The organism is Pseudomonas sp. NY11955, from assembly GCF_048068035.1.
GTDB lineage: Bacteria > Pseudomonadota > Gammaproteobacteria > Pseudomonadales > Pseudomonadaceae > Aquipseudomonas.
Map to the genome: position 1 here is coordinate 1 of NZ_JBLUPS010000001.1, position 115343 is coordinate 115343.

General features: G+C 60.8%; 91 protein-coding genes, 2 tRNA genes, 1 other RNA gene and 2 pseudogenes (1 of these 96 running past the window's edge). 39 read left to right on the forward strand and 57 right to left on the reverse strand.

The genetic code is table 11. From position 1 onward, the window contains the following. Positions 1-252: 252 nt before the first annotated feature. The 9 genes from msrQ to mrcB form a co-directional block, all read right to left on the reverse strand. Positions 253-864 (reverse strand): protein-methionine-sulfoxide reductase heme-binding subunit MsrQ, encoded by a 612-nt coding sequence (gene msrQ, locus ACNFBR_RS00005; protein WP_416733174.1) that lies wholly within the window; start codon positions 862-864, stop codon positions 253-255. After that, the gene (gene msrP, locus ACNFBR_RS00010; protein ID WP_416733175.1) at positions 864-1877 is read right to left on the reverse strand and encodes a protein-methionine-sulfoxide reductase catalytic subunit MsrP; all 1014 of its coding nucleotides are present in this window, start codon (positions 1875-1877) and stop codon (positions 864-866) included. Before msrP ends, msrQ begins: the two co-directional genes overlap by 1 nt. Before the next feature lie 79 nt (positions 1878-1956). Beyond that, positions 1957-2808: a CDP-diacylglycerol--serine O-phosphatidyltransferase gene (pssA, locus tag ACNFBR_RS00015; RefSeq protein ID WP_003250045.1), complete on the reverse strand. Its 852-nt coding sequence runs from the start codon at positions 2806-2808 to the stop codon at positions 1957-1959. Between the two features lie 150 nt (positions 2809-2958). Continuing rightward, positions 2959-3975, reverse strand: coding sequence for a ketol-acid reductoisomerase (ilvC, locus tag ACNFBR_RS00020; protein ID WP_003250043.1), 1017 nt, complete (start codon positions 3973-3975; stop codon positions 2959-2961). A 55-nt stretch (positions 3976-4030) separates the two neighbouring features. Then, a complete protein-coding gene (gene ilvN / locus ACNFBR_RS00025) occupies positions 4031-4522 on the reverse strand; it encodes an acetolactate synthase small subunit (RefSeq protein ID WP_003250040.1) in 492 nt (163 codons plus the stop codon). Position 4523: 1 nt separating this feature from the next. Next, positions 4524-6248: an acetolactate synthase 3 large subunit gene (locus ACNFBR_RS00030; RefSeq protein WP_416733176.1), complete on the reverse strand. Its 1725-nt coding sequence runs from the start codon at positions 6246-6248 to the stop codon at positions 4524-4526. Positions 6249-6656: 408 nt separating this feature from the next. Then, positions 6657-6989 carry a YqcC family protein gene (locus ACNFBR_RS00035; protein WP_416733177.1) on the reverse strand — a complete coding sequence of 111 codons (333 nt, stop codon included), beginning with the start codon at positions 6987-6989 and terminating at the stop codon, positions 6657-6659. Next, a complete protein-coding gene (locus tag ACNFBR_RS00040; RefSeq protein ID WP_416733178.1) occupies positions 6989-7789 on the reverse strand; it encodes a tetratricopeptide repeat protein in 801 nt (266 codons plus the stop codon). Before ACNFBR_RS00040 ends, ACNFBR_RS00035 begins: the two co-directional genes overlap by 1 nt. A gap of 15 nt (positions 7790-7804) precedes the next feature. Further along, entirely contained in the window at positions 7805-10126 is a 2322-nt protein-coding gene (gene mrcB / locus ACNFBR_RS00045; protein WP_416733179.1) for a penicillin-binding protein 1B, read from the reverse strand. 115 nt (positions 10127-10241) lie between these two features. Here mrcB and ACNFBR_RS00050 point away from each other — a divergent pair, with 115 nt between their 5' ends. Both ACNFBR_RS00050 and ACNFBR_RS00055 read left to right on the forward strand, forming a co-directional pair. Beyond that, positions 10242-11804, forward strand: coding sequence for an AAA family ATPase (locus ACNFBR_RS00050; protein WP_416733180.1), 1563 nt, complete (start codon positions 10242-10244; stop codon positions 11802-11804). 238 nt (positions 11805-12042) lie between these two features. After that, a complete protein-coding gene (locus ACNFBR_RS00055) occupies positions 12043-12321 on the forward strand; it encodes a TfoX/Sxy family protein (protein ID WP_012274216.1) in 279 nt (92 codons plus the stop codon). Positions 12322-12502: 181 nt separating this feature from the next. Here the strand turns inward: ACNFBR_RS00055 and ACNFBR_RS00060 are convergent, their stop codons facing one another. From ACNFBR_RS00060 to ACNFBR_RS00075, 4 genes are read right to left on the reverse strand one after another with little or no spacing between them, the layout of a single operon-like run. Continuing rightward, positions 12503-13387, reverse strand: a complete 885-nt coding sequence (locus ACNFBR_RS00060; RefSeq protein ID WP_416733181.1) for a ChaN family lipoprotein — start codon at positions 13385-13387, stop codon at positions 12503-12505. A 12-nt stretch (positions 13388-13399) separates the two neighbouring features. Beyond that, complete coding sequence (locus ACNFBR_RS00065) at positions 13400-14167, reverse strand: heme ABC transporter ATP-binding protein (protein ID WP_416733182.1); 768 nt, start codon at positions 14165-14167, stop codon at positions 13400-13402. Continuing rightward, positions 14167-15150 (reverse strand): FecCD family ABC transporter permease, encoded by a 984-nt coding sequence (locus tag ACNFBR_RS00070; RefSeq protein WP_416733600.1) that lies wholly within the window; start codon positions 15148-15150, stop codon positions 14167-14169. Before ACNFBR_RS00070 ends, ACNFBR_RS00065 begins: the two co-directional genes overlap by 1 nt. 50 nt (positions 15151-15200) lie before the next feature. Then, the gene (locus ACNFBR_RS00075) at positions 15201-16085 is read right to left on the reverse strand and encodes a heme/hemin ABC transporter substrate-binding protein (protein WP_416733183.1); all 885 of its coding nucleotides are present in this window, start codon (positions 16083-16085) and stop codon (positions 15201-15203) included. A 148-nt stretch (positions 16086-16233) separates the two neighbouring features. On the opposite strand from ACNFBR_RS00075, the gene ACNFBR_RS00080 reads away from it, so the two are divergent. Then, positions 16234-16551: a Rieske (2Fe-2S) protein gene (locus ACNFBR_RS00080; protein WP_416733184.1), complete on the forward strand. Its 318-nt coding sequence runs from the start codon at positions 16234-16236 to the stop codon at positions 16549-16551. On the opposite strand, the gene sfsA is transcribed toward ACNFBR_RS00080, so the two are convergent. Both sfsA and ACNFBR_RS00090 read right to left on the reverse strand, forming a co-directional pair. Beyond that, positions 16541-17254: a DNA/RNA nuclease SfsA gene (sfsA, locus tag ACNFBR_RS00085; protein WP_416733185.1), complete on the reverse strand. Its 714-nt coding sequence runs from the start codon at positions 17252-17254 to the stop codon at positions 16541-16543. The two genes, ACNFBR_RS00080 and sfsA, sit on opposite strands and share 11 nt — an antisense overlap. Then, positions 17254-18426, reverse strand: a complete 1173-nt coding sequence (locus ACNFBR_RS00090) for a pyridoxal phosphate-dependent aminotransferase (protein WP_416733186.1) — start codon at positions 18424-18426, stop codon at positions 17254-17256. Before ACNFBR_RS00090 ends, sfsA begins: the two co-directional genes overlap by 1 nt. Positions 18427-18636: 210 nt before the next feature. Here ACNFBR_RS00090 and dksA point away from each other — a divergent pair, with 210 nt between their 5' ends. The 13 genes from dksA (at position 18637) to ACNFBR_RS00155 (ending at position 37349) form a co-directional block, all read left to right on the forward strand. Continuing rightward, positions 18637-19080 carry an RNA polymerase-binding protein DksA gene (gene dksA, locus ACNFBR_RS00095; protein WP_012274224.1) on the forward strand — a complete coding sequence of 148 codons (444 nt, stop codon included), beginning with the start codon at positions 18637-18639 and terminating at the stop codon, positions 19078-19080. Between the two features lie 63 nt (positions 19081-19143). Next, entirely contained in the window at positions 19144-20031 is an 888-nt protein-coding gene (gene gluQRS / locus ACNFBR_RS00100) for a tRNA glutamyl-Q(34) synthetase GluQRS (protein WP_416733601.1), read from the forward strand. Positions 20032-20275: 244 nt separating this feature from the next. Beyond that, entirely contained in the window at positions 20276-20452 is a 177-nt protein-coding gene (locus tag ACNFBR_RS00105) for a hypothetical protein (RefSeq protein WP_003250005.1), read from the forward strand. Then, positions 20436-23411: a sensor histidine kinase gene (locus tag ACNFBR_RS00110; RefSeq protein WP_416733187.1), complete on the forward strand. Its 2976-nt coding sequence runs from the start codon at positions 20436-20438 to the stop codon at positions 23409-23411. The genes ACNFBR_RS00105 and ACNFBR_RS00110 overlap by 17 nt, the downstream gene beginning before the upstream one ends. A 4-nt stretch (positions 23412-23415) precedes the next feature. Continuing rightward, a complete protein-coding gene (locus ACNFBR_RS00115) occupies positions 23416-24858 on the forward strand; it encodes a sigma-54-dependent transcriptional regulator (RefSeq protein WP_012274227.1) in 1443 nt (480 codons plus the stop codon). Positions 24859-25607: 749 nt separating this feature from the next. Then, positions 25608-26996: a polynucleotide adenylyltransferase PcnB gene (locus ACNFBR_RS00120; protein WP_416733188.1), complete on the forward strand. Its 1389-nt coding sequence runs from the start codon at positions 25608-25610 to the stop codon at positions 26994-26996. Further along, positions 26993-27472: a 2-amino-4-hydroxy-6-hydroxymethyldihydropteridine diphosphokinase gene (gene folK, locus ACNFBR_RS00125; RefSeq protein WP_416733189.1), complete on the forward strand. Its 480-nt coding sequence runs from the start codon at positions 26993-26995 to the stop codon at positions 27470-27472. Before ACNFBR_RS00120 ends, folK begins: the two co-directional genes overlap by 4 nt. Positions 27473-27734: 262 nt before the next feature. Beyond that, positions 27735-28535 (forward strand): 3-methyl-2-oxobutanoate hydroxymethyltransferase, encoded by an 801-nt coding sequence (gene panB, locus ACNFBR_RS00130; protein WP_416733190.1) that lies wholly within the window; start codon positions 27735-27737, stop codon positions 28533-28535. After that, the gene (panC, locus tag ACNFBR_RS00135; protein WP_416733191.1) at positions 28532-29395 is read left to right on the forward strand and encodes a pantoate--beta-alanine ligase; all 864 of its coding nucleotides are present in this window, start codon (positions 28532-28534) and stop codon (positions 29393-29395) included. Before panB ends, panC begins: the two co-directional genes overlap by 4 nt. 248 nt (positions 29396-29643) lie before the next feature. After that, positions 29644-31308 carry a glucose-6-phosphate isomerase gene (gene pgi, locus ACNFBR_RS00140; protein ID WP_416733192.1) on the forward strand — a complete coding sequence of 555 codons (1665 nt, stop codon included), beginning with the start codon at positions 29644-29646 and terminating at the stop codon, positions 31306-31308. A gap of 179 nt (positions 31309-31487) precedes the next feature. Continuing rightward, entirely contained in the window at positions 31488-33422 is a 1935-nt protein-coding gene (acs, locus tag ACNFBR_RS00145) for an acetate--CoA ligase (RefSeq protein WP_416733193.1), read from the forward strand. Between the two features lie 42 nt (positions 33423-33464). Continuing rightward, positions 33465-34334: an oxygenase MpaB family protein gene (locus tag ACNFBR_RS00150; protein ID WP_416733194.1), complete on the forward strand. Its 870-nt coding sequence runs from the start codon at positions 33465-33467 to the stop codon at positions 34332-34334. 78 nt (positions 34335-34412) lie between these two features. After that, positions 34413-37349 carry a DUF748 domain-containing protein gene (locus tag ACNFBR_RS00155; protein ID WP_416733195.1) on the forward strand — a complete coding sequence of 979 codons (2937 nt, stop codon included), beginning with the start codon at positions 34413-34415 and terminating at the stop codon, positions 37347-37349. A 135-nt stretch (positions 37350-37484) separates the two neighbouring features. Here ACNFBR_RS00155 and ACNFBR_RS00160 read toward each other — a convergent pair whose 3' ends face one another. After that, positions 37485-37898, reverse strand: coding sequence for a VOC family protein (locus ACNFBR_RS00160; protein WP_010955354.1), 414 nt, complete (start codon positions 37896-37898; stop codon positions 37485-37487). Positions 37899-37958: 60 nt separating this feature from the next. Here ACNFBR_RS00160 and ACNFBR_RS00165 point away from each other — a divergent pair, with 60 nt between their 5' ends. After that, the gene (locus ACNFBR_RS00165; RefSeq protein ID WP_416733196.1) at positions 37959-38261 is read left to right on the forward strand and encodes a putative quinol monooxygenase; all 303 of its coding nucleotides are present in this window, start codon (positions 37959-37961) and stop codon (positions 38259-38261) included. Between the two features lie 76 nt (positions 38262-38337). Here the strand turns inward: ACNFBR_RS00165 and ACNFBR_RS00170 are convergent, their stop codons facing one another. From ACNFBR_RS00170 to rlmE, 16 genes are all read right to left on the reverse strand, one after another. After that, positions 38338-38688 (reverse strand): BON domain-containing protein, encoded by a 351-nt coding sequence (locus ACNFBR_RS00170; protein WP_016712080.1) that lies wholly within the window; start codon positions 38686-38688, stop codon positions 38338-38340. Positions 38689-38949: 261 nt separating this feature from the next. Next, a complete protein-coding gene (pnp, locus tag ACNFBR_RS00175; protein ID WP_416733197.1) occupies positions 38950-41055 on the reverse strand; it encodes a polyribonucleotide nucleotidyltransferase in 2106 nt (701 codons plus the stop codon). Between the two features lie 250 nt (positions 41056-41305). Next, a complete protein-coding gene (rpsO, locus tag ACNFBR_RS00180) occupies positions 41306-41575 on the reverse strand; it encodes a 30S ribosomal protein S15 (protein ID WP_012274241.1) in 270 nt (89 codons plus the stop codon). Positions 41576-41721: 146 nt separating this feature from the next. After that, positions 41722-42639, reverse strand: a complete 918-nt coding sequence (gene truB, locus ACNFBR_RS00185; protein ID WP_416733198.1) for a tRNA pseudouridine(55) synthase TruB — start codon at positions 42637-42639, stop codon at positions 41722-41724. Positions 42640-42642: 3 nt separating this feature from the next. Beyond that, entirely contained in the window at positions 42643-43041 is a 399-nt protein-coding gene (gene rbfA / locus ACNFBR_RS00190; protein ID WP_003249967.1) for a 30S ribosome-binding factor RbfA, read from the reverse strand. A gap of 116 nt (positions 43042-43157) precedes the next feature. Next, positions 43158-45686: a translation initiation factor IF-2 gene (gene infB / locus ACNFBR_RS00195; RefSeq protein ID WP_416733199.1), complete on the reverse strand. Its 2529-nt coding sequence runs from the start codon at positions 45684-45686 to the stop codon at positions 43158-43160. Between the two features lie 27 nt (positions 45687-45713). After that, positions 45714-47195, reverse strand: coding sequence for a transcription termination factor NusA (gene nusA, locus ACNFBR_RS00200; RefSeq protein WP_023533184.1), 1482 nt, complete (start codon positions 47193-47195; stop codon positions 45714-45716). A 59-nt stretch (positions 47196-47254) separates the two neighbouring features. Further along, entirely contained in the window at positions 47255-47713 is a 459-nt protein-coding gene (rimP, locus tag ACNFBR_RS00205) for a ribosome maturation factor RimP (protein ID WP_012274245.1), read from the reverse strand. Between the two features lie 130 nt (positions 47714-47843). Continuing rightward, a tRNA-Met gene (locus tag ACNFBR_RS00210) sits at positions 47844-47920 on the reverse strand. A 100-nt stretch (positions 47921-48020) separates the two neighbouring features. Next, a tRNA-Leu gene (locus tag ACNFBR_RS00215) sits at positions 48021-48106 on the reverse strand. A gap of 21 nt (positions 48107-48127) precedes the next feature. Next, a complete protein-coding gene (gene secG, locus ACNFBR_RS00220; protein WP_170032748.1) occupies positions 48128-48526 on the reverse strand; it encodes a preprotein translocase subunit SecG in 399 nt (132 codons plus the stop codon). A 4-nt stretch (positions 48527-48530) separates the two neighbouring features. Further along, the gene (gene tpiA / locus ACNFBR_RS00225; protein WP_086977100.1) at positions 48531-49286 is read right to left on the reverse strand and encodes a triose-phosphate isomerase; all 756 of its coding nucleotides are present in this window, start codon (positions 49284-49286) and stop codon (positions 48531-48533) included. 65 nt (positions 49287-49351) lie between these two features. Beyond that, positions 49352-50692, reverse strand: coding sequence for a phosphoglucosamine mutase (gene glmM / locus ACNFBR_RS00230; RefSeq protein WP_416733200.1), 1341 nt, complete (start codon positions 50690-50692; stop codon positions 49352-49354). A gap of 16 nt (positions 50693-50708) precedes the next feature. After that, positions 50709-51560 carry a dihydropteroate synthase gene (gene folP, locus ACNFBR_RS00235; protein WP_416733201.1) on the reverse strand — a complete coding sequence of 284 codons (852 nt, stop codon included), beginning with the start codon at positions 51558-51560 and terminating at the stop codon, positions 50709-50711. 8 nt (positions 51561-51568) lie between these two features. Then, positions 51569-53473, reverse strand: a complete 1905-nt coding sequence (gene ftsH, locus ACNFBR_RS00240; protein ID WP_110639662.1) for an ATP-dependent zinc metalloprotease FtsH — start codon at positions 53471-53473, stop codon at positions 51569-51571. Positions 53474-53676: 203 nt separating this feature from the next. Further along, positions 53677-54303 carry a 23S rRNA (uridine(2552)-2'-O)-methyltransferase RlmE gene (gene rlmE / locus ACNFBR_RS00245; protein WP_416733202.1) on the reverse strand — a complete coding sequence of 209 codons (627 nt, stop codon included), beginning with the start codon at positions 54301-54303 and terminating at the stop codon, positions 53677-53679. Between the two features lie 102 nt (positions 54304-54405). Between rlmE and yhbY the strand changes: the two genes are divergently transcribed. Beyond that, entirely contained in the window at positions 54406-54714 is a 309-nt protein-coding gene (gene yhbY, locus ACNFBR_RS00250) for a ribosome assembly RNA-binding protein YhbY (RefSeq protein ID WP_003249945.1), read from the forward strand. Between the two features lie 12 nt (positions 54715-54726). Here yhbY and ACNFBR_RS00255 read toward each other — a convergent pair whose 3' ends face one another. The 8 genes from ACNFBR_RS00255 to grpE all read right to left on the reverse strand — a co-directional run bounded on the left by ACNFBR_RS00255 (position 54727) and on the right by grpE (position 65124). Continuing rightward, positions 54727-55176 carry a hypothetical protein gene (locus tag ACNFBR_RS00255; RefSeq protein WP_012053750.1) on the reverse strand — a complete coding sequence of 150 codons (450 nt, stop codon included), beginning with the start codon at positions 55174-55176 and terminating at the stop codon, positions 54727-54729. Then, complete coding sequence (gene greA / locus ACNFBR_RS00260; RefSeq protein WP_024717413.1) at positions 55154-55630, reverse strand: transcription elongation factor GreA; 477 nt, start codon at positions 55628-55630, stop codon at positions 55154-55156. Before greA ends, ACNFBR_RS00255 begins: the two co-directional genes overlap by 23 nt. Positions 55631-55632: 2 nt before the next feature. Next, positions 55633-58854, reverse strand: coding sequence for a carbamoyl-phosphate synthase large subunit (gene carB / locus ACNFBR_RS00265; RefSeq protein ID WP_012274252.1), 3222 nt, complete (start codon positions 58852-58854; stop codon positions 55633-55635). Between the two features lie 105 nt (positions 58855-58959). Then, positions 58960-60096, reverse strand: a complete 1137-nt coding sequence (gene carA / locus ACNFBR_RS00270) for a glutamine-hydrolyzing carbamoyl-phosphate synthase small subunit (protein ID WP_016391781.1) — start codon at positions 60094-60096, stop codon at positions 58960-58962. A 301-nt stretch (positions 60097-60397) separates the two neighbouring features. Continuing rightward, the gene (gene dapB / locus ACNFBR_RS00275; protein ID WP_284353414.1) at positions 60398-61204 is read right to left on the reverse strand and encodes a 4-hydroxy-tetrahydrodipicolinate reductase; all 807 of its coding nucleotides are present in this window, start codon (positions 61202-61204) and stop codon (positions 60398-60400) included. A gap of 13 nt (positions 61205-61217) precedes the next feature. Next, positions 61218-62342, reverse strand: coding sequence for a molecular chaperone DnaJ (dnaJ, locus tag ACNFBR_RS00280; RefSeq protein WP_416733203.1), 1125 nt, complete (start codon positions 62340-62342; stop codon positions 61218-61220). 197 nt (positions 62343-62539) lie between these two features. Further along, complete coding sequence (gene dnaK, locus ACNFBR_RS00285) at positions 62540-64465, reverse strand: molecular chaperone DnaK (RefSeq protein ID WP_416733204.1); 1926 nt, start codon at positions 64463-64465, stop codon at positions 62540-62542. 101 nt (positions 64466-64566) lie between these two features. After that, positions 64567-65124, reverse strand: coding sequence for a nucleotide exchange factor GrpE (gene grpE / locus ACNFBR_RS00290; RefSeq protein ID WP_416733205.1), 558 nt, complete (start codon positions 65122-65124; stop codon positions 64567-64569). 191 nt (positions 65125-65315) lie between these two features. Between grpE and recN the strand changes: the two genes are divergently transcribed. Beyond that, entirely contained in the window at positions 65316-66989 is a 1674-nt protein-coding gene (gene recN, locus ACNFBR_RS00295; protein WP_416733206.1) for a DNA repair protein RecN, read from the forward strand. A gap of 234 nt (positions 66990-67223) precedes the next feature. Here recN and fur read toward each other — a convergent pair whose 3' ends face one another. After that, the gene (gene fur / locus ACNFBR_RS00300; protein WP_012274258.1) at positions 67224-67628 is read right to left on the reverse strand and encodes a ferric iron uptake transcriptional regulator; all 405 of its coding nucleotides are present in this window, start codon (positions 67626-67628) and stop codon (positions 67224-67226) included. 97 nt (positions 67629-67725) lie between these two features. Here fur and ACNFBR_RS00305 point away from each other — a divergent pair, with 97 nt between their 5' ends. Further along, complete coding sequence (locus ACNFBR_RS00305; protein WP_416733207.1) at positions 67726-68262, forward strand: outer membrane protein assembly factor BamE; 537 nt, start codon at positions 67726-67728, stop codon at positions 68260-68262. Positions 68263-68323: 61 nt separating this feature from the next. Here ACNFBR_RS00305 and ACNFBR_RS00310 read toward each other — a convergent pair whose 3' ends face one another. Next, complete coding sequence (locus ACNFBR_RS00310; RefSeq protein ID WP_416733208.1) at positions 68324-68758, reverse strand: type II toxin-antitoxin system RatA family toxin; 435 nt, start codon at positions 68756-68758, stop codon at positions 68324-68326. A 163-nt stretch (positions 68759-68921) separates the two neighbouring features. On the opposite strand from ACNFBR_RS00310, the gene smpB reads away from it, so the two are divergent. Continuing rightward, positions 68922-69404, forward strand: a complete 483-nt coding sequence (smpB, locus tag ACNFBR_RS00315) for an SsrA-binding protein SmpB (protein ID WP_013974300.1) — start codon at positions 68922-68924, stop codon at positions 69402-69404. Positions 69405-69518: 114 nt separating this feature from the next. Here the strand turns inward: smpB and ACNFBR_RS00320 are convergent, their stop codons facing one another. Beyond that, positions 69519-70286, reverse strand: a complete 768-nt coding sequence (locus ACNFBR_RS00320) for an FCD domain-containing protein (RefSeq protein ID WP_416733209.1) — start codon at positions 70284-70286, stop codon at positions 69519-69521. Between the two features lie 255 nt (positions 70287-70541). Between ACNFBR_RS00320 and ACNFBR_RS00325 the strand changes: the two genes are divergently transcribed. The 7 genes from ACNFBR_RS00325 (at position 70542) to ACNFBR_RS00355 (ending at position 78429) form a co-directional block, all read left to right on the forward strand. Then, positions 70542-72212, forward strand: coding sequence for a lactate permease LctP family transporter (locus ACNFBR_RS00325; RefSeq protein WP_019098165.1), 1671 nt, complete (start codon positions 70542-70544; stop codon positions 72210-72212). A 63-nt stretch (positions 72213-72275) separates the two neighbouring features. Beyond that, entirely contained in the window at positions 72276-73421 is a 1146-nt protein-coding gene (gene lldD / locus ACNFBR_RS00330; protein WP_416733210.1) for an FMN-dependent L-lactate dehydrogenase LldD, read from the forward strand. A gap of 75 nt (positions 73422-73496) precedes the next feature. Next, positions 73497-76307, forward strand: a complete 2811-nt coding sequence (locus tag ACNFBR_RS00335; protein ID WP_416733211.1) for an FAD-binding and (Fe-S)-binding domain-containing protein — start codon at positions 73497-73499, stop codon at positions 76305-76307. Between the two features lie 395 nt (positions 76308-76702). Beyond that, positions 76703-76993 carry a hypothetical protein gene (locus tag ACNFBR_RS00340; RefSeq protein WP_025754271.1) on the forward strand — a complete coding sequence of 97 codons (291 nt, stop codon included), beginning with the start codon at positions 76703-76705 and terminating at the stop codon, positions 76991-76993. A 99-nt stretch (positions 76994-77092) separates the two neighbouring features. Continuing rightward, positions 77093-77491: a transfer-messenger RNA gene (gene ssrA, locus ACNFBR_RS00345) on the forward strand. A 361-nt stretch (positions 77492-77852) separates the two neighbouring features. Continuing rightward, positions 77853-78095, forward strand: a complete 243-nt coding sequence (locus ACNFBR_RS00350; protein WP_416733212.1) for a hypothetical protein — start codon at positions 77853-77855, stop codon at positions 78093-78095. A gap of 70 nt (positions 78096-78165) precedes the next feature. Beyond that, a complete protein-coding gene (locus ACNFBR_RS00355; protein WP_003249898.1) occupies positions 78166-78429 on the forward strand; it encodes a DUF3077 domain-containing protein in 264 nt (87 codons plus the stop codon). A 63-nt stretch (positions 78430-78492) separates the two neighbouring features. Here the strand turns inward: ACNFBR_RS00355 and ACNFBR_RS00360 are convergent, their stop codons facing one another. Further along, positions 78493-78957, reverse strand: coding sequence for a DUF6998 domain-containing protein (locus tag ACNFBR_RS00360; protein ID WP_416733213.1), 465 nt, complete (start codon positions 78955-78957; stop codon positions 78493-78495). A 523-nt stretch (positions 78958-79480) separates the two neighbouring features. Here ACNFBR_RS00360 and ACNFBR_RS00365 point away from each other — a divergent pair. The 4 genes and pseudogenes from ACNFBR_RS00365 (at position 79481) to ACNFBR_RS00380 (ending at position 82485) form a co-directional block, all read left to right on the forward strand. Beyond that, positions 79481-80460: pseudogene (locus ACNFBR_RS00365) on the forward strand (integrase domain-containing protein). After that, entirely contained in the window at positions 80457-80723 is a 267-nt protein-coding gene (locus ACNFBR_RS00370; RefSeq protein WP_177066202.1) for a hypothetical protein, read from the forward strand. Before ACNFBR_RS00365 ends, ACNFBR_RS00370 begins: the two are co-directional and overlap by 4 nt. A gap of 106 nt (positions 80724-80829) precedes the next feature. Beyond that, positions 80830-81765, forward strand: a complete 936-nt coding sequence (locus ACNFBR_RS00375; protein WP_416733214.1) for a restriction endonuclease — start codon at positions 80830-80832, stop codon at positions 81763-81765. 108 nt (positions 81766-81873) lie between these two features. Next, positions 81874-82485, forward strand: coding sequence for a hypothetical protein (locus ACNFBR_RS00380; RefSeq protein ID WP_416733215.1), 612 nt, complete (start codon positions 81874-81876; stop codon positions 82483-82485). A 242-nt stretch (positions 82486-82727) separates the two neighbouring features. Here ACNFBR_RS00380 and ACNFBR_RS00385 read toward each other — a convergent pair whose 3' ends face one another. The 5 genes from ACNFBR_RS00385 to ACNFBR_RS00405 all read right to left on the reverse strand — a co-directional run bounded on the left by ACNFBR_RS00385 (position 82728) and on the right by ACNFBR_RS00405 (position 91504). After that, on the reverse strand, positions 82728-85766 hold the full coding sequence (locus ACNFBR_RS00385; protein WP_416733216.1) for a type I restriction endonuclease subunit R: 3039 nt from the start codon (positions 85764-85766) through the stop codon (positions 82728-82730). A 102-nt stretch (positions 85767-85868) separates the two neighbouring features. Next, positions 85869-87194, reverse strand: coding sequence for a restriction endonuclease subunit S (locus ACNFBR_RS00390; RefSeq protein WP_416733217.1), 1326 nt, complete (start codon positions 87192-87194; stop codon positions 85869-85871). Beyond that, a complete protein-coding gene (locus ACNFBR_RS00395) occupies positions 87194-89431 on the reverse strand; it encodes a type I restriction-modification system subunit M (protein ID WP_416733218.1) in 2238 nt (745 codons plus the stop codon). The genes ACNFBR_RS00390 and ACNFBR_RS00395 overlap by 1 nt, the downstream gene beginning before the upstream one ends. Before the next feature lie 89 nt (positions 89432-89520). Beyond that, on the reverse strand, positions 89521-91287 hold the full coding sequence (locus ACNFBR_RS00400) for an N-6 DNA methylase (RefSeq protein WP_416733219.1): 1767 nt from the start codon (positions 91285-91287) through the stop codon (positions 89521-89523). 31 nt (positions 91288-91318) lie between these two features. Then, complete coding sequence (locus tag ACNFBR_RS00405; protein ID WP_416733220.1) at positions 91319-91504, reverse strand: DUF4258 domain-containing protein; 186 nt, start codon at positions 91502-91504, stop codon at positions 91319-91321. Positions 91505-92576: 1072 nt separating this feature from the next. Here ACNFBR_RS00405 and ACNFBR_RS00410 point away from each other — a divergent pair. The 5 genes from ACNFBR_RS00410 (at position 92577) to ACNFBR_RS00430 (ending at position 100042) form a co-directional block, all read left to right on the forward strand. Then, complete coding sequence (locus ACNFBR_RS00410) at positions 92577-92819, forward strand: hypothetical protein (RefSeq protein ID WP_416733221.1); 243 nt, start codon at positions 92577-92579, stop codon at positions 92817-92819. Between the two features lie 87 nt (positions 92820-92906). Then, complete coding sequence (locus ACNFBR_RS00415; RefSeq protein ID WP_416733222.1) at positions 92907-93176, forward strand: DUF3077 domain-containing protein; 270 nt, start codon at positions 92907-92909, stop codon at positions 93174-93176. 563 nt (positions 93177-93739) lie between these two features. After that, entirely contained in the window at positions 93740-95446 is a 1707-nt protein-coding gene (locus ACNFBR_RS00420) for a dynamin family protein (RefSeq protein ID WP_416733223.1), read from the forward strand. Between the two features lie 13 nt (positions 95447-95459). Beyond that, on the forward strand, positions 95460-97703 hold the full coding sequence (locus ACNFBR_RS00425; protein ID WP_416733224.1) for a dynamin family protein: 2244 nt from the start codon (positions 95460-95462) through the stop codon (positions 97701-97703). Beyond that, positions 97700-100042, forward strand: a complete 2343-nt coding sequence (locus ACNFBR_RS00430; protein WP_416733225.1) for a dynamin family protein — start codon at positions 97700-97702, stop codon at positions 100040-100042. Before ACNFBR_RS00425 ends, ACNFBR_RS00430 begins: the two co-directional genes overlap by 4 nt. An 84-nt stretch (positions 100043-100126) precedes the next feature. Here ACNFBR_RS00430 and ACNFBR_RS00435 read toward each other — a convergent pair whose 3' ends face one another. The 3 genes and pseudogenes from ACNFBR_RS00435 to ACNFBR_RS00445 all read right to left on the reverse strand — a co-directional run. Beyond that, positions 100127-102835, reverse strand: a complete 2709-nt coding sequence (locus ACNFBR_RS00435; protein ID WP_416733226.1) for a DEAD/DEAH box helicase — start codon at positions 102833-102835, stop codon at positions 100127-100129. A 52-nt stretch (positions 102836-102887) separates the two neighbouring features. Next, entirely contained in the window at positions 102888-104675 is a 1788-nt protein-coding gene (locus ACNFBR_RS00440; RefSeq protein WP_416733227.1) for a site-specific DNA-methyltransferase, read from the reverse strand. Positions 104676-104910: 235 nt separating this feature from the next. After that, positions 104911-105162: pseudogene (locus ACNFBR_RS00445) on the reverse strand (hypothetical protein); the annotation flags it as partial. A gap of 119 nt (positions 105163-105281) precedes the next feature. Between ACNFBR_RS00445 and ACNFBR_RS00450 the strand changes: the two are divergent. Then, complete coding sequence (locus tag ACNFBR_RS00450; protein ID WP_416733228.1) at positions 105282-106157, forward strand: WYL domain-containing protein; 876 nt, start codon at positions 105282-105284, stop codon at positions 106155-106157. A 148-nt stretch (positions 106158-106305) separates the two neighbouring features. On the opposite strand, the gene ACNFBR_RS00455 is transcribed toward ACNFBR_RS00450, so the two are convergent. Continuing rightward, positions 106306-108699, reverse strand: a complete 2394-nt coding sequence (locus ACNFBR_RS00455) for a TonB-dependent siderophore receptor (RefSeq protein WP_416733229.1) — start codon at positions 108697-108699, stop codon at positions 106306-106308. Between the two features lie 119 nt (positions 108700-108818). After that, the gene (locus ACNFBR_RS00460; protein WP_416733230.1) at positions 108819-110363 is read right to left on the reverse strand and encodes an MFS transporter; all 1545 of its coding nucleotides are present in this window, start codon (positions 110361-110363) and stop codon (positions 108819-108821) included. A 126-nt stretch (positions 110364-110489) separates the two neighbouring features. Here ACNFBR_RS00460 and ACNFBR_RS00465 point away from each other — a divergent pair, with 126 nt between their 5' ends. After that, on the forward strand, positions 110490-111359 hold the full coding sequence (locus ACNFBR_RS00465; RefSeq protein WP_416733231.1) for a LysR family transcriptional regulator: 870 nt from the start codon (positions 110490-110492) through the stop codon (positions 111357-111359). A gap of 7 nt (positions 111360-111366) precedes the next feature. Here ACNFBR_RS00465 and ACNFBR_RS00470 read toward each other — a convergent pair whose 3' ends face one another. From ACNFBR_RS00470 to gudD, 3 genes are all read right to left on the reverse strand, one after another. After that, positions 111367-112410, reverse strand: coding sequence for a PDDEXK nuclease domain-containing protein (locus tag ACNFBR_RS00470; protein ID WP_416733232.1), 1044 nt, complete (start codon positions 112408-112410; stop codon positions 111367-111369). A 142-nt stretch (positions 112411-112552) separates the two neighbouring features. Next, positions 112553-113944: an amino acid permease gene (locus ACNFBR_RS00475; RefSeq protein ID WP_416733233.1), complete on the reverse strand. Its 1392-nt coding sequence runs from the start codon at positions 113942-113944 to the stop codon at positions 112553-112555. Between the two features lie 371 nt (positions 113945-114315). Beyond that, a protein-coding gene (gudD, locus tag ACNFBR_RS00480) for a glucarate dehydratase (protein WP_416733234.1) crosses the window boundary here: on the reverse strand, positions 114316-115343 show its 3' portion. Its footprint extends 328 nt past the window's final position; 1028 of the gene's 1356 nt are visible here — the last part of the coding sequence; the start codon falls outside the window, past its right edge; the stop codon is at positions 114316-114318.

Consider the following 115343-nt stretch of genomic DNA (forward strand, 5'->3'; position numbering starts at 1 on the left):
GCGCCGCCCGCGCGGCGCATCGCGAGCTTTGCTCGCTCCTACGTTTATTTCGGGCCAATTATTCCTGGGGGATTTTCGCGCGTACGCCTTGGCGCCTGTCGTGATACCGCGTTGTACCAACAAGGCGGTCGCGCGCAAATGGCACAGGCAACACTGGCCCGAAACAAACGTAGGAGCGAGCAAAGCTCGCGATGCGCCGCGCGGGCGGCGCTCGATCTCATAGGCGCCAAAGAACCCAAGGCAAGCATTCACTCACACCGCCCTCCCCGACCGCCTGACAACCCTGGGAAGAACCCGTGAAACAACAGGTATCCGCAACACCATCAGCACAGCACCAATAAATGCATAGATCGCCCACTCCCGTAGATCCGAACGCACGATCCACAGGAAATGCAGCAGCCCCAAGCCAAGCACCCCATACACCAACCGGTGCAGCTTCTTCCATCGCGCGCCCAATCGGCGCTGACTATAACGATTCGAAGTCACCGCCAAGGCCAACAACCCGAGGAACCCCAGCGCCCCCACAATAATGTAAGGCCGCTTGCGCAGCTCCACCGCCAACTGCCCCCAGTCCAGCCCCAGGATAAAGAACAGGTAGGCCAGGATGTGCAGCACTATATAGGCAAACACCCACAGCCCTAGCTGCCGGCGCACCACGACCCAGCCCGACCAGCCCGTCAGCTTCTGAAGCGGCGTCATGCTCAAGGTCACCAACAGGAAGGTGAGCGCCCCAAGCCCCAGGCGATCCATCATTATCTTGCCGGGGTCTGGCCCCAGCAGGTTCGTCGCCGCCTCATACAGCCACCACGCCGGGAGCAAGCTTCCCACAACGAAGATGGCCAGGCGCAACCAGGGATAGCGCATCAATAGTTCTTCCGCAGATCAAGCCCGGTATACAGTGACGCCACTTCATCGGCGTAGCCATTGAACATCTGCGTCTCCCGCACATTGGGGCTGAATAGCCCACTGGGTAGCCGCCGCTCGCGCGCCTGGCTCCAGCGCGGGTGATCGACCGTCGGGTTCACATTGGCATAGAAACCATACTCATCCGGCGCCAGCCCTTCCCAGGTAGTGCCGGGCTGTTCGGCCACCAGGCTGATACGCACGATCGACTTGATGCTCTTGAAACCATACTTCCATGGCACCACCAGCCGCAGCGGCGCGCCGTTCTGGTTGGGCAACTCCCGTCCATACATGCCCACCGCCAGGATAGCCAATGGGTGCATAGCTTCATCCAGACGCAAGCCTTCTCTGTAGGGCCAGTCGATCAGGGCAAACCCTGAACGCTGCCCCGGCATGTGCTCGGGATCCTGCAACGTCTCAAAGCGTACATAACGCGCCTTGGAGGTCGGCTCGACCTGCTTGAGCACTTGCGCCAGGGGAAACCCCAGCCACGGAATGACCATCGACCACGCCTCAACGCACCGCAGCCGATAGATCCGCTCTTCAAGCTGATAGGGCTTGACGAAATCTTCCAGCGCGTAGCGCCCGGGCTTGCCGACCTCGCCATCCACCACAATCGACCACGGCTCGGTCTTCAGGCTGTCGCCGTTGGCTGCCGGGTCGCCTTTATCGGGCCCGAACTCGTAAAAATTGTTGTAGTGGGTGGCGTCCTTGAACGGCGTGATCGCCTCGCCCTTTACCGTCACGGCCTGCCAATGCGTGGCGGCGAGCTTGCCAGCGAACCAGGCCGGTGCGGCGCCGGCCTGCACGTCGGCATAACGCGAAACTTCCGCGGCCCCCACTCCGCTCGGCAAGGCGCCCAGCGCCAGGCCAGCCAATGAGCCACCCAGCAGGGTGCGACGAGAAAGGTAGATGCCTTCGGGAGTGATCTCCGATGACTTGCACTCGGACGACCGGGGAAGCTTGATGAGCATGGGCGGCTCCACAGCACTGGATAACGGGTATACCAGTAAGACTATGGAGCCGGAGGGTTATTCCAGCATTAAGCGTTTTTTACGCTTTGCGCCGACGCGCCTTCAACAGGAACTGGATCGGCCCGGACGCCGCATAGGCAAGGAAGATCAGCAGCAGGATGCGCGGTGGGTCGCTGAACACCACGGCAAACACCAGCACCACGGCCAGGATCGCCACGAACGGCACGCGCCCTTTGAGGTCCAGCTCCTTGAAGCTGTTGTACTTGATATTGCTGACCATCAGCATGCCAGCAGCAGCCACCAGCAGCGCCACCAGGAACGACAGCTTGGAGCCCTGGATACCGTAGTCGCTGAACGCCCATACGGTCCCCGCCACCACGCCGGCGGCAGCCGGGCTGGCCAGGCCGATGAAGTAGCGCTTGTCGGCGGTACCGACCTGGGTATTGAAACGGGCCAGACGCAGTGCGGCACCGGCCACATAGATGAAGGCGACCATCCAGCCGACCTTGCCCATGTCACCCAGCGCCCAGCCAAAGGCGAGCAAGGCCGGAGCCACGCCGAAGGCGACCATGTCCGACAGCGAGTCGTACTCGGCACCGAAGGCACTCTGGGTATTGGTCATGCGCGCAACGCGGCCGTCCAGGCCGTCGAGCACCATGGCCACGAAGATGGCAATGGCGGCAAAGGCGAAGTATTTGCTCGCCTCACGCGGGTCACCGGCGCTCAGGGCGCTCTGTGCGCTCATCGAGCTGATGATGGAATAGAACCCGGCAAACAGGTTGGCGGTGGTAAACAGGTTGGGCAGCAAGTAGATGCCACGGTGGCGCACCTTGCGGCCTTCGGCGTCATGCCCTTCTTCAACGTGCTCATCGACAGGTAGCAGGCTTTCGGCGTCGGAGGGCTTGTTCGGCTCTTCGGGACGTTCGCTCATGGAGGGTACCTTGCAACAGGATGGAAAATGTTCGACACGGGCCCGCGAAACAGGTTCTGACAGCAGGCCACTGGTCTGCTTTATACCAGAAGCGGGCTGCCAGAACGAAAAAACGCGGCCGAAGCCGCGTTTTTCATCTTTCGATAAGACTTAGTTCTTGGTCTTGTCGACGATTTTGTTAGCCGAGATCCACGGCATCATCGAGCGCAGCTGCTCGCCGATGATTTCGATGCCGTGAGCGGCGTTGTTGCGACGCTTGGCGGTCATCGATGGGTAGTTGGTAGCACCTTCGGAGATGAACATCTTCGCGTACTCGCCGTCCTGGATGCGCTTCAGAGCGTTGCGCATGGCCTTGCGGGATTCTTCGTTGATGACTTCCGGGCCAGTGACGTACTCACCGTATTCGGCGTTGTTGGAGATCGAGTAGTTCATGTTGGCGATGCCGCCTTCGTACATGAGGTCAACGATCAGCTTCAGTTCGTGCAGGCACTCGAAGTAGGCCATTTCCGGCGCGTAGCCAGCTTCGACCAGGGTTTCGAAACCGGCTTTGACCAGCTCGACGGTACCGCCGCACAGAACGGCTTGCTCACCGAACAGGTCGGTTTCGGTCTCGTCCTTGAAGGTGGTTTCGATGATGCCGGTACGGCCGCCGCCTACGCCCGAAGCGTAGGACAGTGCAACGTTCTTGGCGTTGCCCGAAGCGTCCTGGTAGATAGCGATCAGGTCAGGGATGCCGCCGCCTTTGACGAACTCGGAGCGAACGGTGTGGCCCGGAGCTTTCGGCGCGATCATGATCACGTCGAGGTCGGCACGCGGAACAACCTGGTTGTAGTGGATCGAGAAGCCGTGGGAGAAGGCCAGGGTGGCGCCCTTCTTGATGTTCGGCTCGATTTCGTTCTTGTACAGAGCGCCCTGGAACTCGTCCGGGGTCAGGATCATGACCAGGTCAGCCGCAGCGACAGCGGTAGCAACGTCAGCAACTTTCAGGCCGTGGGCTTCAGCCTTGGCAACGGTAGCCGAACCTTTACGCAGACCGACGGTAACGTCTACACCGGAGTCCTTCAGGTTGCACGCCTGAGCGTGGCCCTGGGAGCCGTAACCGATGATTGCGACTTTCTTGCCCTGGATGATGGAAAGGTCGCAGTCTTTATCGTAGAAAACTTTCATGAAAATACCCCTGGTTATATCTCGGCCCCTGCGGAGCCATCGCTAATTTTTGAATTTAGATGCTGAGCACTTTGTCGCCACGGGCAATGCCGGTAACGCCGCTGCGCACGGTTTCGAGAATCGATGCAGTGCCGATCGCCTGGATGAAGCTGTCCAGTTTGTCGCTGGTACCACTGAGCTGCACGGTGTACACGCTGGCGGTCACGTCGACGATCTGGCCACGGAAGATATCCGTGGTGCGCTTGATCTCGGCGCGCTGGGCACCGGTGGCCTTGACCTTGACCAGCATCAGTTCACGCTCGATGTGAGCGCTTTCCGACAGGTCGACAAGCTTGACCACTTCGACCAGCTTGTTCAGGTTCTTGGTGATCTGTTCGATCACTTCGTCATGGCCAACGGTGGTCAGCGTCAGACGCGACAGGGTCGGGTCTTCGGTCGGCGCCACGGTCAGGCTTTCAATGTTGTAGTTGCGCTGGGAGAACAGGCCGACCACACGGGACAACGCACCTGGTTCGTTTTCCAGCAGCAGGGAAATGATGTGCCGCATATCAGGTACGCTCCGTCTTGCTCAGCCACATGTCACGCATCGAGCCATCCTTGATCTGCATCGGATAGACGTGCTCGCTGCGGTCAACCGCGATGTCGATGAACACCAGGCGGTCCTTCATCGCAAACGCTTCTTCCAGCTTCGGCTTGAGGTCCTTCAGGCTGGTGATGCGGATGCCCACATGGCCATAGGCCTCGGCCAGCTTGATGAAATCAGGCAGCGACTCGACGTACGAGTGCGAGTGACGACCGTTGTAAGCCATGTCCTGCCACTGGCGGACCATGCCCAACACACCGTTGTTCAGGTTGACGATTTTCACCGGCAAGCCGTACTGCATGCAGGTGGACAGCTCCTGGATATTCATCTGGATGCTGCCTTCGCCAGTCACGCAGGCCACGTCCTGGTCCGGGAAGTTGAGCTTGACGCCCATCGCCGCCGGGAAGCCGAAGCCCATGGTGCCCAGGCCACCGGAGTTGATCCAGCGGTTTGGCTTGTTGAAGCGGTAGTACTGCGCCGCGAACATCTGGTGCTGACCAACGTCGGAGGTGACGAAAGCATCACCATTAGTCACTTCGCACAGCGTCTCGATGACTTTCTGCGGCTTGATGACATTGCCGTCGCCCTTGTCGTAAGGGAACAACTCACCATTGCCACGCCACTCGTCGATCTGCTTCCACCAGGCACCCAGTGCCGCCTTGTCAGGCTGCTCGCCGATTTCCTTGAGGATGCCGAGCATTTCGCTGAGCACGCTGTCGACCGGGCCAACGATTGGTACGTCGGCCTTGATCATCTTCGAGATCGACGCCGGGTCGATATCGACATGAATGATCTTGGCATTCGGGCAGAACTTGGCCGGGCCGTTGACCACACGGTCGTCGAAACGAGCACCAACGGCGAAGATCACGTCGGCATTGTGCATGGCCATGTTGGCGGTGTAGCTGCCGTGCATGCCGAGCATGCCGAGGAACTGGCGGTCGGTACCTGGGAAGCCGCCCAACCCCATCAGGGTGTTGGTGACTGGCAGGTTCAGCGATTTGGCGATCTCGGTCAGGGCTTCGGAGCCACCACCGAGGATCACGCCACCACCGGCGTAGACAATCGGGCGCTTGGCAGCCAGGAGCATCTCGGCAGCCTTGCGGATCTGGCCAGAGTGGCCGCGGACCGCCGGGCTGTAGGAGCGCAGCTTGACCTTTTTGGGGTAGACGTATTCGAACTTCTCAGCCGGGTTGGTCATATCTTTTGGAATGTCGACCACGACTGGACCTGGGCGGCCGGATTGCGCCAGGTAGAAAGCTTTTTTCAGAACTTCAGGGATCTCGGTCGGGTTCTTGATCATGAAGCTGTGCTTCACGATCGGCCGCGAGATACCGATCATGTCGGTTTCCTGGAAGGCATCGGTGCCCACCATGGTGCTAGGCACCTGGCCGGACAGGATGACCATTGGAATCGAGTCCATGTAGGCGGTGGCAATACCGGTAATGGCATTGGTCGCGCCCGGGCCGGAGGTTACCAGCACCACACCGGCCTTGCCGGTGGCGCGGGCGTAGCCGTCCGCCATATGGGTTGCCGCCTGCTCGTGGCGAACCAGGATGTGTTCCACTTCCGGTTCTTTGAACAGTGCGTCGTAAACATGCAGGAGAGCACCACCAGGGTACCCGTAGATGTGCTTAACGCCTTCGTCACGCAAGAAGCGGACGACCATCTCAGCGCCAGATAAAAGCTCCACGTTGTTCACCTCTAAAACGCCAGAATACCGCCCTCACTGGACGGGTCTTAATAGGTTTACTGCCAAGCAGAGCATGAGCGAACGTCAGCACTGACTGAGCAAGTATTGGGAGCTCCCCAGAGTGTTGCGGGGGTTTCCCACCCAGCGCGAGGTAACGCGTTGCGGGGTGTAACAGGTCGGCGCGGGTGTGCACCTCATGATCTGCTTAGCGGGTCTGCTTCTGGCAGTCCCTCTACAGCGGAAGTTGGATTCTTGTGATTCGGCGCCAACAAGTCAAGAAAAATTATTGCCAATTTTCCCCCAAGATGAATTCCTGCCACCACTAAAAATCGCTTCAGCAGCAGATTTAAGAAGATTTCCAAAAAAAAGGGCCACAATCTGCGGCCCTTGACGAAAAAACTGAAGAAATCAGGCGGAAGCAGCGATCAATTGGTCAAAAGCTGCCAACAGGCGCCGCAGCTCGCGACTTTGCTCCGGCCGGTCGGTAAACACGGTTTCGGCCATGACCAGGATGCCCGAGGCATTGGGCAGCGGGTGGCCCAGCTCGACAATGATCTTCATGCGCGGCAGGAAGATCCATTGCAACCATTGCTCGAAACTGAGGGTATCGACGGCGAACGGCACGGTACTGGCCAGCGCCTCGTCACTTGGCGGCTCGTCATCCCACCAGCCTTGCACCTGCAGTTCACGTTCGATCAGCAGCAGGTGGTCGGCAATATCCAGAATGCGTTGCTCGATCATCACGAATTGACCCGCGCCTTCTGCCGGGCCAGTGCAGCGCCAGCGCTGTCGCCCTGCTTTTCGCGCGCCTGGGCGATGGTGTTCCATAGCTCCGCCTGCAGGCTTGGGCGGCCGTTGGCGTAGGTCAGGGCACGGCGCGCCAGTTGTTCGGCCTGCGCGGCATCACCTTGCGAAAGGCGCACTTGGGCCAGGCGGTACAGCACCTGCGGCTCACGCGGAGCAATGCGCTGGGCACGTTCCAGGCTCGAGGCGGCACCGTTGAAGTCGCCACTGCCCTGCTGAGTCTTGGCGGTGGTCAGCAGTGCCAGCACCGGGCCGTCCAACTGCTCGTCGGCCGAAAGGCCACCGGCGGCGCTGCTACGCGGGATGCCGGTAGGCGCGCTGGTGCTTTGCGGGGCACTGTTCATTGCGGCGATGTCGAACGGTTCGTCGGCAATCGGGTTGGGATTAGTGGTGATCGGTGCCGAATTGACAGGGCCAGTAGTGATCGGCCCCGGGGTAATCGGCGAAGTCGTGATCGGCGCCGCACCATTCGCTGCCGGGAACGTCTGGATGCCCGCAGCGCCTGCGCCTTGCGGGATCATCACGGTGACGCCGGAATCTTCCGGTAGCGTCTGCGCCTGGGCAGTGCCCGTGTTATAGCCACCCGCCGAACGGTTGGCCGTCACGCGTTCGCTGTTGGACACGCGGGTGCTCGAATCGACCACCGGAATATTGCCGCGCGGGACGCTGGAGCACCCCTGGAGCACAGCCAACGCCGTCACGGCAGGAAACAGCCACTTGTTCACGTCACACCTCATCAATGCAGCCTGTGCTTAATTCATCCAGCCTTTGACCCAGTCCATGACCGAATCAACTGGATTCTCCTCGCCGCCACAGGTCGCGCCGGCGGGCGGTTCACTGCCGCGAATATACGGCATCTGCACCGCTCCCGGACAGCTGCCGTCGGACCCATGGCCAGTGTAAGGGTCGATCCAGGCCTGCACCACGTTATCCGGTTGCGGCATATCCAGCGGCAGCGGGTCGGCCTTCTTCATGAAGCTGGTCCACACCTGCAGGGCACCCGTGGCGCCGGTAAATGGCGTTTTGCCGTTATCGTCACGGCCCATCCACACCACAGCCAGCAAGTCCTGGCTGAAGCCGGAGAACCAACTGTCACGCGAGTCGTTACTGGTACCGGTCTTGCCCGCCAGGGTCAGCGAACGCGGCAGGGTGTTGTACACCGAACGCCCAGTACCTTCGCGCATTACCCGCTGCATGGCGTTCTGCACCAGGTAGATGGCACCCGGGTCGAAGGTTTGTTGAATCTGGAACGGGTAGCGCTTGAGCGGCTCGCCCTCGGCGGTGAGCACGCTGCGGATTCCGCGCATCGGCGTGTTGAAACCGCCGTTGGCGATGGTCTGGTACATGGTCGCAACCTGCATCGGCGACATGCCGCCGGCCCCCAGCAGCATGGCCGGGAACGCAGGCCAGTCGACATTCACCCCGAGCCGGCCAATGGTCTTGATCACATTGGGCACACCCACTTCCAGGCCAAGCTTGGCGGTGGACAGGTTGTACGAGTTGGCCAGCCCCTGGTACAGGTAGATGGTGCCATGCGGGCGCCGATCATAGTTTTGCGGGCGCCAGACCTGGCCGTCGGCCCCCTTGACCGAAAATGGCTCATCCTGCACCCAGCTGGTGAGGGTGTATTTGCTCGGTTGCTCCAATGCAGTCAGGTACACCGACGGTTTGACCAGCGAGCCAATCGGCCGCACAGCATCGATAGCCCGGTTGAAGCCGGCGAAACCTGCCTGCCGGCTGCCGATGAGCGCCTGCACTTCACCGGTTTCCGGGTTGGTCACCACCATTGCCGACTCCACCTCGTCAGCGCCCTTGCGGCCAGCCAGGCGCTTGAAGGTTTCGCTCATCGAGGTTTCGGCCTTCATCTGCAGGATCGGGTCGAAGCTGGTGAAGATGCGCAGGCCTTCTTCGGTCAAGTCTTCGTCGCGATAGTCCTGGCGCAACTGACGCTTGACCAGGTCGAGGAAGGCCGGGAACGAGCTGTCGGCCAGGCTGCCACGCTTGGTCACGCCCAACGGCATTTTCTTCGCCGCATCGACCTCCGCCTGGCTGGCCACGCCCTGCTCGGCCACCAGGTCGAGCACCAGGTTGCGGCGGGCCAGGGCACGGTCAGGATAACGCCGCGGGTTGTAGTAGGACGGGCCTTTGACCATGCCCACCAGCAAGGCGATCTGGTGCAGTTTCAGCTCCGACAGCGGCTGGCTGAAGAAGAACTGGCTGGCCAGGCCAAAGCCGTGCACGGCGCGTTGACCGTCTTGGCCAACGAACACCTCGTTGAGGTAAGCCTCAAGGATTTCACGCTTGTCGTAGTGCAACTCGAGCAGCATCGCCATCATCGCCTCGGTCAGCTTGCGGCTGAGGCTGCGTTCGCTGCTGAGGTAGAAGTTCTTCACCAACTGCTGGGTCAAGGTACTGCCACCCTGGCGCATCGAGCCGGACGAGGTGTTGACCCACATGGCACGGGCGATGGACTTGGGCGATACGCCGAAGTGGTTGTAGAACTCGCGGTCCTCGGTCGCCACCAAGGTTTCGAGCAGGTACGGCGGCACCTGGTCGATCTTGATCAGGATGCGGTCTTCGAGGTTTTTCGGGTAGATACCGCCGATCATCAGCGGCTCCAGCCGCACCACGTCGAGCGCCTTGCCGTTGGCAGCCGAAAGGCCTGCCACGTAATCGCCAGAGAAGCGTACCCGCACGAACTGCGCCGGCTCCATACCCTCGTAGAACTGGAAACCACGGGTATTGAGGTCGACGGTATTGCCGTTGACAGCCGCCGCCCCCGGGCCGTTGGCCGCGCTTTCACGGCGATAGCCGAGCGCATCGAGCTCGGTGAGGAAGTCGTTCTTGCTCAGTTTTTGGCCGGTGAACAGCTCCAGCGGCCGGGCATACACCTTGGCCGGGATCGTCCAGCGCTTGCCGGAGAACTTCTCCTGGACGACGGCATCGAGGTAAACCGCGAAGCCGGCGACGATCACCAAGCCTACCAGGCTGAGCTTCAAAGCCCAGCCCAGCCAGGCGCGGGAGCGGCCGGTCGGGCGTTTCTGAGGGGTGCGGGGATTTCGAGTTCGGGTCATGGCGGCGGATTATACGCACTTTACAAGGGCTGGACAGACGGCCCGGCGGTAGGCAGGGACGGCACCATTGACCATAATGGCGCATTCGAATTCCCTTGCCCCGGAAGGATTTGCCGTGAGCCAAGCTCTTATCACTGCGTTGCAGAACCCAGCCCTGTACCCTCACCCCGTGGATGGGTTCCAGCTCATCGAGACGCATATCTCCTGGGTCCTGCTCACCGGCGAGTACGCCTACAAGGTCAAGAAACCGATGAACTTCGGCTTTCTCGACTTTACCGGCCTGGACCAGCGCCAGCATTTCTGTAACGAAGAATTGCGCCTGAACCAGCGCCTGACCGAAGGCCTGTACCTGGAAGTGCTGCCGATCACCGGTAGCGTCGACGCCCCCCAGATCGGTGGCGAAGGCGAAGCCATCGAGTACGCGCTGAAGATGCGCCAGTTCCCCCAAGGGCAGATGCTCAGCACCCTGCAGGCCAATGGCGAGCTGAACGCCACGCACATCGACCAGATGGCCCGGCAGATCGCCGAGTTCCACCTGCAGGCCCCACGCGTGCCGGTGGAGCACCCGCTGGGCACGCCAGACAGCGTGATGGCGCCGGTGGAGCAGAACTTCGAGCAAATTCGCCCATTCCTCAGCGACAAGGCCGACCTGTTGCAACTCGACGCCCTGCAGGCCTGGGCCCGCAGCAGCTTCGAGCGCCTGCATGGCCTGCTGGAAAAGCGCAAGGCCAACGGTTTCATCCGTGAGTGCCACGGTGACATCCACCTGGGCAACGCCACGTTGATCGATGGCAAGGTGGTGATCTTCGATTGCATCGAATTCAACGAGCCGTTCCGCCTGACCGACGTCTATGCCGACACCGGCTTCCTGGCCATGGACCTGGAAGACCGCGGCCTGAAATGCCTGGCCCGGCGCTTCATCAGCCAATACCTGGAGCTGACCGGCGACTACGAAGGCCTTGAACTGCTCAATTTCTACAAAGCCTACCGCGCGCTGGTGCGCGCCAAGGTTGCCCTGTTCAGCATGCCGGCCGACGCCGATGGCGTGCAGCGTGCCACCACCCTGCGCACCTACCGCAACTACGCCAACCTGGCCGAAAGCTACAGCGCCATTCCGTCGCGCCTGCTGGCCATCACCCACGGCGTTTCGGCGGTGGGCAAAAGCCACGTGGCCATGCGCATGGTCGAGGCCCTGGGTGCGGTGCGCGTGCGCTCGGACGTAGAGCGCAAACGCCTGTTCGGCGAGCAGCAACAAGCCAACGCCGGCCAGCTTAGCGCCGGAATCTATGACCAGCAGGCCAATGCAGCGACTTACCAGCGCCTGCACGACGTGGCGGCAACCGTGCTGCATGCTGGCTTCCCGGTGGTGCTGGATGCCACCTACCTCAAGCGTGAGCAGCGCCAGGCTGCGGCGGACGTTGCCAGCCAGACGGGGGTGCCGTTCCTGATCCTTGACTGCCATGCACCGGATGCGGTCATTGCCAGCTGGCTGGAACAGCGTCAGGCAGAAAACAGCGACCCGTCGGATGCCACCCTGGAAGTGGTCAAGGCCCAACAGGCCAGCCGTGAGCCGCTTGATGCACAGGAGCTGGTACAGAGCACCCAGGTCGATACCCAGACCGCCGGCAGTATGGACCAAGTGATCGAGCAGATTCGCCAGCGCTTGCCTGGGCTGTAAGTTCAGCGCGTCCCTGCACCGGCCTCTTCGCGGGCTTGCCCGCTCCCACAGGTACAACACAGTCCTGGAAAGCTGTGCTGTACCTGTGGGAGCGGGCAAGCCCGCGAAAAGGCCGGTTCAGGTCATCTCGTCGCCCCCGATGGCAAAAGGCCGCGTATTTCTTAACCCCCGCTACACTCCTCTCTGACCTGCTCGCGATTTATCCCCACTCCCCGTTCAGCCATCGCAAGGAGGCTCGATGAACGATGAATTGCAGCACCTGAAGAACCTTGGCAAGACCTCTGCGCAGTGGCTGCATGCAGCCGGCATCCACAGTGCATCGGATCTGCGCCGCCTGGGCGCGGTGGGTGCCTACCAGGCCGTGAAGACACGAGGGTTCCGCGCATCGAAGGTGCTGTTGTACGCCATTGAAGGCGCCCTGCTGGACATGCACTGGAACGATTTGCCGCTAGAACGCAAGGAAGCACTGAACCAACAACTGGACGCGAAAAGCCCTACGCAAAAAAATCCAAAATAATCGTGATAAGGGGATTGACGGCTAAATGAGAATTGTTATGATTATCACAACTGGTCGCGAGACTGGTTGGATAAGCTAAGAGCCCCTGGTTCGGACTCTCAGATTATCTCCTCATCAGGCTAATCACGGTTATTGACCCGGCAATTTGCCGGGTCTTTTTTTGCCTGTGATTTCTATAGGGCTACCGCCGTAGCTGCGCGCAATAATCCTGCTCCGGCATCGCCGCCGTGTACCACACATAATCGGCCTCGCTTGGCTCGACCTGCTCGCCCACCTCGGCCAGCAGCAATACCTTGCTCTCCCCCGACGCCCCCAGGTCTGCCAGGTGCAAGGGTATGCCCAGGTCCTTGCGCACGTGATAGGCCCCGGCAAACAGTAGCGCCGGCTGCGGCGCCGCCAGCACACGCTCGGCCATTCGGCGGTCGCGCTGCTGCTGCACGGCCAGCATCGCTGGCAACTGGCTTTCCGGCAGCATCCCGCAATGCCCGGCGCGCACCTGTTCCAACAAGGCGGCTTTTACCGCCGGTGCATTGGACTTTTCGCCTGGCAACGAAGCCGGCTGTCGATAGGCCTGACGCATTTCGCCGGGCGAAATATTGGCTGCCAGCAACGGCACCCGCTGCTGCAAGGCTTCGGTGACGATTGGCCCATACATCTGCCAATCCCAGCCCTCCTGCCAGGCCAGCGCCTTGGGCAGATCTGCCGGCAAAGGCAGCCCCTGAACCTTGTCGACCAAAGGCTGCTGCTCCGGCTGCAGCATTTCCAGCAACAGGCTGCCTTGGGCACGCTGAGCTTGTAATGCTTGCAGCAACCAAAGCTGCAGCGCGTGATGGTCAGGGTTGTCGTGTTTCTCGCCCACCAGCACGCGGGGGGCGCCCGCCAGGCGCTGCACCAGTTGCTCGGCGCTGATCGCCTGACCACTGGCAAGCTCGATGATATGCCCCAACTGGGCATGCGTGCGCCCTTCGCTGCTCTGCCAAGCGGGCAATGGCGGCAAGCTGGCCTGGCAGCCACCCAATGACAACATCAGGCAAAACGATAAGCCGGACAGCAGCACATGACGCATCGGCAATGCCTCCTAGCGGGCGATGATCAGCGGATGCCCACGCTCCGGGTGCGCCTGCACCAGCACATCGATTCCGTAAACCGCTTTCAACGCCGCTGGCGTCAGCACGTCTTCGGGCGCGGCAAACGCATGACAGCGCCCCTGCTCCAGCAACAGAATACGGTCACAGTAACGCGCCGCCAGGTTCAGGTCATGCAGGATCACCAGCACTGCGGCGCCACAGTCGGCGAAACGGCGCACAGCTTCCAAGGTGGTGTGCTGATGCAGCGGGTCGAGCATCGAGGTTGGCTCGTCGAGCAGCAACGTACTGCCCTCTTCCCCCGGCCACAGCTGCGCCAGCACACGGGCCAGGTGCACCCGTTGCCGCTCGCCGCCGGACAACGCCAGGTAACTGCGTTCTACCAGGTGCCAGGCATCTGCCGCCTGCAAGGCTGCCTCGACAATTTCGGCATCGCGCCGCTGCCCGGTGCCATGGGGCATGCGCCCCATGCCCACCACTTCCTCGACCCGGAACGAAAAGCCAAGGCTGGACACTTGCGGCAGCACCGCCAGGCGCCTGGCCCGCTCCTGCCCGGCCCAGTCGGCCAGAGGCCGGCCCTGCAGCGTGACCTGCCCACGGTCGGGCGCCAGTTCACCGCACAGCACACCCAGCAGGCTGCTCTTGCCGGCACCGTTGGGGCCAAGCACACCCACCACCTGGCCCGGATGCAACTGCAGGTGAATGTCGTGCAGCACCTCATTGCTGCCCCTGCGCAGATACAGGCTCTGAACTTGCAACATCAACTGCGCCCTCGCACCAGCAGGAACAGGAAGAACGGCGCACCGATAAAGGCCGTGACGATACCGATTGGCAGCTCGGCAGGCGCCAGCAGCAGGCGTGCCGCCAGGTCGGCGAACAACATCAGCACACCGCCAGCCAAAAGCGAGGCTGGCAGCACCACGCGGTGATCGGGCCCGGCCAGCAAGCGTACCAGGTGTGGCACGACCAAACCGATGAAACCGATCAGCCCGGCAGCAGCCACTGCCGCTCCCACACCCAACGCCGTGCAGAACACCAGTTCACGCTTGAGCCGCTCCACGTCAACGCCCAGGTGACGCGCCTCCGACTCCCCCAACAGCAGGGCATTCAGCGCCTTGGCCCGCCGTGGCAGCCACACCGCCACGCCTGCCGCCACCAGCAGCAGTGGCCACAATCGTTCGTAACTGGCGCCATTGAGGCTGCCCAGGTTCCAGAAGGTCAGCGTGCGCAGGGTGGCGTCGTCGGCCAGGTAGGAAAACAGCCCCACGGCCGCGCCGCCCAATGCAGTCATGGCCACACCGGCCAACAGCATCGTGGCGACGTTGGTCTGGCCATCGCGGCGCCCCAGGCGGTAGACCAGCGCAGTCACCCCAAGCCCCCCGACAAACGCGCAGAACGACAGCAAATAGGGCGCGAAAACATCCGGCATGCCACCAAACCATGCGCCGCCAACGATGGCGACCGCTGCACCCATCGCGGCTCCGGCAGCGACCCCTACCAGCCCAGGGTCGGCCAAGGGGTTGCGGAACAGCCCCTGCATGGCCACCCCGGACAGCGCCAGTACCGCACCCACCGCCAACCCCAGCAAGGTGCGCGGCAGGCGGATCTGACCAAGGATCATCTCGGCCTGCTGCAAGCCATCTGCGGCGATGGGCAGCCCCAACAGGCGCAGGCCAGCGCGCAAGGTGTCGAACAGCGGCAGGCTGACAGGCCCCAGCGCCAGCGACAGCCAGACCGCCAACAGGCACAGCAAGCTCAGGCTGATGAACAGCGTACGTGGCTGGACCCGCTGCTTCATTGTGCGAAGCTGGCTTGGGCTGCTGGATAGAAGGTGGCTGCCAGCGACTGCAAAGTCGCCGGCAGGCGTGGCCCAAGGCCGCCAACCAGTAGTGTCGGGTCGAGTGATACCAGGCGCTTTTCACGCACCGCGCGCGAAGCCGCCAGCGTGGGGTTTTCTTTCAACAACGCCTGCAAGGCCTGCTCATCGGCCAGCGCCCGATCAGAAAACACGATCACGTCCGGGTCCAGCGCCGCCAAGGCTTCGTTGGAGAAATTCTTGTAGCCCTGGTGCTCTGCCAGGTTGTGCCCACCTGCCTGGCCCAGCAGCCAGTCACCCGCCGTGCCTTGCCCGGCGATCAGCGGCTTGGCCCCCGCATGGCCGACCAACAGCAACACCCCAGGTGCCTTTTGCCCGGCCTGGGCCTGCTTGACCTTGGCCTGCAAAGCCTCGATTTGCTGGCGGTAACCCGCCGCCAACACTGACGCTTGCTGCTCTGCACCCAGCAACTGCCCCAAGTGCTTGAGGTTTTCGTCCACGGCCGGCAACTCGGCCTTGCTGGAGAACAACTCGACCCGCACACCCGCCTTGCGGATTTGCGCCAGTACCGGCGGTGGCCCCATTTCCTCAGTGCCCACCAGCACATCCGGGCGCAGGCTAAGAATGCCTTCTGCCGACAACTGCCGCTGGTAACCCACGCTGGGCAGCGATTTCAACGAAGCCGGGTGCTGGCTGGTCGTGTCCACACCGACGAGCCGCGCCTCACCACCCAGTGCGGTTATCCATTCGCTCAGGGCGCCACCTGCGCTGACCCAACGTTGCGGCAGCTCGGCCGCCAAGGCCTGGGTAGAGAGCACAAGGCTTGCACACAGGGCGAGCAAAGCGGCTGGACGGCGCATCATCGGGTTCCTTCTGAAGGCGGGCCGCACGCCTTGTGGCGAGCGGCGGAACTGCGCACCATAGACAGCCGGGCGCAGCGAATGCGGGCAATTTGATAATTATTCGCATTGAAGCGTCAAGCCATCACGTGTTTCACGAGTCATCCTTGCCATGCATTTCCTTTGTACCTCCCACGGCCTGGCCGAAGGCCAAAGCCGCGCCTTCAGCGTAGACGGCCTCGAACTGTTCGGCGTGCGTCGCCAGGGCCAGGTATACCTGTACCGCAACCGCTGCCCACACCGAGGCATCCCGCTGAACTGGGCAGAAGACGCGTTCCTGGATGACAGCGCCAGCCTCATCCACTGCGCCCATCACGGCGCGCTGTTTCTGATAGAAAGCGGTGAGTGCGTGGCCGGCCCCTGCGAGGGTGAGCAACTTCAGCCCTTGGGCTGCCATGAAGACAGCCAGGGCATCTGGTTCAAGGGTTGAGCAGCACTGGCAAGCGGCGGTCGACAACGATGCCTTCGGCGTCCAGGCGGGTGCCGTAGGCCAGCACTTCCACTCCGTCCGCAACTGCGGCACGCAGCGCCTGGGCATAGGCCGCATCGATCTCCTCGGCCGGGCGCACGGCGTCGACACCGGTCAGGTTCACGCAATACAGCTGCACCGCCCGCACGCCCTGCCGGGCCAAATTCGCCAGCTCACGCAGGTGCTTGGCACCGCGCTGCGTCACCGCATCGGGGAAAGCCGCAACCGAGTTGTCGGAGTAACCCAAGGTCACGCTCTTGACCTCGACATAGGCCGGTGCGCCATCGAACTCCAGGCGAAAGTCGATACGGCTGCCTTCCTCGCCGTAGGGCACTTCACGCTTGAGTGCGGTAAAGCCGGCCAGTTCGGCAATGGTGCCGGCCCGCAGCGCTTCTTCGACCAGCGCATTGGCCCGCCCGGTGTTCACGCAGGCCAGCCGACCTTGTGGGGTTTCGCTGATTTCCCAGGTACCCGGCAGCTTGCGCTTGGGGTCGTTGGAGCGGCTGAACCACACACGCCCGCCTTCAGCCATGCAATTGAGCATGGAGCCGGTGTTCGGGCAGTGGATCGTCATCTGCTCGCCGCTGGCCAGTTCGATATCGGCCAGAAAGCGCTTGTAGCGGCGCAGCAGGCGGCCCTGTTCAAGTGCAGGAGAGAAACGCATCAGCCTTGCCAGCTCCGCAGGCCACGGGCAATGCGCTGTACCGCTTCTTCCAGGCGCGGCAGGCTCTGGGTGTAGGCAAAGCGCACATGGTGCCCAGCCAGGTGGCGACCGAAGTCCAGGCCCGGCGTGAAGGCCAGGTGCTCGGTCTCCAGGAAATGCCGACAGAAGGCGAATGCGTCACCGCCAAAGGCGCTGATGTCGGCATACAGGTAGAACGCGCCTTGCGGTTCGACGGCAATGCGAAAGCCCAGTTCACGCAGGGCAGGCAACAAATAGTCGCGCCGGCGGGCGAACTCGGCGCGACGCGCTTCGAAAATGGCCAAGGTTTCGGGCTGGAAACAGGCCAGCGCGGCATGCTGGGCCATGCTCGGCGCGCTGATGTACAGATTCTGCGCCAGCTTCTCCAGGTCGGCCACTGCGCCGGGTGGGGCCACCAACCAGCCAAGGCGCCAGCCGGTCATGCCGAAATACTTGGAAAAACTATTCAGGACGAACGCCGAGTCGTCCACTTCCAGCACGCTTGGCGCGTCCATGCCATAAGTGAGGCCATGGTAGATTTCGTCCACCACCAGGTGGCCGTGCCGCTCATGGGTGGCTTTGGCAAGGCTGGCCAGCGCTTCGCGCCCCAGCACCGTACCGGTCGGGTTAGCCGGCGAAGCGACCAGGGCACCGACGGTGTCCTTGTCCCAGTAACGCTCGACCAGGTCGGCGGTCAGCTGGTAGTTCACGTCCGGGCCCACCGGCACCAGTTGCGCCCCGCCCTCGACCAGGCGCAGGAAGTGGCGATTGCACGGGTAACCTGGGTCGGCCAGCAGCCAGTGCTTGCCCGGGTCGACCAGCAGGCTGCTGGCCAGCAGTAGCGCGCCAGAGCCACCCGGTGTAATGAGGATGCGCTCCGGGTCGATATTCAAGCCATAGCGCTGTCCATAAAAGCCGGCGATCGCTTCGCGCAGTGCCGGCAGGCCGCGTGCGGCGGTGTAGCGGGTATGCCCGGCGGCCAGCGCAGCCTGGCCGGCCGCGACGATAGGTGCGGCCGTGGTGAAGTCCGGCTCGCCGATTTCCAGGTGGATCACGTCGTGCCCGGCCGCCTGCAGCTCGTTGGCCCGGGCCAGCAGCGCCATGACGTGGAAGGGTTCGATGGCGCGGCTGCGCGCACTGTAGGGGTGGGCCATGACCTTCTCTCAATTGGGTCTAAACTGGAGATTCTACCTCTGCACACCACCGAACGTGTGGCTCGCGCCGCTGTCAATTGCCAGTAACAGGCGGGGTAGCGCACCCCCGATCTATCTGGTAAGTTCGGCGGCTCGCAGTCGCAGGGCCGGCGGGTGCCGGAGATGGAGCAGCCTGCGCATTGGATCAGATGAGTGAGAGGCGGTCTATTCATGTCCACCGTAGAAAAGCAAAAAGCCCAGACCATGTACGGTGTCGAGCCCTACGTAGAAACCAAGGGTGAAGAGTACATGGGCGAGCCCATGAAAAAGCACTTCACCAAGCTTCTTGGTGCCTGGAAGCAAGAGCTGATGACCAGTGTGGACCGCACTGTGGACCACATGAAGGATGAAGCAGCCAACTTCCCCGACCCGGCCGACCGCGCCAGCCAGGAAGAAGAATTCGCCCTGGAGCTGCGTAACCGCGATCGCGAGCGCAAGCTGATCAAGAAAATCGACAAGACCCTCGACAAGATCAAGGCCGATGAATACGGCTGGTGCGAATCGTGCGGCATCGAAATCGGCCTGCGCCGCCTGGAAGCCCGCCCTACCGCCGACCTGTGCTTCGACTGCAAGGAAATCGCCGAGAAAAAGGAAAAAACGGTCGGCAAAGGCTGATCTTTCTTCCACCTGAACGGGGCGCATCATGCGCCCCGTTTCATTTATATGCCCAGCCTGAACATGACCGACTCCAGCTACATCGGGCGTTTCGCCCCCACCCCAAGCGGCTTCCTGCATTTTGGCTCGCTGGTCGCCGCCCTCGCCTCCTGGCTCGATGCCCGCGCCGTCGACGGCCGCTGGCTGCTGCGCATGGAAGACACCGATCCCCCCCGGGAAATGCCCGGTGCCCGTGATGCCATCCTCCAGACCCTGGAGCGTTACGGCCTGGAGTGGGATGGCGAAGTGGTGTTCCAGAGCCAGCGGCACGATGCCTATGCCGCCGTGGTAGACCGCCTGTTCAACATGGGCCTGGCCTATGCCTGCACCTGCTCGCGCAAGCAGTTGGAAGGCTGCAACGGCATCTACCCGGGCTTGTGCCGCAATGCCGGGCATCCCCGTGAAGGCGCAGCAATCCGCTTGCGAGTGCCGGAACTGATCTACCGCTTCACCGATCGGGTGCAGGGTGAGTACCAGCAGCATCTGGGCCGTGAGGTGGGCGATTTCGTCATCCAGCGCCGTGACGGGCTGTATGCGTACCAGTTGGCAGTGGTGCTGGACGATGCCTGGCAGGGCGTTACCGACATCGTGCGCGGCGCCGACCTGCTCGACAACACCCCGCGCCAGCTGTACTTGCAGGAACTGCTGGGCTTCTCGGAGCCGCGTTACCTGCATATTCCGCTGATCGTGCAGCCCGATGGGCACAAGCTGGGCAAGTCCTACCGTTCGCCGCCGCTGCAGGCGGAGCATGCTACGCCGTTGTTGCTGCGGGCGTTGCGGGCGCTGGGGCAAGAGACCGACCCGGAGCTGCTGGTGGCAACGCCGGCTGAAGTGCTGGCGATAGCCCGCAAGCAGTGGCGGCCGGAGGCAATTGCGCAGCGGACCACGGTGCCAGAGGCCGATTTGCGCTGAGGCTTTGCCGGCCCTTTCGCGGGCTCGCCCGCTCCCACAGGTAAACCACAAGCCTTGAAGGTGGCGTAGTTCCTGTGGGAGCGGGCAAGCCCGCGAAGGGGCCGGCAAAGACAACCTTATGCAGAAATCAAAAGCCCAATAAATTCAAACTCTTGGCTAACCCCACCGATTCCCGCTAGCATCCCCCCAGCCATTTGCGCCAATAATAAGTCCAAGCCCGCAGCGCCCAACCATCGAGGCCAGCATGTACATCTATCGTTTGGTCCTGCTTCTGGTCGTGGGGATCTACCTGTTCTCCCCGGCCATCATGGACTGGTGGATCGAACCGACCGGAGCCTGGTACCGCCCCTACCTGCTCTGGCTGATCCTGATCGTCGTCACCTTCATCCTGCAGAGCCAACGAGATGCCGATGAGCTTTAGCCTGACCCAGATGATCCTGATCAGCGCCGGGTACCTCATGGTGCTGTTCGGCGTGGCCTGGATCAGCGAGCGCGGGTTGATCCCGCGTTCGATCATTCGCCACCCGCTCACCTACACCCTGTCGCTGGGCGTGTACGCCAGTGCCTGGGCCTTCTATGGCTCGGTGGGCCTGGCCTACCAGTATGGCTACGGCTTCCTTGCCTGTTACCTGGGGGTATCCGGCGCGTTCCTGCTGGCACCGGTGCTGCTTTACCCGATCCTCAAGATCACCCGCACCTACCAACTGTCATCCCTGGCCGACCTGCTGGCGTTTCGCTTTCGCAGCACCTGGGCCGGAGCGCTGACCACCATCATCATGCTGATTGGCGTGCTGCCTTTGCTGGCCCTGCAGATCCAGGCAGTGGCCGACTCGATCAGCATCCTCACCGGTGAACCGGTCAAGGCCCGGGTGGCATTCGCCTTCTGTACGCTGATCATCCTGTTCACCATCTTCTTCGGCTCGCGGCACATCGCCACGCGCGAAAAGCACGAGGGGCTGGTGTTCGCCATCGCCTTCGAGTCGGTGATCAAGCTGTTGGCCCTCGGCGGTATCGGCCTCTATGCCCTGTACGGCGTATTCGGCGGCCCCCACGAGCTGGAAGTCTGGCTGCTGCAGAACCAGACTGCCCTGGCCGCGCTGCACACCCCGCTGCAGGAAGGGCCATGGCGCACCCTGCTGCTGGTGTTCTTCGCCTCGGCCATCGTCATGCCGCACATGTACCACATGGCCTTTACCGAAAACCTCAACCCGCGCTCGCTGGTCAGCGCCAGCTGGGGCCTGCCGCTGTTCCTGCTGCTGATGAGCCTGGCCGTGCCACTGGTTCTGTGGGCCGGACTGCGCCTGGGCGCCAGCACCAACCCCGAATATTTCACCCTGGGTCTGGGGATCGCCGCCAACAACCAGGCATTGGCCCTGCTGGCCTACATTGGCGGCCTGTCGGCAGCCAGCGGCCTGATCATCGTCACCACCCTGGCGCTGTCGGGCATGGCCCTGAACCACCTGGTGCTGCCGCTTTATCAACCGCCGGCCGAGGGCAACATCTACCGTTGGTTGAAGTGGACTCGCCGGGCGCTGATCGTCGCCATCATCACCGCCGGCTTCATGTTCTACCTGACCCAGAACAACCACCAGAGCCTGGCCAACCTGGGCATCGTCGCCTTCGTCGCCACCTTGCAGTTCCTGCCTGGCGTGCTGTCGGTGCTGTACTGGCCAACCGCCAACCGCCGTGGCTTCATCGCCGGGCTGCTGGCCGGCACCCTGGTGTGGATGGTGACCATGCTGTTGCCGCTGCTGGGCAACTTGCAGGGTTTCTACATCCCGCTGCTGGACATGATCTATGTGTTGGACGATACCAGCTGGCACATGGCAGCCATCGCCTCGCTGGCGGCCAACGTGCTGTTGTTCACCCTGATCTCGCTGTTCACCAACGCCAGCACCGAAGAAGTCAGCGCAGCCGAAGCCTGTGCGGTAGACAACGTACGCCGCCCACAGCGCCGCGAACTGCACGCTGCCTCGCCGCAGGAGTTCGCCACCCAGCTGGCCAAGCCACTGGGCGCCAAGGCCGCACAAAAGGAAGTGGAGCAAGCCCTGCGTGACCTCTACCTGCCGTTTGACGAGCGCCGCCCCTATGCCCTGCGCCGCCTGCGCGACCGCATCGAGGCCAACTTGTCCGGCCTGATGGGGCCGAGCGTGGCCCAGGACATGGTCGAGACGTTCCTGCCGTACAAGTCCGGCAACGAAAACTACGTGACCGAAGACATCCACTTCATCGAAAGCCGCCTGGAAGACTACCACTCACGCCTGACCGGCCTGGCCGCCGAACTCGATGCCCTGCGCCGCTACCACCGGCAGACCTTGCAGGAGCTGCCCATGGGCGTCTGCTCGCTGGCCAAGGACCAGGAAATCCTGATGTGGAACAAGGCCATGGAAGAGCTCACCGGCATCGCCGCCAAACACGTGGTCGGCTCGCGCCTGGTCACCATCGACGAGCCCTGGCGCGGCTTGCTGCAAGGCTTCATCAACGTCCCCGACGAGCACCTGCACAAGCAGCGCCTGGCGCTGGACGGCCAGCCGCGCTGGCTTAACCTGCACAAGGCGGCCATCGACGAGCCACTGGCCCCCGGTAACAGCGGCCTGGTGCTGCTGGTGGAAGACCTTACCGAAACCCAGGCACTGGAAGACAAGCTGGTGCACTCCGAGCGCCTGGCCAGCATTGGTCGCCTGGCCGCCGGCGTGGCCCACGAAATCGGCAACCCGATCACCGGCATCGCCTGCCTGGCGCAGAACCTGCGCGAAGAGCGCGAAGGCGATGGCGAAATCATCGAGCTGTCCAGCCAGATCCTCGACCAGACCAAACGGGTGTCGCGCATCGTCCAGTCGTTGATGAGCTTCGCCCATGCCGGCGGCAGCCACCAGAACAGCGAGGAGCCGGTGTGCCTGGCCGAAGTGGCACAAGACGCCATCGGTCTGCTGGCGTTGAACCGGCGCAATTTCGAAGTACAGTTCTTCAACCTCTGCGACCCTGACCACTGGGCCGAAGGGGACCCGCAGCGCCTGGCCCAGGTGCTGATCAACCTGCTCTCCAACGCCCGCGACGCCTCGCCCCCCGGCAGTGCCGTGCGTGTGCGCAGCGAGACCAGCGAACACACCGTCGACCTGATCGTCGAAGACGAAGGCAGCGGGATACCGAAGAACATCCAGGACCGCCTGTTCGAACCCTTCTTCACCACCAAGGACCCGGGCGAAGGAACCGGACTGGGGCTCGCTCTGGTCTATTCCATCGTGGAAGAGCATTATGGGCAAATCACCATCGACAGCCCGGCCGATATCGAACGGCAACGTGGCACCCGGATCCGCGTGACCCTGCCCCGGCATGTCGTAGCGACGTCCCCTGAAATTCGAGACCGTCGAGAGAATTGAATCAATGCCGCACATTCTGATCGTCGAAGACGAAACCATCATCCGCTCGGCCCTGCGTCGTCTGCTTGAGCGGAACCAGTACCAGGTCAGCGAAGCCGGCTCGGTGCAGGAAGCCCAGGAACGCTTCAGCATTGCCACCTTCGACCTCATCGTCAGCGACCTGCGCCTACCCGGCGCGCCCGGTACCGAGCTGATCAAGCTCGGCCAGGGCACCCCGGTGCTGATCATGACCAGCTACGCCAGCCTGCGCTCGGCGGTGGACTCGATGAAAATGGGCGCGGTGGACTACATCGCCAAGCCCTTCGACCATGACGAGATGCTGCAGGCGGTGGCGCGTATCCTGCGCGACCGGCAAAACGCCCCCGCCGCTGCACCGGCCGCCGAGCCACGCGCCAGCAATGGCAAGGCCGCCCCGGCCGATAAAAGCAGCGCGGCGGCAGCCAACGGCGAAATCGGCATCATCGGCTCGTGCCCGCCCATGCAGGACATGTACAGCAAGATCCGCAAGGTCGCCCCTACCGACTCCAACGTGCTGATCCAGGGCGAGTCGGGGACCGGTAAAGAGCTGGTGGCCCGCGCCCTGCACAACCTGTCGCGCCGGGCCAAGGCACCGATGATTTCGGTGAACTGCGCGGCCATCCCCGAGACCCTGATCGAGTCCGAACTGTTCGGCCATGAAAAAGGCGCGTTCACCGGCGCCAGCGCCGGGCGTGCCGGCTTGGTCGAAGCCGCCGATGGCGGCACGCTGTTCCTCGACGAAATCGGCGAGCTGCCGCTGGAAGCCCAGGCTCGCCTGCTGCGCGTGCTGCAGGAAGGCGAGATTCGCCGGGTGGGTTCGGTGCAGTCGCAAAAAGTCGATGTGCGCCTGATCGCCGCGACCCACCGCGACCTGAAGAACCTGGCCAAGGCTGGCCAGTTCCGTGAAGACCTGTATTACCGCCTGCACGTGATCGCCCTGAAGCTGCCGGCCCTGCGCGAGCGCGGCAGCGACGTCAACGAGATCGCCAGCGCCTTCCTCGCCCGCCAGAGTGCGCGCATCGGCCGCGACGACCTGCACTTTTCGGCCGAGGCCGAGCAGGCCATTCGGCACTACAGCTGGCCGGGGAACGTGCGCGAACTGGAAAACGCCGTGGAGCGCGCGGTAATTCTCAGCGAGAGCGCGGAAATTTCCGCCGACCTGCTGGGTATCGACATCGAGCTGAGCGACCTGGAAGAGGACGACATCCTCGACAACGCCCTGGTGGTGGCCAGTGCGGCCAGTGCCAGCCACGAGCCGACCGAGGACCTGTCGCTGGAAGACTACTTCCAGCACTTCGTGCTCGAACACCAGGACCACATGACCGAGACCGAACTGGCTCGCAAGCTTGGCGTCAGCCGCAAGTGCCTGTGGGAACGCCGCCAGCGCCTGGGCATTCCACGGCGTAAAAGCAACGCTACCAGCGAATAACCAACCTGCGCAGGGTACGCCGCAGCAATTGCGGCGCTCGATCTCACAGGCGACAAACCTGTCACGGCGAGGCTCCTGGTAACACATCAGTCCCCGCAAAAATCTGTTACCCATCCTTTGAGCCGTAACAATTCCGAGGCGTACGGTAACGAAATTCCGGCATTTTCAGCCCCTAGAAAATCGCTCAAAGGCCACAACACCTTGATTTTACTGGGTTTTCAAAAGTTGGCACGGCACCTGCTATATGCTTAGTACAAAAACAATAACAAGCACTGAAACCTACAATAAGAACAAGACGAAACGGCTCACGCACAATAAAAACAAGACGGCGGAGGCGCAGCTAACTGATTCTTTTGGAGAGGATGCGTGTTTGGGGCTTGCCCCACAACCAGGCAGAGAACAACAAAAACTGCACTAAAAAGCAGCGCCTGAACTGGTTGGATCGACAGATCAACGTGACATCAGCGGCCAAAGCAATCCGTTTGCTCTTTACCCCTGGTTTAGGGGTCGTCCACAAGCTTCGAGATTTGTGGACAGGGCGCTCAACAAAAACAAGAAGCCCAGCAAAAAAAACAATAAGAGCACGCAACGACTTCTTGGGGAGCTTAGGCTCCCCTTGTCGTTTCTACCCTTCTGGCAGGCATCCTGCCACCCGCCTACACCATTCCTCGAGTAAATGCTAGAATCCCCGCCCATCATGCGGCCATTCTCCTATTCTTGGCCGAACATTCCTTCACACAGTGCATCCCATGCTGAAGAAGCTGTTCCAGTCTTTCCGCCCGCCCGTACCGGGCCCGCACCACAGGCGCACCACGCCTGAGGTGATCAACAAGAGCCAGCACTCGCTGCAGCGCCACCAATTCAGCCGCCACGCGGTGAACATCGTGGAGCGCCTGCAAAGCGCCGGCTACCAGGCTTACCTGGTCGGTGGCTGTGTCCGCGACCTGATGCTGGGCATCACGCCGAAGGACTTCGACGTCGCCACCAGCGCCACCCCCGAACAGGTCCGTGCCGAGTTCCGCAACGCGCGCATCATTGGTCGACGCTTCAAGCTGGTCCACGTGCATTTCGGCCGTGAGATCATTGAAGTCGCCACCTTCCGCGCCCACCACTCGGAAGACGACCAAGGCGACGCCCACCGCTCGTCGCACAACGCCAGTGGTCGCATCCTGCGAGACAACGTCTACGGCACCCTGGAAGAGGACGCGCAACGCCGCGACTTCACCATCAACGCCCTGTACTACGACCCGGTCAGCGAGCGCATTCTCGATTACGCCAACGGTGTGCACGACGTGCGCAATCGCCTGCTGCGGCTGATCGGCGACCCGACTCATCGCTACCAGGAAGACCCGGTGCGCATGCTGCGCGCGGTGCGCTTTGCCGCCAAGCTCGACTTTGGCATCGAAAAGCACACCTACCAGCCAATTCGCGGCCTGGCCCCGATGCTGCGCGAGATCCCACCCGCGCGCCTGTTCGAAGAATGCCTCAAGCTGTTCCTCAGCGGCCAAGGTGCCATTGCCTTCGAAATGCTGGTTGACCTGGAGCTGTTCGAGCCCCTGTTCCCGGCCAGCGCCCATGCCCTGGACGAGCGCCCGACCTACACCCACACGCTGATCAGCCAGGCGCTGAATAACACCGACCTGCGCGTGAAGCAGGGCAAGCCGGTGACGCCCGCCTTCCTGTTTGCCGCACTGCTGTGGCCAGCGCTGCCGGCCCGTGTGCTGCACCTGCAGAACCAGGGCGTGCCGCCGATCCCGGCCATGAACGGTGCGGCTCACGACCTGATCGCCGAGCAATGCGCACGCATCGCCATCCCCAAACGCTTCACCCTGCCGATCCGCGAGATCTGGGACATGCAGGAGCGCCTGCCACGCCGCAGCGGCAAGCGTGCCGACATGCTGCTGGACAACCCGCGCTTCCGCGCCGGTTACGACTTCCTGCTGCTGCGTGAAAGCGCCGGGGAAGAAACCGACGACCTCGGCCAGTGGTGGACCGATTACCAGGATGCCAACGACAGCGAGCGCCGCGAGATGATCCGCGAGTTGGGCAGCCGTGACGAAGGCACCGGCGCCGGCCCGCGCAAACGCAAGCGCAGCGGCGGCAAACGCAAGCGCAGTGGCGACGAGGCGTTCGAGTGACCACCCGCGCCTACATCGGCCTGGGCAGCAACCTGGACGCACCTGTCGAGCAGCTGCGCAGCGCCATGCAAGCGCTCGACCAGGTCGAGGCCACGCGCCTTGTGGCGGCCTCAGCGCTGTACACCAGTGACTCGCTACTGCCCGGCCAGCCGCGCTACACCAACGCCGTCGCCGCCTTGGACACCGCCCTGGCGCCACTGGCCCTGCTCGATGCACTGCAGGCCATCGAGAACGACCAGGGCCGCGTACGCAAGGAACGCTGGGGCCCGCGCACGCTGGACCTGGACATCCTGCTGTTCGGCGACCAGGTGCTCGACGAGCCACGCCTGAAAGTGCCGCATTACCATATGCATGCCCGCCCCTTCGTGCTGTACCCGCTGGCAGAACTGGTACCGGGCGATTTCCGCCTGGCCGATGGCCGCGCCCTCGCACAACTGCTCGACGGCTGCCCGTTCGTCGGCCTGGAACGCCTGTAATCCGGGCGTTCCAGCCTGCCGCAGCACAACGGTAACGCCAGTAACACCCTGATCGTAACAATGCGGTAACAGGGTGATTGACTTCCCCCACCTCGCTCACGACTATAGGCGTCCCGTGTGGCACCAAAGTGCCGCATACCCGTATTTAGGCCCGGACGGACCTGTGCCCGAACATCACGCGCGATGATGTGCCGCTCCGGAAGATGACTACACGCGTTGATTGCAGTCGTTTTTTACAGCGCCTGAACGAGGAATTTCCTACATGCCTGAAGTAACCCTTACCACCCTCAATGGCCTCAAGGCCAAGGGTGAAAAAATCACCATGCTGACCTGCTACGACGCGACCTTCGCCAAGACCGCCAGCCAGGCCGGCGTTGAAGTGTTGCTGGTGGGCGACTCGCTGGGGATGGTCCTGCAGGGCCACGACAGCACCTTGCCGGTCACTACGGCAGACATGGCCTACCACACCGCCAGCGTCAAACGCGGCAACGACGGCGCGCTGATCCTCGCCGACCTGCCGTTCATGGCGCACGCTACCCCGGAGCAGGCCTTTGCCAACAGCGCCACGCTGATGCAGGCCGGCGCCCATATGGTCAAGATCGAAGGCGCAGCCTGGCTGGCCGAAACCATTCGCCTGCTGGCCGAACGTGGCGTGCCGGTGTGCGCGCACATGGGCCTGACCCCGCAAACCGTCAATGTGCTGGGCGGCTACAAAGTGCAGGGCCGCCAGGAAGCCCAGGCTCGGCAGATGCGCGCCGACGCGATCGCCCTGGAGCAAGCCGGGGCGGCCATGCTGCTGCTCGAATGCGTACCCAGCGAACTGGCGGCGGAAATCACCAATGCTGTAGGCATCCCGGTCATCGGCATTGGCGCCGGCAGCGCCACCGATGGCCAGGTACTGGTGCTGCACGACATGCTCGGCCTGTCGCTAAGCGGCCGGGTACCGAAGTTCGTGAAGAACTTCATGCAAGGCCAGCCGGATATCCAAAGCGCCCTCGTCGCATACGTCGAGGCCGTCAAGCAAGTCAGCTTCCCAGGCAGCGAACACGGGTTCAGTGCATGAATACAGTCAAGACCGTCCGCGAACTGCGCGCGGCAGTAGCCCGCGCCCGCGGTGAAGGTAAACGTATCGGCTTCGTGCCGACCATGGGCAACCTGCACAGCGGCCACGCGGCATTGGTGACCAAGGCCGCGCAGCGCGCCGATTTCGTGGTCGCCAGCATCTTCGTCAACCCGCTGCAGTTCGGCGCCAACGAAGACCTCGACAAATACCCGCGCACCTTGGCCGCCGACCAGGAGCGCCTGCTACAGGCAGGCTGCAACCTGCTGTTCGCGCCCACCGTGGAAGAAATGTACCCCGATGGCATGAGCGTGCAAACCCGCGTCAGCGTGCCCCAGCTTTCCGAAGGCCTGTGCGGCGCCAGCCGGCCTGGGCATTTCGAAGGCGTGGCCACGGTAGTCAGCAAGCTGTTCAATATGGTCCAGCCAGACCTTGCCGTGTTTGGCGAGAAGGACTTCCAGCAGCTGGCGGTGATCCGCGCCATGGTGCGCGACCTGAACATGCCGATCCAGATCATCGGTGAGCCCACCGTGCGTGCCGAGGATGGCCTGGCGCTGTCGTCGCGCAATGGTTACCTCACGCCGGAGCAGCGTATGGCCGCGCCAGCGCTGTACCGTACACTGCAGCACATCGCAGCCGCCATCGGCCGAGGCCAGCGGGACTTCACCGCCCTGGTCGCAGAAGGTCAGGCGCAACTGAGCGCTGCGGGCTTCCGGCCGGACTACCTGGAAGTACGCCATGCCGTAAGCCTGCGCCCGGCAGTGATCGACGATCGAGACCTGGTAGTGATCGCGGCGGCTTACCTGGGTAACACGCGGTTGATCGACAACCTTTACCTGCATGTGGAAGAAAAGACCGCATAACGGCCCGGGGCTGCTATGCAGCCCATTCGCGGGACAAGCCCGCTCCCACAGGTGTGCATTTTCCCCAGGAAACATACATCCCGTGTAGGAGCGGGCTTGCCCCGCGAATGGGGCGCAAAGCGCCCCCCAAATTCCCCAGCTCTTCCCCCATTCCCAGCGCGTGGCCTTTGCCTATAATGATGCCAGCCTGAACCCGGCAATAACTGCCGTGTCCAAGGCCTCACCACGCACCAAGGGAACCCCGCGCAATGGCGTATTACCGTACACCCCACGATGTGACGGCCCTGCCCGCCTGGCAGGCGCTTCAGCAACACCGCGACGCCATGCAAGGCTTCAGCATGCGCGAAGCTTTCGCCGCCGATGCCAAACGCTTCGATCAGTTCTCCCTGAGCTGCTGCGGCCTGTTCCTCGACTACTCGAAAAACCTGATCACCGAACAAAGCCGCGACCTGCTGGTGAACCTGGCCAACGAAGTAGGCCTGCAAGACGCCATCAAGTCGATGTTCGCCGGTGAAATCATCAACGCCTCCGAAGGCCGCCCGGTGCTGCACACCGCACTGCGCCGCCCGGTGGGTGACAAGCTCAGCGTCAACGGCGTGAACGTCATGCCGGAAGTGCACAAGGTGCTCAACCAGATCACCGAGCTGGTCGGCCGCATTCACGACGGCCTGTGGCGCGGCTACAGCGAAAAACCGATCACCGACGTGGTCAACATTGGCATCGGCGGCTCGTTCCTCGGCCCCGAGCTGGTTTCCGAAGCGCTGCTGCCCTACGCCCAGCGCGGCGTACGCTGCCACTACCTGGCCAATATCGACGGCAGTGAATTCCACGAGCTGTCGGCCAACCTGCGCGCCGAAACCACCCTGTTCATCGTCTCGTCGAAGTCGTTCAATACCCTCGAGACCCTGAAAAACGCCATGGCGGCGCGTACCTGGTACCTGGCCCAGGGCGGCTCGGAAGCCGAGCTGTACCGCCACTTCATCGCGGTTTCCAGCAACAAGGCCGCCGCCGTGGCCTTCGGTATCCGCGAAGAGAACATCTTCCCGATGTGGGACTGGGTAGGCGGGCGTTACTCGCTGTGGTCGGCCATCGGCCTGCCGATCGCCCTGGCCATCGGCACGGCCAACTTCAAGGAACTGCTGTCCGGCGCCTACACCATGGACCAGCACTTCCAGACCGCACCGTTCGACAAGAACATGCCGGTGCTGCTGGCCCTGCTGGGCGTGTGGTACGGCAACTTCTGGGGCGCGAACAGCCACGCGATCCTGCCGTACGACCACTACCTGCGCAACATCACCAAGCACCTGCAGCAGCTGGACATGGAGTCCAACGGCAAGAGCGTGCTGCAGGACGGCACCCCGGTGAAAACCGACACCGGCCCGGTTATCTGGGGGGGCGTGGGCTGTAACGGCCAGCACGCCTACCACCAGTTGCTGCACCAGGGCACCCAGTTGATTCCGGCCGATTTCATCGTGCCAGTGGTCAGCTTCAACCCGGTGGCCGACCATCACCAGTGGTTGTATGCCAACTGCCTGTCGCAAAGCCAAGCGCTGATGCTGGGCAAAACCCGTGAGGAAGCTGAAACCGAGCTGCGCGGCAAAGGCCTGAACGAAGCGGATATCGAAAAGCTTGCCCCGCACAAGGTGATCCCGGGTAACCGCCCGAGCAACACCCTGGTGGTCGAACGTATCAGCCCGCGCCGTCTGGGCGCGCTGGTGGCGATGTACGAACACAAGGTGTTCGTGCAGAGCGTGATCTGGGGTATCAACGCCTTCGACCAATGGGGCGTGGAGCTGGGCAAGGAGCTGGGCAAAGGCGTTTACCAGCGGCTGGTCGGCAGCTTGGAAGACAGCGCCGAAGATGGCTCCACCCAAGGCCTGATCAACTACTTCCGCGGCCGTCACCGCGGTTGATCTGAAACCTGCACCGGCCTCATCGCGGGCAAGCCCGCTCCTACAGACCACGCTTTACCCTGTAGGAGCGGGCTTGCCCGCGATGAAGCCGGCACAGGTTGAACACCTCTCCCAGCTACACTGTCCTATCGAATAGCCGTTGCAGTCCATCGCCCCTTACAAGAGCAGGACCACCCGCCATGTTCGATATCCGCAATTATCCCCAGGCCTTGGCCGTCAGCCAGTCCGCCACCCTCACCCCCGACGAATACCGCCGCCTCTACCGCCAGTCGGTCGACGACCCTGACGGTTTCTGGGCCGAGCAAGCCAAACGCCTGGACTGGGTCAAGCCCTGGTCGAGCGTGCAGCAATGCGACCTGAACACCGGCATGGCCCGTTGGTTCGACGGCGCCCAGCTCAACGTCAGCTACAACTGCATCGACCGCCACCTGGCCCAGCGCGGCGAGCAGACCGCCCTGCTGTGGGAAGGCGACGACCCGCAAGACGCCAAAGCCATCAGTTATCGCGAACTGCACCGCCAGGTCTGCCGCCTGGCCAATGCAATGAAGGCACGCGGCGTGAAGAAAGGTGACCGGGTGTGCATCTACATGCCGATGATCCCCGAGGCGGCCTTCGCCATGCTCGCCTGCACCCGCATCGGCGCCATCCACTCGGTAGTGTTCGGCGGTTTCTCCCCCGACGCCCTGCGCGACCGTATTCTCGATGCCGACTGCCGCACCGTGATCACCGCCGATGAGGGCGTGCGTGGCGGCAAACGCATTCCGTTGAAACAGAACGTCGACAAGGCCCTAGCCAGTTGCCCAGCGGTCAGCAGTGTGTTGGTGGTGCGCCGCACCGGTGGCGATGTTGCCTGGGCCGAAGGGCGCGACCTCTGGTACCACGAGGTAACGGAAAAGGCCGGCGACGACTGCCCTCCCGAGCCAATGCAGGCCGAAGACCCGCTGTTCATCCTCTACACCTCCGGCAGCACCGGCAAACCCAAAGGCGTGCTGCACACCACCGGCGGCTACCTGCTGCAAGCGACGATGACCTTCAAGGTCGTGTTCGACTACCGTGACGGCGAGGTGTTCTGGTGCACCGCCGATGTCGGCTGGGTTACCGGCCACAGCTATATCGTCTATGGCCCGCTGGCCAATGGCGCGATCTCGCTGATGTTCGAAGGCGTGCCCAACTACCCGGACACCTCACGCTTCTGGCAGGTAGTGGACAAGCACCAGGTGAATATCTTCTACACCGCCCCGACCGCACTGCGTGCGCTGATGCGCGAGGGCTCCGCGCCGCTGCAGGGCACCTCGCGCAAAAGCCTGCGCCTGCTGGGCAGCGTCGGCGAGCCGATCAACCCTGAAGCCTGGGAATGGTATTTCGAGGAAGTCGGGCAGCAGCGCTGCCCCATTGTCGATACCTGGTGGCAGACCGAAACCGGCGGCATCATGCTCACCCCGCTGCCCGGCTCGCAGGCACTCAAACCCGGTTGCGCCACGCAGCCCATGTTCGGCGTGCAACCGGCGCTACTGGACGAAAAAGGCAAATTGATCGAAGGCCCCGGTGCGGGCCTGTTGGTCATCAAGGCCAGCTGGCCTGGGCAAATCCGTAGCGTCTATGGCGACCACCAGCGCATGGTCGACACTTACTTCAAACCCATGCCCGGCTACTACTTCACCGGCGACGGTGCCCGCCGCGATGCCGATGGCGACTACTGGATCACTGGGCGCATCGACGATGTGATCAACGTGTCCGGGCACCGCATCGGCACCGCCGAAGTGGAAAGCGCACTGGTGCTGCATGACAGCGTCGCCGAGGCCGCCGTGGTCGGTTACCCCCACGACCTCAAGGGCCAGGGTGTCTACGCGTTCGTCACGCCCATGAATGGCGTGACGCCCGACGACGCACTGAAAGCCGAGCTGCTGGCACTGGTCAGCAAGGAAATCGGCAGCTTCGCCAAACCCGAGCTGATTCAGTGGGCGCCGGCGCTTCCCAAGACGCGCTCAGGCAAGATCATGCGGCGTATACTGCGCAAAATCGCCTGCAACGAGCTGGACAACCTGGGCGATACCTCGACCCTGGCCGACCCCAGCGTGGTACAGGGCCTGATCGACAAACGCCTCAACCAGTAACCGGCGGCCTCTGTTCATGGCCGCCCTGCACCGCAGGTCGCCATGGAAGCCCTTCGCCGCCGTATCGAAACCCAGGTCATGAGCCTCACCGGGCTGGCCCTCGGCCAGCTCGACCTGGAATCGCCCAAGGGCGACCCTGGCCTGTTCGGCCCGCACAGCATCAGCTGGCGGGTGCATGGCGACTTCCCGAGCATGCTGGTCGGCGGCATCAGCGCGCTCATGCTGCAGTTGCTGCATCCGTTGGCCCTGGCCGGCGTGTGGGACCACTCCAATTTCCGCGAAGACCTGCTCGGCCGCCTGCGCCGCACCAGCCAATTCATTTCCGGCACCACATTCGGCGCCACGGGCGACGCCGAATGGCTGATCGACAAGGTGCGCACCATTCACCTGCAGGTTACCGGCACCGCGCCGGACGGCCGCCCCTATGCGGCCAGCGACCCCGACCTGCTGACCTGGGTGCATGTGGCGGAGGTCAGCAGCTTCCTCGCCGCCCACCTGCGTTACCGCAACCCACAGCTGCCGCGCACCGAGCAGGACGCCTATTACAACGAAATCGCCCTGATCGCCGAGCGCCTTGGCGCCCGTGACGTGCCGCGTTCGTGCCAGCAGGTCGAAGATTACCTGCAACGCATGCGCCCGCAACTACACTGCGATGCGCGCAGCCATGAGGTGATGCGGATCCTGCTCGACGCCCCAGCCCCCAGCCGCCTGGCTCAGCCGGTGGGCAAGCTGATGCTGCATGCCGGTATCGACCTGCTGCCGGGCTGGGCGCAGGCCATGCTCGGCCTGCGGCACGGCCCCTTGCAGCAGCGCCTGATCCGCCTGGGCCTGCAACGCACCGCGCCGGTACTGCGCTGGGCGATGCGCGACGGCTCGGCACACCGGGCCAAGCGGCGCATGGGCATTGAGTGAGGTCAATTGGTCGCCCCTGCGGAACTGATTTAACGTGCCATACTCCAAGCACTCCTGCTTAGACAGACGAAGCGACACATGTACAAAGGATTGACTCGCGCCGCCGGCGCAATCGTGGCCCTGGTAGCCCTCTACAGCCTGCTTGGCTTTCTCATTCTTCCCGGTGTCGCGCTGCGCATCGCCAATCAGCAATTGGCCCAGTATGCGACCGTGCCGGCCCACCTCGAACGGATCGAACTCAACCCCTTCAGCCTCGAACTGACGTTGTGGGGCTTGCAGATCGGCGAGCCAGGCAAGGAGCAGGTCGCGTTCGAGCGGTTGTATGCCAACCTCTCGCTCGACAGCCTGTGGAGCAAAGCCCTGCACCTGGAAGCGGTCGAACTCGACAAACCACGCAACGAAGTGCTGTTCGCCAAGGACGGTACCCTCAACCTGACCGGGTTGTTCAAGCTGCCCGCCAGCGAAGCCAAACCTGACGAGCCGCCCAGCGACCCGTTCCCGTTGCGTATTGGCAGCATCAAGCTGGTCGACGGCTACCTGCACTTCGAGGACCAGCGCCCCAGCGAGCCAATCGAGTTCCTCTACGACAACATGAACCTGGAGCTGAAAAACCTCAGCACCCTGCCCAACGACAATGCCGACATGTCCCTGGTGGCCATCGGCCCCAACGGCGGGCGTATCGACTGGAAAGGTACCCTCAGCCTGGCGCCGATCGCCTCCGAAGGCACGCTGAAGGTCACCGAAGGCAAGATGAAGGCGTTCTGGCCGTATGTACGCGATGCCGTGCCGCTGGTGCTGGAAGACGGCGTATTCAGCCTTGACACCCATTACAAGCTCAACCTCGCCAAACAAACCGAACTGCTGCTGGACAACGCCTCCGTGCGCATCGCGCCGTTCGCCATCAAGGCACCGGATGGCCGCCCACTGGCGCGCCTGGCCAGCCTGGAGGTGAGCGAAACGTCGGTCGATCTGGTCAAGCAACTGGTCACCGTGGGCAAGATCCGCAGCGAAAAACTGGAAACCTGGGCGGCGCTGGAAAAAGACGGCCAGCTCGACTGGCAGAAACTGTTCGCCAGCCAACCCGCCAAGGCCACGCCGAAGGAAAAGGCCGAACCTGCCGCCGCCGAGCCTACGCCTGAAGAGAACGCCGCCAAGGAGCCGAGCAAGCCTTGGCAGGTGCTGCTCAAGGACGTACAACTGCGCAACTACCTGGTGCACCTGGCGGACCGCAGCCAGAAAGAACCGGTGGCCTTGGACATTGGCCCGCTCAACGCCGACCTGCAAGGTTTCGACAGCCTCAACCAGTCACCCTTCACGCTCAAGCTCGATACCGGCGTAGGCAAGCAAGGCAAGCTGCAGGCGGCTGGCCAGGTCAACCTGGCGCCGATATGGGCCAAGCTGGACGTGAGCACCCGCGACATCGACCTGCGCGTGGCCCAGGCCTACATCAGCCCGTTCATCCTGCTGGAACTGCGCAGCGGCATGCTCTCCAGCGACCTCAAGGTCGACCTGAAGAACACCGCACCGCTGGCCTTCAATGTCGCTGGCAAGGCGCAGGTCAGCCAATTGCATACCCTCGACACCATCAAGAGCCGCGACTTCGTCAAATGGCAGCAGGTGAACGTCGACGGCCTGTCCTACGTGCATGGTGATGCACTGTCGATCGACAAGGTGACCCTGCTGCAGCCCTATGCGCGCTTCATCATCAACGAAGACCGCACCACCAACGTCAATGACCTGCTGATCCCGCAACCGGCCGGTGCCCCGGCCAGCAGCCAGGCCAAGCCGGCCTCGGCCAACAGCAGCAAACCGCTGGGCATCCACATCGGCCAGATCGACATCAAGGACGGCTCGGCCAACTTCGCTGACCTGTCGCTCACGCCCAACTTCGCCACAGCTATCCAGCAGCTCAACGGCCAGATCGGCACCATCGACAACCGCAAGCCACAGCCGGCCAAAGTTGACGTCAAGGGCAAGGTCGACCGCTACGCGCCCGTTACCATCAAAGGCGCACTCAACCCGTTCAACCCATTGGCCAGCCTGGACATCGCCACCAGCTTCAAGCGCGTCGAACTGACCACGCTGACGCCGTACTCCGGCAAGTTCGCCGGTTTCCGCATCCGCAAGGGCCGGCTCAACCTCGACCTGCACTACCTGATCACCAACGGCCAGCTCAAGGCCGAAAACAAGGTAGTGGTGGAGCAGTTGCAGTTGGGCGAGAAAGTCGACAGCCCAGACGCGGTCGACCTGCCGATCCGCCTGGCGGTGGCATTGCTGAAGGATACCGAGGGCAAGATTTCGATCGAACTGCCGGTGACTGGCGACCTCAACAACCCGCAATTCAGTGTGATGCCGATTGTCTGGCAAACCCTGCGCAACCTGGTACTGCGTGCGGCGCAGGCGCCATTCAAGTTCATTGGCGGGCTGATTAGCGGCGGCGGCGCGGAGGACCTCGGCAACGTGGCGTTCGCCCCGGGCTCCAGCGAACTCAGCGGCGATGCCCAGTCGTCCCTGGACAAACTGGCATCCGCGCTGAAAGAGCGCCCGGAACTGCGCCTGGAAATCGAAGGCACCAGCGCCCAGGCCAGCGATGGCCCGCTGATCGCCCAACAGCGCCTGGAGCGCGAGTACCAGGCCACCTGGTACAAGATCCTGCAGCGCCGTGGTGACAAGGTGCCGGCCAATGCCTCGATGCTGGTGGTCGACGATAGCGACAAGCCGGCGATGCTCGAGGGCATCTACCGCACCCGCCTGAAGCAGCAGCCGCCTGCCGAATGGGAGCAACTGGGCCGTGACGAGCGTACCGCCAAGCTGCGCGAGGCGGTGATCAAGTCCTGGGCCGAGAGTACCGCCTTGCTGCGTACACTGGGCCAGGAGCGGGCCAGCAGCATCAAGGACTACCTGGTGGACAAGGGCAAGCTGGAAGATGACCGGGTGTATTTCATCGACACCAGCCTGGGGCAGCCTGAAAGCGATGGCCGAGTGGTAACACCGATGCACCTGGATGCCGAGTGATCCCTCAGCCTGACGCTTGACCCTGTAGGAGCAGCCTTGAGCTGCGAAGAGGCCGGAGCTGGTAGCATTTGTCGCTCCCTGTTCCGGCCTCTTCGCAGCACAACGCTGCTCCTACAATGGAATAGGGTTGCCTGCCTAGACCAACCGCTGCCCCGACACAGCCGGGTGATACAGCGGCTGTACCTTGTTCCCAGCCGGGTCCAGCAGGTGGAAGCTGCGCGCGCCATCACCATGGTTGAAAGGCCGGTCGAGCAAGGTCACACCGTGGGCCTTGAAGTACTGGTACCAGGCCTCCAGCTCCTCCACGCTGTCCACGATGAACCCGTAATGGTCCAGGGTCTGCAGCCCGTTGGCCGCCCCTGCCCCACGCCCCAGCGACAGGTTGTCGTTACCGCACGTGAGATACACCAAATCTTCATTGGCGCGGTTCAGCACTTCCATCCCCAGCACATCGACATAGAAGCGCTCACACTCTTCCAGGTTGGGTACCAGCAAGGCGATGTGGCGCAGGCCATTTAGGCGGCCAGGGCGTGCAGGCAATTCGGACATTGGCGAGGCTCCATTTTTGTATACAATTCATAATTGAATTTAAAACAAAAGGAGCGCTTTGTGTATAGCCTGTTCATCAAGACCCGGGTAAAGCCCGGCTGCGCCGACGCTTTCCTGAGCGCGATCAAAGTCAATGCGGCGGCTTCCGTCGCCAGCGAGCCAGGCTGCCTGGTGTTCGATGTAACCCAGGACCGGACCGATCCAGAGGTGATCTACCTCTACGAAATCTACCGCGACGATGCGGCGTATGACGCCCATACCCAAACCGCGCACTTTCGCGACAGCCGGCCACTGGTGGAGCCGCTGATTGCCGAACAGGAATGCTTCGAAAGCGATGTGATCGCCCGTAACCCGGTTTACTGAGCACAAAAGCAAAGCCCCGGCATAGGCCGGGGCTTCGATAGGGGTGGCCAAATCCGTTTGGCCGACGGGACATCCCTTACTCGGACTTCAGGCCATCAGCCGAAACGGCCTGAACGCCTTTGATCTTCTTGGCGATGGCGACTGCCATCTCTTTCTGTGCATCGGTAATGGCCACATCGGACGACAGCGACACGACGCCTTTATTGGTCTCCACTTTGATATCGCTGCCAGGCACGCCTTTCTCGGTCATCAGGTCAGCTTTGACCTTGGTGGTGATCCAGGTATCAGAGGTAGCTTCCTTGGCTTTGGTCACCTCACCGGCCGCCAGCGTCATCGGGGCCTGGGTGGACTGTTGGGCGAATGCCGCGTTAGCCATGGTCAGGGTCAGAGCGGTAGCAGTAGCGGCAGCAATGGCGAACTTCTTCATGTGGGTCACTCCTGTTTTTCGAAAGGTCTGCGCCGTATGTCCTGGCGTCAGGTATGAAGGTAGTTGCATGTGCTGTGCCAGCTTTACTCATTAAATTAAAACCTTATAAATCAATAAGTTAACCAAAATCCGCCATTTCAGCATTCGTGCATTTTGCAATCAGCGCGGTAAACCTGCATGCAAGATGCAAGTCCGCAAAAGGTTCCCGCCACCCATGAAAAAAGGGCCCCGAAGGGCCCTTTTTCGTAGCGTCAAAGTCGCTTACACGCCCGAGGCCTTGGCCGCGGCAACGTCCTTGATCGACAGCTTGATACGGCCGCGGTTGTCCACGTCCAGTACCAGCACTTCGACTTCCTGGCCTTCTTTGAGGATGTCGGTCACTTTCTCGACGCGAGCATCGCTCAGCATGGAGATGTGCACCAGGCCATCCTTGCCAGGCAGGATGTTGACGAAGGCGCCGAAGTCGACGATGCGCTCGACCTTGCCGACGTAGATCTTGCCGATCTCGGCCTCGGCGGTGATGCCCAGGATGCGCTGCTTGGCAGCTTCTGCCGCTTCCTTGGTTTCGCCGAAGATCTTGATCGAGCCGTCGTCTTCGATGTCGATCGAAGCCTTGGTCTCTTCGCAGATGGCGCGAATGGTGGCGCCGCCTTTGCCGATGACGTCACGGATCTTGTCGGTGTCGATCTTCATCGCGATCATGGTCGGGGCGTTGGCCGACAGTTCGGTACGCGACTGGCCAATGATCTGGTTCATCTGGCCGAGGATGTTCAGGCGCGCTTCCAGGGCCTGGCCCAGGGCGATTTCCATGATTTCTTCGGTGATGCCGTTGATCTTGATGTCCATCTGCAGCGCGGTGACGCCTTTGGCGGTACCGGCTACCTTGAAGTCCATGTCGCCCAGGTGGTCTTCGTCACCCAGGATGTCGGTCAGGACCGCGAACTTCTCGCCTTCCTTGACCAGGCCCATGGCGATACCGGCAACCGGTGCCTTCATCGGCACACCGGCGTCCATCAGGGCCAGGGAAGCACCGCAGACCGAAGCCATGGAGCTGGAGCCGTTGGATTCGGTGATTTCCGAAACCACGCGGATGGTGTACGGGAACACGTCGGCGGCAGGCAGCATGGCCTGAACCGAACGACGGGCCAGACGGCCGTGGCCGATTTCGCGACGGCCAGCACCGCCCATGCGGCCACACTCGCCTACCGAGAACGGTGGGAAGTTGTAGTGCAGCATGAAGGGGTCTTTCTTCTCGCCTTCGAGGGTGTCCAGCAGCTGGGCGTCACGGGCAGTACCCAGGGTCGCAACGACCAGGGCCTGGGTTTCGCCACGGGTGAACAGCGCCGAACCGTGGGTCTTCGGCAGCACGCCGACTTCGATGTTCAGCGGGCGAACGGTCTTGGTGTCGCGACCGTCGATACGTGGCTTGCCGTTGACGATGTTTTCGCGAACGGTGCGGTATTCGATTTCGCCGAAGATTTCTTTGACTTCGGAGGCCGAAGGCTGGCCTTCTTCACCGGAGAACTTGGCGACCGCCTGATCGCGCAGCTCGCCCAGGCGCGCATAGCGGTCGGCCTTGACGGTGATGGTGTAGCCCTGCGAAACCGCTTCGCCGAACTCGGCGCGGATGGCGTTGAACAGCTCGGTGTTGGCAACGGCAGGTTTCCAGTCCCAGGTCGGCTTGCCAGCTTCGGCAGCCAGCTCTTTGACAGCCTGGATAACAGCCTGGAATTCGTCGTGGGCGAACAGTACGGCGCCCAGCATCTGGTCTTCGGTCAGCTCTTGAGCTTCCGATTCAACCATCAGTACGGCATCGGAGGTACCGGCGACGACCATGTCGAGGCTCGAGGCAGCCAGTTGCTCGTAGGTCGGGTTCAGCAGGTAGCCGGTGCTCTCGTGGAAGGCAACGCGCGCGGCGCCGATCGGGCCTTCGAACGGAATGCCGGAAATGGCCAAGGCAGCCGAGGTACCGATCATCGCCGCGATGTCCGGGTCGGTCTTCTTGCTGGTGGAAACCACGGTGCAGACGACCTGCACTTCGTTCATGAAACCTTCCGGGAACAGCGGACGGATCGGACGGTCGATCAGGCGCGAGGTCAGCGTCTCTTTCTCGGAAGGACGGCCTTCACGCTTGAAGAAGCCACCCGGGATCTTGCCGGCGGCGTAGGTCTTTTCCTGGTAGTGAACCGACAGCGGGAAGAAGCCCTTGCCTGGATCAGCCTGTTTGGCGCCTACCACGGTCACCAGCACGGTGACATCGTTGTCGACGGTAACCAGCACGGCGCCGGTTGCCTGACGGGCAATACGGCCCGTTTCGAGAGTAACGGTCGATTGACCGAACTGGAAAGTCTTGATTACCGGGTTCACGGTTTCCTACCTTTTTCAGTGGCTCTTGGGGGAACTGGTTTCTTGCGAATTCTTGGGCAGAACGGGGAATCGGCCCCATTGACCGTCCAGATACAACACGAGGTTGGGAGCCTGGCTGAAGAGCGGAAAACCGCTCGACTTCACCAGGCTGCCAACCTCGGAGATACGCATGGCATGCTCAAAGACAACACTGCCAGGCAGCGTTGCCAATGCATGAGACACGCCATGCACACCACTGACCAGGCCGCTATTAGCGACGCAGGCCCAGGCGACCGATCAGGGCGCTGTAACGAGTGGTGTCTTTGCCCTTCAGGTAGTCCAGCAGCTTACGACGCTGGTTAACCATACGGATCAGGCCACGACGCGAGTGGTGGTCTTTACCGTTGGCCTTGAAGTGGCCTTGCAGCTTGTTGATGTTCGCGGTCAGCAGAGCAACCTGAACTTCCGGGCTACCAGTGTCGCCAGCGGCTTGCTGGAAGTCGGTAACGATTTGAGCTTTTTCTTCAACGCTGAGGGCCATTTGGCTTCTCCTGATAACGGATCCCGCATGCGGGGTCCAATAGGCCAGGGACAAATCCCTGTATTAATAAAAAAGGTGTGACCGTGCCTACTGACAGCCACCCTTGATTCCGTGACGCCCGGCAACGCCAAGCCCCGCGGTTTCGGTCATTCCGACCGAATCAGCCGACGTGGCGCAATGCGCCCGTCTTCGCTCACTTCACCGATACCGATGAAGCGCGCATTATGATCCTGTACCCGGACCATGCCAAATTGTGGCGCGTCCGGTGCGCGTACCGCCTGCCCATGCAGCCAGTAGAACGCGCTGTGTTCCGACAGGCTGACCATTGGCCAGTCCTGCAAGCCGCTGTCCGAAGGCATCAGGAAGCGGTCGAGCGCTTCGTTGCCACCGTCGGCATGGGCCTGTTCGAGTTCCTCGAGGGTGACCGTTTGTGCCAGCGCGAAAGGCCCGGCCTGGGTCCTGCGCAGCTCGGCGACATAGGCGCCGCAGCCAAGGGCCTCGCCGATATCCTCCACCAGGGTGCGGATATAGGTGCCTTTGCTGCATCCTACGCTCAACCGTGCACGGGTGCCTTCGCACTCGAGCAACTCCAAGCGGTTAATAGTAACAGAACGCGCCTCGCGCTCCACTACCTCTCCTGCACGCGCCAGTTTGTACAGCGGCTGGCCGTCACGCTTGAGCGCCGAGTACATTGGCGGTATCTGGCTGATCTGGCCACGAAAACGTGGCAGCAGCGCCTCGATGTCGGCGCGACCAACGGTCACGTCGCGGGTCTTCAGCACTTCACCTTCGGCATCGCCGGTGTTGGTAGTCTGCCCCATCTGCATGACGGTTTCGTAGCCCTTGTCGGAATCGAGCAAGTACTGCGAAAACTTGGTGGCTTCACCGAAGCACAACGGCAGCACGCCGGTTGCCAGCGGGTCGAGGCTACCGGTATGGCCAGCCTTTTCCGCGTTCAGCAGCCAGCGTACCTTTTGCAGCGCGGCATTGGACGTGAAGCCCAGCGGCTTGTCGAGCAGGATGATGCCGCTGACATTGCGGCGGATACGTTTGACCTGGGCCACCGCTTACTCCTTGGTGTCCGACTCGTCGGCATCCTTGTGCAGGCGGTCTTCGGCCACTGCACGCTCGATCAGCGCCGACAGGTGCACACCACGGCTGACACTTTCATCGAAGTGGAAGTGCAACTGCGGCACGCTGCGCAGTTGCATCGAGCGCCCCAGGTGCAAACGCAGGAAGCTGGCAGCGCTGTTCAATGCCTTGAGCGACTGCTGCACAGCGTCCGGGGTTTCCTCGCCCATGACGGTGATGAACACCTTGGCATGGCCCAGGTCACGGCTGACGTCCACGGCGGTGATGGTCACCAGACCGACGCGTGGGTCCTTGACTTCGCGACGGATCAGCTCGGCCAGCTCACGCTGCATCTGATCGCCAATACGTTGGGTACGGCTATATTCTTTGGCCATTCTTGCTACCTGTAACTTAAAGCGGCAAACGCCCGGACAGACCAATGCCTGACCGGGCGCTACCTGAAGAGGTACCGCAAGCCGCCCTGTAGCGGGCGCTTGCGGCTCGCTCGCCCTTAAAGGGTACGAGCCACCTGGACTTTCTCGAAGACTTCGATCTTGTCGCCGACCTTGACGTCGTTGTAGCTCTTGACGCCAATACCGCACTCCATGCCCGAACGCACTTCGGATGCGTCGTCCTTGAAGCGACGTAGCGATTCCAGCTCGCCTTCGAAGATCACAACGTCGTCGCGCAGTACGCGGATCGGACGGTTGCGGTACACGGTACCCTCGATGACCATACAGCCAGCGATGGCGCCGAACTTCGGCGAACGGAACACGTCACGCACTTCGGCGACACCCAGGATGTTCTCGCGAACATCGCTGCCGAGCATGCCGGTCAGGGCTTTCTTGACGTCTTCGATGATGTCGTAGATCACGTTGTAGTAACGCATATCCAGACCTTCCTGCTCGACGATCTTGCGCGCACCGGCATCGGCACGCACGTTGAAGCCGAACAGTACTGCATTCGAAGCCAGCGCCAGGTTGGCGTCGCTCTCGGTGATACCACCGACGCCACCACCAATCACGCGCACCTGCACTTCGTCGTTGCCCAGGCCGCCGAGCGAGCCCTGCAGCGCTTCCAGAGAACCACGCACATCGGTCTTGAGCACGATGTTGAGGGTTTTCTTCTCTTCCTGACCCATGGTCTCGAAGATGTTTTCCAGCTTGCCGGCGTGAGCACGGGCCAGCTTGACCTCGCGGTACTTGCCTTGACGGAACAGGGCAACTTCACGGGCTTTCTTCTCGTCGGCAACCACGGACAGCTCGTCACCGGCTTCCGGGGTACCGTCCAGGCCGAGGATTTCGACCGGGATCGACGGGCCGGCTTCCTTCACAGGCTTGCCGTTCTCGTCGAGCATGGCACGCACGCGGCCATAGTTGGAGCCGCACAGGACCATGTCGCCCTGACGCAGGGTACCGTCCTGAACCAGAATGGTCGCCACCGGGCCACGGCCCTTGTCCAGGCGCGATTCGACGACCACGCCACGACCTGGAGCGGTCGGGGTAGCGGTCAGTTCGAGGATCTCGGCCTGCAGCAGGACGGCTTCGAGCAGTTCGTCGACACCGGTACCCATCTTCGCCGAAACCTTGACGAACGGCGTGTCACCACCCCAGTCCTCGGAGGTAACGCCTTCGACGGCCAGCTCGTTACGGATGCGATCGAGGTCAGCACCTGGCTTGTCGATCTTGTTCACTGCAACCACCAGCGGAACGCCAGCTGCCTTGGCATGCTGAACGGCCTCGCGGGTTTGTGGCATCACGCCGTCGTCCGCCGCCACCACCAGGATGACGATGTCGGTCGCCTTGGCACCACGGGCACGCATCTGGGTGAACGCAGCGTGGCCTGGGGTGTCGAGGAAGGTGACCATGCCGCGGTCGGTTTCCACGTGGTAGGCACCGATGTGCTGGGTGATACCACCGGCTTCGCCAGCGGCAACCTTGGCACGACGGATGTAGTCGAGCAGCGAGGTCTTGCCATGGTCAACGTGACCCATGACGGTAACCACCGGTGCACGCGACTCGGTCTGGCCTTCGAACTTCAGCGATTCGGCCAGGGAGTCTTCCAGGGCGGTATCGCTGACCAGGGTGACCTTGTGGCCCAGCTCTTCTGCGATCAGCTGAGCGGTTTCCTGGTCAAGCACCTGGTTGATGGTGACCGGAGTGCCCATCTTGAACATGAACTTGACCACTTCGGCGCCCTTGACGGACATCTGGTTGGCCAGTTCGGAGACTGTGATGGTCTCGCCGATGGTCACGTCACGGATGACGGGGCCAGTCGGGTTCTGGAAGCCGTGCTGATTACGCTTTTTCAGCTTGCTCTTGCCACCACGGCCACGACGAGCGCCATCGCTCTCTTCGTCGGTGGTACGTGGAGCGGCACGTGGAGTCGGCGCCTTTTCCTTCTCCTTGACCTTGACCTTGATCGACACACGAGGCGCCTCGCCACGACGACGGTCGTCATCGCGGGTACGGCTTTCGTTGCGACGGGTCTCGTCCTTCTTGCGCTCGGCAGCGCGGGCTGCGGCGTCTTCGGAGGCCGGGGCGTCGGCGACTACCGGGGCCGGGGCAGCGGCAGGAGCCGGCTCTGGCTTGGCGGCAGGCGCAGGGGCTGCGGCAGCGGCGTCGGCTGCCTGACGGCGAGCCTGCTCTTCATTGCGCTGGCGAACTTCGGCCTCGACCTTGTCGCGAGCGGCATTTTCAGCCGCGCGGCGCTCTTCCAGCTCACGCTTCTGCTCAGCCTGGATTTCTTCCGGGCTGCGCTGCACGAAAACTTTCTTCTTGCGTACTTCTACGCTGATGCTCTTGCTACCGGCGACACGCAGGGTGCTGGTGGTTTTGCGCTGCAAGGTAATCTTGCGCGGCTCTTCCGCCTTGCTCTTGTGGCTGCTTTTCAAATGAGTCAGCAGGGTCTGCTTCTCATTGTCGGTCACTACCTGACCGGCGTCGGTGTGCGGCAGACCTGCCTCACGCATCTGCTGCAGCAGGCGCTCTACCGGTGCCTCGACCTCTTGGGCCAGTTCTTTCACCGTGACTTGCGTCATGCACTTCTCTCCTCAGGCCGCGCCTAATTACTCGAACCAGTGGGCTCGGGCGGCCATGATCAACTTGCCGGCACGCTCTTCGTCGATGCCGTCGATGTCGAGCAGATCGTCGATCGACTGCTCGGCCAGGTCTTCGCGGTTAACCACGCCGCGCACCGCCAGTTCAGCCGCCAGGTCCTTGTCCATGCCCTCGAGGGAGAGCAGGTCTTCGGCCGGGTGGGCGTCTGCCAGTTTTTCTTCGGTAGCGATGGCCTTGGTCAACAAACGGTCCTTGGCTCGAGCGCGGAGCTCATTGACGATATCTTCGTCAAAGCCATCGATGTTGAGCATTTCTTCCAACGGTACGTAGGCAATTTCTTCGAGGCTGGTGAAGCCTTCGTCGACCAGCACTTGGGCCAGTTCTTCGTCGACTTCCAGTTCGTCGATGAAATTGCGCAGGATGTCACCGGTTTCGGCCTGTTGCTTGGCCTGGATGTCCTTCTCGGTCATCACGTTCAGGGTCCAGCCGGTCAGCTGACTGGCCAGGCGAACGTTCTGACCGCCACGGCCAATGGCCTGGGCCAGGTTGTCCTCGGCGACGGCGATGTCCATGGCATGGGCATCTTCATCAACGATGATCGCCGCGACTTCGGCCGGCGACATGGCATTGATGACGAACTGCGCCGGGTTATCGTCCCACAGGACGATATCCACACGCTCACCACCCAGCTCCCCGGATACGGCCTGGACGCGCGAACCACGCATGCCGATGCAGGCACCTTGCGGGTCGATACGCTTGTCCTTGGAGCGGACGGCGATCTTGGCTCGCGAACCCGGATCACGGGAAGCAGCCATGACTTCGATCAGGCCCTCGGCAATTTCCGGCACTTCAATGCGGAAAAGCTCGATCAGCATCTGCGGCGCGGTGCGCGACAGGATCAGCTGTGGGCCACGGTTTTCAGTACGAATTTCCTTGAGCAGCGCACGCAGGCGCACGCCAACGCGGAAGGTTTCGCGCGCAATGATGTCTTCCCGGGCCAGCAGGGCCTCGGCATTGTTGCCCAGGTCAACGATGACGTTGTCGCGGGTAACCTTTTTAACGGTACCGGAGATGATCTCGCCCACGCGCTCGCGGTAGGCATCGACCACCTGGGCACGCTCGGCCTCACGGACCTTCTGCACGATGACCTGCTTGGCGGTCTGGGCGGCGATACGACCGAACTCGATGGACTCGATCTTTTCCTCGATCACGTCACCGATTTTGGCTTCAGGATGGGTGTCCTTGATCTTGTCCAGCCAGGTTTCGATCGCCGGATCATCAAGATCGGCTTCGTCGACCACGGTCCAGCGACGGAAAGTCTCATAGCTACCGGTGTGGCGATTGATTTCCACACGCAGGTCGACTTCGTCTTCAAAACGTTTTTTGGTTGCAGTGGCCAGGGCCACTTCCAGCGCTTCGAAAATGACGCCGGGCGGTACACCTTTTTCGTTGGATACCGATTCAACAACCAGCAGTACTTCTTTGCTCATCGTACGCCTCGCCTTGCGCAAGCCATTGGGCCCGGATAGTCCGCCGGGCCCGGCACGTCTCAGTCAAAACTGGGAATAATATTGGCCTTGTCGATCGAGTCGATCGGCAACAGGAACTCCTGGTTGTCCACCTGGACCACCACATCCTGCTCCTCCACACCGCGGAGAAGGCCCTGGAAGTTACGACGACCCTCGAAGGGTGAGCGCAGCTTGATCTTCACTTGTTCGCCGGCATGCGAGGCAAACTGTTCCAGAGTGAACAGTGGGCGATCCATGCCTGGAGAAGACACCTCGAGGGTGTACTCACTGCTGATTGGATCTTCCACATCGAGGATTGCGCTGGCCTGACGGCTGACCGCTTCGCAGTCTTCCACCAGAATGCCGCCTTCCTTGTCGATGTAGATGCGCAGTACCGAATGCTTACCCTGGGAAACGTATTCGATCCCCCAGCACTGATAGCCCAGACCCTCGACAACCGGGGCCAACAAGGCCTGCAACTGTTCTAGCTTGCTCGACACCTGAACCCCCTCGTGCATGCTGTGCAAATAAAAAATGGGCGAAGCGCCCATCCCTGAAAGCGCCGTTGGACAACGACGCCGAAAACTGTTCGGTTAGCAAAAAGCCCCTGAAAAGGGGCTCCGCTGAAGCTGGTTGCGGGGGCTGGATTTGAACCAACGACCTTCGGGTTATGAGCCCGACGAGCTACCAAGCTGCTCCACCCCGCGACAAAGCTGGGGCAAAAGTATAAGACCGAACCCTGTCGAGGGTCAAATCCGAACCTTCACCTGCAAGAAAGCCCGCTAAAGCGGGCTCTCAAGCTTTAATTGGTACCGAGAAGGGGACTCGAACCCCTACACCCTATGGGCACAACCACCTCAAGGTTGCGTGTCTACCAATTCCACCACCTCGGCAATACTACTACTTGAAACCCGTTACTTCTGCTCTTGTGCGGGAGGAGGTACATCACCAGTGTTAGTGGTGGTTTCGCTCTTCTGCTGCTGGAGCACCGGTACATCATCATTAACTGCCGGTTTTTGCGGCTCTTTCACTTCTAGCACGGCTGGATCTGGAAGACCTGCTTGGCTAAGCTGGTGAGCTTGTTGCTTCGCGAAGTATCCTAACCCAAGTGCTGTCAAAAAGAAAGTGGCAGCGAGTACAGCAGTTAATTTACTTAGGAACGTTGCAGAGCCTTGGCTCCCGAACACGGTGTTTGAAGCACCCGCGCCGAAAGATGCACCTGCTTCAGCACCTTTACCCTGTTGCAACAGAACCAGCACTACAAGCGACAGCGCTGCCAACAGATGAAAAACAACGATGACTGTTTCCAGCATTTGTTCAGTTTCCTGCGGCGCGACAAATTGCACCGAATTCGTCTGCGTTCAGGGAAGCCCCACCAATGAGACCCCCATCGATATCCGGCATGCCGAACAGTTCGGCCGCATTGGCCGCCTTCACGCTGCCGCCGTAGAGCAACTGCACCTTCGCAGCCACTTCAGCATCTTCTGCCGCCAGCTGGCCGCGGATGGCGGCGTGCACATCCTGGGCCTGCTGTGGCGTGGCCGTAAGGCCAGTGCCGATGGCCCATACAGGCTCATAGGCAATTACTGCATTGGCAAAAGCCTTAACACCGAATGCTTCGATGATACTGCTTAGTTGACGCCCGACAACTTCGAGCGTTTTGCCGGCCTCGCGCTCCTCAAGGGTTTCCCCTATGCAAAGCACTGGCTTCAAACCTTTGGCCTGGGCCGCTGCAAACTTGCGATTGAGCACTTCGTCAGTTTCACCAATGATCTGGCGACGCTCCGAGTGACCAATCAACACCAACTTGCAACCTGCCTCGACCAGCTGCTCGGGAGCAACTTCCCCGGTCAGCGCACCCTGTTCGGGTTGTACAGCAGAATTCTGTGCGCCGACAGTTATTTCTTTTCCTGCCAAGCCATCGATCACTTGATTGATGAACAGGGCCGGTGGAAATACCGCGACTTCCACTCCGCTCGGCAAGGCGAGATTGCTCAAGCCTTCGGTCAGCTCAGCGACGCTAGCGCGGGTACCGTGCATCTTCCAGTTACCAGCTACCATAGGGCGACGCATGCTTTACCTCGTCGGTCAAAGTGGGCGCAGATCTTACCCAACCAGATCTGCGCTGGCAAGCGCCATCAGACACAAACTTCGCCGACCAGTTTGGCCAGCGCTTCCGCATGGCCACGTACCTGGGTTTCGTCTTCGCCCTCGACCATCACCCGCACCAACGGCTCGGTACCGGACTTGCGCAACAACACGCGACCGCGACCGGCCAGTGCTTCGGTGACCTTGGCGCTGGCCTCCTTCACGGCCGGATGCTCCAGCGGGTCGACCTTGCTGGCGCCGAAGCGCACATTGATCAGCACTTGCGGGCACTTGCGCAGGGCCTGACGGGCCTGGGCCAGGGTTTCGCCACGGCGTTTGAGTGCCATCAGCACCTGCAACGCGGCAATGATCGCATCACCGGTTGTGGTGTGGTTGCAGCACACGACGTGGCCGGAGTTTTCGCCACCGACCAGCCACTCACGCTCCAGCAGTTCGGCCATGACGTAACGGTCGCCGACCTTGGCCCGCACGAACGGGATTTCCAGGTCCTTGAGTGCAAGCTCCAGGCCCAGGTTGCTCATCAACGTGCCGACCACCCCGCCTTGCAGCTTGCCCCGATCGTGCAGGTCGCGGGCAATGATGAACAGCAGCTCGTCACCGTCGACGATGGCGCCGGTATGGTCGACCATCAGTACGCGGTCGCCGTCGCCGTCGAAGGCAATGCCCAGGTCGGCATGACCCACCAGCACGGCAGCCTGCAGCGATTCGATATGGGTCGAGCCGCAGCCTTCGTTGATGTTCAGGCCGTCTGGCTGCGCATGCAGCACGCTCACGTCAGCACCCAGCTCACGGAATACGCTTGGCGCGACCTTGTAGGTGGCACCGTGGGCGCAATCGACCACCAGCTTGAGGCCGTCGAAGCTAGTGCTGCTCGGCACGCTGCTCTTGCAGAACTCGATGTAGCGGCCGGCGGCATCGTTGATGCGCGAAACCTTGCCCAGCTTGCTCGAATCGACAACCGTCATCGGCTGGTCGAGCAACTCCTCGATCATCAGCTCGACTTCGTCCGGCAGCTTGGTGCCCTGCCCCGAGAAAAACTTGATGCCGTTGTCTTCGTGCGGGTTGTGCGAGGCACTGATGACAATACCCGCCTGGGCATGGAAGGTACGCGTCAGGTAGGCGATGGCCGGCGTAGGCATTGGCCCCAGCAGCATCACGTCGGCACCTGCCGCGGCCAGACCGGCTTCGAGCGCAGACTCGAACATGTAGCCGGAGATACGCGTGTCCTTGCCCACCAGCACCCGGCAATGGCCTTGCTTGCGGAAGGCCATGCCGGCCGCCCAGCCAAGCTTCAGCATGAAGTCAGGCGTGATCGGGTATTCGCCGACGCGGCCACGAATGCCGTCGGTACCAAAGTATTTTCTGCTCATAGGGACTCCAATGTTCTTATTCGGCGTTTTGCACCGCAGCAATCATGCGCACTACATCGACAGTTTCGGCCACATCATGGACACGAAGTATGCTCGCCCCCTTGGTCATGGCCAACGCCGCCAGCGCAAGGCTGCCGTACAAGCGCTCGCCGACCGGACGTTCCAGCGTCAGGCCGATCATGCTCTTTCGTGAAACACCCACCAACAGTGGGCGCCCAAGGCGATAGAGCGCTTCCATGTGCTTGAACAGGCTCAGGTTGTGCGCCAGCGTCTTGGCGAAACCAAAGCCCGGGTCAAGAATGATTCTGTTTGCATCGATGCCCGCCGCCGCACAGGCGGCCATACGCTGCTCAAGATAACGCGCAACGTCGGCGGTCACATCGTCGTACTGCGGGTCATCCTGCATGTTACCGGGCTCACCCCGCATGTGCATGAGGCACACCGGCAGTCCGGTATCGGCGGCGGCATCCAAGGCGCCATCGCGTTCCAGGGCCCGCACGTCATTGATCAGGCCGGCGCCGAGGCGCGCCGACTCACGGATGACGGCAGGTGTGGAGGTATCAACCGAAATGACCACGTCGAGGCGGCTATTGATCGCCTCGACCATCGGTGCCACACGCTCCAGCTCTTCGGTCACCGAGACTGCGCGTGCGCCTGGCCGGGTGGACTCGCCACCGATGTCGATCAGCGTGGCGCCGGCGGCAGCCATCGCTTCGGCATGGCGCAGGGCTTCGTCGCGCCGACTGAAGCGACCGCCATCGGAGAAGGAATCGGGGGTGATATTGAGAATACCCATGACATGGGTACGCGACAAATCAAGAACCCGGTTGCCGCAAGGCAACCGGGTCGGGTACTGCACTGAGCTCATAGATGCCCTTAGTGTTGAGCTGCTGGGCCGCCGATCGGCGATTCCGGGCGATCATTCTGGGCCGCAGGCGTGCCCGAATCCTTGTCATCGTCCCAATCACGCGGTTCGCGTGGCGTACGCCCGGCCATGATGTCGTCAATCTGATCGGCATCGATGGTCTCATACTTCATCAGCGCTTCGGTCATCGCTTCGAGCTTGTCGCGATTGTCGATCAGCAGTTGCTTGGCAGTGGCATAGCACTGATCGATGATACTGCGCACCTCGGAGTCGATCAGCTTGGCGGTCTCACCGGACACACTGGCGTGCTGGCTGCCGGCACTGCGGCCGAGGAACACCTCGCCCTCTTCTTCTGCATACATCAGCGGGCCGAGCTTCTCGGACAGGCCCCACTTGGTGACCATGTTACGTGCGATCTGGCTGGCACGCATGATGTCGTTGGACGCGCCAGTCGTCACGCCATCGAAGCCCAAGGTCATCTCTTCGGCGATACGGCCACCGTACAGCGAACAGATCTGGCTGATCAGCGCACGCTTGGACAGGCTGTAGCGGTCCTCTTCCGGCAGGAACATGGTCACACCCAAGGCGCGGCCACGCGGGATGATCGATACCTTGTAGACCGGGTCGTGCTCAGGGACCAGGCGACCGACAATGGCGTGGCCGGCCTCGTGATAGGCGGTGTTGCGCTTTTCCTTCTCGGACATGACCATGGTCTTGCGCTCGGCGCCCATCATGATCTTGTCCTTGGCCAGCTCGAACTCTTTCATTTCGACCAGGCGCTTGTTGGAACGCGCGGCAAACAGCGAAGCCTCGTTGACCAGGTTGGCCAGGTCGGCACCGGAGAAGCCAGGGGTGCCACGGGCGATGACTGCCGGGTTGACGTTTTCGCCAACGGGCACTTTGCGCATGTGTACCTTGAGAATCTGTTCGCGACCACGGATGTCTGGCAGGCCGACCACCACCTGGCGGTCGAAGCGGCCAGGACGCAGCAGCGCCGGGTCGAGTACGTCCGGGCGGTTGGTGGCAGCGATGACGATGATGCCATCGTTCATTTCGAAGCCGTCCATCTCCACCAGCAACTGGTTGAGGGTTTGCTCACGCTCGTCGTGACCGCCGCCCATGCCGGCGCCACGGTGGCGACCAACGGCGTCGATCTCGTCGATGAAGATGATGCACGGCGCGTGCTTCTTGGCCTGTTCGAACATGTCGCGCACACGGCTGGCACCGACACCGACGAACATTTCCACGAAGTCCGAACCGGAAATGGTGAAGAACGGCACTTTCGCTTCGCCGGCAATGGCCTTGGCCAGCAGAGTCTTACCGGTACCGGGCGGGCCAACCATCAGCACGCCGCGCGGGATGCGGCCACCCAGGCGCTGGAACTTGCCCGGGTCACGCAGGAACTCGACCAGCTCGCCAACCTCTTCCTTGGCTTCGTCGCAGCCGGCCACGTCGGCCAGCGTGGTCTTGACCTGGTCTTCGGACAACAGGCGCGCCTTGCTCTTGCCAAAGCTCATCGGCCCACCCTTGCCGCCTGCGCCGCCTTGCATCTGACGCATGAAGAACATGAACACGGCGATGATCACCAGGATCGGGAAGCTCGCCACCAACAGCTGCGTCCAGATGCTCTGCTGCTCAGGCTGCTTGCCTTCGACAACGACATGGTTGTCGACCAGGTCACCGATCAGGCCATTGTCGGTAATGGCCGGGCGCACGGTCTTGAAATTGTCGCCGTCGGCGCGCTTGCCGGTAATGATGTAGCCGTCGACGGTCACACGCTCGACCTTGCCATCCTTGACCTGCTGGATGAAGTCGGAGTAGTTGAGGGTCTGCGGCTCGTTAGGGCTGGAGAAGTTGTTCATCACTGTCACCAGGACAGCTGCGATGATCAACCACAGGATCAGATTCTTTGCCATGTCGTTCAATTCGCTACCCTCTGAGGCCGGCGCACGACGCAGCCGTGCCTCGCATGATATTCATCGCCCTAACTTACTACATTACCTACGCAGCCGCAGGCACCGTCTGTAACCCTTTGTGAAAGCTAGACTACACGAAGTTCGGACGATCCTGACGGAGTGGCCGATTGGAATTAACTATCGGACACCCCGCTTCACACCTTTCATGCCCCTTTGAAGCCCCTGCCCAACAGGTACTGCTCACGGGAACGGTCCCGCGACGACGATGGCTTGCGCATTTGCACCTTGTCGAACTTGCTGCGCACGTCCTTGAGGTACACGTCAAACCCTTCGCCCTGGAAAATCTTGATCAGGAAGTCGCCGCCGGGCTTGAGCACGCGGGTCGCCAGATCGAGGGCCAGCTCGCAGAGGAACATGGCACGCGGTATGTCCACCGCGGGCGTACCACTCATATTGGGGGCCATGTCGGAAATCACAAGGTCTACGTGCGAATCACCGACCGCTTCGAGAATGCGCTGCAGCACGTCGTCGTGGGTGAAGTCGCCCTGAATGAAGGTCACGTCAGCGATCGAGTCCATTTCCAGGATGTCGGAAGCGATCAGGCGACCCTGGCCACCAATCAGACGACTGGTCACCTGGGACCAGCCACCAGGGGCCGCACCCAGGTCGATTACACTCATGCCAGGGCGGATCAGGCGATCCTTCTCCTGGATCTCCAGCAGTTTGTAGCTCGCACGCGAACGGTAGCCGTCCTTCTGCGCCTGCTTCACAAAAGGGTCGTTAAAATGCTCTCGCAGCCAGTTGGCGCTGCTTTTGGAACGTTGTACCACGGGGCACCTCGATGATATGCGTCGTGATTGACTGGGCGGAGCCGGTGGCCCTCGGGTAAAATGCCGGTCAATTTTACAGAATCAGACGGAAAGGGTCAGATTATGCCGCTCAATAACGAGCAGAAGAAGCAATACAAGTCCATTGGTCATGACCTGAAGCCGGTCCTGATCGTTGCTGGCAACGGTTTGAATGAAGGCGTCATCGCTGAACTGGAGCGCGCGCTGGTCGACCACGAACTGATCAAGGTCGAGATTCGCTCGGAAGACCGCGAAGAGCGTGCCGAAACCATTGCAGAACTGTGCAAGGCCGGCCGTGCCGAGCTGGTGCAGACCATTGGCAAGAAAGCCCTGATCTACCGCAAGAACCCACAGCCGAACAAGCAGCTGTCCAACATCCACCGTTACAAGTAACGGTAGCTCCGATCAGTGGCGCGGTGAACGCGCCCTGACCGGGACCGGCTGGGCCACCAGCACGATGCCGGAAAAGCCCAGCACCAGGAAGCAGAACATCTGCCAGCGCTCGCCAACGGAAATACCGTAGCGCAAGGTGTAATACCCCACACAGGCACCGAAGCCGAGCAACAGCATCTGGCCGCGGAACTGCCGCCACCAGGCCGCCAGGCCGTCTACCCTCGCCAGCACCGCCAGCTGGGTCAACAAGCCAAGCAACGCCACGCCGATCAACCAGCGGTCGATCTGCCCGGCAATGTCCTGCACCAGCAGCGGCGCCAGGCCACTGACCTTGAGCGCAGGCACCAACCCCACGTGAAACACCCACAGGCCACCCACCCAGAAAACCTGGGCGAGCTGCCAGAGGATCCCCTCGAGGGATGGCGCCCGCAGGCGCCGGTCAGATGTGCTTGACTTCGACAATCTCGTACTCGACCGTGCCGCTAGGCGTCTTGACGACGACAGTATCACCTTCTTCCTTGCCGATGATGGCACGGGCAATCGGCGCACCGCTCGAGAGCTTGCCCTGTTTCACGTCGGCTTCATCCTCGCCGACGATCTGGTAGGTCACCTCTTCATCGGTTTCGGTGTTGGCCAGTACCACGGTGGTACCGAAAATCACCTTGCCGGTGTGAGGGATAGTGGTCACGTCGATCACTACCGAGTTCTGCAGACGGCCCTCGATATCACGGATACGCGCCTCGACCATGCCCTGCTCCTCACGGGCGGCATGGTATTCGGCGTTTTCCTTGAGGTCGCCCAGCTCACGCGCTTCACCGATGGCCTGGCTCAGGCGCGGGCGCTCGGTCTTGCTCAGGAACAGGTGCTCCTCTTCCAGGGCGCGAGCGCCCTGGACGGTCATCGGGTACTTGGTAATGCTCATGCTTTGAGTCCTGCATGCAGATCTTGCAAGCGACGAACGGTCTTTTCCGGACCAAACTTCAGCGCTTCGCAGATGGCTTCACCGGCCGCAATGGTCGTGGTGCAGTAAATCTTGTGCTGCAGCGCATTGCGACGAATCGAGTAGGAATCAGCGATCGACTGGCGGCCTTCGGTGGTGTTGATGATCAGCGACACTTCGTCGTTCTTGATCATGTCGACCACGTGCGGGCGACCTTCGGTCACTTTGTTCACACGGCGTACTTTCAGGCCGGCCGCTTCGATAACCTTGGCGGTGCCGGCAGTGGCAACCACTTCGAAGCCCAGGGCGATCAGGTCGCGGGCAACGCCAGCCACTTGTGGCTTGTCGTCGTCACGCACGCTGATGAATGCGGTACCGCCGGTCGGCAGCACTTCACTGGCACCCATCTGGGCCTTGGCGAAGGCTTCACCGAAGCTGTCACCGACACCCATGACTTCACCGGTGGATTTCATCTCAGGGCCGAGGATCGGGTCAACCCCTGGGAACTTGGCGAACGGGAAGACGGCTTCCTTGACGCTGTAGAAGTTCGGGATGATTTCCTGAGTGAAGCCCAGCTCTTTCAGGGTTTTGCCTGCCATGACGCGGGCCGCGATCATGGCCAGGGAAGTGCCGATGCACTTGGACACGAACGGCACGGTACGCGAAGCACGTGGGTTGACTTCGATCACGTAGATCTTGTCGCCCTGCAGGGCCAGCTGCACGTTCATCAGGCCGACCACGCCCAGCTCCAGGGCCATTTTCTTAACCTGTACGCGGACTTCGTCCTGCACTTCCTTGCTCAGCGAGTAAGGCGGCAGCGAGCACGCCGAGTCACCGGAGTGTACGCCGGCCTGCTCGATGTGCTGCATGATTGCGCCGATGACCACGTCGGTACCGTCGCACACCGCATCCACGTCCATCTCGATGGCGCAGTTGAGGAAGTGGTCCAGCAGCACCGGGCTGTCGTTCGACACTTGTACCGCTTCACGCAGGTAGCGCTTGAGCTCGTCCAGTTCGTAGACGATTTCCATGGCACGGCCGCCCAGTACGTAGGACGGGCGCACCACCAGCGGGTAACCGATGCCGCCCGCGGCGCGGATGGCTTCTTCTTCGCTGCGCACGGTAGCGTTTGGCGGCTGCAGCAGGCTCAGGCGCTGAACCATCTGCTGGAAGCGCTCACGGTCTTCGGCGCGGTCGATGGCGTCAGGGCTGGTACCGATGATCGGCACGCCAGCTTCTTCCAGGGCACGAGCCAGTTTCAGCGGAGTCTGGCCACCGTAGTGAACGATCACGCCTTTAGGCTTCTCGACGCGGCACACTTCCAGCACGTCTTCCAGGGTCAACGGCTCGAAGTACAGGCGGTCGGAGGTGTCGTAGTCGGTGGAGACGGTTTCCGGGTTGCAGTTGACCATGATGGTCTCGTAACCGTCTTCACGCAGCGCCAGGGCGGCGTGTACGCAGCAGTAGTCGAACTCGATACCCTGGCCGATACGGTTAGGGCCGCCACCCAGGATCATGATCTTGTCGCGGGTCGACGGGTTGGCCTCGCACTCTTCCTCGTAGGTGGAGTACAGGTAGGCGGTGTCGGTGGCGAACTCGGCGGCGCAGGTGTCGACGCGCTTGTACACCGGGAACACTTCCAGCTTGTGGCGGTGGCGGCGCAGGTTCTTGTCGGTGATACCCAGCAGCACGGCCAGGCGCTGGTCCGAGAAGCCCTTGCGCTTGAGGCGCAGCATGTAGTCCTTGTCGATCGCCGACAGGGCCAGGGTCTTGACCTTTTCTTCTTCCTTGATCAGATCTTCCATCTGCACCAGGAACCACATGTCGATGCCGGTCAGGGCGAAGATCTCTTCGCAGGTCATGCCCGAACGCATGGCGTCAGCCACGTACCAGATACGCTCGGCACCCGGCACGGTCAGTTCGCGCTTGAGGATGCTGGCGGCTTCCGGGCTGGCCAGGTCGACTTTCGGGTCCAGGCCGCAAGCACCAACTTCCAGGCCGCGCAGGGCTTTCTGCAGGGACTCCTGGAAGGTACGGCCGATGGCCATGACTTCACCCACGGATTTCATCTGGGTGGTCAGGCGGGCGTCGGCTTTCGGGAATTTCTCGAAGGCGAAGCGCGGCAGCTTGGTGACGACGTAGTCGATCGACGGTTCGAAGGACGCCGGGGTGCGACCGCCGGTGATGTCGTTCTGCAGCTCGTCGAGGGTGTAGCCAATGGCCAGCTTGGCGGCAATCTTGGCGATCGGGAAGCCGGTGGCCTTGGAGGCCAGAGCCGACGAACGCGAAACGCGCGGGTTCATCTCGATCACGACCATGCGGCCAGTGTTCGGGCAAATGCCGAACTGCACGTTGGAACCGCCGGTTTCCACACCGATTTCACGCAGCACCGCCAGCGAGGCGTTGCGCATGATCTGGTATTCCTTGTCGGTCAGGGTCTGTGCCGGGGCAACCGTAATCGAGTCACCGGTGTGCACGCCCATCGGGTCGAAGTTTTCGATCGAGCAGACGATGATGCAGTTGTCCTTCTTGTCGCGGACCACCTCCATCTCGTATTCCTTCCAGCCGATCAGCGATTCGTCGATCAGCAGCTCTTTGGTCGGCGACAGGTCCAGACCACGGGTGCAGATTTCTTCGAACTCTTCACGGTTGTAAGCGATACCACCGCCAGTGCCGCCCATGGTGAACGATGGGCGAATGATGCATGGGAAGCCGAGCTTCTCGAGTACCGCGTTGGCCTCTTCCATGCTGTGGGCGATACCGGAGCGCGGGCATTCCAGGCCGATGTCTTTCATGGCCTTGTCGAAGCGCGAACGGTCTTCGGCCTTGTCGATGGTGTCGGCATTGGCGCCGATCATCTCTACGCCGAACTTCTCCAGAACGCCATGGCGCTCCAGGTCCAGGGCGCAGTTCAGTGCGGTCTGGCCACCCATGGTCGGCAATACGGCGTCTGGGCGCTCTTTTTCGATGATCTTGGCCACCGATTGCCACTTGATCGGCTCGATGTAGGTGGCGTCGGCCATGGCCGGGTCGGTCATGATGGTGGCTGGGTTGGAGTTCACCAGGATGACGCGGAAACCTTCCTCGCGCAGGGCTTTACAAGCCTGGGCGCCGGAGTAGTCGAATTCGCAGGCCTGGCCGATCACGATCGGGCCAGCGCCGAGAATCAGGATGCTTTTGATGTCTGTACGTTTTGGCATGGTGGTCACTCAAATCCGGGGTCAGTCGGCAAGCCGCTTGGAACAATCTGGGTCAGGCGCTGCCGGGCGCGGCTTTCGCCGGCCCGGGGCCTTGAAGCAGGATGCTCAGCGGCGCTTGGCCATGGCATCGGTGAAACGATCGAACAGTGGCGCGACGTCGGTCGGGCCCGGGCTCGCTTCAGGGTGGCCCTGGAAGCTGAACGCGCTCTTGTCGGTACGCTCGATACCCTGCAGGGTGCCGTCGAACAGCGACTTGTGGATGGCGCGCACGTTACCCGGCAGGGTGGCCTCGTCAACCGCAAAACCGTGGTTCTGGCTGGTGATCATGACCACGCCGGTGTCCAGGTCCTGAACCGGGTGGTTGGCACCGTGGTGGCCGTGGCCCATTTTCACGGTCTTGGCGCCGGAAGCCAGGGCCAGCAGTTGGTGGCCGAGGCAGATGCCGAATACCGGGATCTCGGTTTCGAGGATTTCCTTGATCGCCTGAATCGCGTAGTCGCACGGCTCGGGGTCACCAGGGCCGTTGGACAGGAACACGCCGTCCGGGTTGAGTGCCAGCACTTCGCTGGCTGGGGTCTGGGCCGGCACCACGGTCACGCGGCAGCCACGGGCCACCAGCATGCGCAGGATGTTCAGCTTGACGCCGTAGTCGAAGGCCACCACGTGGTACGGCAGGTCGGCAGCTTCGATGGTCGGGTGGCTGTCGGTTTTCAGCTCCCACACACTGGAGCGCCACTCGTAGCGTTCCTTGGTGGAAACCACCTTGGCCAGGTCCATGCCCTTCAGGCCTGGGAAGCCACGGGCAGCGGCGATGGCGGCTTCTTCGCTGATGTTGTCACCGGCGAGGATGCAACCGTTCTGGGCGCCCTTTTCACGCAGGATACGGGTCAGGCGACGGGTGTCGATGCCGGCGATGGCAACGACATTGTTGGCCTTGAGGTACTCAGGCAGCGACTGGGTGTTGCGCCAGTTACTGGCCAGCAGCGGCAGGTCACGGATGACCAGGCCAGCGGACCAGACGCGGTTCGACTCGGCATCTTCCGGCGTGGTGCCGGTGTTGCCGATGTGCGGGTAGGTCAGGGTAACGATTTGCTGCGCATAGGAAGGGTCTGTAAGGATTTCCTGGTAGCCGGTCATAGCGGTGTTGAATACCACCTCACCAACGGTCTGACCGTCGGCACCGATGGCTTCACCGCGAAAAATACTGCCGTCGGCAAGGGCGAGTATGGCTGGCTTTGTCAAGAAGACCTCCCGTAAATCAAGCATGAAAGGGCGATCGCAGGTTGCAAAAAAGCGGAGTGACGTATGGACACGTCACCCCGCTTTTATGTGCTGAATTCAATTCGCTGCGCGCTTTTAGTGGACACACTAAAGCTGTAGCTTACAGAAAAGTGCGTTTTGGGTCTACCGCATATGTGCCTCTAAAACACATCAATGCGACAGACTGACATCTGCATCGGTCTCTTCGCGGGCTCGCCCGCCCCCACACCCTGGGCTGTGGGGGCGGGCAAGCCCGCGAAGAAGCCAACACCGCTCCAACGGCTTAACGCAGTTCGAGCACATCCTGCATGTCGTACAGCGCAGGCTCACGCCCATCCAGCCACAGCGCCGCACGCACGGCACCCTTGGCGAAGGTCATGCGGCTGGAGGCCTTGTGGGTGATTTCCACGCGCTCGCCTTCGGCGGCAAACAGCACGGTATGGTCGCCCACCACATCGCCGGCACGCACCGTGGCAAAGCCGATGGTCTGGCGATCACGCGCACCGGTCTGCCCTTCGCGGCCATACACGGCCACTTCCTGCAGATCACGGCCCAGCGCTTGGGCAACCACCTCACCCATGCGCAGCGCAGTGCCCGAAGGGGCATCGACCTTATGCCGGTGGTGCGCTTCGAGAATCTCGATATCCACGTCATCACCCAGCACCCGCGCCGCAGTGTCCAACAGCTTCAGGCACAGGTTGACGCCCACGCTGAAGTTGGCCGCGAACACGATTGGGATTTCCTTGCCCGCCTCCACCAGCAGCGCTTTTTCCTCTGCGGTGAACCCGGTAGTACCGATCACCATGGCCTTGCCTGCCTTGCGGCAGAACGCCAGGTTCTTCAGGGTTACCGAAGGGTGGGTGAAATCGATCAGCACGTCGAACTCATCGACCACCTTGGCCAGGTCATCGGAGATCGGCACACCGATCCGCCCCAGGCCTGCCAGCTCACCCGCATCGGCACCTACCAGGGTGCTGTCCGGGCGATGAATGGCCGCCGTCAGGCCCGCTTTCGGCGCCTGCTGCTGCACGGCCTCGATCAGCACCTTGCCCATACGGCCTGCCGCGCCCATTACCGCAATACGTCGCATAACCTGTTCCTTTTCAGAGATCGCCGAAGAAGCGCTTCACGCCATCGAACCAGCCACTGGCCTTGGGCGAATGGGAGCTGTCGCCATCCAGCGAGTCACGCAGCTCTTCGAGCAGCTCGCGCTGGCGACGGCTGAGGTTGACCGGGGTTTCCACCGCCACACGGCACAGCAGGTCACCGGCACCGCCACCACGCACTGGGGCAACGCCCTTGCCGCGCAAACGGAACTGCTTGCCGGTCTGCGTGCCTTCCGGAATCTTCAGCTTCACGCGGCCATCCAGGGTCGGCACTTCCAGCTCACCGCCCAAGGCAGCATCGGTGTAGCTGATTGGCACTTCGCAGTACAGGTGCTTGCCATCGCGCTGGAAGATTTCGTGCTCGCGCACGCTGATCACCACGTACAGGTCGCCAGTCGGGCCACCATGGGTACCGGCCTCGCCCTCACCCGACAGGCGAATGCGGTCACCGGTATCGACACCCGCCGGCACCTTGACCGACAGCGTCTTGTATTCCTCGACACGACCTTCGCCGTGGCAGGAGGTGCACGGGTCGGTAATGATCTTGCCCTGGCCATGGCAGCGCGGGCAGGTCTGCTGCACCGAGAAGAAACCTTGCTGCATGCGCACTTGGCCGATGCCGCCGCAGGTTGGGCAAGTCGACGGGGTCGAGCCCTTCTTGGCGCCGGAGCCGTCGCAAGGCTGGCAGTTGACCAGGGTAGGCACACGGATGCTGACCGTGGTGCCACGCACCGCTTCTTCCAGGTTCAACTCCAGGGTGTAGCGCAGGTCGCTGCCACGCTGGGCACCGCCACGTCCGCCACCACGGCCGCCACCGAAGAAATCGCTGAACACATCGCCGAAGATGTCGGAGAAGTTGGCGCCACCGAAGCCGGCACCGCCGCCGCCCATGCTTGGGTCGACACCGGCATGACCATACTGGTCGAAGGCCGCGCGCTTGCTCGCGTCAGACAGCACTTCGTAGGCCTCGTTGGCCTCTTTGAACTTGTCTTCCGACTCTTTATCGCCCGGGTTGCGGTCCGGGTGGTACTTCATCGCCAGACGGCGATAAGCCTTCTTGAGGTCAGCTTCACTGGCGCCGCGCTCGACACCCAGGACCTCATAATAATCACGCTTGGACATAGGTCATTTGCACCTTGTTGGGCGTCTGGCATCTGCGCCACGCCATCAGCACCTGCATACCGCCCATGAAGGCCGCTGGCAGATGCTGTAAAAATTCTCGAATTCCAGATACGCCAACGCGGGAGCAAGCCCCCGCGCGGCGACATCCTACCAGTTCACCGGCAAACGACGGTGAACTGGCCGACAACATGCAACGATTACTTCTTGTCGTCGCCTTTCACTTCTTCGAACTCGGCGTCAACCACGTCATCGTGCTTGGCTTCCGGCTCGGCCTGCTGCGCGCCACCCTGAGGCTGTTCAGCCGACTGCTCGGCGTACATCTTCTGGGCAACCGGGGCAGAGACCTTGGACAGCTCCTCGACCTTGGCGTCGATTGCAGCCTTGTCGTCGCCTTTGACAGCGGCTTCCAGGGCAACAACAGCAGCCTCGATGGCGGTCTTCTCTTCGGCGGTAACCTTGTCACCGGCGTCAGCGACCATCTTGCGGGTCGAGTGAACCAGCGCGTCACCCTGGTTACGGGCAGCGGCCAGCTCTTCGAACTTGCGGTCTTCCTCGGCGTTGGCCTCGGCGTCACGCACCATGCGCTCGATTTCTTCGTCCGACAGGCCGGAGTTGGCCTTGATCACGATCGACTGCGACTTGCCGGTGGCCTTGTCTTTGGCGCTGACGTGCAGAATGCCGTTGGCGTCGATGTCGAAGGTAACTTCGATCTGCGGCACGCCACGCGGAGCCGGCGGAATGTCAGCCAGGTCGAACTTGCCCAGCGACTTGTTCTGCGCAGCCTGCTTACGCTCGCCCTGCAGCACGTGGATGGTCACCGCGCCCTGGTTGTCGTCGGCAGTGGAGAACACCTGCGACTTCTTGGTCGGAATGGTGGTGTTCTTCTCGATCAGCGCGGTCATCACGCCACCCATGGTTTCGATACCCAGGGTCAGCGGGCTGACGTCCAGCAGCAGTACGTCCTTCACGTCACCGGCCAGTACAGCGCCCTGGATGGCAGCACCCATGGCCACGGCTTCGTCCGGGTTGACGTCCTTGCGGGCTTCTTTACCGAAGAAGTCAGCAACGGTCTTTTGCACCAGCGGCATACGGGTCTGGCCGCCGACCAGGATCACGTCGTCGATCTTGCTGGCGTCAATGCCGGCATCTTTCAGGGCGATGCGGCAAGGCTCGATGGTGCGCTGCACCAGCTCTTCAACCAGCGACTCCAGCTTGGCGCGGGAGATCTTCACGTTCAGGTGCTTAGGACCGGTGGCATCTGCGGTGATGTACGGCAGGTTGACGTCGGTCGACTGAGCGGACGACAGCTCGATCTTGGCCTTTTCGGCAGCTTCCTTCAGGCGCTGCATGGCCAGCGGGTCGCCTTTGAGGTTCATGCCGGTTTCTTTCTTGAACTCTTCGACCAGGTAGTCGATCAGCAGCATGTCGAAGTCTTCGCCACCCAGGAAGGTGTCGCCGTTGGTAGCCAGTACTTCGAACTGGTGCTCACCATCGACTTCGGCGATTTCGATGACCGAAACGTCGAAGGTACCGCCACCCAGGTCATAAACGATGACAGTGTGGTCGCCCTTGGCCTTGTCCATGCCATAGGCCAGTGCGGCGGCGGTCGGTTCGTTGATGATGCGTTTTACGTCCAGGCCCGCGATGCGGCCGGCGTCCTTAGTTGCCTGACGCTGGCTGTCGTTGAAGTAGGCCGGTACGGTGATGACCGCTTCGGTCACTGGCTCGCCGAGGTAGTCTTCGGCGGTTTTCTTCATCTTTTTCAGCACTTCGGCGCTGATTTGCGGCGGTGCCATTTTCTGGCCGTTGACTTCGACCCAGGCGTCACCGTTGTCGGCCTTGGCGATTTTGTACGGAACCAGCTGGATGTCTTTCTGCACGACCTGCTCTTCGAAGCGGCGGCCGATCAGGCGCTTTACCGCGAACAGGGTGTTGTGCGGGTTGGTCACAGCCTGGCGCTTGGCCGACTGACCGACCAGGATTTCGCCGTCGTTGGCGTAGGCCACGATCGAAGGGGTAGTACGCGCACCTTCGGCGTTTTCGATGACCTTGACGTTACCGTTTTCCAGAATGGAGACGCACGAGTTGGTGGTCCCCAGGTCGATACCGATAATTTTACCCATGTTAACTCTCCCGAAACTTGAATTTGGTAGCAGCGACTACTTTGGCCAACTGCGGTAATACTTGAAGGCTTGACACCTAGATGGGGATGCCCCGACGGATTTCAAGCCTTTTCATTGATCGAGGGTTGCGCCGCGCTCGGCGCCTTGCTGACCACCACCATGGCGGGGCGCAGCAGGCGGCCGTTCAGCAGGTAACCCTTCTGGAACACGTTCAGCACGCTGTTCGGCTCGACCTCGGCGCTTTCCTGCATGGCCATGGCCTGGTGGTGCTCAGGGTTGAACGGCTCGCCATGCGGGTCGACAGCTTCGAGGTTGTAGCGCTTGAGGGTGTCCTGGAACATCTTCAGGGTCAGCTTGACGCCTTCGCGGATGGCCTTGACCTGCTCATCTTCGTCATTGGAGTGAGCCAGGGCCAGTTCCAGGCTGTCGATGACCGGCAGCAGGTCATTGGAGAACTTCTCCAGGGCAAACTTGTGGGCTTTCTCCACATCCTGCTCGGCGCGACGGCGTACGTTCTGCACGTCGGCAACGGCGCGCAGCGCCTGGTCCTTGGCTGCGGCCAGCTGCTCCTCGAGCTCAAGAACACGGGCGTCGGCAGCATTGCCTGCACCGGTTTCTTCCACGTTAAGGTCTTTCTCGTTCAGCTGTTCGTCAGCCATGGGGTCTCTCCTGCGCAATTTTGTGGACTGCGAGCCAGGCTCGCCTTGGATGTCGGCTATATGGGGCCGGAAAAACCAGCTTCAAGGGGCGAGGTGGTTTTCCGGGCGGCAACAGAATCTGCCAAGGGGCATTGGCAGGCCTGAAAAAAGTACTGTATAAATAACCAGACCTGACTTTCGGGAGCCGCCCCATGCTGGTGCACCTGTCCATTCACAACTACGCCATCGTCGAACACCTCGACCTCGAAATCGCCCGTGGGATGTCCGTCATCACCGGCGAAACCGGCGCCGGCAAATCGATCATGCTCGACGCCCTCGGCCTTGCCCTGGGCGATCGGGCCGACAGCGGCGTGGTGCGCCCCGGCACCGACAAGGCAGATATCCTCGCCACCTTCGACCTGGTGGACATTCCCGAGGCCCATGCCTGGCTGGCCGAACGCGACCTGGACAACGACGGCCTGTGCATCCTGCGCCGGGTGATCACCGCCGAAGGCCGTAGCCGTGGCTACATCAACGGTACGCCCTGCCCGCTTGGCGACCTCAAGGCGCTGGGCGAATTGCTGATCGACATCCACAGCCAGCACGAGCACCTGTCACTGCTCAAGACCGACACTCACCGCCGCTTGCTCGATGAATATGCGGGCGCCGTCGACCTGGCCCGCCAGGTACAGCTTGCGGCCAAGCGCTGGGACCAGACCCGCCTGGAGCTGGAGCGCCTGTCCAACTCCGGCGACGAGCAGCGCGCCCGCCACCAGCTGCTCAGCTACCAGCTGGAAGAACTGGACAACCTCGGCCTGGGCGAACATGAACTGGAACAACTGGAACAGGAACACAAGAACCTGACCAGCGCCGAAGCCCTGTTCGGCATCTGCCGCCAGGTCATCGACCAGTGCAGCGAGAGCGACTCGGGCAACGTGCTCAGCGCGCTCACCTCCAGCCTCAACCGCCTGGGCGCCGCCACCCACACGCCCAAGGCACTGGGCGAAGCGGCCAACCTGATCGCCAGCGCGCAGATTCAGGTCGAAGAAGCGGTGGGCGAGCTCAACCGCTTCCTAGACAACTTCGATGCCGACCCAATGCGCCTGCAAGCGCTGGAGGAGCGCCTCGACACCATCTATACGCTGGCGCGCAAACACCGCGTGCACCCCACCGAACTGCCCCACCTGCAGCAGCAGTTGATGGAAGAGATCGAAGGCCTGAACGCCAGCGACGAGTCCATCGAGCGGCTGGGCGAGGAGCTTGCCGCCTTCGCCCTGCACTATAAAGAGAAGGCCCGCGAACTCAGCGGCCTGCGCCAGCAGGCAGCCCAGCAACTGGCCGGTGCCGTTGAACAGGAAATCCAGCGCCTGGGCATGCCGGGCGGGCGCTTCAGCATCGAGCTGACAGCCAACGAAGGCACTGACCTGTCACCCCATGGGCTGGAGCAGATCGAACTGCTGGTCAGCGCCAACCCCGGCCAACCGCTCAAGGGCCTGGCGAAGGTGGCCTCGGGCGGCGAACTGTCGCGTATCAGCCTGGCGATTCAGGTGATTACTGCACAAACGTCGCGCATTCCTACCCTGGTATTCGACGAAGTCGACGTAGGCATCGGCGGCCCTACCGCCGAAATCGTCGGCCAGTTGCTGCGTCGCCTGGGCGAGCGCGGCCAGGTATTGACCGTGACCCATCTGCCACAGGTAGCGGCACAAGGGCATCATCACCTGTTCGTGCACAAGGTGCGCAACAGTGATACCACCCACACCGCCGTGGCCAGCCTGGGCAAGCGTGAGCGTGTCGAGGAAGTGGCGCGGATGTTGGGCGGTATCGACCTGACCAAGGAATCGCTGGCCCATGCCCGCAAGATGGTCGTGAGCGGCAAGGCCTAGAGCCAATGGCGCCGACGCGTAGGAGCAGCCTTGTGCTGCGAAGAGGCCGGCAAGGCCAAAGACCCTCTTCGGCCGAATGCCCCCTTCGCAGCACAAGGCTGCTCCTACCGGACGATGTTGTAGCCCGGGCGCAATGCCCGCGAAGAGGCCGGTACCAACAACACACCTTTCACCCCTTCAGAAAGCACAAAGGCGACCCGAAGGTCGCCTTTGCCATCCATAACGAGAAAATCGTTACTTCTTCTTACGCACGTACAGGACCAGATTGTGGTCCACCAGCTCGTAGCCATGCTCGGCCACGATTTCGCGCTGGCGCTTCTCGATTTCGGCGTCCATGAACTCGATGACTTCACTGGTATCCACGTTCACCATATGGTCGTGGTGACCGCCATCGGCCAGTTCGAACACCGCGTGGCCGCCGTCGAAGTTGTGGCGAACCACCAGACCCGCCGCTTCGAACTGGGTCAGTACGCGATAGACGGTGGCCAGGCCTACATCCTCGCCAGCCTCCATCAGCGCCTTGTACACATCCTCCGCACTCATGTGACGCTGCTCGGTAGAGTCGAGCATCTGAAGGATCTTTACTCGAGGCAGGGTCACCTTGAGACCGGCTTTGCGCAATTCGCTATTTTCAACCATGGTCAGCTTTCTCGCCGATGCTGCTTCGCAGCTTCTCTTAATACGGGTATGATCGGGGTTTACGTTGTCCAGCCAAGATAGTGGAAGTCGCCCACCGATGCAAAACACCAAGCTCTTGCTAACCAGCCTCACCCTAGTGGGACTGCTCGCACTCGCCGGTTGCTCGTTTCCCGGGGTTTACAAAATCGACATCCAGCAGGGCAATGTCGTCACGCAAGACATGATAGACCAATTACGCCCCGGAATGACCCGTCGGCAAGTAAGGTTTATCATGGGCAACCCGCTGATTCAGGACACCTTCAACACCAATCGCTGGGATTACCTGTACAGCCTGCAGCCTGGTGGCGGTAAACGCCAGCAAGAGCGCATGAGTGTATTCTTCAACGAAAGCGACCAACTGGTCAGCCTGTCTGGCGACTTCATGCCAGGCGTTAGCCGCGACCAGGAAATCCTCGGTGGCAGCAGCGACACCACCGTCAGCCCGGCCACCGAGCCAGGCCAGACCGAACAGCCGGCCGTGCAGCCTGAGGAAAAGCCAGCCAAGCCTGGTTCGACCGAAGAGTCCATCCAGCGCGAAATCGATACCATCGAGACCACCCCGGTCCCGACCCCCGCTCCGCTGGAAACCCGGTAATCGGGAAGCAGCCACAAAAAAGCCCGGACTTGGTCCGGGCTTTTTGTTTGCGCCGTATCCGTCAGGCATGCAATTGCTTGGCACGCTGGCAGAAGGCATCGACCAGGGTATTGGCCGCCTGGTTGAACAGCGGGCCCAAGGTGGCACGTACAATCGGCCCGGCATAATCGAAGGACAGGTCCAGGCTGATCTTGCAGGCTTTGTCACCCAGCGGCTTGAACACCCACACACCGTGCAACTGGGTGAACGGCCCCTCTTCCAGGTTCATCTCGATGGACTGCCCCGGCACCAGCACGTTACGCGTGACAAAGTGCTGGCTCATGCCCCCCTTGGCCACTTCGAGCTTGGCGCGCATGTGCGTGTCGCTGGCTTCGATCACCGTCGAGGCCGAGCACCACGGCAGGAACTCAGGGTAGCTGGCCACATCGTTGACCAGATCGTAGAGCGCCTGGGCGGGGTATGGCAGCAGGGCGGAGCGTTGAATATGGGTAGTCATCCAGGCGTCACTTCCAAGGCTGGGTGGCGGCGCTTCGCAGCGTGCCGAAAACAGGTTCTGTGCATAAGACAGGCTGTGTATTGTCCGGTATTCATTCCAGTGGCTCAAGCACACCGAAATCCCATAGCGGACGACGCGCGGACTTGCCTATAATGCCGCCCCTATGGCTAAGCAAAAAAAACATCCGACCGGGACCATCGCGCAAAACAAGAAAGCGCGACACGATTACTTCATCGAACACAAGTTCGAGGCCGGGCTGGTCCTGTCCGGCTGGGAAGTAAAAAGCCTGCGAGCTGGCAAGGCGCACCTGACTGACAGCTACGTGCTGCTCAAGGACGGTGAAGCCTGGCTGTTCGGCAGCCACATCACCCCGCTGACCACCGCCAGCACCCACGTCATCGCCGACCCCATCCGCACCCGCAAGCTGCTGCTGAACAAGCGCGAGCTCGAGCGCCTGGAAGCGGCCGTGGCGCAAAAAGGCTACACCTGCGTGGCGTTGGCGCTGTACTGGAGCAAGCACCTGATCAAGTGCGAAATCGCACTGGGCAAGGGCAAGAAGGAATTCGACAAGCGCGACACCATGCGCGAGCGCGACTCCAACCGCGAGCTGCAGCGGGCCGTGCGGAACAAGGGCAAGGAAGAGTGATTACTCTTTAGGCCTGTTCTGGCCTCTTCGCGGGCACGCCCGCTCCCACAGGGGCCGCGACCCGGCGCATAGCCTGTGGGAGCGGGCGTGCCCGCGAAGAACCCAGCACCGATCTCACCGCCCGCTACGCCGCTCCGCCCGCGCCACCCGCTGCGCCTCTTCGTACGCCTCCTCCAGCACCTCCTGCACATACAGAATGTGCCGGCTGGACACCTCGCGCGCATCCTCGGCCCTGCCCTCGACAATCGCCAGGTACAGCTCCCGGTGCTGGCTGATCAGCATGTCCCGGGTTTCGGTACGCTGCTGATACATGCCACCAATGTTGGTCACCACGTTGCGCTTGAGCAGGTCGAACAAACCCCGAATGGTATGCAGCAACACCGCGTTATGGCTGGCCTCGGCAATCGCCAGGTGGAAGCGCGCATCCGCCGCCCCCTCCTCCGCCCGGGTTACTTCGTCAACCCTGGCATAGCAGTCCTGCAACACATCGAAAGCCGCCTTCAACCGCGCTCGGTCTGGCTCGGTGGCACGCTGGGCGGCGTAATAGGCGCAGGACGCCTCCAGGGTATGGCGGAACTCGAGCAGGTCACGCTGCGCTTCGGGACTGTGCTCGAGCAACTGCAGCAGCGGGTCGCTGAAGGTGGACCCCAGCGACTCGGCCACGAAATTGCCCCCGCCCTGACGACTCACCAGCAGCCCTTTGGCCACCAACTTCTGGATCGCCTCACGCAGTGACGGACGGGACACACCAAACTGCTCGGCAAGGACGCGCTCGGCCGGCAGCCGCTGCCCCGAGGTCAGCGTGCCTTCCAGAATCATCCCTTCCAACCGATCGACAATGTCGTCGGACAGGCGCCGTTGGCGGACCTGATCAAAAACCATCACATGCTCTCCACAAACCCCCGGCAATTTTCCGGGGGCGCCTATTTTCGCCGATCCAGGCCGCGCAAACACCCATCAAGCCGTGATTTTCCCCGCGCATCAGGCGCCCGCTCATCGGCACGCGACCAAAGTTTTGCACAGGACAAATTGACACACCCACGACAGCGCTTTTAACCTAGCGACCAGTCATTGTAAATTGGTCTTACCAATTATCCAATGCCAGTGCTGACCAACAACAATTAGGGGTCACCCCATATGCAAACCTGGCAACAACTCTATAGCCCGCTTGGTAGTCTTGGCCTGTCCGCACTGGCGGCGGTCATCCCCATCGTGTTCTTCTTCCTGGCCCTCGCCGTGTTCCGCCTCAAAGGCCACGTAGCGGGCAGCATCACCCTCGCGCTGTCGATCCTGGTGGCGATCTTCGCCTTCCAGATGCCTGTCGACATGGCCTTCGCCGCCGCGGGTTACGGCTTCCTCTACGGCCTCTGGCCGATTGCCTGGATCATCGTTGCCGCGGTGTTCCTGTACAAACTCACGGTCAAGAGCGGCCAGTTCGAAGTGATCCGCAGCTCGGTGCTGTCGATTACCGACGACCAACGCCTGCAAGTGCTGCTGATCGGCTTCTGCTTCGGTGCCTTCCTCGAAGGCGCGGCGGGCTTTGGCGCACCGGTGGCAATCACTGCCGCGCTGCTGGTAGGCCTGGGCTTCAACCCGCTGTACGCCGCCGGCCTGTGCCTGATCGCCAACACCGCGCCAGTGGCCTTCGGCGCCCTGGGCATCCCGATCATCGTGGCCGGCCAGGTCACCGGCATCGACGCCTTCCACATCGGCGCCATGACCGGCCGCCAACTGCCGCTGCTGTCGCTGTTCGTGCCGTTCTGGCTGGTGTTCATGATGGACGGCCTGCGTGGCGTGAAAGAAACCTGGCCTGCCGCCCTGGTCGCCGGCCTGAGCTTCGCCGTCACCCAGTACTTCACCTCGAACTTCATCGGCCCGGAACTGCCCGACATCACCTCGGCCCTGGCCAGCCTGATCGCCCTGACCCTGTTCCTGAAAGTCTGGCAGCCCAAGCGCTCGTTCAGCGAAGCCAAAGGCAGCGTCGGCGCCGCCGTGGTGCAGCCAAGCGGCAGCCAGCCTAGCCCTTACAGCTTTGGCGAAATCTTCAAGGCCTGGTCACCGTTCCTGATCCTCACCGTGCTGGTCACCATCTGGACCCTGAAGCCGTTCAAGGCGGCCTTCGCCCCAGGCGGCGCGATGTACAACTTCGTGTTCAACTTCGCCATCCCGCACCTCGACCAATTGGTGATCAAGACCGCACCGATCGTGGCCGCGCCGACCGCCATGCCCGCGGTGTTCAAGCTCGACCCGATTTCCGCCACCGGTACCGCGATCTTCCTTTCGGCACTGATCTCCATGGCGGTGCTTAAGATCAACTTCAAAACTGGTCTGACCACTTTCAAGGAAACCTTCTGGGAACTGCGCTGGCCGATTCTGTCGATCGGCATGGTGCTGGCCTTCGCCTTCGTCACCAACTACTCCGGCATGTCCTCGACCATGGCCCTGGTGCTGGCCGGTACCGGCGCGGCATTCCCGTTCTTCTCGCCGTTCCTCGGCTGGCTGGGCGTGTTCCTGACCGGCTCGGACACCTCGTCCAACGCCCTGTTCAGCTCGCTGCAGGCCACCACCGCGCACCAGATCGGCGTCAACGACACCTTGCTGGTAGCGGCCAACACCAGCGGCGGCGTGACCGGCAAGATGATCTCGCCGCAGTCGATCGCCGTGGCCTGCGCCGCCACCGGCCTGGTCGGCAAGGAATCCGACCTGTTCCGCTTCACCGTCAAGCACAGCCTGTTCTTCGCCACCATCGTCGGCCTGATCACCCTGATCCAGGCTTACTGGCTGACCGGCATGCTGGTTCATCACTAAAGTGAAAGGGGCCGGGCGCCTAGGCGCGCCCGGCACTCCCCACAAGCAACGCTGCGAGAATCCATGATCATTTCTGCCTCTACCGACTATCGCGCCGCGGCCCAACGCAAGCTGCCTCCCTTCCTGTTCCACTACGCCGACGGCGGCGCCTACGCCGAGCACACCCTGCGCCACAACGTCTCGGACCTGGCCAGCATCGCCCTGCGCCAGCGCGTGCTGAACAACATGTCCGAGCTCAGCCTGCAAACCAAGCTGTTCGACGAAACCCTGAGCATGCCGGTGGCCCTGGCCCCGGTCGGCCTCACCGGCATGTACGCCCGCCGTGGCGAAGTGCAGGCGGCCCGCGCAGCGGCGGCCCATGGCATCCCGTTCACCATGTCCACGGTGTCGGTGTGCCCGATCGAAGAAGTGGCGCCCGCCATCGACCGGCCGATGTGGTTCCAGCTGTATGTGCTCAAGGACCGCGGCTTCATGCGCAACGCCCTGGAGCGGGCCAAGGCCGCCGGGGTCAAGACCCTGGTGTTCACCGTGGACATGCCCGTACCCGGTGCCCGCTACCGCGACGCCCACTCCGGCATGAGCGGCAAGAACGGCCCGCTGCGCCGTGTGCTGCAGGCCATGACCCACCCAGAGTGGGCCTGGGATGTGGGGGTGATGGGCCGCCCGCATGACCTGGGCAATATTTCCAAATACCGTGGCAACCCTACTGGCCTTGCCGACTACATCGGCTGGCTGGGCAACAACTTCGACCCGTCCATTTCCTGGAAAGACCTGGAATGGATTCGTGAGTACTGGGACGGCCCGATGATCATCAAAGGCATCCTCGATGCCGATGACGCCCGCGATGCAGTCAAGTTCGGCGCCGACGGTATCGTGGTGTCCAACCACGGCGGCCGCCAGCTCGACGGCGTGCTGTCCAGCGCCCGCGCCCTGCCGGCGATTGCCGATGCGGTCAAAGGCGACCTGAAGATCCTCGCCGACTCCGGCATCCGCAGCGGCCTCGACGTGGTGCGCATGATCGCCCTGGGCGCCGACACCGTGTTGATCGGCCGCGCCTTCCTCTACGCCCTTGCCGTGCATGGCCAGGCGGGCGTGAAGAACCTGCTGGAGCTGTTCGAGAAGGAAATGCGCGTGGCCATGGTATTGACCGGTGCCAAGTCGATCAGCGAGATCACCCGCGACTCGCTGGTACGCGAACTGGGCGCCTGACCGCCTGCAAGTACGACCGCCTGATTGACCCGGGGCATGTGGCGCACAGACGTCACAGCCCCGCGAGGAGACTGCATGAGCCTGCCCGCCGCGTTCCTGCGTGATGCCGAGCGCCTGATCCCCGCCGAACGCCGTTTCGACGACCCCACCTCCACCCTGGCCTTCGGCACCGACGCCAGCTTCTACCGACTGATCCCCAAGCTGGTGGTGCGCGTCGAGTCCGAGGACGAAGTGGTCGGCCTGATCAAACTGGCCCAGCGCGAGCGGGTGCCGGTCACCTTCCGCGCCGCGGGCACCAGCCTGTCCGGCCAGGCCATCAGCGACTCGGTGCTGATCGTGCTCGGCGACAACTGGAACGGCCGCGAAATTCGTGGCCAGGGCGAGCAGATTCGCCTGCAACCCGGCGTGATCGGCGCCCAGGCCAACGCCTGGCTGGCCCCCTTCGGCCGCAAGATCGGCCCCGACCCTGCCTCGATCAACGCCTGCAAAATCGGCGGCATCGTTGCCAACAACGCCAGTGGCATGTGCTGCGGCACCGCGCAGAACACCTACCACACCCTGGCCGGCCTGCGCCTGGTGCTGGCCGACGGCACCCGCCTGGACAGCGAAGACCCGGCCAGCGTGGCGGCCTTCGAAACCAGCCATGCCGAGCTGCTGGAGGCGCTGGCCCGCCTGGGCCGCGAAACCCGCGCCAACACCGCGCTGGCCGAGCGCATCCGGCACAAGTACCGGCTGAAGAACACTACCGGCCTGTCGCTGAACGCACTGGTGGACTACGACCAGCCGCTGGATATCCTGCAACACCTGCTGGTCGGCTCCGAAGGCACCCTGGGCTTCATCAGCGCCGTCACCTACGACACCGTGCCCGACCACCCGCACAAGGCCAGCGCCCTGCTGGTGTTCCCCAGCGTCGAAAGCTGCTGCCGCGCGGTCACCGTGCTCAAGCGCCAACCGGTTTCGGCCGTGGAACTGCTCGACCGCCGCAGCCTGCGCTCGGTGCAGAACATGCCCGGCATGCCGCTGTGGGTAAAAGGCCTGTCGGACAACGCCTGCGCCCTGTTGATCGAGTCCCGCGCCGCCAGCCAGAGCCTGCTGCACGAGCAACTGCAACAGGTGATGGCCTCGATCGCCGACTTCCCGCTGGAACAGCAGGTGGACTTCAGCGAAGACCCGGCCGTGTACAACCAGCTGTGGAAAATCCGCAAAGACACCTTCCCCGCCGTCGGCGCCGTGCGCCAGACCGGCACCACGGTGATCATCGAAGACGTCACCTTCCCCGTCGAACAACTGGCCGAAGGCGTCAACCGCCTGCTCCAGCTGTTCGACAAGCACCGCTATGACGAAGCGATCATTTTCGGCCACGCGCTGGAAGGCAACCTGCACTTCGTCTTCACCCAGGGCTTCAACAGTGCCGAGGAAGTCGCTCGTTACCAGGCGTTCATGGACGACGTGGCGCAACTGGTGGCGGTGGAGTTCGGCGGCTCGCTCAAGGCCGAACACGGCACCGGGCGCAACATGGCGCCGTTCGTGGAGCTGGAATGGGGCCATGACGCCTACCAGCTGATGTGGCAGCTCAAGCGCCTGCTCGACCCCAACGGCATTCTCAACCCCGACGTGGTGCTGAGCAACGACCCGGACATCCACCTGAAAAACCTCAAGCCGCTGCCTGCCGCCGACGAGATCGTCGACAAGTGCATCGAGTGCGGCTTCTGCGAACCGGTGTGCCCCTCCAAAGGCCTGACCCTCAGCCCACGCCAGCGCATCGTCATGTGGCGCGACATCCAGGCCAAGCAGCGCGCCGGCATCGACACCCGCGAACTGATGCAGACCTACCAGTACCAGGGCATCGACACCTGCGCCGCCACCGGCCTGTGCGCCCAACGCTGCCCGGTCGGCATCAACACCGGCGAGCTGGTGAAGAAACTGCGCAACCAGGCCGCCGACCACGCAAACACCGCCGACTGGCTGGCCGAGCATTTCCCTACCGCCCTGAGCGGTGCGCGCCTGACCCTGACCGCCGCCAACACCGCCCGCAAACTGCTTGGCGCCCCACGCCTGGGCCGCCTGAGCGCCGCCCTGAGCAAAGCCAGCAAAGGCCGCCTGCCCCAGTGGACCCCGGCCATGCCGCAACCGCTGCGCCCGATCAGCTTCGGCCCGGCCAGCAACGACGCCCGCCCCCGCGTGGTGTACCTGGCCGCCTGCGTCTCGCGGGTGATGGGCCCGGCCTATGCCGACCGCGAGCAAAGCTCGCTCTTGGACAAAACCCGCGCCCTACTGGAAAAGGCCGGCTACCAGGTGGTGTTCCCCGACAACGCCGACAGCCTGTGCTGCGGCCAGCCGTTCGCCTCCAAGGGCTACCCCGAGCAGGCCGAGCACAAGCGCCAGGAACTGATCAACGCCCTGCTGCACGCCAGCCGCGGCGGCCTGGACCCGATCTATTGCGACACCAGCCCCTGCACCCTGCGCCTGGTGCAGGACCTGGGCGACACCCGGCTGGACCTGTACGACCCGGTGCGCTTCATCCGCACCCACCTGCTCGACCGCCTGGAGTTCACCCCGCAGGATGAGCCGGTGGCCGTGCACGTGACCTGCAGCACCCAGCACCTGGGTGAAAGCCAGGCCTTGATCGACCTGGCGCGGCGTTGCAGCAAGCAGGTGGTGATACCGGAGGGTATTCATTGCTGTGGGTTTGCCGGCGACAAGGGTTTCACCACCCCCGAGCTGAACGCCCATTCGCTGCGCAGCCTGAAGGACGCGGTGCAGTATTGCAGCGAAGGTATTTCCACCAGCCGCACCTGCGAGATTGGGCTGTCGAGCCACAGCGGCATTGACTATCACGGACTGGTTTACCTGGTAGACCGCGTGACCAGGCCGCGTAGCATTTAGGCGGGAGGGGTTCGCCTTTAGGTTTGCGGCGCCTGTGAGATCGAGCGCCGCCCGCGCGGCGCATCGCGAGCGAAGCTCGCTCCTACATCTGTTTCGGGCCAGTATCACCTGTGGCAGGCGCGCGCGACCGCCTTGTTTGTACGACGCGATATCGAGCCATGCGCCAAAGGGCGGCGCGCCCTCGCCACAGGCATAATTGGCCCGAAACAGATGTAGGAGCGAGCTTCGCTCGCGATGCGCCGCGCGGGCGGCGCTCGATCTCACAGGCGCTAAAAAACCAAAGCCGAACACCCCCACCCCACCACACGATCCCCCACCATCCCAATTGAACCCCCACCAATCCCCCACAGTCCACCCTACAGGCCCACCTTCCAGAGGCCCCTGAGGAGACACCCATGAAAGGTACCGCGCTTTCGGCCCTGTTCGCGGCCGCCACCCTGCTGGCTTCGCCGGTGTTCGCCGCCGATGACCTCTGCACCACCAACCTGCAAAAGATCGACGACAGCATGGCCACCGCCGGCGCCACCTCCGAGGGCCTGGACAAAGCCATCACCGAGCACGTCGACAAAGCCAAGGCCGCCCAGGCCTCGGGCGACACCAAGGAATGCATCGCCATCACCAGCAAAGTGCTGGAGCGCCTGGAAAAAACCGAGAAAGGCAGCGGCACCGGCAGCGGCGGCGCATGACCCCGCAAGCGGGCGACAGGACCGGCTGTCGACGTCGCCCGCGCAATGCCGTATACTCCATCCCACGCGCCGTAAGGTGCGTTAGCGTAACGCTAGTGTGGGGCCGATTAGGATTCGACGCCGGTAGCGAAACTCTAGGTGCATGCCGAGTTGGTAACAGAACTCGTAAATCCACTGTTGCAACTTTTATAGTTGCCAATGACGAAAACTACGGCGCGGAGTACAAGCTGGCCGCTTAATGCGGTCTCTTGACCCGTTGCTTCTGGTAGCTTCGGCTCCAGCAATCACTAGGGGATGCCTGTAAACCCGAACTGATTGTCATACAGAACAGGATCGTCGCGTAGCACGTTGTGGGCGAAGTGACTAAAACTTACACAACTCATCCAAAGCACCCTGCCCGTCGGGCGGCTGCGGATTAAATCAGTAGACACGGCTAAGCATGTAGTACCGACAGCGGAGTACTGGCGGACGGGGGTTCAAATCCCCCCGGCTCCACCAAATCCAAAGAAGAAGACGCCCTAGGGCGTCTTTTTTTGTGCCTGGCATGTGGGATGTGCAGGTCGAAAAAACGGATTTTCCCACTTCCGTGTAGGACGTTTCCCAAAGATACTCCCAGCGCCTGTTTTCCGTTGCGGTCATTTTTTCAGGGTTTTAGTCTCGGTGGGTCGTTGCTCATCAACGGCATGACTTTGACAGGTCGCAACGGTAAACAACAAAACGGCTCGTCGTTATGGCGGCTGTACGTGCGGGCACGCTTGCGTGCGCCGGAACTTGTTGTTTCCGCCGGTCTGTCAACCCACGTACAGCTGCCACCCTCTGTTTGACAGCAGACGGTGACGGCCCTGAAATGGAAGCAATCATGTTGAAGATAGTCCCCGATCCACCCCACCCTTTCCATTCCCTGGAAGACACGATCATCCTGGCCTCGGACTATGCACACTGTGCAGAAGCCGTAGTCCAGCAAGCGATGCTGATGCAGCCCAGGTCGCCCGCATCGGTTTTGCTCATGGCTTCGATGCACGAGCTTGAAACCCTGCGCCGATTACTTGAATCAGCGCTGGCGCAAATACAGCAGCCAGCGAACCCTCAACCGGTGCATTAGAACGTGTGGGAGCCCGGCTTGCCGGCGATAGGGCCAGCCCAGGTATCCACACAACCAGGGAGATTGATCAATGACTACCGAAGACACCCAATGCACTGTCGGTAAAACCATCTTCTTTCAAGGCGAAAACCAGACACACCCACTGTTTCGCATCGAAGCCGGCATCCCATGCCAGAACGCCCGCGAACAGGCCTCGGAGCTGATGGGCTATGCACGGGACCTCACCATCGACGGGCTGATGGAAGATAAACCGAAGCTGATCTGGGCGGCGCACTACCTCTGCGCTTTAGGCAAAGCACTGCTGGATGATGCCGAACTCGGCATGATGCGTTGAATCACCCACTGTGATGCGTCAGGGGGTCAGCGTCAGTCGCTTGGCCCCTACTCTTCCAAACGATCAACGCCGAGGGATGCGGTCTTCCTCGGCAACCGTCGCATTGATACGCCGCAGCATCGCCATCAACCCGCCATGCAACCCGGTACGCGTCGGCCTACGGCCTGCCAACTGCTGCTGGATGAGGGCGCCCGGCCCGTTGTAGATCTCTTCGAATGTACCGTCGCGGTTCATACGAATACCCAGGTAGTAATCAGGCACATGATGCACTGGAAAAGTCAGGGTCGTGCCAAACGTGGTCTTGATCTGGACATTACGGCCCTCGTCACAGATCGCGTCATGGTGCTTGGTCAGCCCTTCGTTCAGCGTCAGTTTGTAAGCCAAGCTTGCAACCACTTCCCCGATATCACCGACCAGTCGGCCATCCAGGGTGAACGGTTTGCCGGGGTACGCCGCCTGCAACTGGGAAACGGCTGCAAACAGGCCCTCCAGTGCGGTTTTGATTTTTGCTTCAGTCATTAGGTCCATTTAATCCGCTCTATTTGCGCCGCTTGAACTCTCTGCTGGCTGCATCAGAGTGCGCTAAGCACAGCAGTGCGCACGATATCAAACAGATGGCCACAGACCTATCGGTGGGCCTGGCGCGCCCATCACCTCCAAAAATTTGATCACACGTGGCTTTGCGGAAATTTCCTGACAAACGCCGAAGTCGCTAGTAACAGCGATGCAGATGATAGTGCCGCAGACCAGGGAATGGACTGCACCTGACTGACAATCAGGCATGCCCCGGTCATCACAGTGCTGCGTTCACCCGGCTCAGGATCTTCAGGCGCTGGTTTAGTCAGCCAATTCTGCCTCCACCCGCTCACCGGTATCGGTGCTCAGGAGGCCAGATCATGAGATGTCCTTGCTCCCGGTTGTAAGGAGCCGCCAGTCCCGCGCAGTGGACATTCCCCACAGATCGCAGGGGCCTTGATCCCTGATAACACTCAGCATTCTTGGCGGGATGACGTGGGGCGAGGACTGGAGAGCAGAAGATGAGGTGACCGATATGGCATTGGTGGGTAGACGCGATGGCCGCAATTTCGGCTACGGCAGGCAACTGACCTATGCAGGGCCGCAGGCGTTGAAAGACATGTTCGGCAGCGGCACTACGGCACGGTGAAGGCACACTGTGATCGGTGGCAGGCATTCGTGAAGTGGTGCCGCTCAGAACAGGGGCCGGGTATCAATGATGCGCGGCAGATTGATCGAAAGGTACTGGCGGACTATACGGCGTATCTGCGCGACATTGTTAGACGCGGTGATCTCGCCGTCTGCACCGCGCATAACCGGCTATCCAGCGTTAACATGACCATGGTAGCGCTTCGCGGTGATCAGCATGTGAAATTGCCCAGTCCGAGCAAGGCGTTGGGTATGCAGCGCAGCGGAGTTCGACACTTCGTGCCACAAGGCCAACACCGCGATCAGGTCAAAGAGATCGTCAATGCGCTTTGCCGCCGTCATCAGCTACGAGCCGCTGCGATCGTTTTGTTGGCACGAGCCACTGGCATGCGTTTACGTGAAGCCATTTTGGCTGACCTGCCACGGTTAAGCCGTGAGGCTAACCACCTAGGCAGGATTAACATTCAGTATGGCACCAAGGGCGGCCGCGCCGGCACCTCAGCTCCACGTTGAATTTCGATGGATGAGCATGCTCTGGGCGCGCTTAGATTTGCAGAGCGGGTGTCGCCTGCGGGCAGCCGTAACCTGATTGCGCCACACGAAAGCTACTTTGACGTTCTGCAGGGTATCGTCCGCCCGGCACGGGGCATCCTGCATTCACAGAACCTCAAAGGCCTCCATGAGCTACGAGCGGCGTATGCATGTGAGCGCTATGAACAAATTACCCAGCATCGCGCGCCTATCAACGGCGGTCAGTGTTGCCAGGTAGATTGGGGCCTTGATGGTGAGGCCCGGAGGCGGATCAGCTATGAGCTGGGGCACGGGCGAATCGAGGTGGTCGCTGCCTACATTGGAGGACGGACATGAGCAAGTCATTCGACATGGAGCTGTTCTTGTCTGCGGTGTTGACGGGCTCGCACGCAACTCGACAACGCCATGTACGACAGGCGAAAATCATCCAGGCTGAGATTGCAGAACGCTGGCAGCGAGAAACGCCTTGGGCTTGGCAGCGGAAGCATGTGATTTGGTTCCTCGAAAAGCGCCTAGCCCGACGCAGCAATGCAACGCGGTATTACTACCTCCTAACCCTGCGACTGCTCGCTCGTCGCTTAGAAAAGTCATGGGTATGAATATGGTAGGCAGCGCGTTGAGATCAGCAATTCGGCTCACTGAGGCAAAGCGCAGTCGCTGAGCTACTACGTTGGACTAAGCCTCTCATCAGGAATAGAAAGAGCTATGTCAGTTCCTACCTACGACCAGTTCATAGAGCCCATCCTACGTTTTCTCGCCACGCATCCTGACGGTTCCACCGCGAGCGAGGCTCACGAAGCCGCCGCCATGACTCTTGGCCTGAGCGAGTCGCAACGGCAGGAGACCATCACAAGTGGCCAGGCCACCTACAAGAATCGATCAGGCTGGGCGCATGATCGGCTAAAGCGTGCTGGCTACTCCAGCAGCGTCAAGCGTGGCTACTGGCAGTTGACCGACACCGGCCGCGCATTCGCCCAGGCCAACCCGACCCCGTTGAGCCCAGAGCAAGTCGAGCACCTAGCTGTGAACTTCATGAGCGTGAAGCTGAAGACAGCACCGGACGCCACCTCGCTGGATGAAAGCAGCGACACGTCAGAGCCTATTGCCAAGACCGACCTCGCCACTATCAGCCCGCAGGAGCGCCTAAACCAAGCCATCCTCGAGCTGCGCACCAGCGTCGCGGGCGACCTGCTGGACAACTTGCTGCAAGCCAGCCCGACGCGCTTCGAGCACATCGTACTCGACTTGCTGCACAGCCTGGGCTACGGCGCAAACCGGCAAGCGCTGCAACAAGTCGGCGGCAGTGGCGACGGCGGCATCGACGGCGTGATCTCGCTGGACGCACTGGGGCTGGAAAAGGTTTACGTGCAGGCCAAACGCTGGCAGAACACTGTTGGGCGTCCCGACCTACAAGCGTTTTATGGCGCCTTGGCCGGGCAGAAAGCTAAACGCGGTGTATTCATTACAACCTCCGGCTTCACCGCCCACGCCGTTGAATTCGCGCGCTCGGTCGAGGGGCTGGTACTAGTCGACGGTAAACGCCTGGTAAACCTGATGCTCGACCACGAGGTGGGGGTCAGCTCGCAGCTTTACAAAGTGCCCAAGCTCGACGGTGACTACTTCGACGAATCGCTGGGCTGAGCCGACGCTCGACAGCCCAATTCCATTTCGCCACTATGGCCTCGACAAGCTCGCAGGCCATCGGCGTCCTGCGCCTTTCGACCGCCCATCCAATGCTAGTGAGGCCCTATGAAAGCCAGAGAAGCCAATCTCATCGCCAAACGCTACCAAGCACGTAAAAAAGCGTTCGACGATTTGCACGCACTATTGCTGCCTTTCTTCCGCCGGACTTCTCTGGAGGACAATATGAAAGAGATCAGCGAGTGTGTCTCCGAAGCCTGGCATGCCAATACCTTGTGCGGCTGGCTGTCGGATTACGGCGATTTCGATGAGCTGGATGCTCTGATTGGCGAGATACGCCGGGACGGAGGGCGCAAGCGTTTTACCAGCTTGAGCGACATCCCCACCTCCCTGCGGGAGCATTTCGACGAGACCGACGCGGACTTTATCGAATTCGCCAACGAAATGCGCGAAGAGTGCCGCGAGGGTTATGACTCATTGCTCGAACAGCAAGAAATGCTAGACGAACAGTTTGAGTTCGCCCGATTCGATGAGGTATTCGCGTTCAATGAAGACTACCTGGAAGTTGAAACTATAAAGCTGTTTAACCAGGTGTTCGAGCACCTGCACACTCAGTGGGTTGCATATGAAAAGCTGGCTCGCAGCCTAGTCGGCATGGCCCACCTCATCGATGAGCCGGACCCTGACAAGGGGCTAACCGAGGCGCTGCTGTTCGATTGAAAATCTAGCCTCGTGTCCACACTCATTCGTGATGTCGCCGCACCAGGCAGGTGCCGGGTTGTTGCAGGTGGGCAAAGTTGTTTGCCGCTTCGGGAAAAGCTAATCGGTTCGCCAATGTACCTAACTCCTGGAAAACACCCCTGCTGGCCTTACGGCTAGCAGGAGCCGTTCTGTATAGAAGGAAAGAGCCAACTGCTTCAGTTGATGACCTTGACCTTCACTCGGTGTTGCATGCACGAACCTTAAACATTTTGGTCAGGCTTTCGTATCTGTTGATACACCGTCCTCATCAGATGGCTCGCAGCAACACTCCTGAATGCCTCATCGTTCATTAGACGTACAAAGATTTCTTCGTTGCCATCCATGCGCTCAATGAACAGGTTCTCAAGCTGCTTGTTGAACACTGGCTCGAAATTCTCGATGCTGTTTGCCATGACGGCCTGTCGTAACTGCTCATTGGCTACGGCAGTTTCACGGACTTGATCGAAGAAGAGCTGGTCTGCTGGGGTGAACTCCGTGCCGAAGCGCTCGTTGAGCTTGCCTACCAAAGTTGAGAGCTGCACATCCTCGTCTGCTTGGCCTGTACCTACATCACTCGGGCCTTCAAGCGCGTCCGCTTCGCCTGCTTTCAAATCAATTGCACCCTCGCTGATTTTTTGCAGGCGGTAGTATTTGAGCTCGATTTCATCGTCGACCTGCACCGTCCGATTGTCCGTCGTGCGCGGCAGCTTGGTCAGCAGAAAACGGGCATAGGTGTAAAGCTTCTCGTGATCGGAGTCCTGGTAAGGGACAATCTGAGAAACAAAGCTGTACAGATTGCGAAAGCTGACCAGTTGCCCCTTGAACAGGTTCTGGTCTTCTTCCCCGAGTTTCTTGAATCGCTCAATCGCCAGATCAAGAAGGCCATTCAATTTCTTGTGCTCGCCACCGGTAGGGTTCAGGCGGTTGCGGAACCAAATCTCGCACCAAGCGCTGACCTCTGCCCCGGTGTAAATTTTCCAGCTAGCCAGAGTATGTGCCAGCGTGTTGAGTTGTTGCGGATCGGTGTCGTCGCCCTTGTCCGTTGTCTCGTAATAGGGCTTGAAGGCGGTGTAGATTTCCGCAGGTTCGTTGACAAAATCAAGCACGAAAGTGTCGGTCTTACCTCGTGTCGTGCGATTCAGGCGCGACAGTGTCTGTACCGCCTGGATGCCGGATAAACGCTTGTCGACGTACATGCTGTGCAACAGTGGCTGGTCAAAGCCCGTCTGGTACTTCTCGGCCACCAGCAAGACTTGGTATTCCTCGGTGTTGAACTTCTCAGGCAGCTCAGACTCCTTGATGCCGTTGTTCATGTTCACTTCGGTGAATTTCTTATCGGCAAACTCTTTGAGCGTTATTTCGCCAGAGAACGCCACCAGCGATTTCACGTCGGTGTAGCCCTTGTCCTTGATGTACTTATCGAACCCCAGCTTGTAGCGCACGGCGTGCTCACGCGAGCCGGTCACTACCATCGCTTTGGCACGACCGCCAATCTTGTGGCGGCTATGGGTGCGGAAGTGCTCCACGATCACTTCGACTTTCTGCGCGATCTCGTAGTCATGGAACTCGACGAAACGTGCTAGTGCGCGCGCGGCCTTGCGGCGTGGTACCTCCGGATCAGCCTCCACCTTCTGGATCAGCTTGTAGTAGCGCTTGTAACAGGTGTAGTGGGCCAACACGTCATGGATGAAGCCTTCCTCGATGGCTTGCCGCATGCTGTAGTGGTGGAACGGCGCTTTACCGTTAGGGCCGGGCTCGTTGAAAACGGCCAGGGTCTTGAATTTTGGTGTAGCCGTGAAGGCAAAGAAACTCAGGTTGGGTTGTTTAGCACGCTTGAGCTGTTCACGCAGCAGCTCTTTCTTCGCCTCTTGGCTCAAGGCATCGTCGTCCATATCCAGCAACTGCTCGGCAATGGCGGATTCAATGCCATCCTTGTTCAGGATCTTCCGCAGCTCCATCGCCGTTTCGCCGCTCTGCGAGCTGTGCGCCTCGTCCACGATCACCGCGAAACGCTTGCCCGCCGTCGAAATGGCCACCCCTTTTCCGTTGGCCTCCATGGTGCGAATGGCTTGAGTTATGAAGGGGAACTTCTGGATGGTGGAAATGATGATCGGCACACCATCGGACAGCGCTTTGGCCAACTGCTGCGTGTTTTCGTCGATCTTCTGCACAACACCCAGCTTGTGCTCAAACTGGAAAATTGTGTCTTGCAGCTGTTGATCCAGCACACGGCGGTCGGTGATCACTACCACTGAGTGAAAGATTTTCTCGTTGTTGGCTCCATGCAGGCTAGAGAGGCGATGTGCTAGCCAGGCGATGGAGTTAGATTTGCCTGACCCAGCGGAATGCTGGATCAAGTAGTTGTGCCCTGAACCATGCACTTGTGCGTGATCGGTCAGTGCCCGCACCGCATCCAGCTGATGGTAGCGGGGGAAAATCATCGACTCCTTACTATGGCGCTTGATGCCTTTTTCGGTGACGACGGTCTTCACCTCGACGTCCAGGTGAATGAACCGAGCAAGGACGTCCATCAAGCTGTCGCGCATAAGCACCTTGCTCCACAGGTAGGCGGTACGCACATTGCCCTCAACGGGCGGGTTGCCGGCACCGTGGTCATGCCCAAGATTGAAAGGCAGGAAGAATGTGTCCTTGCCCTCCAGCTTGGTCGTCATGAAGACCAATTCGGTGTCCACGGCAAAATGCACCAGGCAACGCTGTTTGAAGGCGAACAACAGCTCCTTGGGGTCGCGCTCAAAGCGGTACTGGTACTTTGCGCTTTCCACGTTCCAGCGCGTGGCCGACATCGGGTTCTTCAGCTCCAGCGTGGCCACGGGTAAGCCATTCACCGCCAACACCACATCGGGGATGGCCCCGCTCTTGGTGTTGACCTGCCGCACGATGGTCAAGCGGTTGTGGTCGTAACGCTCGGTACTTGCTGGGTCGAGCCCGGTGTTGGGCGCAAAGTAGGCAAGCCGCACCGTCTTACCCACGCACTTGAAACCCTCGCGCAAGATCGCCAGGGCGCCTTTGGCGGCAAGCTCCTTCACCAAGCTGTCCAGCAACATCGCAGGCGCTTTGGCTGCGTCGAGTTGAATTAGGCGCGTCCAGATCTTGGGCTGCGTCTTCTGCACAAAGGCAACGACATCTGCCGGAAACAGCGCGGCTTCCGGGTCGTAGGTGTTGGGATCCCCTTTTACGTAGCCGCCGTGCTCGATGAGCTCATGCTCAATGTCGTTTTCAAAGTCGATTTCTTTGTGCATTTTCCTCGGCCTTTCAATACGCGGGATTCGACTTGTTAGCGAATCAACTCAATTTGGATAGAACTTAGGGCAATTGAAGTATGCCTGTACTTAAGCCCATTTCTATTTATGCCCCCCCCCTTCTGGGGGCTGCGGAATCTCAAAGCCTCGTACGTCAATTTTTCCGGTTACTGCCCCAGTGATGAGAGCTGAGCGGTATTCCGTGAGCTTGTCGATAGCGGTTTCAATTGTCCGAATCTGGGGCGAAATCGTCCGAAACTGCTCATCTATGAATGCTGTGATTGCTTTTTGTTCGTCCTTTGGGGGGATGGGCATGGTGAGCCTTTTCACATCAGGCATGCCAATGGTCTTGATGGTGGCGCCAAAGGTGAATGAGTCGAGAAATCCCTTCATCGCGCTGAACACTCGAAGCAAATACAAGGAGTTGATATCTAGTCCGGGAATCCAAGCAATGAGATGTTGCGATACGGCCATTGGGCGGGTAGTGATGGCGCATAATCCTATGGTGGCGTCGCGTGTGAATACCACGGCATTGGCCGGCAGAAGACGCGCCGATGAGTTGGCTAGGCCAAGCGAGTTGATCTGAATCGCTGTTTCCGAAATATAGTCAACAGATGCTAACTGCTTGGAGTCATTGAGCGATACCCAGGGAATGTCACAATCTTCCCAGTACTCGGGTACCTGTTTGGACGGGGTATGGCCACTCTCTAGCTTTGCGGCGAACTTAACCCGTCGAATTGACCAGTGACGGGGGATATCTCCAATCCACTCTACACCTGAGCTCTTCATTGGCACCGATTGATCAAGTCCCTTGGTGACGGCATGACTGATAAGGGCCGTACGCTTGTCGGTCAGCTTATGGAGCAGGGCTTTTTTCTTCGCGATCAGGGCATCGATTTGGGCGGTTTTGAAATCTAGGAAATGGCCAATGGTTTTCTGTTCTTCGAGATCCGGCAACAAAACTGGGAGGTTCCCTATGAAATCCCAACTAGCTCGCGGCATCTTGCTGCCATATGTCGATGAATCAACAATATTGATAAAGTCACGGGACAACATGTGATACTTCAGAAACTTGGCGCTCAATTCATCCTTGCTTCTGACGACCAGTGCCTCACTCGAAATCAATCCATCCTGCTGAGCTAAGTGGACTTTGGCGAGATATGGGCGCAACTTCCCAAAGAGGACATCTCCTGCCGTAAACGAAGATGCCAGTCCTTCACTATTGCTAATTTCCCCATCGATTTTCCTCCCTGTCCATGACTCGATGTGTTCTAGCCCGAGATAAGGTAATGACGACTCTTCGACGCTTACTTTGCTGTTGATGAGGTCAGTTGCAAATTTCAGTTTTTTGATTCGCCAATGAGTGGGTTTTTGCCCCAACCATGCGACTCCGGAACTATCCAGCTCCTTATATTGCGCGTATCCCATTACACCACCTCGCTCAGCATGGCCATGATGTCTTTCTCCAGCTGGCTGATTTCAACTGCAATCTCTTCCAGTGGGCGCGGTGGCTGGTAAACGTAGAAGTGCCGGGTCAGCGGGATTTCGTAGCCCACCTTGGTCTTGCTGTGATCGATCCACGCATCTGGAACATACGGCAGGACTTCGGCCTTGAGATAGTCCTCGCAGTGATATTTCACCAAGGCCAACAGCTTGTCGTGACCAGTTTCGTTGTCATAGCCCAGCGGCAGCGGCAATTCAATGTCGTCAGGCAGTGCCACGATTTCGGTATCGCGCAGATCGGCATCGGATTCCGGGTTGCCCTTGGCATCCAGACAGATCTCAGCCTTTGGGTCACGTTCGGACAGTGCGGCCAGGATGGTTTTCTTCACCGGCGCACCGACCTTGATGCCTGCCTTCTTCAAGGCGGCTTCGAGCATTGTCTCGAAAGCAGGGCGACTGCGGTAAAGCGTTTCACTGTCCATACCTTGCAGGGCGCCCTTGATAGCCGTCTGCGTTTCTTGACCTGTTGCAATCTCCGCGTGGTATGCAGCCTCATCCTTACGTTTCTTGCTGCTGGCCAGATTGACGAAGGTACTCTGCTCGTCCAGCTTGGCGATGCGCTCAGCACTGGCTTGGAAGTTCAAACGTAGCGGGCGCTCTACGGTGATCTTGAGGAAGCCAAACTCGCGGTTATCGAAGATCCTGCTGCAAACCCGGCGTTCTGGCTTACCGTCCACCAACACTTCGCTTTCCGCATCGTGGTCGTGCTCGGCGTAGAGACGCACCAGTTCCTTGATGTGGTCATCCGAGAGCTCGTTGCGCTTGTTGCCCAGGCTCTTGTCCATTTTCTTGAAATGGCGGGTGCCGTCGATCAACTGCACCTTACCTTGGCGGTGTGCGGGCTTTTTGTTGGTGACTATCCAGACATAGGTGTAGATGCCTGTGTTGTAAAACATCTGATCTGGCAGTGCGACGATGGCGTCCAGCATGTCGCGCTCGATGATCCAGCGGCGAATGTTGGACTCACCAGATCCAGCATCGCCTCCAAAAAGGGGGGATCCATTGAACACGATGGCGATCTTGGAGCCATCGCCGCCCACGTTCTTGCCATCGACCATCTTGGGCGGCTGGTGCATCTTGGAGGCCATGTGCTGCAAAAAGAGCAGCGAGCCGTCGTTGATGCGTGGCAGGCCTGCGCCGAAACGGCCATAAAAACCGTGGGTGTTGTATTCCTCTCGGACGAAATCTTCTTCAGGTTTCCACTCCACCCCAAACGGTGGATTGGCCAGCATGTAGTGGAATTTTTTGCCCGGATGCCCATCGTGCGGCACAAAACCATTGGTCTTGTTCTTAGCATCCTTGATGCCCAAGGTATCGCCGTAGATTAGGTTGTTGATCGGCTCGTCCTTGATTAGCAAATCTGAGCAGCATATGGCATAGGACTCCGGGTTGTACTCCTGGCCGAATAGCTCGATGTGTGCATCCGGGTTCAGGCCGTTTGTGAAGCCGTCACCGCAGATAAACTTCTCTGATTCGGACAGCATGCCGCCGGTGCCCGCTGTGGGGTCATACACGCTGCGGTAGATGCCTTTTTCGTAGATACCATCTTCGCCGGTGAACAGTAGCTGCACCATCAGACGGATGACTTCACGTGGAGTGAAGTGATCCCCCGCCTCTTCATTGGCCTGCTCGTTAAACTTACGTACCAACTCTTCAAACAGGTAGCCCATCTGCAAATTGCTGATGGCCTTTGGCGAGAGGTTGATGTCTGCGGAGCAAAATTCCTTGATGATGAGGTAGAGCCGGTTCGCCTCGTCCAGCTTGGCGATCTCGGTCTCAAATTCGAACTTATCGAAGATGTCACGAGCGCGCGGCGAGAAGCCCTGGATGTAGGCAATCAAGTTGCCAGCAATATTGGGCGCATCGCCCAGCAGCTTCTCAAATGTGAAGCCACTGGTGTTGAAAAGCTCCTGCTTCCGGCCATTTGCCGCAATGCTGGACAACTTTTTTTCCAACGCCGTTCCGGTGACACCTTTGTCTTCCAGGCGCTTCTTTTCGTCCAGCACCTTTTGCTTGTTTTCGGCCAGAACTAGATCGAAGCGGCGCAGAACAATCAGCGGGAGCATCACACGACGGTACTGCGGCGGACGGTATGGGCCACGAAGCTTGTTGGCAATATTCCAAATGAAACCGACTAGGTTTTGATGTTGAGCATTTTGCATGAGCAGTTCCTGAAAAGTTTTTCGATTCGCTACGGATACCCCTTCACGCGATTAACTCGCGGCTGATCCGTTCTTTGCTTAGTGGTGATCTATTGGAGTGGCCAGAATTCTTTGGTTAGCCCGGCTTGCCGGATTCGCAACTGCTCAATTTCCATTTGGATTTTCGCTTCTTCATAGAAGGCTTGAGCCATCGTCCGCATTTCCTCGATTGATGGAACAGGTATTGCCATTTCTTTGAGAGCAGAAAGCTGAATGGAGGGAATCGAGGCGCCCACTGCCATGCGACTCAGCAACCCCTGCCCCATCGCTGAGCGCAGGTAAATCAACAGTGCCTCGGGGGGATAGACTCCGGGGAATCGACTGCGTAACACGACTAGAGACTGCCCCGCGATCCAGCCGCTATTGCCTGGATTGGGAACAGGGCCGGCAATGCCTGCTTTGCCAACGACGCCCTTGAAGGTCATCAGGATGTCGTTCGACCGGATGAAATAGCTATCAGCTTTGGGGGACCCCAGGTCAAATAGAGTTTCCTTACTGCCACTTTGGATGTAGCCGAATAGGGGAAGATCCTGGGCCAGCACTTCCATCGCTTCGGCCCCAGTTGAGGCCGTGGCATGCTGGCGAGGGCGGATGATCTCGAAAAGATCGCCTAGTCTTCGCGTCTCATAGCGTGCCAACGCCGCACCCAGTTGTAGCGCCGAGTCGTCCAATACATAGCGACCGACCTCTAGACTGAAATCGTTCGCGGCAATCTCCGCTGCCGTCACTTGTGCTGCCATCGCCGAAGTCGTCTTGTCTTCGATTAGGCGTACCAATTCTGGGATGTTCGTCAGCTCACAGCGCTTTCTCGCTGTCTGCGCTCGAAACGCTTCCGTGTTGGCATCCACGAAGCGAATGATGTCGCTCCGACTGTCACTATTTAGGACGAGGATGTTTACCGGAATGTTGGTATGGCTAAGCAGCGCCGGTGGTAGTGCGATAACTGCGTGCAAGTAACCATTCTTGATTAAGTCTTCGCGCAGCTGTTTATCGGCTCCTTTGCCAAAGAGCACGGAGTTCGGAACCAGTACCACAATCCGGCCGTGGGTCTGTGCGAGAAGATGGCGAATCTGGAGTACATTACCGGCGGGAGTCTTCTCGAAGAAACGCCCCCACAGATCGTTCTCGGCAACCTCATGGGAATAGTTGACATTCATGGGCGGGGCGCAGACTGCGGCGTCGAACTGCAACAGTTTGCCTTGATGAGTCGCCAAGGGAGCCTTTACCGGATCCGTGGGGTGTATTTCCCAGGCACTACCGCCGGTGAGATTAAGAATTTGCGCTGGTGTGGTCGGTTGTTGAGATTCAGCCCAGACAGTGGCGCCTGTGCGGACTGCCCGCGCGGCAATCTGTCCCGAGATTTCCCAGGGGATGTACACCTTGTGGTTGGAATTTACTCCAGTCAAGCCTATCAACAAATCACACAGGCCTGGGGCATGAGCAAAGCTATCCATTCGCGACTCGCCGAACCAGTAGATGGCGTCATCCAAGACCAGCGAGTCAAGTAGGCCCTGAGCATCCAAAACTCGGATTCTATGGATGAGCGGGGATATATCGGGTATGCCGCGCAGGTTTTGCCAAACCCCTTCATCAAGAAATGGAAACGGAATACTTGACTGCAAGCTGCGTAGCGATTCCAACTGGGTGGAAAGTCCCTGCTCTGCGAGCACATCGAAACGATGCCCCTCTTGGATGACCTGTTCCTTTGAAAGCTTCCACCAACACAGTAACTGAAGGATTAGTGACAAGGATGTGTAGCTGTCCGCTCCTAGCCTGCGGGCCGAATCCAGCAGCTGGGGAAGAATTTTGTCGTTCATATGAATTCGTTTTTCCACGCGGTGATGCGATTTAATTGCGATGGGAGCAGTTGTAGGTCGTAATCAGCGCTTCTCCTTCAGCGACGACTACGATGCCTCCTTTGTCCGCGATATTCATCAGCAGGCGCCTTTCCCGCTCCAGATCAGCCAGGCGCTGCTTGGCTTCTTTCTTCCCAAGCACAATTTTGTCGTTTTCCAACGAATCGTTAGTGAGCACGTAATCGTGCCATTTTGAGCGAGAGGCCGCGTTGGGATTGACGAGCCTTGCAGTGACGAGTGGTGTGCATGGTGGGCCTGCTCCATGGGGTGACCATGAGCCAACTGTAGGACAAAGCTTGCTGTGCGTCAATAAAGCAATTTATGCGTAAAATGCGCATAAGTGAATTTTCAGCTCAGTGGAATATTTAAACGCTGCGATCGGACCGGGGCGGGTACTCAGGATTCTGGTATAGCGCAGCCGCGGGGTCTGCTGGACAGGCCAGCGATGCAGGTTCACCAGGGCCTGACGGGGTGTGGGTTCGAATTCACCATAACCTCCGATTAGACGCATTTGACGTCAACGCCGTAAACGCGCAATAGCATTTTGACACTCAAGGCTTTAGCCTCCGTGAGAACACCTTGTAATCGGATCAGGGAGTAATCATTCGTGAACAGGCCTTCCGCAAACTGTGGCGAGTCGCCCTACAATTGAGGATCGAAGCAACTGCTATCATCATGCGATAGCACCAACACTCCCGCACGTTAACGCAACCGGTCGATACGATATGGCTTTTCGTTTGGCCCCCAAAAATCTCAAATCAGTATTTCTCAGCCGGACGGTATTCCAGCTGGTATCCCAGCGCCAAGAGAGAATTTATTTTAGAAATAACATACAAAAACAATTCAGCTTCCCGCGGGCCACCAAACCGCAATAAACGAGACGCTCCCAGGCATCTTTTTTGGTGCAAGCCATGTGGAATATACAGGTCAAAAACCCGAATTTGCCCCCTTCCCTGTAGGACGTTTCCCAAAGATACTCCCTGCGCCTATTTTCCGTTGCATACGCTAATCACGGCTTCTAGTCTCGACGTGTCGTTGCCATTCAACGACCGGGTTTAGCCGCCCGACCTCGTCAGACAACACAGCCATGCAATGCCGAGCAATCGGCATTGGCGCTTTATGGCGGCTGTGCGTGGGGCACCTTCGGGTGCGCCGGGTGCCTGACGTCCCGGTCGGCTAACCCGCGTACAGCTGCCACCTTACTGTTTAGCCGCGTTAGGTGGTTGCTTCACTACGACAGGAGCCACACCATGCTAAAAATCGTCCCCGACCCACCCCACCATCTCCATTCCCTGGAAGACACAATCATCCTGGCCTCGGACTACGCGCTCTGTGCAGAAGCCATAGCCCAACAAGCGATGCTGATGCAGCCCAGATCACCCGCATCGGTCTTGATCATGGCCTCGATGCACGAGCTTGAAACCCTGCGCCGGCTCCTCGAATCAGCACTGGCACAAATGCAGCAGCCCGCGAACCGCCAACCGATGCATTGATGCGCATACCAAGCCAAATCCTGTGAAAGCCCGGCTCACCGGCGACAGGGCCAGCCCAGGCATCAAAAAGACCAGGGAGATCGATCAATGACCACCGAAGCCCCCCAATGCACTGTCGGTAAAACCATCTTCTTTCAAGGCGAAAACCAAACCCACCCGCTGTTTCGCATCGAGGCCGGCATCCCTTGCCAGAACGCCCGCGAACAGGCCTCTGAACTGATGGGCTACGCGCGGGACCTGACCATCGACGGGTTGATGGAAGATAATCCCAAGCTGATCTGGGCAGCGCACTACCTGTGTGCGTTGGGCAAAGCGCTACTGGACGATGCCGAACTGGGCATGATGAAAGCGCCTTGAAACCACCCCGCTTCGTGAAACCGCGCTAGGGCCGCAACGCGGCCCTAGCGGTCCAAGCTCCCGCATGAACATCCAAAAGCCCACCTGCAACAGCCAAAGTTCAACAACAACACGCCCACTCAAAACCTGTCTAAATAAACAGGTAAAGCATCCGCACACATAACCTCGAATAACCCGTCAAAAAAGCCGCTTCCAGCCCCTATTCCCGGCAAAAACAATGCGTTTTATTGACAGTTTACGAAGGGTAATCAGAGTGCCATCATGCGCCCACTCTGAACTCATACAGGATGTGTGAATGCCTATCCCTCCCTCCCCCATGACCTTCCACTGCAAGCAATGCAACTGGAGCATGACAGTGGCCCCCACTAGCGACGCGCTGGGCCCAGGAGACTGGCATAACAGCTGCCCTAAATGCGGCAACCCCAATCTGCAAGTTTCTCGGGCCGGCGCCCTTGCCAGCCTGTTGGCAAAAGCCGCCCGGCATCTGCACATCCGCAAGCATTAAGCGCTTTTGCGCTAGCCCTACTCTTCCGAACAAGCCCAGCACTTAAAGGATTATCACCATGCTCGAAAGCCAGAAAGCCTTCGCCACTTATTTGAAAAAAATGCAGGGGCTGCTCGAAGGCCAGGCCTTCACCTTCGACCAAACCTTGCTGCCTAAAGTGATGGAGACCGAGCTGGTGGTACCGGTAATCGGTGCATTCAGTGCGGGCAAGAGCTCACTGCTAAACGCATTGATGGGGCAACAGGTATTGCCCGTTGGTATCGCACCCGAAACCGAGCTGGCAACCGAACTGCGTTATGCCAGCGAACCTTACTTGCTGGCCATCAAGCTCGACGGCACGCAGGAACGCCTGCCTGTCGATGCGCTGAGCTCGATCAACCGTCGCTCCAGCGAGTTCTCCCACTTGCGCCTCTACCTCAACAGCGATGCCTTGAAAGCCATTGCACCGCTGGTACTGGTCGACATGCCAGGTTTCGGCTCTTCGCTGGAAAACCACAACAAGGCAATCGCGTACTACCTGCCACGGGGTGTGCACTTCGTCGTGCTGACCAGCATCGAAGACGGCAATATCACCCAGTCGATGCTGCGCAAGCTCGACGAACTGAAAACCTACAACACCGACTTCACCTTCCTGCTCAGCAAGTGCAACCTGCGCGCGGCCGATCAGGTGGAGGAAGTGCGGGCGTACGTCGATGATCAACTGGGTGTGTATTTCGGTGATCATCACCGTAGCCTCACCGTCGGCAACCGCGATGGCGAAGCGCTGCAACAGGCGCTGAGTGCCTTGCAGCCTGACACACTGTTCTCCCGTCTGTTCATCGATATCCTCAAAGACCAGAACTTCGAGGTGCTGGCACAAATCAATCTGGCGCTCAGCCTGTTGAAGAAAGACAAGGCTGAAAGCGAGCAAGCTGCCCGGGCGCTGGAACAAGCCCTGCAAAAATTGCTGGAGCAGCGCAAGGATGTGGAGTCGGACCTCAAGGATCGCTACTCCGGGAAGATGCTCGACCGCAGCCTGCGCAGCCTCGATAACGCCCTGAACAACGCCTTGGAAGAACTCGTGACGCTGGGTAGCAGCAAAAACCCAGGTGCCATGTCGAACGCAATCTCCGACATCATCCGCAGCACCCTGGCCAGCACGATCAAATCTGAAGTGCAGGATATCTCCAGCAATATGGTGGACCGCATTGCCAGCAACTTGAGCGCTACCAACGGCCAAATGGCCGTGTTGGACATCAATGGCAATTGGAGCGAAGAGCTGACCGGCAAGGTCAAAGTGTCACTGGAGCGCACCACCGAGCTGCTCAGTGACTGGTCCACGCGCCTGAGCGCGCGTGCCGAAACCGACAAACCCGGAAGCGTCGCGCTTTATCGCAGCCTTTCCACCGTGCTTGCCGTGACCACATCGGTGGTCAACCCCTTGGTCGAACTGGCGATCATCTTCCTGCCGGAAATCCTCAGGATGCTCAACGGTGGCGGCAACGAGCGCGAGCAGTTCCGCCAGAAACTCACCGGTGAAGTGTTCCCGAATATCAAGGCGGAGCTGCGCGGGAAGATCCCGTCGATCATCGATGAGCAACTCAACGCCATGCTGAAAAAGATCGGCGACGGTTTCGAAGAGCAGATCACCAAACAGAAGCACGTCGTCGACACCATTGCTGAAGAAAACCTGCAGCGCGAAGCCGAGATCGGTCAGAAGACCGCCGCCTTGGAAAACCTGGCCAGCGCCGTGAAAGCGGCTGCAAACGAACACCTGTACAAGTAAGGCGGACGACCCGATGAACTACCAGAAACTCATTGAGTTCAGCGAAAGCCTGCATGCGTTGGCAGAGAGCAATCAGGACCTGTTCGGGCGGGAAATCGAGCAGTTCAAGCGCATGAACGCCATCGACGAACCGCAACAGCTTGCCCAGTCCTTCCAGGTTTTGCAGGACCAGAATCGGCTGATGAACATTGGTATCGTCGGCCGCGTCAAGGCGGGCAAATCGTCGTTGCTCAATGCACTGATCTTCGACGGTGAGCCAATCCTGCCAAAGGCCGCTACGCCTATGACGGCGGCGCTGACCACGATTACCTGGGGCGAGGTGTTCCGAGCCAAGGTCGAGTTCTACAGTGAAGCCGACATAAGGGCGATCAAGTTCAAGTCCGACCAGTACGAACAGCGGCTCGCAGCGCGCAAGGATGCCTGCCTCGAAGAACTGGTGAAGCGGCGCAGCACCCAGGCGCCGGGCACACCAATCGACATGCAGCAACTGACACAAATGGCGGAAAAAAGGGCACTGTCCGAGCTGCAACGGGAAGAAGGCTTGTTTGCAGCCAACGACCAGTTCAAGCGCATGACGGCCTCCCGCATCGATAGCAACGGGCTGCAGTCGCAAAGCGAAATCAGCGCCAGCAACCCAAAGGAGCTGGCGCAACGGTTGCACGAGTACGTCGGTGCCAATGGCGCTTATATGCCGTTCACCAAGACGGTGCATGTCTTCATGCCACTGGAAGAGCTGCGCGATATCCGCATCATCGACACGCCCGGCATGAACGACCCGGTGCAGTCGCGCGAGGAGCGTACGGTCGAACTGCTGAAGACGTGCGACGTGGTATTCATCGTCAGCCCGGCCGGCCAGTTCCTCAATGAGCAAGACCTGGAGGTGATGGGCCGCATCACCAAGAAAGAAGGCATTCAAAAGCTGGTGCTAGTGGCCAGCCAAATTGATACGCAGCTCTATGGCAGCGAAAAGCGCGCTCGCCTGAGCGATGCCGTGGAGGCCATCCGCACCCAGCTTTCGGCGCGGGCACAAAGTACCCTGTCGGACATGAAACAGAACAGCCCCGAAGTGGGTACGGTGTTCGACAAACTGATCAGTTCGGTGCACCACAACCTCCTGCACAGTTCGGGCTTGTGCCACAGCCTCAATCGCCGCCTCGACGCCCCCGAAAGCTGGGACTCGAATGAGCAGGTGACGTGGGCAAACCTGAGCACCGATTACCCAGACTACTTCTCCCGCGACAATCGGGAGCTAACCCTGGGCAGCCTGGAAAGCTTGGCCAACATCCATGCGATCAAGGCCGTACTTGCAGAGGTTCGTGCGGAAAAAGCCGAGATCACCACTGGCTTCATCAGTAGCCAGCTAGCGACCAAGCAGAAGATCCTGGAAGAGTTCAAGCAATACATCATCACGCTTGCGAAAAACCAAATTTCGCAGATCAAAAGCGCTAACGTCGGCGAACTCAACGAGCAACTTGCGTCATTGGAGGCAAAGCGACTGGATCTCGCCTTGGAGCTGGATGGCAGTTTCAAGTACACCATGGACGACTATCGCGATGACCTGCGTGAACGCATGGATCAGAAGGCGTCCCAGCTGCTCCGCGAGACGAAGTCGAATATCGACGATGCCGAACGTTCCTACAGCCATACCTATACCGTCGATAACGCCGGCGCCATAGGTTGGTTTGCGCGCAAACTTGGGCTTGGCGGTACGACGGAAAAAACCGAGGTCCGCGCAAAAATCATCAGCAGCCAAGTTGTATCCACGCTCAAAGACTACATGACCAATGTTCAGGACGTACTGAGCGCCACCGTGAGACGTTCCCACAAAGACTTGAATGAAGCGCTAGCCCGAGAGCTGACGCCAAAAATTCGTGGTGTTCTGGAGCACGAGGCCAATCCACAGATGATCAAGGTCGCCATCCTGTCCATTATCCAATCCATTCCGAAAGACGACTTCGATTTGGATATCCCCCTACCTGACGACCTGAAAAGCAAAGGCACCCTCAAGGGCTACGAAGCTGAGCAGTTCAAAGATGCCGCAGATGATTTTGTTGGCTCACTCGGCAGCAAGGTCAAAGCAAAGATCAGCTCATTCCTCAAGCAAGTAGAGCGCAATACACCGGACACTATCTCTCGCACTTTCGTTGATGAAGTGCAGCACCGGATCAATGTCCTCAAAGCGCAGGTCAACAACGCTGCCCAAACGATCGATCGGCTTGAACGTATGACTCGCAAGGCTGAAGAGGTAACCCTGTGAGCACCCCGCCACGCATCGATGACCGGGCGCGGCCGGCCGTGGAATCGCTCGCTCGGTTCTGGCAGTTCAAGCGCAAAAAACTGGCGTTGGAGCTGCAAGGCCATCTTGACGATGCCCAACGCCAGCTAGACACCTTGTTCAGCAGCCATCAGGCGCTTGCCACGCTATCTGCAAGCCAGAGCGACAGCATTGACGCCCTGAATCAGCGCAATGACACGCTCACCGAAGCGCTACAGGTCGAGACAGGCAAGCTCGCCTCGACCACCAGCGCGCTCGGGCAGGAAACCGCCAAGCTGCAGAAGGCAATGCTCGCGCTGGCACAAGCCAAGGTCTACACCAAGGAGCTCGAAGAGCGTCAGGCGCAAGCACTGGCGACAATCAGCGGCCTGGAGCAAGACCTGGCAGCGCACAAGCAACTGCTGGCCGACAAAGAACAGCACATCCTCGACCTTGAGCAAACGCTGGCCGATGTTCGCCAACAACTCGAAGCGCTCGAAAGCCTCAAGCAAGCGTTGACCGCCCAATGCGCGGAACAGGCGGAACAAATCGGCGACCTGCAAGCACGCAAGCAGGCGCTCACCGATGCGCTGCAAGCGAAGACGGCCGAGGCTGAAGACCTGACACAGCGAGAGGCCCAGGCCCTTGATGAGATCGCCAACCTTGAAACGCAGCTGGCCGGGCTCAACCGAGAGTTGACGGCCAAAGAGGCAGACGTTGCGGACCTGGAGCGGACGATGGCCGAGCTCCAGAAACATCTCGAAGAGGTGAAGGGCGCCAATCTGTCGTTGACTGAACAATGTGCCGGGCAGGCCACGCACATCAGTGAGCTGGTGGCCCACAATGCGTCATTGTCGACCCAGTTGCATACTGAACAGGCCAATGTCGCAGAGCTGGAAGAGCGCAGGACGCAGGCCCTGGGGCAAATCAGTGAACTCGAAACCTATCTGGAAGAGCACAAAGCCCAACTGTCGGCCCAAGAGCAGAATGTCGAACTGCTGGAGAGCTTCACAGAGGAACTGAAGGCTTCCAAACAGCACCTCGAAAACCACTACGCAGACATTAACCAGCAACACCTGTCGCTCACTGAAAAGTTTTCCCTGGTGAGCAGGGTTCTGGCGCAGCAGCCTCCCGTCAATGAAGAGCTGGACCGGTTCGCCGACCTGATCAACCACGACTACATGGCGTTCGCAGGCCGTGAGTCGTCGCTGGCAGGCGAAGCCCAGGCTGTGCTCGACATGCAGGCGATTCTCGCCGAGTTACGCATGCTCAACAACTTCCCAAGCATTGCGGGCAAAACCATCCTCAGCATCGCGGGTGGCTTCAGTAGCGGCAAGTCTGCGTTCATCAACAGCTTCATCAAAGACTCAAGCGTGCGCCTGGCAACCGGCATCAACCCGGTGACCGTGGTACCCAGCTATGTCGTGTGCTCTGAAGAAACCAGGATCAAAGGCTATTCGTACAACGGCGGAGCCATCGACCTGGAGCCGAGCCTGTATGCCTCCATGTCCCACGAATACGTCAAAGCCTTCGGCTTCGATCTTCGCCGCATCCTGCCGTTCATCAGCGTCAAGGTGCCCATGGATCCGCAACTGTTCGGCAACCTCTGCATCATTGACACACCGGGCTACAACCCAGGTACGGCGGGTGGTGCCTCAGCGGCTGACAGGAGCACCGCCGCCTCCTTGGTCAACCAGGCGACTGCGCTCGTGTGGGTTATCGGTCTTGACCCCGCCGGCACCATCGACCAGTCCGATATCGAGTTCATCGAGGCCACCCCGTTCCGTGGGGACGCGTTGTACATCGTGCTGAACAAGGCTGATGTCAAGTCTGACGACGATATCGAACAGATCATGGCCCAGGTCGCCGAGGACCTTGAATTCGCAGGTATCGAGTACGCGGGTATGTGTGCCTACTCATCCACGCGCCAAAGGGCCTACCCAACCACAGGGCGGACGTTTGAAAAGTTCCTGAGGTCAATCAACCGCAAGGTGGACGTGGTAGGGAAAACGTCCAATAAGCTCGATGCCGTGTTCGATGCGTACAAGCGTGCGATCAGGACGGATATTGCGCAGTTGAAAGGCCGTAAAAAGGAATTCAACGACTTCAAAATGGACGCGCTGGAGATTGGCGGCACGCCTTTGCATGACCGTGTCGAGCGGGCCTTCCCGATATCAGAGCAGATGTTCGACACCTCGGAACTTGAGCAGCTAGTGATCGATTGCGAAGACCTTCGTCACAAACTCAAACAGGCGGCTCAAAACGCTTTGCAAAGCGTTGATCAAACGCTCAGCAAAGGTGCAGAGGCCGAAGAGTTTCTTCGGCTGCGGATACGCCGTTAGGGGTGGCCCGCGTAGCGTAAAAAACCTCATGCTCCAAGCCCAACCGCACTTGGAGCATCAGGCTCATTCCCAACCCAAGGCGCTTCAGCCTGCTACTGCCTCTGGCGCACTCACCTCGAACTTCAGATAGTCCATCAACCGCTTGTCCTCAGTCACTTCGCTATGGGGGATCAGCACGTATTTCCAAGGTTTGCCACCGATGCTCTGGGCATACTCGGAGGCATGCTTGGTCCACTGCACAGCAGCGGCAGCCTTGGCTTTCACTTCGTCGGTTTTCAAATCGCTGGCGGCCTTGGTTTCAGCCAGCAGCAAGCAGCTTTCCGTCTCCACCACAAAGTCCGGGATGTACTCCGGCTGTTGGGCACCGAGCCTGTAGTAGATCTGGAACTGCCCCTTGGCGGGCTTGAACCACTTCAGCGCATCGCGCTCCAGGATCACGGCGAAACCTCGCTCGGTATCCGAGTCGAACCTCTGCAACGGGTACAGGCAGCGCGAGAAGTCGCCGAACAGCATCTGCTTGATCCGGCTGGTCTCGGTCACCGTCTCGCGCACGCTGCGAACTGGCTGATTGGCTGCCACCGTGTAGTTACAGGGCTTGAGCTCGGTGAAGCCACGGCTGACCTTGACCTCGTAGCCGCTGGTTTTCTGCCAGAAGTGCTTCTGCATTTGCGCATGGATCTCGCGCGCCAGGTCTGCTCCGTGGGTATCCAGAATTTCGTGCAACTCGCTTTCGGCGTAGTTCTGCTTCTGGTAGTGGGCCACAGCCTGCCCGGCCAGGTCGTACAGCAGCTCGGCTTGGGTGGAGTAGTCCACGTCGTCGAAGTCGGTCAGCTTCTTGACGATGTAGTTTTCCAGATGCTGTTCCTGGATACCACCGCCTTGCCGGCTCAACGTGGTCTGCTTGCTAGTGCGCAAGTCCTGCACGACGATCTCGCGCTGGCCCGGCTGATAGTTGGGCAGGCTGCCCAGGGTGAACGGGGTGTAGCCCGAGGTCACCTCGCCAATCGGTACCACCGTGATGCGTGGAATATCGATGGTTTGCTGCACCACCACTTCCATCGTTTTTGCCACGACGTCGGCCAGGTCGATCTGCGCAACACTGGCGCCATCACCTTCCAGCAGCGAGCCTTGCTGTGGCCTGAGGCGTTCGGCGACTTCGGCCTTGATCTGCGCCTGCACGTCCTGCTTCAGCAGGTCCTTGCTGCTCGACACCAGGTCACGCCTGGTTTCGTACTGGCCGATGACGTCCAGCACCACACGGGCAGCCTGCTTCTCTGCATCGCTGGTGAAAACCGGCAGCCCAGGGTTTTCGCTCAACCCGAGCAATGCATTTACGCCGGATTGCACCTGCACGCTGGTCTTGCTGTCTTCTGCCTTGGGCGCTTCGAGGATCACTTGCTTGAGGCGGATTGGCGAGTCGCCACGGCGGGCTTCGTCGACGATCTCCTGGAACTTGTCGTGGGCGACGATGTTCAGGCGGTCCACGCTCTCCACTCCTGTGCGCTTGCCATAGGGCAGGCGCAGGCCACGGCCGATGGACTGCTCGATCAGCGTGCGCGCATTGGCGGCGCGCAGCGGCACGATGGTATAGAGGTTGGTAACGTCCCAGCCTTCCTTGAGCATGTTTACGTGGATGACCACTTCCGTCGGCTCGTCCACGCTTTCCACCGCCAGCAGGCGCGTGATCATTTCCTCTTCGTCCTTGCCGCTCTTGCTGGAGTCGACCTGGATAACCTTGCCGCTGTAGCGCCCCTCGAAGAAGTCCTCGGACTCCAGCAACGCCAGCAGTTGCGCCGCATGCGTGATATCACGGGCGATCACCAGCATGAAGGGTTTGACCACGCTGGCGTCGTTTTCGCGGGCGTAAGTCAACAGCTCGGCCTTGGTCTGCTCGTGCACACGCACGCCATCTTCAAGCTTGACCCGCTCCACCTCTTCGGGCGTATGCAGCTTGGCGTCGTACCCACGCTGAGTAACCACGGCCGGCTCCTTGACGAAGCCGTCTTCAATGGCACGCGCCAGCGGGTAGTCCAACACCACGTTCTTGAACGGCACTGGCCCCTTGCTCGACTCGGTGAAGGGGGTAGCGGTCACTTCCAGGCCAAACAACGGCTTGAGCTCATTGATGGCGCGCATCCCGGCCTGGGCACGGTAGCGGTGCGATTCGTCCATCAGCATCACCAGGTCGTCCAGGCCGGCCAAGTAGTTGAAGTAACTGTCACCCAGCACTTCACGCATCCGCTTGATGCGTGGCTCCTTGCCACCGCGCACTTCGGAGCTGATCTTGGCGATGTTGAAGATGTTGATGCGCACGTCGTGCGCAAAGCCCTGCGGCTGAACATCCACCACTGCACCACGCTGGTCGTAGTTGTCACCCGTGATGATCAAGGGTGGCTGCTGAGCGAACTCGGCAATGCCCTTGAACACGTACTTGGGTGTATTACGGGAGAAGTCCGCGATCAGCTTGTTGTAGATGGTCAGGTTCGGCGCGAGCACGAAGAAGTTGTTGATCTTATGTTGCAGGTGCAGGTAGGCAATGAACGCCCCCATCAATCGCGTCTTGCCCACACCGGTAGCCAACGCAAAGCACAGCGACGGGAAATCGCGCTCGAAGTCTTCCAATGTCGGGAACTGCGCCTTCAGGGCATCGAGGATGTCCGGCACATTCTGCTGATGCGTCAGCATCTGCGGCGCAGCGCCCAGCGCCTTCACCAGGCTGGCCAACGAATCGGCCTGCGGCTGGCGCAGCGACAGGCGCCCGGAAATGTGATGTTGAATACGCGTGCTGCTCATACTTTCTTCCTTTGTTCCTTGTAGCCTGCAGGTTTTCCGCGGCCCGCAGGCATCACGCCTGATCATCACCAAACAGCGCTGCTAGTGCCGGTTCGGCGGCCTTGTGCGTGCTGCCTTTTTTCGCAGGCTCGGGCGCAGCCAGGAGCTGTTCGGCCTGTGGCAGGTTTTCGACGTGCATGCTGTAGTCGTCGTGCCCCCACTCGCAGCGCGAGTGCACCAGCTTGGCGATCTTCTTCAGCGTCAGGTTCGGCCAGCGCGCTTCGGCCTGGGCAGCGGTCAAGCCGTGGAACGCCGAACAGCAGACCAACAGACTCTGCTCGGCCCCCACTTCGTCAGCCAGCGCCTGCAACTGCTCGAAAGACAGGTTCTGGGTCGTGACGTAGATGAAATCACGCTCGCTGGAGTAACCGTGCTGCCACCAGTGGTCTTCCGAAGGCGCATAGGTGAAGCCTTCCAGCTTGGCCAGCGCCTCGGCCAGCATGGCCTCGGTGTAAGCCGGGTTGATCACCGGGTTGCCCCAGCGGTCGTTGACGACCAGCGTGGGCGCCAGCTCATAGACGCGAAAACCACCGCCGCCCTGCCAGTTCACGGCCTGGCTGATGCCACCCAGATCGGTACCCTCAACGATCTTTTTCAGTCGCGGAATGACGTGGGTGTGGCAGTGCTCTCCTCGCTCGACCATGATCCAGCGGCGCCCCATCTTGTGCGCAACAGCGCCCGTCGTGCCGGACCCGCCAAAAGAGTCGAGCACCAGGTCACCAGGCTCCGTAGCAATTTCGAGGCAGCGCTTGATCAGTTTCTCCGGCTTCTTGCCGTTCTTGAACTCAACGTCACCCTCATTGGCAATGCCGTTCCAGGGGATGTCCGTCCACAAGTTCGTGAGCGGTTTGGCCGGCACGAACTCACCGTCCACCTCACGCACCTTCGACGCGTAGAAATACACCTGACGGCCATTCAGCGCATAGACATCGTCATAGCCATCACGTTGAACGCAAACCACTTGGTCAGGGTGGCGCTTGGACGCGTCACGCGCCTCCACGATGTTCTTGCCCGCCGCATTGCTGATAGCGGTGGCCTGAAAAACGCTATCCCGATGCTCCAGCGCATAGCCTGCAACCGCTGCATCGAATGTCATCCGGCCCATGGCTTTACGGGCCGTCCGGGTGTTGTCGAAACCCAGCGAAGAGGCAACGATCTCGTTCAGGCCGCCAACCTGCCATTTGGAGTAGTGCTCATGGCGGTTGAGAATGACTTTGCCGTAACCAGGGTCATAGGAGCTCTCGACATAGATCTGCTCATACTTGTAGCTGGCGCGTTCTCTGGCATACATCAGCAGGTATTCGGTCTGCGAGTACGGTGAAGGGTTCACCGTCTTGTGGCCGGAAGGGTCCGACGTTTTCACGACGATCATGTTCAAGAACTGATCCCTGCCGAACACCTCGTCGCAGACGACTTTGAGGTAGGCCATTTCCTTGTCGTCGATATGGACAAAGATCACGCCATCCTTGGTCAGGAGTCGTCGCAGTATCTCCAGACGATCCCGCATCAGGCCCAGCCACGTAGAGTGCTCCACCGCGTCGTTGTAATACTTGAACGCCGCACCGGTATTGAAGGGCGGGTCAATGTAAATACACTTCACTTCCCCCGAAAACTCCTGCTCCAGCGCTTTGAGCGCCAGCAGGTTATCGCCGAAGATTATCCGGTTGTCGAAGATGTCGCTGTCCGTCACGCGATGGTTGGCGTGAAAGGACTTGCTCGGGTCTTCGACCAGGATGCGCGGCTCCAGCGCGGCGCGCTTGTCCTTGCCGATCCAGGAAAGTTCGAGTTTTTGCTTGCTCATGCTGTGTTTCTCAAATGTGCGGTGCCTTGCTCAAGGCGAAAACCTGTTGTTGGCCGGTTGCCGGGTCATACCAGCCAAAATGCCATTCTGTGCGAGCGGTTCAATGCTGCTCAGGGCCGCATCGACCTGATGAGGGTCGGGGTCAGGGTGGGTAGGCTCATTCCATGCCCCTCGAAGGCTTAGCTGGGTCGGGGCGCAATGATCTCATGTTGCATGGCGAAAGTGGGGCCATGCCATCGGCAGAGGCCATATCCTGCAAGATCACCACCTTGCGCTGCAGCTGCACCACATGCTCCCGCTCCGCGCGCACCGCCGCCCTCAGTTCGCGGTTTTCCATCTCCCAAATCTGCAACCAGCGCAAATCCCGCCGGCAGTGCTCGACCTTTTTCCCCAGCTCGCCCAGCCTCAACCCATGCTGGATCAGCACCAGCAAGATGATCCCCATCGCCACCAGGGCCCCCGTCGCAACCACTTCCGGCATCGTCATGCTCATGTCCTTTGCTGCCTTGGATGTATTCCGAAGACGCAGCAAAGATATGTAATGCATAACTACACGTCTAGAATGTAGACTTATACAGGTAAAGTAATCGCGCACATGGAGAGGGTATGAAACGCGAGCAGTCCATAGAAAACGTTCGCTGGGACCTGGCACTTCGCTATCGTTTGATCGAGACCGTTGCCTGGTGGGAAGGCCGGCTGACCACGGGCCACCTGATGCAGAGCTTTGGCATCAGCCGCCAGCAGGCGTCGAAGGACATCAATACCTACATAACCGAACATGCGCCTGAAAACTTGACGTATGACAAGCGCATCAAGGGCTATGTACCGAGCGAACAGTTCGAGCCGATGTTCATCGACAGCAGCGCCAGCGCCTACCTGCACCTGTTGTACCAGAACAACGAGCGCGCGCCGCACATCGACGGGTTGGCACTGGCCTATGCGCACACCCGCGTGCTGGAAGTGCCTGATCGGCCCATTCGGCCAGAGGTGCTGCGCCCGCTGCTCAAGGCCTGCCGTGAAGGCCTGCGCCTGGAAACCGAATACGTGTCCTTCAACACCCCCAACGTCGAGGTGCGCCTGATCGCCCCGCACACGCTGGTATACACCGGCATGCGCTGGCACGTGCGGGCCTACTGTGAAAAGAACGGCCAGTATCGCGACTTCGTCCTCAGCCGCCTGCGTGGGCAGCCGGAACTGCTGGACCCATCGCCGAATACCCGCGAGCAGGACGACGACTGGAACATCGAGGTGCCGATCATCTTCGAGCCTGACTGGCGGTTGAACGCGGCGCAGAAGGCAATCATCGAAACCGACTTCGGCATGACCCAAGGGCAGTTGGTGGTCTCCAGCCGCCGGGCATTGGTGAAGTATGTGTTGCAGCGGTATCAGTTCGACCACCGCAACATGGCGATGCTGCCCGAGGCCCAGCAACTGGTGGTGAAAAACATCCAGGACCTGCAACCCTGGCTGATGAAGTACTGACTGCTGTAACTGCTCATCCCGACGCACAGCGCCGCTCCCTGTAGGAGCAGCCTTGTGCTGCGAAGAGGCCGGTATGCCTGGCAGCTATCCATCAGCCATACCGGCCTCTTCGCAGCACAAGGCTGCTCCTACAAGGCCTGTGCTTGCCTTACCAGCTGTAGCTCAGCTTGGCGGTAACCTCGCGCCCCGGGTTGTAGTAGTTCGCCGTCCCCGACCCAACCACATGCTGCTCATCGAACAGGTTGCTGACATTCAGCGCCAGGTCGGTGCCCTTGGCGATCTTGTAGTTCAACGCTGCGTCGAACAACGTGGTCCCATCGCTTTTCTTGGTATTGGCGGCATCCATGTAATACGCCCCCACATACCGCGCGCCCAGGCCGACGCTTACATCCGTGCCAGGCACGTCGTAGTAGCTCCACAGCGATGCGGTGTGTTTCGGCGCAGTGGCAAACTCATTGCCCTTGAGCGAGGCACCGTTCCACAGCGACCCGCGCAGCACCTCGGACTCCATGTAGGAGTAAGCACCAATCACGCTGATGTCTGGCGTGACTTGCGCCTTGGCTTCCAGGTCCAGACCACGCACGCGCGACTCGCCCACCGTCTGCTGCTCGATGATGCCGCTTGGCAGCACCACGGCAATGGTCACGTTCTCCTGGGTCAGGTCATAAACGGCGGCCGAGAACAGTGCGTCCATCCCCATGGGCGAATACTTCACGCCCACTTCATACTGCCGGCCCGTTTGCGGTGTAACGCCAACCTGTGGCGGCGAGACAGACTCCACCATGCTCACATAGGTAGACACTTCGTCGTTGACGATATAGGTCAGCGCCGCGCGGTAGGAGGTTTCGGAGAAGTTGTCCTTCTCGGTCTGCTCGCCACCGATGTACTCCTTGCTGGACAGGTCCATCGAGTCGTTACGCACGCCTGCGGTGGCGATGACGCGGTCGAAGAACGACAGGTTCTGCTGCAGGAACACGGCCTTGGTGGTGGCGTCGTTCTTCTTGCGGGTATAGGGCGTGATGCCGCCTGGTACGCCGGTGAACACCGGGTTGGCGATGTCGATGGACGGCGCCAGGCCGTAGACCGAACTCTGCTTGGTGGTCGAGTCGAGGTACTCCACGCCCACCAGGGTGCTGCTGTCGATGTGCTCGAACTGGGCATCGTACTGCAGCATCAGGTTGCCATTGAGCTGGTCGGCATCGCTGTCGGTGCCGAAGATGTAGCGAGGAATGGTGGTGCCGACACGCGAGGCGCTGTCGCTCAGGTACGCGTAGCCAAAGTCATCGCTCAGCTCGCTGTAGCGCAGGTTGCTGCGCAGCACGAAGCCGTTGTCGAAGTCATGGGTGATGTTGCCGCTCAGGCTGGTGCGCTCGACATTGTGGAAGTTGTAGCTGGGCTCGCCATAGAAATCGCTGCGGTCGTACTCCTTGTCCAGCGGGTAGCCGCCACTGTTGGGCGAGCTATCGGTTTTCAGGTAGTCGAGCATCATGGTGGCCGAGGTGAAGTCAGTCGGCGCCCAGGTCAGGCCGCCCATCACGAACCGGTTGTCGTCCTGGGAGTGGTCGTACTCTCGGTCGCTGTTCTGCATCTTGGCCGTGAAGCGGCCGGCCAGGGTTTGCTCGTCGTTGAGCGCATCGCCCACATCGATACCGGTCTCGGCATGGTTGTAGGAGCCGTAGGTCACGTAGCCCTGGCCGAACTTCTCGAAGCGCGGTTGCTTGGTCACGAAGTTGACCGAGCCGCCTGGGTCTGCCGGGCCGAACAGCGTGGAGTTGGCACCACGCAGAATTTCTATGCGCTCGTAGGCGTAAGGGTCTTCGCGCACGCCGCGCATCGAGCTGAGGGTGAGGCCGTCACGGTAGGTGGTGGCCTGGAAGCCGCGGATCAGAAAGTAATCGTTACGGTCGTCCGAACCGTAGTAGTCGCTGACCACGCCGGGGGTGTACTGCAGCGCCTCTTCGGTGGTGCTGACGCTGCGCTGCTGCATTTCCTTGTTGGTCACCACCGACACGGAGGCTGGCGTGTTGAGAATGCTGGTCGCCACCTTGCCGCCTACCCACAGTTCTTTGGCGACCACCGAGTTGCTGTCATCGTCTGCGCTGGCCTTGACCTTGGCATTGATGATGACCGGTGCCAGGCGGTAGTCCTCGCTGGCGCCCAGCTCCAGCGGGCCGGTAGGCTTGGGCTGCGGTACCACCAGATAAGCACTGGGGCCTTGCTGCTCGGCCTGAAGCTCGGTGCCCTGCAACAACAACGCGAGTGCAGTCGACGTTCCCAGGGTGCCTTGCACACCCGCCGTGTTGCGGTTGGCTACGCTCTGGGCATCGAAGGACAGGCTGATACCCGCCTGCCGAGCAAAGCGGTCCAGCGCCGGTGCCAATGGGCCACTTGGGATGTTCCATTGCTGGGCCTGGTTGCTGTGTTCAGCGCTTGCCGATTGCGCCAGCGCAGGCAGCGCACAGCTACTGACAACCAGGCCCAGGAAAGCAGCGTGCACAGCACGGCTCAATGGGTGGCGCTGTGGAACCGGGGTAGAACTCATTTTTCTCGCTCCGTAGAGGGGTCGGCGGACTGGCCTGTATTCCGGCCTTCTCTACAAGCCGAACGAGAATGATAAAACACCTCATTTATTTTTAGATCATTGCACGATGCCTGCCCGCTTCAGGGCCGCCCCTCGGCCAGCAACCCCTCTTGCATGGCCGGCAGGGGTCGGCTCAGCAGCGCGCCGACCAGCAGCGCGAACAACAGCGCTGCCACACCCGCGACCTGTAGCACAGCCTCGAAACCGCCCATGAACGCCTGGCGGGCCAAAGGCGCCACGGCCTCACGCAAGCCGGGTTCGATCAGGGCCAGCGCCGCCTGCAGGTCACCCGCCGCAACGCGCGTGGCCATCGCGGCAACCTGGCTCGATTGTGCGGGTGCCACGCTGGCCATGGCCTCCTGCAGCAACTGCCCGCTACGGGCAGCGAGCACGCCGCCGAGTACGCCAATGGCCAGCACGATCGCCCCGAACCGCGTGGTGGTGCTGAGGCCCGAGGCCATCCCGGTGCGTTCACGCGGTACGCAGGCCATGATGTTTTTCTGCGTATCGCCATTGAGCAGCCCGGCGCCAGCGCCCAGCACCAGGCTGGCCAGGGCAAATGCGCCATAGCCGCCGTGGCGCGTGGCCCAGGCACACAGCAAATTGCCCGTGCCCACCAGCACCAGGCCCAGCGCGAACACCTGCGCCGGGCTCAAGCGGGTAGCCAGGCGCATGCCCAGACGCGGCGTCAGCAGCATGGCGACGGCGAACGGCAACATGCCTGCACCCGCGGCCAAGGCCGACAGTTGCAGACCGTTCTGCAAGTACAGCGGCAGCAGGGTCATCATTACCTGGGCGCAGGCGGCGTAGGCAAACATACCTAGCAAAGCCCCCACGAAACGCCCGCTGCGCATCAGTCGCAAGTCGATCATTGGCCGCACCTGGCTGCGTTCGACCATGACGAACAGGCCGAACAGGAAGGCGCTGATCACCAACCGGCCAAGGGTTTGCGCGCTGCCCCAGCCCACCTGGTTGGCATCGATCATCGCCCAGATCAGGTAGCCCAGGCCGCCAGCGAAGGTGAGGCTGCCCCAGGGGTCGAGCCGCGCCGCCGCACTGTCGCGAGACTCCTCGATGCTGGCCATGACCATGACCGCCAACAGTGCCACCAGCGGCAGGTTGATGTAGAAGATCCAGCGCCAGCCCAAGGTACTGGCAATCACCCCACCCAGCAGCGGCGCAAAGGTGATGGTGGCGCCCATGCAGGCGCCCCAGAAGGCCCAGGCACGCATGCGCTCCTGTGGTTGATGGAAGCGGTTGCCGATCGCCGCCAGGGCCGAGGTCAGCAGCAACGCAGCGCCAATCCCCTTGGCGGCCCTGGCCAGGTCGAGGAACAGCAAGCTGGGCGCCGCGCCGCAGGCCAGCGAAGCGATGCCGAACAGCCCCAGGCCGAGCAGCAGCATGCGCCGCCGGCCGAAGCGGTCGGCCAGGCTACCGGCGGGCAACAGGCAAGCGGCGAAGGCGAGCAAGTAGGCGCTGACCACCCATTCGATATCGGCGAACGAGCCGGACAGGTCGCGCGCGATACTGGGCAGGCTGACCGCGACGATGTTGGTGTCGAGGATGATCAGGGCGCAGACCAGGGAGGCGGTAAGCAAGGTAAAGCGTGCTGAAGGGGCAGGCATGGCAGGCTCCAGATGCAGGCTGGTCGTATCAGCGCCAGCCTTGTAGTGTTGGCCCTACCCTAACGCCGCCAACCCCAAACCTTGTTAGCCCCGGCGGCCTGCGTCATTACCCTGTAGGTAACACCCATGGAAATCCGCCATTTCCGCTACTTCCTCTGCGTCGCCCGCCACGGCCATTTCACCCGGGCCGCCGAGCAACTGGGCATCGCCCCGCCCACCCTCAGCCGGCAGATCCAGGACATGGAGCGCGAACTGGGCGTGCGCCTGTTCGAGCGTAACCAGCGCGAGGTCAACCTCACCGCCGCCGGCCAGGCGCTGCTGATCGAAGCCGAACAGGCCGTGCGCCAGTTCGACGCCGCACAACTGGGCGCACAGTGCGCCGCCCGTGGCGAAAGCGGGCGCATCGAGCTGGGCTACGTGGCCTCGGCCGCTTACTCGGGCATGCTTCAGCAGCAGGTCAGCCACTACAGCGAAACCTGCCCCGGTGTACGCCTGAACATCCGCGAACTGCCCATGGCCGAACTGCCCGGCATGGTCCGCGATGGCCTGCTGGACCTGGCCTATGTGCGCTCGCCCATGGAGTTGCCGGAAGCACTCGAAGCCATTGCCCTACGCCAGGAAGGCTTCGTCCTCGCCCTGCCCGCCCGCTCACGGATCAATGAAGTGCCACAGATCCCGGCCGCGCGCCTGGCCAATGAAACCTTCATCCTGCCCGAGCAGATTTCCGGCACGCTGGAGGTGGCCGCACAAGGTGGTTTCGTGCCACGGCTCGGCCCGCAACCCGGCAGCCTGGTGGCAGTGATTACCCTGGTGTCCCTCGGCCAAGGCATTGCCGTGGTCCCGGAATCGGTCGTACAGCGCATTAGCCTGCCGCAGGTGAACTACCGGCGAATAGTCGACTGCCAGGCCAGTTCGTGGCTGAGCCTGATCCACCGGCGATTCGAAAAGGCGCCGGCAGTGATGCGGTATGTGCAAAGCGTGATAGAAGGCACTTGATGAATGCTCAAGCGCTCGGATCGTCTGCAGTACCCAAGGCATAGAACTCATGCAGCTTGGCTTGCAGCAATGCCTTGTCCGGCAAGCGCGTTTGATACTCGGCAATCAGCGCTGGGGACAAACTGCGATTGAGTGCGTACTCAACCACCTCGTAGTCTCTGCTGGCGCATAGCAATACACCGATGGCGGGGTTTTCATGAGGCTTGCGCTCATTGCGGTCCAGTGCTTCGAGATAGAAATCCAGCTTGCCCAGGTACTCTGGCTCGAAGCGACCGACTTTCAGTTCGATCGCTACCAGGCAGTTGAGGCCACGGTGGAAGAACAGCAAGTCGAGTGCGAAGTCACGGCCGCCGACCTGAAGCGGGTATTGCGAGCCGACGAAGCAGAAATCCCTACCCAACTCGATCAGGAACTGTTTGAGCCGGTCCATCAATGCGCAATGCAGGTCTGATTCGGCATGCACACCAGGCAGACCAAGAAACTCGACCATGTAGGCATCCCGAAAAACGTCCATGGCCGCAGGATAGTTCTGCCTCAGTGCTGCCGAAACTTTTGCCGGGTTAGCAACGCAGCGCTCATACAGAGCGGCTTTAAGTTGACGCTCAAGCTCACGCCGCGACCAACGCTCCTGAACGGCCATCCGCACATAAAACTCGCACTCATCACGCTGCTTGCACTGCCCCAGAATGATAAGGTTGTGACTCCAAGACAATTGTCGCACCAGTGGTGCGACTTTCTCATCGCCGCGATATGAATCGTAGAACTGACGCATCCGGAACAAATTCGCACGCGTGAACCCACGCAAGCCAGGTTGCGTTCGAGCAAGATGAGCAGCCAACTGACTGACCACCGAGTCGCCCCACTCCGCCTGCTCCAGCTTGCGACTGATGTAGGCACCGACTTGCCAGTACAGCTCGATCAACTGCGTGTTGACCGTCTGCACCACCCGCTGTCTGGCCCCTTGGATCAATGCCAGTACCTCATCAAAGCGGTCATCCTTAATCGACGATGGGGCCACTGGCACTTGTGGCCTTTGTTGTTCTGCGCTCATGCATCGACTCCCTCATGAATTCGAAGAGGAGTCTACGCCGGGCAAGCCCCACGCCGACCGCCCGCGCGGCCAAACAAGTGTTTCAAAAAACAAAGGGCACCCATCCACGAGTGCCCTTTGCCCTACCACCCGGTGAACTCAATCACCCCATCGACCGCACCCCCACCGGTTGCGCATGGCCCCGCGAGGTCACGATCCCCAGGAAGGAAATCACGATCGCCAGGCCCAATGTGGAACTCACCTCCGCCCGATGCTCAGGCGTGTACATCATCACCGCCAGCGCCCCGGCAATGAAGACGATCACCGCCCAGGTCAGGTACGGGAACAGCCACATACGGAACTTCAGCTCGGTGTTTTCCCGCTCCAGGCGGCGGCGCATGCGCAGCTGCGAGATGGCGATGACCATGTACACCAGCAGGGCGATGGCGCCGGAGCTTGCCAGCAGGAATTCGAACACGCCCTTCGGTGCGAAGTAGTTGAGGATGGCGATGGCCGCACCGATCAGGGTGCTGCCGAACACCGCGGCACGCGGTACGCCGACCTTGGAGGTTTTGTTGAGGAAGGCCGGGGCGTCACCGCGCTTGGCCAGCGAGTACATCATCCGCGAAGCGATGTAGATCGACGAGTTCATGCAGCTGGTCACGGCCACCAGCACCACCAGGTCGACCATGAACGCCGCATTGGGGATGTTCATGATTTCCAGCGCGCGCTGGTACGAGCCCACCACCGCCAGCTGCGGGTCGTTCCACGGCACCACCGAGATGATCACGAAGATCGACAGGATGTAGAAGGTGCTGATACGCCAGATCACCGAGCGGGTGGCCTTGGCGATGTTGCGCGACGGGTCGCTGGACTCGGACGCCGCGATGGTCACCGCCTCGGTGCCGATGAAGCTGAACATCACGGTAATGAACGCACCGACCACCGCCGACCAGCCCTTCGGCGCAAAGCCGCCGTACTCGGCCATCAACCCGCTCAACCCGCTGACCTCACGGTTGGGCAGCCAGCCCATGAGTGCGGCGAAGCCCAGGCCGATGAAGCCAAGAATGGCGGTGACCTTGAGGATGGCGAACCAGAACTCGAACTCGCCGTACTTGGCCACGCTGAACAAGTTGGTACCGGCCAGCAGCAGCACCGAAGCCAGGGCGAAAATCCAGCTGTCCACCTGCGGGAACCAGGCGTTCAACACATGCCCGGCGGCCAGCGCTTCGATAGGGATGACCAGCACCCAGAACCACCAGTACAACCAGCCGATGGTGTAGCCGGCCCAGCGCCCGATGGCCTGGTCGGCATAGGTGGAAAACGATCCGGTGTCAGGGTGTGCCACGGCCATTTCGCCGAGCATGCGCATGACCAGTACCACCAAGGTCCCGGCCACGAAATAGGAAATTATGGTTGCTGGCCCGGCTGCCGCGATGGCATGGCCAGAGCCTACGAAAAGTCCGGCGCCGATGATGCCGGCGATGGACAGCATCGTTACATGACGTGGCTTGAAACCTTGTGCAAGGTTGCCATCAGATCCCACGGTGTTCATTGATGTTGTTCTCTTTTTGCTGACACAAGGATGGACGGGCAGGCGTAGGCGAAAATATCTCCTTTGAATTCAATAAGTCGACACGTTACTCGCGCACTGTTGTGGATTTTTGGCGCGCATCACAGAGCAACGTGGCAGTGCGGGTCGGGCTTCATTTAAGCCCCGCATGGCGGTGGGAAATTACACGAGAACGCCCCGGAACTGTTCGATCACGACAGGGCAATTCCATTAACGCCAGATGTCGCGAATGGCATGCCCGATTGCGCCACCGGGCCGTTTGGCGCTTTTGTTTTTCATTTGGATGTGGGTTGCCTGTGCCGGCCTCTTCGCAGCGCAAGGCTGCTCCTACAGGGACCGCACAGGCTTGTTGGTTAACGCACCAGGCAAGGCCGCTTGTTATCGAAGCACCAACCCGGTATCAGGTACTGCATCGCCACGCTGTCATCCCGCGCGCCAAGGCCCATGTTGCGGTAGCACTCATGCGCCTTGGCCAGCTGGTCTTCATCCAGCTCCACCCCCAGCCCCGGCCGCGCCGGCACCCGCACATGGCCGTCGACAATGCGCAGCGGCTCGCGGGTCAGGCGTTGGCCGTCCTGCCAGATCCAGTGGGTGTCGATTGCGGTGATCTCGCCCGGCGCCGCAGCTGCCACCTGGGTGAACATCGCCAGCGAAATGTCGAAGTGATTGTTGGAGTGAGACCCCCAGGTCAGCCCCCAGTCGTTGCACATCTGCGCCACCCGTACCGAACCCTGCAAGGTCCAGAAGTGCGGGTCGGCCAGCGGAATGTCCACCGACTGCAACTGGATCGCATGGCCCATCTGGCGCCAGTCGGTGGCGATCATGTTGGTGGCGGTGGGCAGACCGGTGGCGCGGCGGAACTCGGCCATCACCTCGCGGCCCGAGTAACCGTTCTCGGCACCGCAGGGGTCTTCGGCGTAGGCCAGCACGTTGTGCTTGTCGCGGCACAGGGCAATGGCCTCTTTCAATGACCAGGCGCCGTTCGGGTCGAGGGTGATGCGCGCTTCAGGGAAGCGCTCGGCCAAGGCCGTCACCGCTTCCATCTCCTCCTCGCCCCGCAATACCCCGCCCTTGAGCTTGAAGTCGCTGAAGCCATAGCGCGCCTTGGCGGCCTCGGCCAGGCGTACCACCGCTTCCGCGGTCAGGGCCTTTTCGTGACGCAGGCGGAACCAGTCTTCATCGCTATCGGTTTCGTTGCGGTAAGCCAGGTCAGTCTGCTGGCGGTCACCGATATAGAACAAATAGCCGAGCATCTTCACTGCATCGCGTTGCTGCCCCTCGCCCAGCAGAGCCGCCATCGGCACGTTCAGGTGCTGACCGAGCAAGTCGAGCAGCGCCGATTCGATGGCGGTCACCGCATGCACGGTAATGCGCAGGTCGA

Excerpts from the sequence above, each read along its gene's own strand:
- ACNFBR_RS00040 (WP_416733178.1), bottom strand. The coding sequence starts at position 7,789 with ATGAGGTGTGACGTGAACAAGTGGCTGTTTCCTGCCGTGACGGCGTTG.
- pgi (WP_416733192.1), top strand. The coding sequence starts at position 29,644 with ATGGCGTATTACCGTACACCCCACGATGTGACGGCCCTGCCCGCCTGG.
- ACNFBR_RS00440 (WP_416733227.1), bottom strand. The coding sequence starts at position 104,675 with ATGAGCAAGCAAAAACTCGAACTTTCCTGGATCGGCAAGGACAAGCGC.
- mrcB (WP_416733179.1), bottom strand. The coding sequence starts at position 10,126 with ATGACCCGAACTCGAAATCCCCGCACCCCTCAGAAACGCCCGACCGGC.
- yhbY (WP_003249945.1), top strand. The coding sequence starts at position 54,406 with ATGCCGCTCAATAACGAGCAGAAGAAGCAATACAAGTCCATTGGTCAT.
- ACNFBR_RS00475 (WP_416733233.1), bottom strand. The coding sequence starts at position 113,944 with ATGAACACCGTGGGATCTGATGGCAACCTTGCACAAGGTTTCAAGCCA.
- ACNFBR_RS00065 (WP_416733182.1), bottom strand. The coding sequence starts at position 14,167 with ATGTTGCAAGTTCAGAGCCTGTATCTGCGCAGGGGCAGCAATGAGGTG.
- nusA (WP_023533184.1), bottom strand. The coding sequence starts at position 47,195 with ATGAGCAAAGAAGTACTGCTGGTTGTTGAATCGGTATCCAACGAAAAA.
- carB (WP_012274252.1), bottom strand. The coding sequence starts at position 58,854 with ATGCCAAAACGTACAGACATCAAAAGCATCCTGATTCTCGGCGCTGGC.
- dnaK (WP_416733204.1), bottom strand. The coding sequence starts at position 64,465 with ATGGGTAAAATTATCGGTATCGACCTGGGGACCACCAACTCGTGCGTC.
- rbfA (WP_003249967.1), bottom strand. The coding sequence starts at position 43,041 with ATGGCCAAAGAATATAGCCGTACCCAACGTATTGGCGATCAGATGCAG.
- fur (WP_012274258.1), bottom strand. The coding sequence starts at position 67,628 with ATGGTTGAAAATAGCGAATTGCGCAAAGCCGGTCTCAAGGTGACCCTG.
- ACNFBR_RS00380 (WP_416733215.1), top strand. The coding sequence starts at position 81,874 with ATGAAAGCCAGAGAAGCCAATCTCATCGCCAAACGCTACCAAGCACGT.
- msrQ (WP_416733174.1), bottom strand. The coding sequence starts at position 864 with ATGCGCTATCCCTGGTTGCGCCTGGCCATCTTCGTTGTGGGAAGCTTG.
- ACNFBR_RS00360 (WP_416733213.1), bottom strand. The coding sequence starts at position 78,957 with ATGGACCTAATGACTGAAGCAAAAATCAAAACCGCACTGGAGGGCCTG.
- ACNFBR_RS00390 (WP_416733217.1), bottom strand. The coding sequence starts at position 87,194 with ATGGGATACGCGCAATATAAGGAGCTGGATAGTTCCGGAGTCGCATGG.
- grpE (WP_416733205.1), bottom strand. The coding sequence starts at position 65,124 with ATGGCTGACGAACAGCTGAACGAGAAAGACCTTAACGTGGAAGAAACC.
- ACNFBR_RS00080 (WP_416733184.1), top strand. The coding sequence starts at position 16,234 with ATGCATTTCCTTTGTACCTCCCACGGCCTGGCCGAAGGCCAAAGCCGC.
- pssA (WP_003250045.1), bottom strand. The coding sequence starts at position 2,808 with ATGAGCGAACGTCCCGAAGAGCCGAACAAGCCCTCCGACGCCGAAAGC.
- ACNFBR_RS00410 (WP_416733221.1), top strand. The coding sequence starts at position 92,577 with ATGCTAAAAATCGTCCCCGACCCACCCCACCATCTCCATTCCCTGGAA.
- ACNFBR_RS00435 (WP_416733226.1), bottom strand. The coding sequence starts at position 102,835 with ATGAGCAGCACGCGTATTCAACATCACATTTCCGGGCGCCTGTCGCTG.
- ACNFBR_RS00350 (WP_416733212.1), top strand. The coding sequence starts at position 77,853 with ATGTTGAAGATAGTCCCCGATCCACCCCACCCTTTCCATTCCCTGGAA.
- ACNFBR_RS00310 (WP_416733208.1), bottom strand. The coding sequence starts at position 68,758 with ATGACTACCCATATTCAACGCTCCGCCCTGCTGCCATACCCCGCCCAG.
- ACNFBR_RS00055 (WP_012274216.1), top strand. The coding sequence starts at position 12,043 with ATGAACGATGAATTGCAGCACCTGAAGAACCTTGGCAAGACCTCTGCG.
- ACNFBR_RS00340 (WP_025754271.1), top strand. The coding sequence starts at position 76,703 with ATGAAAGGTACCGCGCTTTCGGCCCTGTTCGCGGCCGCCACCCTGCTG.
- ilvC (WP_003250043.1), bottom strand. The coding sequence starts at position 3,975 with ATGAAAGTTTTCTACGATAAAGACTGCGACCTTTCCATCATCCAGGGC.
- ACNFBR_RS00325 (WP_019098165.1), top strand. The coding sequence starts at position 70,542 with ATGCAAACCTGGCAACAACTCTATAGCCCGCTTGGTAGTCTTGGCCTG.
- ACNFBR_RS00385 (WP_416733216.1), bottom strand. The coding sequence starts at position 85,766 with ATGCACAAAGAAATCGACTTTGAAAACGACATTGAGCATGAGCTCATC.
- ftsH (WP_110639662.1), bottom strand. The coding sequence starts at position 53,473 with ATGGCAAAGAATCTGATCCTGTGGTTGATCATCGCAGCTGTCCTGGTG.
- rpsO (WP_012274241.1), bottom strand. The coding sequence starts at position 41,575 with ATGGCCCTCAGCGTTGAAGAAAAAGCTCAAATCGTTACCGACTTCCAG.
- ACNFBR_RS00120 (WP_416733188.1), top strand. The coding sequence starts at position 25,608 with ATGCTGAAGAAGCTGTTCCAGTCTTTCCGCCCGCCCGTACCGGGCCCG.
- sfsA (WP_416733185.1), bottom strand. The coding sequence starts at position 17,254 with ATGCGTTTCTCTCCTGCACTTGAACAGGGCCGCCTGCTGCGCCGCTAC.
- ACNFBR_RS00150 (WP_416733194.1), top strand. The coding sequence starts at position 33,465 with ATGGAAGCCCTTCGCCGCCGTATCGAAACCCAGGTCATGAGCCTCACC.
- recN (WP_416733206.1), top strand. The coding sequence starts at position 65,316 with ATGCTGGTGCACCTGTCCATTCACAACTACGCCATCGTCGAACACCTC.
- ACNFBR_RS00415 (WP_416733222.1), top strand. The coding sequence starts at position 92,907 with ATGACCACCGAAGCCCCCCAATGCACTGTCGGTAAAACCATCTTCTTT.
- dapB (WP_284353414.1), bottom strand. The coding sequence starts at position 61,204 with ATGCGACGTATTGCGGTAATGGGCGCGGCAGGCCGTATGGGCAAGGTG.
- ACNFBR_RS00060 (WP_416733181.1), bottom strand. The coding sequence starts at position 13,387 with ATGCGTCATGTGCTGCTGTCCGGCTTATCGTTTTGCCTGATGTTGTCA.
- ACNFBR_RS00155 (WP_416733195.1), top strand. The coding sequence starts at position 34,413 with ATGTACAAAGGATTGACTCGCGCCGCCGGCGCAATCGTGGCCCTGGTA.
- ACNFBR_RS00420 (WP_416733223.1), top strand. The coding sequence starts at position 93,740 with ATGCTCGAAAGCCAGAAAGCCTTCGCCACTTATTTGAAAAAAATGCAG.
- ACNFBR_RS00370 (WP_177066202.1), top strand. The coding sequence starts at position 80,457 with ATGAGCAAGTCATTCGACATGGAGCTGTTCTTGTCTGCGGTGTTGACG.
- ACNFBR_RS00355 (WP_003249898.1), top strand. The coding sequence starts at position 78,166 with ATGACTACCGAAGACACCCAATGCACTGTCGGTAAAACCATCTTCTTT.
- infB (WP_416733199.1), bottom strand. The coding sequence starts at position 45,686 with ATGACGCAAGTCACGGTGAAAGAACTGGCCCAAGAGGTCGAGGCACCG.
- ACNFBR_RS00375 (WP_416733214.1), top strand. The coding sequence starts at position 80,830 with ATGTCAGTTCCTACCTACGACCAGTTCATAGAGCCCATCCTACGTTTT.
- ACNFBR_RS00110 (WP_416733187.1), top strand. The coding sequence starts at position 20,436 with ATGCCGATGAGCTTTAGCCTGACCCAGATGATCCTGATCAGCGCCGGG.
- ACNFBR_RS00400 (WP_416733219.1), bottom strand. The coding sequence starts at position 91,287 with ATGAACGACAAAATTCTTCCCCAGCTGCTGGATTCGGCCCGCAGGCTA.
- smpB (WP_013974300.1), top strand. The coding sequence starts at position 68,922 with ATGGCTAAGCAAAAAAAACATCCGACCGGGACCATCGCGCAAAACAAG.
- ACNFBR_RS00305 (WP_416733207.1), top strand. The coding sequence starts at position 67,726 with ATGCAAAACACCAAGCTCTTGCTAACCAGCCTCACCCTAGTGGGACTG.
- ACNFBR_RS00335 (WP_416733211.1), top strand. The coding sequence starts at position 73,497 with ATGAGCCTGCCCGCCGCGTTCCTGCGTGATGCCGAGCGCCTGATCCCC.
- ACNFBR_RS00395 (WP_416733218.1), bottom strand. The coding sequence starts at position 89,431 with ATGCAAAATGCTCAACATCAAAACCTAGTCGGTTTCATTTGGAATATT.
- acs (WP_416733193.1), top strand. The coding sequence starts at position 31,488 with ATGTTCGATATCCGCAATTATCCCCAGGCCTTGGCCGTCAGCCAGTCC.
- lldD (WP_416733210.1), top strand. The coding sequence starts at position 72,276 with ATGATCATTTCTGCCTCTACCGACTATCGCGCCGCGGCCCAACGCAAG.
- ACNFBR_RS00035 (WP_416733177.1), bottom strand. The coding sequence starts at position 6,989 with ATGATCGAGCAACGCATTCTGGATATTGCCGACCACCTGCTGCTGATC.
- tpiA (WP_086977100.1), bottom strand. The coding sequence starts at position 49,286 with ATGCGTCGCCCTATGGTAGCTGGTAACTGGAAGATGCACGGTACCCGC.
- ACNFBR_RS00425 (WP_416733224.1), top strand. The coding sequence starts at position 95,460 with ATGAACTACCAGAAACTCATTGAGTTCAGCGAAAGCCTGCATGCGTTG.
- ACNFBR_RS00115 (WP_012274227.1), top strand. The coding sequence starts at position 23,416 with ATGCCGCACATTCTGATCGTCGAAGACGAAACCATCATCCGCTCGGCC.
- glmM (WP_416733200.1), bottom strand. The coding sequence starts at position 50,692 with ATGAGCAGAAAATACTTTGGTACCGACGGCATTCGTGGCCGCGTCGGC.
- ACNFBR_RS00320 (WP_416733209.1), bottom strand. The coding sequence starts at position 70,286 with ATGGTTTTTGATCAGGTCCGCCAACGGCGCCTGTCCGACGACATTGTC.
- ACNFBR_RS00170 (WP_016712080.1), bottom strand. The coding sequence starts at position 38,688 with ATGAAGAAGTTCGCCATTGCTGCCGCTACTGCTACCGCTCTGACCCTG.
- panC (WP_416733191.1), top strand. The coding sequence starts at position 28,532 with ATGAATACAGTCAAGACCGTCCGCGAACTGCGCGCGGCAGTAGCCCGC.
- folP (WP_416733201.1), bottom strand. The coding sequence starts at position 51,560 with ATGAGCTCAGTGCAGTACCCGACCCGGTTGCCTTGCGGCAACCGGGTT.
- ACNFBR_RS00455 (WP_416733229.1), bottom strand. The coding sequence starts at position 108,699 with ATGAGTTCTACCCCGGTTCCACAGCGCCACCCATTGAGCCGTGCTGTG.
- ACNFBR_RS00075 (WP_416733183.1), bottom strand. The coding sequence starts at position 16,085 with ATGATGCGCCGTCCAGCCGCTTTGCTCGCCCTGTGTGCAAGCCTTGTG.
- ilvN (WP_003250040.1), bottom strand. The coding sequence starts at position 4,522 with ATGCGGCACATCATTTCCCTGCTGCTGGAAAACGAACCAGGTGCGTTG.
- msrP (WP_416733175.1), bottom strand. The coding sequence starts at position 1,877 with ATGCTCATCAAGCTTCCCCGGTCGTCCGAGTGCAAGTCATCGGAGATC.
- ACNFBR_RS00105 (WP_003250005.1), top strand. The coding sequence starts at position 20,276 with ATGTACATCTATCGTTTGGTCCTGCTTCTGGTCGTGGGGATCTACCTG.
- ACNFBR_RS00450 (WP_416733228.1), top strand. The coding sequence starts at position 105,282 with ATGAAACGCGAGCAGTCCATAGAAAACGTTCGCTGGGACCTGGCACTT.
- gluQRS (WP_416733601.1), top strand. The coding sequence starts at position 19,144 with ATGACCGACTCCAGCTACATCGGGCGTTTCGCCCCCACCCCAAGCGGC.
- ACNFBR_RS00470 (WP_416733232.1), bottom strand. The coding sequence starts at position 112,410 with ATGAGCGCAGAACAACAAAGGCCACAAGTGCCAGTGGCCCCATCGTCG.
- dksA (WP_012274224.1), top strand. The coding sequence starts at position 18,637 with ATGTCCACCGTAGAAAAGCAAAAAGCCCAGACCATGTACGGTGTCGAG.
- dnaJ (WP_416733203.1), bottom strand. The coding sequence starts at position 62,342 with ATGTCCAAGCGTGATTATTATGAGGTCCTGGGTGTCGAGCGCGGCGCC.
- secG (WP_170032748.1), bottom strand. The coding sequence starts at position 48,526 with ATGCTGGAAACAGTCATCGTTGTTTTTCATCTGTTGGCAGCGCTGTCG.
- ACNFBR_RS00090 (WP_416733186.1), bottom strand. The coding sequence starts at position 18,426 with ATGGCCCACCCCTACAGTGCGCGCAGCCGCGCCATCGAACCCTTCCAC.
- ACNFBR_RS00460 (WP_416733230.1), bottom strand. The coding sequence starts at position 110,363 with ATGCCTGCCCCTTCAGCACGCTTTACCTTGCTTACCGCCTCCCTGGTC.
- ACNFBR_RS00465 (WP_416733231.1), top strand. The coding sequence starts at position 110,490 with ATGGAAATCCGCCATTTCCGCTACTTCCTCTGCGTCGCCCGCCACGGC.
- panB (WP_416733190.1), top strand. The coding sequence starts at position 27,735 with ATGCCTGAAGTAACCCTTACCACCCTCAATGGCCTCAAGGCCAAGGGT.
- ACNFBR_RS00160 (WP_010955354.1), bottom strand. The coding sequence starts at position 37,898 with ATGTCCGAATTGCCTGCACGCCCTGGCCGCCTAAATGGCCTGCGCCAC.